Source organism: Bacillus sp. FSL K6-0069 (genome assembly GCF_038007785.1).
GTDB classification, from domain to species: Bacteria; Bacillota; Bacilli; order Bacillales; family Bacillaceae_G; genus Bacillus_A; species Bacillus_A mobilis.
In genome coordinates, this window is the sequence record NZ_JBBOXN010000001.1 from 3,244,873 (window position 1) to 3,360,215 (window position 115,343).

General features: G+C 34.8%; 108 protein-coding genes and 3 pseudogenes (2 of these 111 only partly in view). 33 read left to right on the plus strand and 78 right to left on the minus strand.

Going from position 1 to position 115,343, the window contains the following annotated elements; all coding sequences use genetic code 11:
* The 3 genes in view from MHB74_RS16695 to MHB74_RS16705 are tightly spaced (at most 21 nt apart) and all read right to left on the minus strand, a layout consistent with a single transcriptional unit that may run on beyond the window.
* Window positions 1–869, minus strand: partial view of an iron-hydroxamate ABC transporter substrate-binding protein gene (locus tag MHB74_RS16695; protein ID WP_061677668.1) — the 5' portion only. Its footprint begins 40 nt before the window's first position; only the first 869 of its 909 coding nucleotides appear in the window; its start codon is at window positions 867–869; the stop codon falls past the left edge of the window.
* Between the two features lie 21 nt (window positions 870–890).
* Window positions 891–1,907 carry a FecCD family ABC transporter permease gene (locus MHB74_RS16700; RefSeq protein WP_061677670.1) on the minus strand — a complete coding sequence of 339 codons (1,017 nt, stop codon included), beginning with the start codon at window positions 1,905–1,907 and terminating at the stop codon, window positions 891–893.
* Window positions 1,908–2,942, minus strand: coding sequence for a FecCD family ABC transporter permease (locus MHB74_RS16705; RefSeq protein WP_061677671.1), 1,035 nt, complete (start codon window positions 2,940–2,942; stop codon window positions 1,908–1,910).
* Between the two features lie 275 nt (window positions 2,943–3,217).
* On the opposite strand from MHB74_RS16705, the gene MHB74_RS16710 reads away from it, so the two are divergent.
* The gene (locus MHB74_RS16710; RefSeq protein WP_061677673.1) at window positions 3,218–3,982 is read left to right on the plus strand and encodes a DUF817 domain-containing protein; all 765 of its coding nucleotides are present in this window, start codon (window positions 3,218–3,220) and stop codon (window positions 3,980–3,982) included.
* Window positions 3,983–4,069: 87 nt separating this feature from the next.
* Here MHB74_RS16710 and MHB74_RS16715 read toward each other — a convergent pair whose 3' ends face one another.
* Both MHB74_RS16715 and MHB74_RS16720 read right to left on the minus strand, forming a co-directional pair.
* The gene (locus MHB74_RS16715; RefSeq protein ID WP_098375119.1) at window positions 4,070–5,107 is read right to left on the minus strand and encodes a DUF4003 domain-containing protein; all 1,038 of its coding nucleotides are present in this window, start codon (window positions 5,105–5,107) and stop codon (window positions 4,070–4,072) included.
* A gap of 241 nt (window positions 5,108–5,348) precedes the next feature.
* Window positions 5,349–5,804 carry a DinB family protein gene (locus MHB74_RS16720; RefSeq protein WP_061677676.1) on the minus strand — a complete coding sequence of 152 codons (456 nt, stop codon included), beginning with the start codon at window positions 5,802–5,804 and terminating at the stop codon, window positions 5,349–5,351.
* Between the two features lie 205 nt (window positions 5,805–6,009).
* Between MHB74_RS16720 and MHB74_RS16725 the strand changes: the two genes are divergently transcribed.
* Window positions 6,010–6,498 carry a DinB family protein gene (locus tag MHB74_RS16725; protein WP_061677678.1) on the plus strand — a complete coding sequence of 163 codons (489 nt, stop codon included), beginning with the start codon at window positions 6,010–6,012 and terminating at the stop codon, window positions 6,496–6,498.
* A 184-nt stretch (window positions 6,499–6,682) separates the two neighbouring features.
* A complete protein-coding gene (locus MHB74_RS16730; RefSeq protein ID WP_061677680.1) occupies window positions 6,683–7,219 on the plus strand; it encodes a GNAT family N-acetyltransferase in 537 nt (178 codons plus the stop codon).
* Between the two features lie 135 nt (window positions 7,220–7,354).
* Here the strand turns inward: MHB74_RS16730 and MHB74_RS16735 are convergent, their stop codons facing one another.
* Window positions 7,355–8,248: a LysR family transcriptional regulator gene (locus tag MHB74_RS16735; RefSeq protein ID WP_061677681.1), complete on the minus strand. Its 894-nt coding sequence runs from the start codon at window positions 8,246–8,248 to the stop codon at window positions 7,355–7,357.
* A gap of 123 nt (window positions 8,249–8,371) precedes the next feature.
* Between MHB74_RS16735 and MHB74_RS16740 the strand changes: the two genes are divergently transcribed.
* The gene (locus MHB74_RS16740; protein WP_061677682.1) at window positions 8,372–9,337 is read left to right on the plus strand and encodes a quinone oxidoreductase family protein; all 966 of its coding nucleotides are present in this window, start codon (window positions 8,372–8,374) and stop codon (window positions 9,335–9,337) included.
* 176 nt (window positions 9,338–9,513) lie between these two features.
* On the opposite strand, the gene MHB74_RS16745 is transcribed toward MHB74_RS16740, so the two are convergent.
* From MHB74_RS16745 to MHB74_RS16765, 5 genes are all read right to left on the minus strand, one after another.
* Window positions 9,514–10,296, minus strand: a complete 783-nt coding sequence (locus tag MHB74_RS16745; RefSeq protein ID WP_061677683.1) for a putative protein N(5)-glutamine methyltransferase — start codon at window positions 10,294–10,296, stop codon at window positions 9,514–9,516.
* Window positions 10,297–10,547: 251 nt separating this feature from the next.
* Window positions 10,548–11,258, minus strand: a complete 711-nt coding sequence (locus MHB74_RS16750) for a histidine phosphatase family protein (protein ID WP_061677684.1) — start codon at window positions 11,256–11,258, stop codon at window positions 10,548–10,550.
* Window positions 11,259–11,418: 160 nt separating this feature from the next.
* The gene (locus tag MHB74_RS16755) at window positions 11,419–11,943 is read right to left on the minus strand and encodes a GNAT family N-acetyltransferase (protein ID WP_061677685.1); all 525 of its coding nucleotides are present in this window, start codon (window positions 11,941–11,943) and stop codon (window positions 11,419–11,421) included.
* 6 nt (window positions 11,944–11,949) lie between these two features.
* The gene (locus MHB74_RS16760; protein WP_061677686.1) at window positions 11,950–13,851 is read right to left on the minus strand and encodes an endonuclease MutS2; all 1,902 of its coding nucleotides are present in this window, start codon (window positions 13,849–13,851) and stop codon (window positions 11,950–11,952) included.
* 454 nt (window positions 13,852–14,305) lie between these two features.
* Entirely contained in the window at window positions 14,306–15,025 is a 720-nt protein-coding gene (locus MHB74_RS16765; RefSeq protein ID WP_061677687.1) for a hypothetical protein, read from the minus strand.
* 518 nt (window positions 15,026–15,543) lie between these two features.
* On the opposite strand from MHB74_RS16765, the pseudogene MHB74_RS16770 reads away from it, so the two are divergent.
* A pseudogene (locus MHB74_RS16770) lies at window positions 15,544–15,687 on the plus strand (exosporium leader peptide); the annotation flags it as partial.
* Window positions 15,688–15,781: 94 nt separating this feature from the next.
* Here MHB74_RS16770 and amyS read toward each other — a convergent pair.
* A complete protein-coding gene (gene amyS / locus MHB74_RS16775) occupies window positions 15,782–17,323 on the minus strand; it encodes an alpha-amylase (protein ID WP_061677688.1) in 1,542 nt (513 codons plus the stop codon).
* Window positions 17,324–17,539: 216 nt separating this feature from the next.
* Here amyS and MHB74_RS16780 point away from each other — a divergent pair, with 216 nt between their 5' ends.
* Together MHB74_RS16780 and pepF are read left to right on the plus strand one after the other, a co-directional pair.
* The gene (locus MHB74_RS16780; protein ID WP_061677689.1) at window positions 17,540–18,331 is read left to right on the plus strand and encodes an arylamine N-acetyltransferase family protein; all 792 of its coding nucleotides are present in this window, start codon (window positions 17,540–17,542) and stop codon (window positions 18,329–18,331) included.
* 116 nt (window positions 18,332–18,447) lie between these two features.
* Window positions 18,448–20,235, plus strand: coding sequence for an oligoendopeptidase F (pepF, locus tag MHB74_RS16785; protein WP_061677690.1), 1,788 nt, complete (start codon window positions 18,448–18,450; stop codon window positions 20,233–20,235).
* Between the two features lie 48 nt (window positions 20,236–20,283).
* Here pepF and MHB74_RS16790 read toward each other — a convergent pair whose 3' ends face one another.
* The 6 genes from MHB74_RS16790 to MHB74_RS16815 form a co-directional block, all read right to left on the minus strand.
* Complete coding sequence (locus tag MHB74_RS16790; protein WP_061677691.1) at window positions 20,284–21,330, minus strand: agmatine deiminase family protein; 1,047 nt, start codon at window positions 21,328–21,330, stop codon at window positions 20,284–20,286.
* 106 nt (window positions 21,331–21,436) lie between these two features.
* Window positions 21,437–23,179: an amidohydrolase gene (locus tag MHB74_RS16795; protein ID WP_061677692.1), complete on the minus strand. Its 1,743-nt coding sequence runs from the start codon at window positions 23,177–23,179 to the stop codon at window positions 21,437–21,439.
* A gap of 81 nt (window positions 23,180–23,260) precedes the next feature.
* Window positions 23,261–24,082, minus strand: coding sequence for a MerR family transcriptional regulator (locus MHB74_RS16800; RefSeq protein ID WP_061677693.1), 822 nt, complete (start codon window positions 24,080–24,082; stop codon window positions 23,261–23,263).
* 38 nt (window positions 24,083–24,120) lie between these two features.
* The gene (locus MHB74_RS16805; RefSeq protein WP_061677725.1) at window positions 24,121–25,098 is read right to left on the minus strand and encodes an agmatine deiminase family protein; all 978 of its coding nucleotides are present in this window, start codon (window positions 25,096–25,098) and stop codon (window positions 24,121–24,123) included.
* A 379-nt stretch (window positions 25,099–25,477) separates the two neighbouring features.
* Window positions 25,478–26,635, minus strand: a complete 1,158-nt coding sequence (locus MHB74_RS16810; RefSeq protein ID WP_061677694.1) for an agmatine deiminase family protein — start codon at window positions 26,633–26,635, stop codon at window positions 25,478–25,480.
* Window positions 26,636–26,861: 226 nt separating this feature from the next.
* A complete protein-coding gene (locus MHB74_RS16815; protein ID WP_061677695.1) occupies window positions 26,862–27,992 on the minus strand; it encodes a serine hydrolase domain-containing protein in 1,131 nt (376 codons plus the stop codon).
* A 261-nt stretch (window positions 27,993–28,253) separates the two neighbouring features.
* Between MHB74_RS16815 and MHB74_RS16820 the strand changes: the two genes are divergently transcribed.
* Window positions 28,254–28,484: a hypothetical protein gene (locus MHB74_RS16820; protein WP_061677696.1), complete on the plus strand. Its 231-nt coding sequence runs from the start codon at window positions 28,254–28,256 to the stop codon at window positions 28,482–28,484.
* 110 nt (window positions 28,485–28,594) lie between these two features.
* On the opposite strand, the gene MHB74_RS16825 is transcribed toward MHB74_RS16820, so the two are convergent.
* Window positions 28,595–29,785: an MFS transporter gene (locus MHB74_RS16825; protein ID WP_141658053.1), complete on the minus strand. Its 1,191-nt coding sequence runs from the start codon at window positions 29,783–29,785 to the stop codon at window positions 28,595–28,597.
* A gap of 125 nt (window positions 29,786–29,910) precedes the next feature.
* On the opposite strand from MHB74_RS16825, the gene MHB74_RS16830 reads away from it, so the two are divergent.
* The 3 genes and pseudogenes from MHB74_RS16830 to MHB74_RS16840 all read left to right on the plus strand — a co-directional run bounded on the left by MHB74_RS16830 (window position 29,911) and on the right by MHB74_RS16840 (window position 32,036).
* On the plus strand, window positions 29,911–30,753 hold the full coding sequence (locus MHB74_RS16830) for a LysR family transcriptional regulator (protein ID WP_061677698.1): 843 nt from the start codon (window positions 29,911–29,913) through the stop codon (window positions 30,751–30,753).
* Window positions 30,754–30,755: 2 nt separating this feature from the next.
* Window positions 30,756–31,265 (plus strand): annotated as a pseudogene (locus tag MHB74_RS16835) (DUF3916 domain-containing protein).
* Between the two features lie 93 nt (window positions 31,266–31,358).
* A complete protein-coding gene (locus MHB74_RS16840; RefSeq protein ID WP_061677700.1) occupies window positions 31,359–32,036 on the plus strand; it encodes a YdcF family protein in 678 nt (225 codons plus the stop codon).
* A gap of 92 nt (window positions 32,037–32,128) precedes the next feature.
* Here the strand turns inward: MHB74_RS16840 and MHB74_RS16845 are convergent, their stop codons facing one another.
* Together MHB74_RS16845 and MHB74_RS16850 are read right to left on the minus strand one after the other, a co-directional pair.
* Entirely contained in the window at window positions 32,129–33,073 is a 945-nt protein-coding gene (locus MHB74_RS16845) for a glycerophosphodiester phosphodiesterase (RefSeq protein ID WP_061677701.1), read from the minus strand.
* 380 nt (window positions 33,074–33,453) lie between these two features.
* The gene (locus MHB74_RS16850; RefSeq protein ID WP_061677702.1) at window positions 33,454–35,073 is read right to left on the minus strand and encodes an FAD-dependent oxidoreductase; all 1,620 of its coding nucleotides are present in this window, start codon (window positions 35,071–35,073) and stop codon (window positions 33,454–33,456) included.
* Between the two features lie 486 nt (window positions 35,074–35,559).
* On the opposite strand from MHB74_RS16850, the gene MHB74_RS16855 reads away from it, so the two are divergent.
* From MHB74_RS16855 to MHB74_RS16875, 5 genes are all read left to right on the plus strand, one after another.
* Window positions 35,560–35,895 (plus strand): ArsR/SmtB family transcription factor, encoded by a 336-nt coding sequence (locus MHB74_RS16855; RefSeq protein WP_061677703.1) that lies wholly within the window; start codon window positions 35,560–35,562, stop codon window positions 35,893–35,895.
* An 18-nt stretch (window positions 35,896–35,913) separates the two neighbouring features.
* The gene (locus MHB74_RS16860) at window positions 35,914–36,912 is read left to right on the plus strand and encodes an NADP-dependent oxidoreductase (RefSeq protein ID WP_061677704.1); all 999 of its coding nucleotides are present in this window, start codon (window positions 35,914–35,916) and stop codon (window positions 36,910–36,912) included.
* A gap of 175 nt (window positions 36,913–37,087) precedes the next feature.
* Window positions 37,088–38,554, plus strand: coding sequence for a protein adenylyltransferase SelO (locus MHB74_RS16865; protein ID WP_061677705.1), 1,467 nt, complete (start codon window positions 37,088–37,090; stop codon window positions 38,552–38,554).
* A gap of 225 nt (window positions 38,555–38,779) precedes the next feature.
* The gene (locus tag MHB74_RS16870) at window positions 38,780–39,874 is read left to right on the plus strand and encodes a Rap family tetratricopeptide repeat protein (protein ID WP_061677706.1); all 1,095 of its coding nucleotides are present in this window, start codon (window positions 38,780–38,782) and stop codon (window positions 39,872–39,874) included.
* Complete coding sequence (locus MHB74_RS16875) at window positions 39,871–40,059, plus strand: Phr family secreted Rap phosphatase inhibitor (protein WP_000592005.1); 189 nt, start codon at window positions 39,871–39,873, stop codon at window positions 40,057–40,059. Before MHB74_RS16870 ends, MHB74_RS16875 begins: the two co-directional genes overlap by 4 nt.
* Before the next feature lie 74 nt (window positions 40,060–40,133).
* Here MHB74_RS16875 and MHB74_RS16880 read toward each other — a convergent pair whose 3' ends face one another.
* From MHB74_RS16880 to MHB74_RS16905, 6 genes are all read right to left on the minus strand, one after another.
* Window positions 40,134–40,733, minus strand: a complete 600-nt coding sequence (locus tag MHB74_RS16880; protein WP_061677707.1) for an FMN-binding negative transcriptional regulator — start codon at window positions 40,731–40,733, stop codon at window positions 40,134–40,136.
* Window positions 40,734–40,874: 141 nt separating this feature from the next.
* Window positions 40,875–41,402 (minus strand): GrpB family protein, encoded by a 528-nt coding sequence (locus MHB74_RS16885; RefSeq protein ID WP_061677708.1) that lies wholly within the window; start codon window positions 41,400–41,402, stop codon window positions 40,875–40,877.
* A 22-nt stretch (window positions 41,403–41,424) separates the two neighbouring features.
* A complete protein-coding gene (locus tag MHB74_RS16890) occupies window positions 41,425–41,772 on the minus strand; it encodes a DUF4260 domain-containing protein (protein ID WP_061677709.1) in 348 nt (115 codons plus the stop codon).
* Between the two features lie 12 nt (window positions 41,773–41,784).
* Window positions 41,785–42,753 carry a bile acid:sodium symporter family protein gene (locus MHB74_RS16895; protein WP_061677710.1) on the minus strand — a complete coding sequence of 323 codons (969 nt, stop codon included), beginning with the start codon at window positions 42,751–42,753 and terminating at the stop codon, window positions 41,785–41,787.
* Between the two features lie 4 nt (window positions 42,754–42,757).
* Window positions 42,758–44,149 carry an FAD-binding oxidoreductase gene (locus MHB74_RS16900; RefSeq protein WP_061677711.1) on the minus strand — a complete coding sequence of 464 codons (1,392 nt, stop codon included), beginning with the start codon at window positions 44,147–44,149 and terminating at the stop codon, window positions 42,758–42,760.
* A gap of 322 nt (window positions 44,150–44,471) precedes the next feature.
* The gene (locus tag MHB74_RS16905; RefSeq protein ID WP_061677712.1) at window positions 44,472–44,870 is read right to left on the minus strand and encodes a DUF2871 family protein; all 399 of its coding nucleotides are present in this window, start codon (window positions 44,868–44,870) and stop codon (window positions 44,472–44,474) included.
* Window positions 44,871–45,125: 255 nt separating this feature from the next.
* Here MHB74_RS16905 and MHB74_RS16910 point away from each other — a divergent pair, with 255 nt between their 5' ends.
* Both MHB74_RS16910 and MHB74_RS16915 read left to right on the plus strand, forming a co-directional pair.
* A complete protein-coding gene (locus tag MHB74_RS16910) occupies window positions 45,126–45,629 on the plus strand; it encodes a GNAT family N-acetyltransferase (protein ID WP_061677713.1) in 504 nt (167 codons plus the stop codon).
* A 191-nt stretch (window positions 45,630–45,820) separates the two neighbouring features.
* Complete coding sequence (locus MHB74_RS16915) at window positions 45,821–46,027, plus strand: hypothetical protein (RefSeq protein WP_061677715.1); 207 nt, start codon at window positions 45,821–45,823, stop codon at window positions 46,025–46,027.
* Window positions 46,028–46,077: 50 nt separating this feature from the next.
* Here MHB74_RS16915 and colA read toward each other — a convergent pair whose 3' ends face one another.
* Both colA and MHB74_RS16925 read right to left on the minus strand, forming a co-directional pair.
* The gene (gene colA, locus MHB74_RS16920) at window positions 46,078–48,993 is read right to left on the minus strand and encodes a collagenase ColA (RefSeq protein ID WP_061677717.1); all 2,916 of its coding nucleotides are present in this window, start codon (window positions 48,991–48,993) and stop codon (window positions 46,078–46,080) included.
* A gap of 203 nt (window positions 48,994–49,196) precedes the next feature.
* Window positions 49,197–49,874, minus strand: a complete 678-nt coding sequence (locus MHB74_RS16925) for an MgtC/SapB family protein (RefSeq protein WP_061677718.1) — start codon at window positions 49,872–49,874, stop codon at window positions 49,197–49,199.
* A gap of 303 nt (window positions 49,875–50,177) precedes the next feature.
* Between MHB74_RS16925 and MHB74_RS16930 the strand changes: the two genes are divergently transcribed.
* Together MHB74_RS16930 and MHB74_RS16935 are read left to right on the plus strand one after the other, a co-directional pair.
* Window positions 50,178–50,696: a GNAT family N-acetyltransferase gene (locus MHB74_RS16930; protein WP_061677719.1), complete on the plus strand. Its 519-nt coding sequence runs from the start codon at window positions 50,178–50,180 to the stop codon at window positions 50,694–50,696.
* Complete coding sequence (locus MHB74_RS16935; protein ID WP_061677720.1) at window positions 50,693–51,610, plus strand: hypothetical protein; 918 nt, start codon at window positions 50,693–50,695, stop codon at window positions 51,608–51,610. The genes MHB74_RS16930 and MHB74_RS16935 overlap by 4 nt, the downstream gene beginning before the upstream one ends.
* 21 nt (window positions 51,611–51,631) lie before the next feature.
* On the opposite strand, the gene MHB74_RS16940 is transcribed toward MHB74_RS16935, so the two are convergent.
* Complete coding sequence (locus tag MHB74_RS16940) at window positions 51,632–52,540, minus strand: VOC family protein (protein WP_061677721.1); 909 nt, start codon at window positions 52,538–52,540, stop codon at window positions 51,632–51,634.
* A 174-nt stretch (window positions 52,541–52,714) separates the two neighbouring features.
* Window positions 52,715–53,626: a VanW family protein gene (locus tag MHB74_RS16945; RefSeq protein WP_061677723.1), complete on the minus strand. Its 912-nt coding sequence runs from the start codon at window positions 53,624–53,626 to the stop codon at window positions 52,715–52,717.
* 530 nt (window positions 53,627–54,156) lie between these two features.
* Between MHB74_RS16945 and MHB74_RS16950 the strand changes: the two genes are divergently transcribed.
* The 3 genes from MHB74_RS16950 to MHB74_RS16960 all read left to right on the plus strand — a co-directional run bounded on the left by MHB74_RS16950 (window position 54,157) and on the right by MHB74_RS16960 (window position 56,571).
* On the plus strand, window positions 54,157–54,489 hold the full coding sequence (locus MHB74_RS16950) for a hypothetical protein (protein WP_061676395.1): 333 nt from the start codon (window positions 54,157–54,159) through the stop codon (window positions 54,487–54,489).
* 116 nt (window positions 54,490–54,605) lie between these two features.
* Window positions 54,606–55,697: a DUF3900 domain-containing protein gene (locus MHB74_RS16955; protein WP_000345048.1), complete on the plus strand. Its 1,092-nt coding sequence runs from the start codon at window positions 54,606–54,608 to the stop codon at window positions 55,695–55,697.
* 427 nt (window positions 55,698–56,124) lie between these two features.
* Window positions 56,125–56,571, plus strand: a complete 447-nt coding sequence (locus MHB74_RS16960; RefSeq protein ID WP_061679944.1) for a hypothetical protein — start codon at window positions 56,125–56,127, stop codon at window positions 56,569–56,571.
* Window positions 56,572–56,799: 228 nt separating this feature from the next.
* On the opposite strand, the gene MHB74_RS16965 is transcribed toward MHB74_RS16960, so the two are convergent.
* The 11 genes from MHB74_RS16965 to MHB74_RS17015 form a co-directional block, all read right to left on the minus strand.
* Window positions 56,800–57,477, minus strand: coding sequence for a lecithin retinol acyltransferase family protein (locus MHB74_RS16965; RefSeq protein WP_270401038.1), 678 nt, complete (start codon window positions 57,475–57,477; stop codon window positions 56,800–56,802).
* A 788-nt stretch (window positions 57,478–58,265) separates the two neighbouring features.
* Entirely contained in the window at window positions 58,266–58,874 is a 609-nt protein-coding gene (locus MHB74_RS16970; RefSeq protein WP_061679945.1) for a hypothetical protein, read from the minus strand.
* 13 nt (window positions 58,875–58,887) lie between these two features.
* A complete protein-coding gene (locus MHB74_RS16975) occupies window positions 58,888–59,025 on the minus strand; it encodes a hypothetical protein (RefSeq protein WP_270401037.1) in 138 nt (45 codons plus the stop codon).
* Between the two features lie 538 nt (window positions 59,026–59,563).
* Window positions 59,564–60,136, minus strand: a complete 573-nt coding sequence (locus MHB74_RS16980) for a hypothetical protein (RefSeq protein ID WP_141658093.1) — start codon at window positions 60,134–60,136, stop codon at window positions 59,564–59,566.
* Window positions 60,137–60,386: 250 nt separating this feature from the next.
* On the minus strand, window positions 60,387–61,709 hold the full coding sequence (locus tag MHB74_RS16985) for a hypothetical protein (protein WP_061679947.1): 1,323 nt from the start codon (window positions 61,707–61,709) through the stop codon (window positions 60,387–60,389).
* Window positions 61,710–62,454: 745 nt separating this feature from the next.
* The gene (locus MHB74_RS16990; RefSeq protein ID WP_061679949.1) at window positions 62,455–63,018 is read right to left on the minus strand and encodes a GNAT family N-acetyltransferase; all 564 of its coding nucleotides are present in this window, start codon (window positions 63,016–63,018) and stop codon (window positions 62,455–62,457) included.
* A 199-nt stretch (window positions 63,019–63,217) separates the two neighbouring features.
* Window positions 63,218–64,303: an AAA family ATPase gene (locus tag MHB74_RS16995; RefSeq protein ID WP_061679950.1), complete on the minus strand. Its 1,086-nt coding sequence runs from the start codon at window positions 64,301–64,303 to the stop codon at window positions 63,218–63,220.
* On the minus strand, window positions 64,293–65,069 hold the full coding sequence (locus tag MHB74_RS17000) for a DUF6414 family protein (protein WP_061679951.1): 777 nt from the start codon (window positions 65,067–65,069) through the stop codon (window positions 64,293–64,295). Before MHB74_RS17000 ends, MHB74_RS16995 begins: the two co-directional genes overlap by 11 nt.
* A gap of 281 nt (window positions 65,070–65,350) precedes the next feature.
* Window positions 65,351–65,863, minus strand: coding sequence for a hypothetical protein (locus tag MHB74_RS17005; protein WP_141658094.1), 513 nt, complete (start codon window positions 65,861–65,863; stop codon window positions 65,351–65,353).
* Between the two features lie 314 nt (window positions 65,864–66,177).
* Window positions 66,178–67,554 (minus strand): hypothetical protein, encoded by a 1,377-nt coding sequence (locus tag MHB74_RS17010; protein ID WP_061679953.1) that lies wholly within the window; start codon window positions 67,552–67,554, stop codon window positions 66,178–66,180.
* 309 nt (window positions 67,555–67,863) lie between these two features.
* On the minus strand, window positions 67,864–68,451 hold the full coding sequence (locus tag MHB74_RS17015; RefSeq protein WP_000681199.1) for a GNAT family N-acetyltransferase: 588 nt from the start codon (window positions 68,449–68,451) through the stop codon (window positions 67,864–67,866).
* 381 nt (window positions 68,452–68,832) lie between these two features.
* Between MHB74_RS17015 and MHB74_RS17020 the strand changes: the two genes are divergently transcribed.
* Genes MHB74_RS17020 through MHB74_RS17030 form a run of 3 tightly spaced genes read left to right on the plus strand, consistent with a single transcriptional unit; the run spans window position 68,833 to window position 71,663 of the window.
* Window positions 68,833–69,387: a recombinase family protein gene (locus MHB74_RS17020; protein WP_000904909.1), complete on the plus strand. Its 555-nt coding sequence runs from the start codon at window positions 68,833–68,835 to the stop codon at window positions 69,385–69,387.
* A gap of 19 nt (window positions 69,388–69,406) precedes the next feature.
* On the plus strand, window positions 69,407–70,858 hold the full coding sequence (locus MHB74_RS17025; protein WP_001178744.1) for a Mu transposase C-terminal domain-containing protein: 1,452 nt from the start codon (window positions 69,407–69,409) through the stop codon (window positions 70,856–70,858).
* Window positions 70,851–71,663 carry an AAA family ATPase gene (locus MHB74_RS17030; protein WP_001032575.1) on the plus strand — a complete coding sequence of 271 codons (813 nt, stop codon included), beginning with the start codon at window positions 70,851–70,853 and terminating at the stop codon, window positions 71,661–71,663. The genes MHB74_RS17025 and MHB74_RS17030 overlap by 8 nt, the downstream gene beginning before the upstream one ends.
* Window positions 71,664–71,728: 65 nt before the next feature.
* Here the strand turns inward: MHB74_RS17030 and MHB74_RS17035 are convergent, their stop codons facing one another.
* Window positions 71,729–72,937: a hypothetical protein gene (locus MHB74_RS17035; RefSeq protein ID WP_061679954.1), complete on the minus strand. Its 1,209-nt coding sequence runs from the start codon at window positions 72,935–72,937 to the stop codon at window positions 71,729–71,731.
* 488 nt (window positions 72,938–73,425) lie between these two features.
* Here MHB74_RS17035 and MHB74_RS17040 point away from each other — a divergent pair, with 488 nt between their 5' ends.
* A complete protein-coding gene (locus tag MHB74_RS17040) occupies window positions 73,426–74,100 on the plus strand; it encodes a hypothetical protein (protein ID WP_061679955.1) in 675 nt (224 codons plus the stop codon).
* 84 nt (window positions 74,101–74,184) lie between these two features.
* Here MHB74_RS17040 and MHB74_RS17045 read toward each other — a convergent pair whose 3' ends face one another.
* Window positions 74,185–74,727, minus strand: a complete 543-nt coding sequence (locus MHB74_RS17045; RefSeq protein ID WP_061679956.1) for a hypothetical protein — start codon at window positions 74,725–74,727, stop codon at window positions 74,185–74,187.
* Between the two features lie 72 nt (window positions 74,728–74,799).
* Window positions 74,800–75,063: a hypothetical protein gene (locus MHB74_RS17050; RefSeq protein ID WP_061679957.1), complete on the minus strand. Its 264-nt coding sequence runs from the start codon at window positions 75,061–75,063 to the stop codon at window positions 74,800–74,802.
* Window positions 75,064–75,249: 186 nt separating this feature from the next.
* On the opposite strand from MHB74_RS17050, the gene MHB74_RS17055 reads away from it, so the two are divergent.
* Entirely contained in the window at window positions 75,250–76,380 is a 1,131-nt protein-coding gene (locus MHB74_RS17055; protein ID WP_061679958.1) for a site-specific integrase, read from the plus strand.
* Window positions 76,381–76,462: 82 nt separating this feature from the next.
* Window positions 76,463–77,017: pseudogene (locus MHB74_RS17060) on the plus strand (DUF3898 domain-containing protein); the annotation flags it as partial.
* 240 nt (window positions 77,018–77,257) lie between these two features.
* Here MHB74_RS17060 and MHB74_RS17065 read toward each other — a convergent pair.
* The 8 genes from MHB74_RS17065 to MHB74_RS17100 form a co-directional block, all read right to left on the minus strand.
* Window positions 77,258–77,605, minus strand: a complete 348-nt coding sequence (locus MHB74_RS17065) for a hypothetical protein (protein WP_061678462.1) — start codon at window positions 77,603–77,605, stop codon at window positions 77,258–77,260.
* A gap of 379 nt (window positions 77,606–77,984) precedes the next feature.
* Window positions 77,985–78,830, minus strand: coding sequence for an exonuclease (locus tag MHB74_RS17070; protein WP_061678463.1), 846 nt, complete (start codon window positions 78,828–78,830; stop codon window positions 77,985–77,987).
* A 194-nt stretch (window positions 78,831–79,024) separates the two neighbouring features.
* Entirely contained in the window at window positions 79,025–79,225 is a 201-nt protein-coding gene (gene cspB / locus MHB74_RS17075; RefSeq protein ID WP_001179148.1) for a cold shock-like protein CspB, read from the minus strand.
* A gap of 216 nt (window positions 79,226–79,441) precedes the next feature.
* Window positions 79,442–80,341: a WD40/YVTN/BNR-like repeat-containing protein gene (locus MHB74_RS17080; protein ID WP_061678464.1), complete on the minus strand. Its 900-nt coding sequence runs from the start codon at window positions 80,339–80,341 to the stop codon at window positions 79,442–79,444.
* 16 nt (window positions 80,342–80,357) lie between these two features.
* A complete protein-coding gene (locus MHB74_RS17085) occupies window positions 80,358–80,801 on the minus strand; it encodes a flavodoxin (RefSeq protein WP_001062768.1) in 444 nt (147 codons plus the stop codon).
* Window positions 80,802–80,942: 141 nt separating this feature from the next.
* Window positions 80,943–81,563: an acetate uptake transporter gene (locus MHB74_RS17090; protein WP_000070938.1), complete on the minus strand. Its 621-nt coding sequence runs from the start codon at window positions 81,561–81,563 to the stop codon at window positions 80,943–80,945.
* A gap of 86 nt (window positions 81,564–81,649) precedes the next feature.
* Window positions 81,650–82,045, minus strand: a complete 396-nt coding sequence (locus tag MHB74_RS17095) for an NUDIX hydrolase (RefSeq protein WP_061678465.1) — start codon at window positions 82,043–82,045, stop codon at window positions 81,650–81,652.
* Window positions 82,042–82,383, minus strand: coding sequence for an ASCH domain-containing protein (locus tag MHB74_RS17100; protein ID WP_061678466.1), 342 nt, complete (start codon window positions 82,381–82,383; stop codon window positions 82,042–82,044). The genes MHB74_RS17095 and MHB74_RS17100 overlap by 4 nt, the downstream gene beginning before the upstream one ends.
* Window positions 82,384–82,523: 140 nt before the next feature.
* On the opposite strand from MHB74_RS17100, the gene MHB74_RS17105 reads away from it, so the two are divergent.
* Window positions 82,524–83,081 carry a CatB-related O-acetyltransferase gene (locus MHB74_RS17105; protein WP_061678467.1) on the plus strand — a complete coding sequence of 186 codons (558 nt, stop codon included), beginning with the start codon at window positions 82,524–82,526 and terminating at the stop codon, window positions 83,079–83,081.
* A gap of 51 nt (window positions 83,082–83,132) precedes the next feature.
* Here the strand turns inward: MHB74_RS17105 and MHB74_RS17110 are convergent, their stop codons facing one another.
* Window positions 83,133–90,605 (minus strand): DUF7507 domain-containing protein, encoded by a 7,473-nt coding sequence (locus MHB74_RS17110; RefSeq protein ID WP_061678468.1) that lies wholly within the window; start codon window positions 90,603–90,605, stop codon window positions 83,133–83,135.
* 116 nt (window positions 90,606–90,721) lie between these two features.
* Here MHB74_RS17110 and MHB74_RS17115 point away from each other — a divergent pair, with 116 nt between their 5' ends.
* Window positions 90,722–91,471 (plus strand): (S)-benzoin forming benzil reductase, encoded by a 750-nt coding sequence (locus MHB74_RS17115; RefSeq protein ID WP_061678469.1) that lies wholly within the window; start codon window positions 90,722–90,724, stop codon window positions 91,469–91,471.
* Between the two features lie 34 nt (window positions 91,472–91,505).
* Here the strand turns inward: MHB74_RS17115 and MHB74_RS17120 are convergent, their stop codons facing one another.
* From MHB74_RS17120 to MHB74_RS17145, 6 genes are all read right to left on the minus strand, one after another.
* Window positions 91,506–92,339, minus strand: coding sequence for a GNAT family N-acetyltransferase (locus MHB74_RS17120; RefSeq protein ID WP_061678470.1), 834 nt, complete (start codon window positions 92,337–92,339; stop codon window positions 91,506–91,508).
* 66 nt (window positions 92,340–92,405) lie between these two features.
* Window positions 92,406–93,914, minus strand: a complete 1,509-nt coding sequence (argH, locus tag MHB74_RS17125; protein WP_061678471.1) for an argininosuccinate lyase — start codon at window positions 93,912–93,914, stop codon at window positions 92,406–92,408.
* Between the two features lie 221 nt (window positions 93,915–94,135).
* Window positions 94,136–95,245: a serine hydrolase gene (locus tag MHB74_RS17130; protein WP_061678472.1), complete on the minus strand. Its 1,110-nt coding sequence runs from the start codon at window positions 95,243–95,245 to the stop codon at window positions 94,136–94,138.
* Window positions 95,246–95,359: 114 nt separating this feature from the next.
* Window positions 95,360–96,292, minus strand: coding sequence for a nucleoside hydrolase (locus tag MHB74_RS17135; protein WP_061678473.1), 933 nt, complete (start codon window positions 96,290–96,292; stop codon window positions 95,360–95,362).
* Window positions 96,293–96,411: 119 nt separating this feature from the next.
* Window positions 96,412–97,851 (minus strand): sodium/pantothenate symporter, encoded by a 1,440-nt coding sequence (gene panF, locus MHB74_RS17140; RefSeq protein ID WP_061678474.1) that lies wholly within the window; start codon window positions 97,849–97,851, stop codon window positions 96,412–96,414.
* 3 nt (window positions 97,852–97,854) lie between these two features.
* Window positions 97,855–98,133 carry a YhdT family protein gene (locus tag MHB74_RS17145; protein WP_000656242.1) on the minus strand — a complete coding sequence of 93 codons (279 nt, stop codon included), beginning with the start codon at window positions 98,131–98,133 and terminating at the stop codon, window positions 97,855–97,857.
* Between the two features lie 273 nt (window positions 98,134–98,406).
* Here MHB74_RS17145 and dhaS point away from each other — a divergent pair, with 273 nt between their 5' ends.
* Window positions 98,407–99,891 (plus strand): aldehyde dehydrogenase DhaS, encoded by a 1,485-nt coding sequence (dhaS, locus tag MHB74_RS17150; RefSeq protein WP_061678475.1) that lies wholly within the window; start codon window positions 98,407–98,409, stop codon window positions 99,889–99,891.
* A 50-nt stretch (window positions 99,892–99,941) separates the two neighbouring features.
* Here the strand turns inward: dhaS and fabG are convergent, their stop codons facing one another.
* On the minus strand, window positions 99,942–100,682 hold the full coding sequence (fabG, locus tag MHB74_RS17155; protein ID WP_061678476.1) for a 3-oxoacyl-ACP reductase FabG: 741 nt from the start codon (window positions 100,680–100,682) through the stop codon (window positions 99,942–99,944).
* 133 nt (window positions 100,683–100,815) lie between these two features.
* On the opposite strand from fabG, the gene MHB74_RS17160 reads away from it, so the two are divergent.
* A complete protein-coding gene (locus MHB74_RS17160) occupies window positions 100,816–100,965 on the plus strand; it encodes a YfhD family protein (protein WP_001035806.1) in 150 nt (49 codons plus the stop codon).
* Between the two features lie 73 nt (window positions 100,966–101,038).
* Here MHB74_RS17160 and MHB74_RS17165 read toward each other — a convergent pair whose 3' ends face one another.
* The 17 genes from MHB74_RS17165 to fdhF form a co-directional block, all read right to left on the minus strand.
* Window positions 101,039–102,892 (minus strand): terpene cyclase/mutase family protein, encoded by a 1,854-nt coding sequence (locus MHB74_RS17165; protein WP_061678477.1) that lies wholly within the window; start codon window positions 102,890–102,892, stop codon window positions 101,039–101,041.
* A 99-nt stretch (window positions 102,893–102,991) separates the two neighbouring features.
* A complete protein-coding gene (locus MHB74_RS17170) occupies window positions 102,992–103,417 on the minus strand; it encodes a divergent PAP2 family protein (protein WP_061678478.1) in 426 nt (141 codons plus the stop codon).
* Window positions 103,418–103,494: 77 nt separating this feature from the next.
* Window positions 103,495–104,436 carry an EamA family transporter RarD gene (gene rarD, locus MHB74_RS17175; protein WP_061678479.1) on the minus strand — a complete coding sequence of 314 codons (942 nt, stop codon included), beginning with the start codon at window positions 104,434–104,436 and terminating at the stop codon, window positions 103,495–103,497.
* 91 nt (window positions 104,437–104,527) lie between these two features.
* On the minus strand, window positions 104,528–104,776 hold the full coding sequence (locus tag MHB74_RS17180; RefSeq protein WP_016086864.1) for a DUF1294 domain-containing protein: 249 nt from the start codon (window positions 104,774–104,776) through the stop codon (window positions 104,528–104,530).
* 158 nt (window positions 104,777–104,934) lie between these two features.
* A complete protein-coding gene (locus MHB74_RS17185) occupies window positions 104,935–105,333 on the minus strand; it encodes a hypothetical protein (RefSeq protein ID WP_061678480.1) in 399 nt (132 codons plus the stop codon).
* Between the two features lie 42 nt (window positions 105,334–105,375).
* Entirely contained in the window at window positions 105,376–105,600 is a 225-nt protein-coding gene (locus MHB74_RS17190) for a hypothetical protein (protein WP_061678481.1), read from the minus strand.
* 15 nt (window positions 105,601–105,615) lie between these two features.
* The gene (locus MHB74_RS17195; RefSeq protein ID WP_061678482.1) at window positions 105,616–106,665 is read right to left on the minus strand and encodes a P-loop NTPase; all 1,050 of its coding nucleotides are present in this window, start codon (window positions 106,663–106,665) and stop codon (window positions 105,616–105,618) included.
* A gap of 60 nt (window positions 106,666–106,725) precedes the next feature.
* Entirely contained in the window at window positions 106,726–106,962 is a 237-nt protein-coding gene (gene moaD / locus MHB74_RS17200; protein ID WP_061678483.1) for a molybdopterin converting factor subunit 1, read from the minus strand.
* Between the two features lie 4 nt (window positions 106,963–106,966).
* Window positions 106,967–107,431: a molybdopterin synthase catalytic subunit MoaE gene (moaE, locus tag MHB74_RS17205; protein ID WP_061678484.1), complete on the minus strand. Its 465-nt coding sequence runs from the start codon at window positions 107,429–107,431 to the stop codon at window positions 106,967–106,969.
* Between the two features lie 156 nt (window positions 107,432–107,587).
* Complete coding sequence (gene moeA / locus MHB74_RS17210) at window positions 107,588–108,871, minus strand: molybdopterin molybdotransferase MoeA (protein WP_061678485.1); 1,284 nt, start codon at window positions 108,869–108,871, stop codon at window positions 107,588–107,590.
* Between the two features lie 18 nt (window positions 108,872–108,889).
* On the minus strand, window positions 108,890–109,906 hold the full coding sequence (locus MHB74_RS17215) for a molybdopterin-synthase adenylyltransferase MoeB (protein WP_061678486.1): 1,017 nt from the start codon (window positions 109,904–109,906) through the stop codon (window positions 108,890–108,892).
* Between the two features lie 24 nt (window positions 109,907–109,930).
* The gene (locus tag MHB74_RS17220; RefSeq protein ID WP_061678487.1) at window positions 109,931–110,710 is read right to left on the minus strand and encodes a formate/nitrite transporter family protein; all 780 of its coding nucleotides are present in this window, start codon (window positions 110,708–110,710) and stop codon (window positions 109,931–109,933) included.
* A 198-nt stretch (window positions 110,711–110,908) separates the two neighbouring features.
* On the minus strand, window positions 110,909–111,925 hold the full coding sequence (gene moaA, locus MHB74_RS17225; protein WP_061678488.1) for a GTP 3',8-cyclase MoaA: 1,017 nt from the start codon (window positions 111,923–111,925) through the stop codon (window positions 110,909–110,911).
* A gap of 20 nt (window positions 111,926–111,945) precedes the next feature.
* Window positions 111,946–112,743 carry a formate dehydrogenase accessory sulfurtransferase FdhD gene (gene fdhD / locus MHB74_RS17230; RefSeq protein ID WP_061678489.1) on the minus strand — a complete coding sequence of 266 codons (798 nt, stop codon included), beginning with the start codon at window positions 112,741–112,743 and terminating at the stop codon, window positions 111,946–111,948.
* Window positions 112,744–112,759: 16 nt separating this feature from the next.
* Window positions 112,760–113,104, minus strand: coding sequence for a DUF2294 domain-containing protein (locus tag MHB74_RS17235; protein WP_061678490.1), 345 nt, complete (start codon window positions 113,102–113,104; stop codon window positions 112,760–112,762).
* Between the two features lie 116 nt (window positions 113,105–113,220).
* The gene (locus tag MHB74_RS17240) at window positions 113,221–113,703 is read right to left on the minus strand and encodes a DUF1641 domain-containing protein (protein WP_000729894.1); all 483 of its coding nucleotides are present in this window, start codon (window positions 113,701–113,703) and stop codon (window positions 113,221–113,223) included.
* Window positions 113,704–113,715: 12 nt separating this feature from the next.
* Window positions 113,716–115,343 carry the 3' portion of a formate dehydrogenase subunit alpha gene (gene fdhF / locus MHB74_RS17245; RefSeq protein ID WP_061678491.1) on the minus strand. It continues 1,312 nt past the right edge of the window, so only the last 1,628 of its 2,940 coding nucleotides appear in the window; the start codon falls outside the window, past its right edge; the stop codon is at window positions 113,716–113,718.

Consider the following 115,343-nt stretch of genomic DNA (forward strand, 5'->3'; position numbering starts at 1 on the left):
TTGTTACCTAAAGCAGAATAGTCAAGCCATGGTTGGTCATTAATAATGTACACGTGCTTACCTTTAACTGCTTTTAAGTCTTTCCAAATTGGTGTTTCTTGAAGTTGTTTAAATGCAGATTTTGCCTTATCATCCCTGTTTACAACAACGAAAATAGCATCTGCATCAAAGTCAGGTAATACTTCTTGTGAAATGACTTCGAAAGGACGGTTTCCATCAATTTTCTCTACACCGTTTGCAGGTTGTAATCCTAAGTCTTGGAATAAAATTGGTCCCATCGGTCTTTTCGTACTAAATACACGTAATTCTTTTGCAGTAACACGAATTGCCATTACTTTTTCGTTATTACCTAATTCTTTATCTATTAAACTTTTTACTCGTTTTGATTGCTCTTCGTAATCTTGAATATATGTATCCGCTTCTTTCTCACGGTTTACAAGTTTACCAACTTGCTTTAACTGATCTCTCCACGTACCTTCATCTAAATTAAAAGAATGTGTTTTTGCAATTTTTTCGTATTTCGCTAAATCTTTGCCCGCGTATTTTTCATCCACATAAATGTCAGTTGGCTTCAATTGAAGTAATGCTTCCATATTCGGATCCGTTACAACACCAAGTTTCTTCGTATCTTTCAACTGCTCTTTTGCATGCGGTAAGAAATCTTTTAAATCTCCTCCAATAACAGAACCTACAGGTGTAATTCCTAATGCCAGTAAATTATTCGTTAAGTGAATGGACATAGAAGCGATTTTCGGATCATTACTTTTTTCAGTTTTTTTCGTTGCCTCTTCATTAGATTTCGTTTGACCACATGCTGCTAATACTAAAATACACATTATGCTAAATAAAATAGTAAGTTTCTTTTTCATATGTTCTCCTCTTTGAAGTATTTATTTTGTTTTTGTAAGTAAATAAAGAAAATAAGGTGCTCCTAAAGCTGCCACTACTACACCAGCTGGAATAGAATTTGGCTCGAATATAGAACGACCTATCGTATCTGCTAGCACTAAAATAATCATTCCGATAATGCCAGCTAGTGGAAGGAAATGTTGATAGGTAGTACCTACTAACTTTCTTGCAATATGCGGAGCAACTAAACCGATGAACCCAATCCCCCCTGCCATCGATACACTCGCGCAAGATAATCCAACCGCTGTAGCTAAAAGAAGTAACCGTTCTTTTTGAACAGAAACACCAAGTCCTGCTGCCACACTATCACCTAGTGACAATGCATTTAACGTTTTAGATTTTAGCCATGCATACGGGGTTAGTATGAAAATCCAAGGTAATAATGCTAGGACATGAATCCAATCCCTTCCCCACACGTTACCAACTAACCATCTAGAAGCGAATGTATATGTCTCATCATTTAATTTGAGGGAGAAAAATAACGAAATCGCACTAAAGCCAGCTGAAACAGCAATACCAACGAGAATAAGTCTAATAGGAAGTAAACCTTTTGATTGATCACTCGCAAGTATAATAATTAAAAATGCAGCTAGTGCTCCCCCGCCAAATGTAAATAAAGGTATTAAAATCGATGCATTCTCATTAATAGAATGAAAGAAAGTAACAAATATAATTAGCCCGAAAGATGCACCTGAATGTAATCCTAAAATACCAGGGTCTGCAAGTGCATTACGTGATAATCCTTGTAAAATCGCACCGGAAATCCCAAGCCCAATACCAGCTAACATTGTAATTATAATTCTTGGCATACGATAATCGTATAGCACTGTTGCACTCTCAAAATCACCATAACCGAAAAGTGTTTGAATTACTTTAAGTGGCGCTATGCTTAGTGTCCCTGTATTTAAACTAATTAAAATGACAGCGATACTAATACAACTAAAAATTGCAGTTACAGTAATAGCTCTCTTTTTATCAGTGTTCAAAAGTTCCTTCACTTATAGCTCCCTCCCAACTTTACGTGCTATATAGAGGAAGAACGGAACTCCAACAAGAGCTACCATAATTCCTATCGCAAGTTCTTTAGGAGGGTTTACTGTTCTTGCCCCTAAGTCAGCTAAAACTAATAACATAGCCCCTAGTAAAGCTGACATAGGAATAATGAGTCGATAATTCACACCAACTAATTTTCTAGCAATATGCGGAATAACAAGTCCTACAAATCCGATAGAACCAACAGCTGAAACAGATACACCTGCAAGAATGACTACTATAATCATCCCTAGTATTCTCGTTTGGTTCGTTTTTACTCCTAAATTCGTAGCGACGTCATCTCCCATTGATATGAGTGAAATAGACCGCCCTATCACTGTCGCAAAAAGAATGGTTATGAGAATAATAGGAACTAAAAATTCCAAGTGTTCCCACTTAACCCCTGCAACACCACCAGCGTACCAAAACGCTAAATCTTGACTTAAGTCATAATAAATCGCGACACCTGAACTTAACGAATGCAAAAGTGCGGCCATAACTGCCCCTGCAATCGTTAACCTCATCGGTGTTAACCCGCCTGATGTTGCTGACCCGATAATAAAAATGAGTACTGTACTTAAAACCGCTCCAATAAAGGAAACAATCATTAAATAGGAATATGGCATATGCGGGAAAAAGGCAAAACTAAGTGCAACTACAAACATCGCACCTGCATTTATCCCAAGCACACCTGCATCAGCTAATGGGTTTCGTGTTACTCCTTGCATAACTGCCCCTGCGACCGCAAAAGCTGCTCCTACCACTGCTGCTCCAATTACCCTAGGGAGCCTTAATTCATAAATAATTTGGTGCTGCGTTACTTTCGGATTATAATCAAAAACCGCTGTCCATACAGTTTGCAAATGGATATCCTTTGCACCGAACGCAATAGCTAAAAATATAGATCCGATTAAACATAAAATTGTTAAGATCATGAAACATATGAACTTAATATGTATCCAGCGATTATTGCCAGCATGTACAGCAAACTTATGTAACATGTTTCATTTCATCCTTTATATTCAGTTGTTTTTTATAATTATTTTTAATTTATAATCATTACTGATAATAATTATCATTTTCATTTAGATATTATATCCCCACTTTTTTGAAATAGCAAACTATTTTTTTACTTCGTTAAATATTAAAATACTTATTACAATTCCTTTCTAAAACTTACAAATACATGCAAAATAAACTACTGGCTTATTTTTTAAATTGTAGTATACTTAGTCATTATTTTGAGTTTTCTAACAAAAATATCGAAGGTGACACAATGTTCTACATAAAACAACTACTACACTTCACTTACGAGCAAGCATTATCTTGCTTATTCCCAGTTGTTATTTTCTTAACACTAGCCCTATCAAAAATCATTTCTATCCCAGGGTTATACCGCTACGATTTCATACTCATCGTATGTCTTCTTATGCAGTGGATTATGTACAAAACTGGACTTGAAACGAAAGACGAATTAAAAGTAATTACTGTCTTCCATCTCATCGGCCTTCTACTAGAAATATATAAAGTACATTTCGGTTCATGGAGTTATCCGGAAGAGGCATATTCAAAAGTTTTTGGAGTTCCGCTTTACAGTGGTTTTATGTATGCAAGTGTTGCCAGTTACATATGCCAAGCGTGGAGAAGATTGCATTTACAAATGCATCATTGGCCAAGGTCTATTTTTGCCGTACCGCTAGGAGCAATGATTTACTTTAATTTTTTCACACATCATTTTCTATATGACTTTAGATGGGTATTAACTTTACTATTATTCATCGTTTTCTTTCGGACATTTGTAGAATTTTCATTACGAGGCGTTACATATAAAATGCCACTCGTTCTCTCCTTTTTCCTTATCGGTTTCTTTATTTGGATTGCAGAGAACATCGCAACATTTTTCGGGGCATGGCAATATCCAAATCAACGGGAAGCATGGAATCTCGTTCACTTAAGCAAAATTAGCTCATGGTTTTTACTCGTTGTTATTAGCATTATGATTGTTACACAACTTAAACATTTGAAGGCGTCGAAAAGATAACGCTGATTATGTAAAAACAGGTAGCCCATAACTCATGAGAGAGTGATGGGCTACCTGTTTTACCGTCCTTATAAAAGGAGTTATAAATTATGAACTACTACTAGCTGAAGAGGTTGCTGCAGATGAAGCAGCAATCGTTGCCATCATAGCTGCCTGTTGTGCTTGTATGAGGACTTCTATCATAGTTTGTAAACCTGTATGGGTAGCTTTACTTTCCTCGCCTTTCTGACTTACGAACAGTTGAATAGCAATAAGAATATTCGCATCTGTATGCCAACGGAACAATTTCTCTCCCTTCAATTTTTCAATCAACGCTTTAATAGCATGAATCTCTTTTTCTCCATCCTCAAGTAACGCTATTAGCCCGATTGCTGGATAATGCATCTGTTTCACTTTTACCTTTTCTTGTTTTAACAACTTCCATATGTTTGCACATGTTGCAACTAACATTTCTTCACGGACATCCTTCTTTAGCGAAAGAATATGACTTAAAAATTGAAGGTCATTCCCTTTACGCAAACCTACTTCCGCTAGTTTCTCATACAGACGTTCTACACGGTCCATAAGTGTTTCTACATTCTCTGATTGTCCTGCTAATAAAACTGCGAGCGGATAATCATTTGTACCTGTAAGAAAAAGATGATCCTTTTTCATACGTTTATATACCTGCATCGAACGCTGAACGTGCGTGCCATGCTGTTCATTTTCTTCTGTTAAAAGCACAGCTGCTGCGAGATAAGTAAATATACTTCGGCTAAAACCACCAGCAACCAATTGTTCATATAAATCTAAAAACTTCCGAAAAGCTTTCTTATAATCTGTAAAGTGAATATCTAATGTTGCGGCCACCACAAAGCGATGATAAGACTTTAAGTATGAAAACATCCCTACTTGATTCTTAATATAACTACTAATTTCTAAAAAACGTCCAAGATCAAACAATTTATCACTACTTGCATACATAGCTGCAATCATCATTCCTGTTCGAGAATCACTCGTTTTCCATTTTAGTTCTCCCTTTAATTGTCCATATGTATGTGTGTATTGCTCTACCTTTTGTTCTAATGTAATCATAGTATTCACCCCTATTTCTAGTTCTTCTCTATTATTATACTTATATTTCATACAAGTTTTGCAACCTTATTTCTGTATTATCTTCAATATTTTTCTATTATGTAAAACAAAAAATAATAACTATTCCTACTCATAATCCCTTCAAGAAACTCAACGTCAAAAAGGATAGATAATAAATTATCTATCCTTTTTGTCTATATATACACCTGTATTGTAAAAAATAAGATTGTAACTACTTACACCTCAATTTTGACAAAACATCTGTACTTTCGTTTTTTAAATACAATTAGAACTAAAGAGCTTTAATAATACGCTCCATCGCCTTCATTTGTCCAATATGATCAGCTTCATGATAAAGCATCATGCCGTAAAGCTCCCCTACTGTTTCCAATCCTAGGAATGGCTCTGGCAGTTTATTTTCAAACGCTTCTGCTGGAATTTCGTTAATACGTTTTGCTTGTTCTTTTAATTGAGCCGCTAACACTTCTAATGACGGCCCCGCTGTTTTCCATTTAGATGGTCTTGATCCATACCCAAACATACCTGGATATTCAGTCGGTAATTGTTTGAATTCTTTTCCAAACATGAAAACTTCTGCTGCCGTTAACACATGACCGATATGCCAGCGAATTGTATTGTTAAAACCCTCTGGCTGTGTATCTACAGTTTTATCGTCTAGCTTCTCCATAAATTTAAGCAATTCCCCACGCGTTATTTCAAATTGTTTTAAGCCAACTAGTCTATTCATTTAATCGTTCTCCTTCTTCATGTACCATTTATTATGAACTAAGAATGTTCAATTTATTAAAGTTTCACCTTGTTTAATCTATCAGAAACAATGAAGAAATACATCTAATATGCTTAGTAAAAATAATAAAAAGGTTCACCTCTCGTACATATAGAATTACTTACTACACAAATAGTTTAGTAAATAATAGAGGAGTGTCAATTTCATGTTACATATTTTAAAACAGCAATATAATCTTATTAGCTCTACAAGAGAAACTCTATTTTCGTTTTTGGAAGAAATCCCACTAGAAAAATTACATAGCACTGTTCCAAATTTCGGGAGCGGTAGCATTATAAAGACGCATATTCATGTAGCCGATTGCTATCGATACTGGCTTGGATCGTTCGCATTCAAACAAAAACGAGCAGATTTTTCATTTGCTAGTGATTATGAAATTGAGCATGCAGATATCACGAAAGTCCGTGCTAGATTTAAGTTAGTAGATGAGACTGTACAACGTTTTTTAGATGAATACAATGACCGCTGGCTCGAAAATATAGCAAATGAAGTGAAATGGCGAAAAGAACCTTGGAGTACAACACCACTATGGCTTTTAACTCATACTGAGACACATGAATTTCATCATAAAGGACAAATTGTATCAATGGCTCGTCACCTTGGGTACAATCCTCCTGATACAGACCTTAGTTAATTCGATTATTAAAAAACTTGTTGATATATTTTGTTGTGTATAAAACTTTTATCATTCATTTTAGGTATACCATATCATTATAAAATTCATGTAACATTAAAGTAAGACTCATACTTTTCAAACAATACAACTCTTATCAAAAATATTTAGATACTCTATCACAAACCTTAAGGAGAAATTTATAATGAGATTAGAGAGTGAAAGAATTTATTTAAGGCCCCTTTGTGAACTAGATGCACCCATTATATTAGAAAGTACAATGGATGAAGAAATAAGATATATGACTGGAACCAAGTCTACTTTTTCATTGGAGCAAATTAAAGCACATATAGATCATATCAATAATGATTCAAGTCGCTATGATTTCGCTATTTGTTTAAAAAGCACTGATGAAATGATTGGAGAGTTGTCGATTTTAGATATCGAAGAGGAGAACAAAAGAGCAGTATTCAGAATATCAATGCTTTCCATAGCATTAACAGGACAAGAATATGGAACTGAAGCTATTACAATTGTTTTAAAATTTGTTTTTGAACAACTATATTTAAATCGGTTACAGTTAGAAGTATTTAACCATAATTTACGCGGAATTAGAGCTTACGAAAAGGTTGGGTTTGTAAAAGAAGGAACCTTACGTCAATCTTTATTTTATAACGATACGTACTCGGATGAAATTATTATGGCGATACTTAAAAGTGATTATAAAGATATGCCCTTGTAAATGAATCTTCTTAAACTATTAACAACTTGAAAGAGCCTTACCACAATAAAATGTAGTAAGGCTCTCTCATTTTCATATCAAAATCAAATAACAATCCTAACTCTTTTATACTAATATTAATACCCATTTCTCCACTTAATCCGTCGTAAAAAACTCCCTCGTCACATCAATAAATTGTTGCAGTGGCACTGTCATCCATTTATCTTTATGCCAAGCAATTTGTGTATAAATCGGTGAAATTGCATTTTCTACACGTAACTCTTTTATCGTCCCTTCTCTTATATCTTTTTCTACTACTATCGCTGGTAAAACAGCTATTCCTAAATCTGCAATAACACATTGTTTAATCGCCTCGACACTAACGAACTCAATCTTATTTGCTGGATACACATCTTCTGTACGAAATAGCTCTTCAAATAAAGTTCGATACGAGCAACCGAGTTCTGTTAACAAAAGTGTTTCCCTTTCTAAATCTTTTATAGAAACGGAAGTTTGCTCGAGTAAATAATGCCCTGAAGCAGCTACTACTTTTAACTCTTCTTTCATAAGCGGCTCCACATGTAAAGCATCTTCTGTTTTACATTCGTCCAAAATAAAGGCAAGATCGACTTTTCCCTCCATCAATTGTTCCTTCGCATCTTTATTGGAATGTGCTGGTTTAAATATAAGCTTTATTTGAGGAAATTGTGCTTTAAACCTCTTTAATATAGATGGCAGCCTATATGTACATTGACTCTCTTGCGCACCAATTATTAACGTACCTGCTATTTCCTCATCATCTTTCACAGCCATTTTCGCTTCGTTACTGAGTGCAATCATCTTGTCGGCATATAGTTGAAACTTTTTGCCTGCTTCAGTTAAAAAAAGACGTTTTCCTAATCTTTCAAATAACGGCGTACCTAACTCAGCTTCTAACGTTTTAATTTGCGCCGTTACGCTCGATTGAGCAAAGTTTAATTTCTTCGCAGTTTGCGTAAAATTCAAAGTGTCTGCCGCTACTTTAAATGTAATTAATTGTTTTATCTCCATTTATCATCCCTCTTTTCAATCGATATTTCCGATTGATTCCATCGAAATAATCCTCTTTGTCTATTGATATTTGTATTGTATGATAAAGAGCATCGACAAACAATAAAAATGGAGGTATTCCATATGAAGGCACTTTACTTCGAACAATTTGGAAGTCCAGATGTACTACAATATAAAGAAATACATGATCCAATCATAAATCCAAATGAAATTCTTATCCGTACGAAAGCAATCGGTTTAAATTTCGCTGATATTTATAGACGCCGCGGTGATTATCATCTCGCTGGCAATCCGCCGTATGTATTAGGCTATGAAGGAGCTGGTATTGTTGAAAAAGTAGGAGCTGACGTTACTACGATCAGCCCCGGAGATCGCATTGCATTTGCTGACGTTCCATTTGCAAATGCAGAGCTAGTTGCTGCTCCATCTGAAAAGGCAATTAAGCTTCCAGATGCTATCTCTTTTGAAACAGCCGCTTCTGTCTTATTGCAAGGTCTAACAGCACATTATTTAACGAACGATAGCTATCAAATAAAACAAGGTGATATAGCTTTAGTACATGCTGCAGCTGGTGGTGTTGGACAACTTCTTATTCAAATAATTAAACTACTAGGCGGAAAAGTAATCGGCCTCACGTCATCAAAAGAAAAAGCACAAATAGCTACATTAGCTGGTGCTGATCACGTATTTTTATATACGGAAACATGGCCTGCGAAAGTACTTGAAATAACAAACGGTGATGGAGTAAATGTTGTATATGAATCAGTAGGTTCTACGTTAGAGGAAAGTTTTAGCACAACTAAAACTGGTGGTACTGTCGTATTTTACGGAATGGCCGGCGGTAATCCTGCGCCCGTTGATCCGCGTATGCTTATGGATACTTCGAAAACTTTAACCGGCGGAGACCTTTGGAACGTGCTTACATCTTATGAAGAGAGAAAAGAACGCTCCTCTCAATTATTCGAATGGATTATGGCCGAGAAAGTAAAAATTGCAAATCCTACTACATTCTCTTTAGAAGACGGTGCCCGTGCCCATGAATTATTAGAGAGCAGAAAAAGTACAGGGAAGATTTTATTAATCCCTTAATCGTTACCACTTAAAAAGGAAGTTAAATTCGATTTTATCAAGACCTGAATTGAAAACAGTTAATAAATGAAAGGACATAACATATGTTATGTCCTTTCTTCTTCAAATAACAGGTCCGTGTAAATTTGGAATAAATTTTGTGCTCATTTGTAAATAAAACTACGTACTAATTTATGCTAAAAACGAGAATTCACTCCTATAACGACAGTAGCGTCTAGTTCCTCATCTCTAACCAATTTCGGAGTAAGCCCAGCATCAGCAAAAATTGCAAAGGTCTGAGTTGCCTGCATTTCACTCGTCTCTATTAAAAGATGACCTCCCGGTGCTAGCCAGAGAAATGCTTCTTTTGCTACTCTCCGCTGAATGTGAAGTCCATCCTCTCCCCCGTCAAGCGCTATCTTTGGTTCATGTAGGCGAGCTTCCTGTGGGAGCAGCTTTATTGCCTTGGTAGGAACATATGGTACGTTTGCAACTAAGGTATTCACACGACCTTTAAGTGAATGAGGCAAAGCATTATACAAGTCACCTTCAAAAACATGTCCACCGAAATTTGTTACGTTGCGGCTTGCACATCGTACTGCGACAGGGTCAATATCAACAGAATACAATTCAACTCGTCCTAAAGCTTCCACCAGAGCTACACCCACAGCCCCTGACCCGCAACATAGATCAACGACGATATCATCAAAACATGACAGAGCTTTTGCCTGGTGAACAAGAAACTCTGTACGTTGACGAGGCACGAAAACACCTCGGTCCACTTCTATCCGCAATCCACAGAATGCCGCGTATCCCACAACATATTCAAGTGGTAAACCATCGGCTCGCATTTCCACCATTTTCTTTAAGTCCTCTGGGGTTTGTGCTTCTGACATAAGTAACCGGGTCTCATCTTCTGCGAAAACACACCCCGCTCTCTGAAGCCTGTTAATGATATATTTTTTCGTTTTATTTTCCAAAAAGAAATTAAATTCTCTTCCTATTTATCTCACCACTTTTTCTTATTTATAACCCTGTATTCGTTAAAAATTGGAGATATCCTTTTTAACAAAATGGCCTTATTCAATTAAATGATCCAATTGTTGAACAAAGAAACACTCTACATAATGGATATTTTCGCCAAAATACCCCAACCTAATTTTATAAATATAAATAAGAAAAGGAAGCTAGATTTTCTAGCCTCCTTTTCTTATTTATATTTGAGATTTAATTATATTCCCACACTTTCTTTCCCTTTTGCAACATAACTCATATCTCCAACAGACTCGACGATATATTCCCCGTCTTTATATAAAATTTTCGTTACACTTGCATTCTCTACTCCAAGTTTTGTTTTACTACTGTCTATCATTTCAATTAATGCAGTAATCAAAAGCCCATGAACAACAACTAAAACGTTGCCGCCTCCATTTGCAGCAGCTTCTTCACTAATTTTATCAATCTCTGCTTTTATACGAGTAGAAAATAATTCCCAATCTTCCGCCTCTTTCGTTGGATCTGCTGCTCTAATCAGATTAATCACTTCTTGAATAGAAAACTTCATGAGTTCCTCTGGTGATGTAACACCCGCAGCTTTTCCAACCACATCCCACATATTTTCAAGCTTTTCACCTTCAAAAATACCAAAATTTAATTCTCGTAAATTTTTTCTTTGCTCTAGTTTCAATTTTGATTGCTCACTATATTTTAATACTAAATTAGCAGTTTCAATCGCTCGGCCGCTATCACTACTATACGCATTCGCAAAATGAACATCTTTTAATCCTGTTCCTAAATTAGTGGCAACTTCCACACCTTTTTCTACTAATGGAGAGTCTGCCCAACCTTGCGCGCGATGATTCGTATTTAATATTGTTTTACCGTGTCTTGTAACATATAACGTAACTACATTCTCATTGCTATCTGTTTCTCGATTCTTCATTCTCTTCTCTCCCTTTACATTGCTATATCAATTTTACCATCTTAATTATTCATTGAGCAAAATATACGTAAGTGAATTTTCTTAATAAAAAAAGCTATCTTTCTGTATATCTCTACAAAAAGATAGCATCTTTTATGATTACATTCCTTAGCTGATATTCCTACTCAGCAAACGCACTCGAATACTGAACAATTCCTTCTACACCTTCAAGAGCATTCTCCCTTAATTCCACCACCATAAACACCTCTTCAGGCACTTCAAATGGTGCTTTTATATTCCACTCACTTGCTTTCTTAAAACCAAATTTCGGATAATACTCTGGATGTCCTAACACTACAACCGATCCGTATCCAAGTTCTATCGCTTTTTCTAACGCAGCTCCAATCAGTTTTCCGCCAATTCCTTTTTTCTGATGGCCCCTAGCAACTGAAACTGGTGCAAGTGCTAATGATTCTACAGAAGTTCCATCCTGTTCTATCGTAATTTTGGATAACATAATGTGACCAACGATTTCCTCATCTACTGCAACGATTGATAGTTGAGGAATAAACGCGTCACATTCTCTAATACGTTTTACAAGTTTATGTTCTGTTTTATCACTAAATTCCTCATGTAAAAATGCTTGTTGTACCACTGCTTCTGTTTTTCTATAATCGTTTTTTTGCTCTTGTCTAATCGTTACCATTCTAACTTATCCTCTATTCTTTCTTATTTCTTTTTGGATTTTACGAAGCGCTTTTTTCGATCCGCGCTCTATATCATGTTGCAGTTTTCTTTCTTTATAATCGACAAATAGTGTATTTAAATCATATCCCTCTGGATATAATTCCTTCGCCGCTACCTCTAAAGTAATACGTTTTACGTTTACTTCAACGAATTCACCGTTATAATATACAACGACATTATAGAAATTATCTATTTCCTTATAGATGATACCAAAATCATCATAATCTAATAAATTCACACGATCGCCGATTTTGTACTCGTAATGGTTTTCTCTTTTTTCCTGCACAAATTTTGGTTTTCTAATTTTACTTTCATTCAGTTTTTCTAAAGTATATTCTTTATTTTCCATATACGCTTTCGCTCTTTGCAGTACACGCTCTCTTACGTTCATTTTATTCGCAATCCAAAGCGCATTACTTTCACCTGATTTACCGATTACTAATTTATAAAGTGGTTCTAGTGTCTCACTATTAAATTGCATTGCTGCATTCATAAAATCATCGTGCATTTCTGAAAATCGTTTAATTTCACCGTAATGCGTACTCGCAACTGTAATACATCCTGCAAGATAAAACTCCTCTAAAATAGAAATTGCAAGTGCTGCCCCTTCATTCGGTTCAGTCCCACTTCCTATTTCATCAAATAGTAGCAACGTATTATTATTTGACATCCTCATAATCTCAGATAAATTTTTCATATGAGATGAAAATGTACTTAGTGCGTTTTCGATACTTTGATTATCACCAATATCTACAAATACATTTTCAAAAATAGCAATTTCTGTTTCTTTATCTCCAGCAATATGCAAGCCTGACATTGTCGCTAAAGTTAACAATCCAATTGTTTTTAGCACAATTGTTTTCCCGCCCGCATTTGGTCCGGTAATAATTAAACTACGGTAGTTTTGACCGATTTCAAAGTGTAACGGTACTACTTTCCCACTTAAAAGCGGATGCTTACAATTTACTAAATGAATGTAGCCATGATCATTTAACTTCGGCTCTATTCCATCAATCGATTTACTAAACTTCGCTTTCGCAAATACCATATCATATTGACTAATCAATTCCATATTAATTTTTATATGATAAATATTTTCTACTACCATCCCTGATAACGTCGCTAAAATCTGATACTCTTCCATCGCTTCTTCTGCTTTCAAACTTGCGAGTTCCGCATTTAACTTTGTCACCGTATGCGGTTCTATAAATACAGTAGAACCTTTAGCAGACGCTTCAACTATACTTCCCGCAACTTGATTTTTATAAGAAGATTTAATTGGAATCGTATACCTATCATCCTTCTTACTAATAAAGAATTCTTGAATATACTTCTTATTTACACTACTATTTAAAAACTTGGTTAAACGTTCTTTTATTTTTCCATCTACCGAATCAATGTTATTGCGAATTCGTTTTAACTCTTTACTCGCAGCTGCATCAATACTATTGCCTTTAATGGAAAAGTTGATTTCCTCTTCAATACTTTTATATTCAGTCATTGAATTTGCATATGAAGCTAATACTGGCGCAAAAAACTCTTTATCTAACATAAACTTTTTAATCTTTCTACAGCCGCGTAAAAAGTCTGAAACACTTACTAACTCTTCAGGGTCTAAAATCATCCCTTTTTCTAATTTTTGAATTGTACTTGCGATATTTGAAATACCGAAGAAAGGAACATGCCCTTCTGCATCTACTATAGCTCGAGCTTCTGTCGTTTCATTCAAGCGATTCCTCACTACTTTTATACTCGTACTCGGCTCTAATTTATTTAATAATTCCTTACCTAATCCACTGACACAATATGATTTCACTATTTCCTTTAATTCGTTATATTGTAACTTTTCAAAAGTCATCGTATTCATTTTGTTTCTCCTCACTATGATTGATTTCTATCATCAATGAAGATACCTACTCATTAGATTCCAATGAGCCCTACATGATTCAATTACCATTTTTATACATTAAGAAAATATACAAAAAAGCTGCGGGGATACCGCAGCTTTTACATTTACAAGGCATGTGTAATAACATATGAGGAAATAAGCCATAAAAAACGGATGGCAATCCTCCTATTACACGCTTTATAAAGTATTGTAGGTATCTTCATAGGTATCGAAATAAATCCATGACAAATTTAGGGGTATGCTATACATAAAAATCCCCTGGTCTTATCCGATTTATTTCATTAAATTTTTCCTATTTAGTACCTACCGCACTCACAAAAAAGCACCTCTCATTAATTTATATTATAGCCATTGAAATCTAATTTACTGAAATCATCATACTATATGTTTTGTGAGAAGTAAAGGTGTCAGGCTATACCCTTGCAGATTGTAAAACTTTCATATAATCTCCCTTTTTCTCAAGAGTCTTTTTCGCATCTTCAGCCGTTACTATATAATCTACTGCAATATGTTGTAATACACCCTTATCAACATTTGGCAACTGAATCGTTATATCATCCACACTACTCTTACTATCTTCAATCGTTTTATTAAATTCCTGAATACTTCTTGCAAGCTCCGCTAATGTTTCCATATGTACAGAATTGTTTACATCTAAAACAGTACTACTTCTGAAAACCGCCGTAACATAATGCTTCGGATGCTTCTTCGATATTTTTTTCTCTTCATCCTTGCCGAAAATAATATCTCCTGTCTGCATTCGATCGAAAGTAAGTATAGTATTATTCCTTTTTTCTTCATAATATGTATTGAACCTTTCTCGTAAATCGTTCGCTCCTTTTTTTATTTTATAATTATCATTCTCTACCTTTGGAGAGGTTCGTCCATCGAACCATATTTGAAATTGTAAATATGGTTCATCTACTTGCTGTACATAAGCTATTCGTCTGTTTGGACCTAAAAAATCCTTACCTTGGTCGGCTATTTCAATTCGATCTAGTTTTACAGAAATACCATGCTCCGATTTTGTATAACTTTGTGCTTTTTGTTCCATTTCTTCATCCGATATATCACATGATGTTAATAGTAATAAACTAAACATTATGCTATATTTCATTATTGTTCTTTTCATATTGCCTCTCCTTTTGCTACTACTTCCTATACAGAAATGTCCTTATCGATTTTAAATTATGATGTATATAAAGAACTTCTTTCCATAACCATAAGTGTAAAAACACCCATTTGTTATCACTTTACACTAATAGTGTAATTTTACACTAAATTCATTTTACCGTAAAGCAAATATAATATCTATTTAAATCATGTTAGAAATATACTAATTAGTTCTATAGCACTCACAGTACATTTTTTATTATTACGAAAAACAATATATAAATCTTTTATATTTAACGTTCGGTAGTACATTATAATTTTTAAAGCCTTGCTATTTCAGGCGAGGCTTTTTAATTTTCATCAGTTTTTTTGTAATTTGTTGTATTTCATAGTTATATAGGAATATAACTACATGTTTGGAAAGGAAATGATTATGACTGGACTTAAAAATTGACTACAAGTAGATGATAAAGAGAAATGGGATTTAACGGATATTTACCATACAATTGAAGTATTAACGAAAGAATTACACGAGTTGGTAGTTCTGGGGTAAGAGCTACATCCACTAGAACTGATTTATTACCTTTAACCCAAGGAGACGTTCTTCGAGTCCGAATAAGAGAAGCCACAGGTGATATTATTTATTCCAACGCATCTCTCGTTGTTTTAAAAGTCGACTAATTCATTTATGAAAATAAAAATTTAGGGATGATAAAAATATAAAAAGAAGAGGATGACTTATATTTCAGTCTTCCTCTTCTTTTTTATCACCAATTCACTGCTGAACATATATGGAAACTGATCCTCCACTTACATGGAACTGCCCCCATCCGTCCTTATTAATTGTTACATTATTTGTTTGATTACCCGTCATATCGTACCATACTTCCCCTGCGTTATTCTTTCCAACTTCCATCCACTTTGATCCTCCTGGTCCATCTGAGATTAATGTTGCTAGACCAGAATCCGCATGTACACCATCACCTTCTCTTGTCCATCCAATTACATCTGGATGGTCTAAATAATCACGCTGCGTACCATATGCAAAGTTTTTTCGTGCCGTCAAAATTGGATCAATTTTATCTTTTAACGCTGGAATTTCATAGCTACTATTTCCGTTTGTCCCATAGTAATCACCATAGAAAACTGAAGGATAGCCCTCTGCACGAGTTAAAATAAATGCATATGCCAACGGTTTAAACCACGGACTTACTACAGATTCCAATGACTGTCCAGGCTGAGAATCATGATTCTCAACGAGAGTAACTGCAAGTGCAGGGTGATTTTGCATGACTGTTCCATTTAAAATATTTCTCATATCATAATTCCCATTTCCTTTTGAAGCATAATGAAAATTGTAATGCAGTGGTGCATCAAATACAGATTGATTATAATTGACCTTCGCTAAATAATTATTTAAAGTTTGAATATCATTTTGCCAATATTCAGCCACCGTAAACATTTCTTTCCCTGTTTGCTGTCTGACATGATTTACCCAATCGCGTAAATATTCATGATCAATATGTTTAACAGCATCTAAACGAAAGCCATCTAAATTTAATTCATTCGCATACCACGTCCCCCAATTTTTCATCTCATTCGCAACATCTGGATGATCAAAATCAAGATCTGCATACATTAAATAATCATAATTTCCATTCTCGCTAGACACTTCCCAGTCCCACGCTTTACCTATACCCCTAAATTTATAAATTCGATTTAATTTCCTTCCTTCATCCCAATCCGTTCCGTCAAAATGATACCATTTCCATTTGAAATTAGAATAAGTATCTCCGCGCCCAGGAAAGTTAAACCCCGTCCATGCATTAATTTCATAATCACCTGATACCTCAACATTTCGATTGTTACGGTCTACCTCAACAGCCGTTACATTTTCAGTATAATCTGCTCCACCTTTATGATTCATAACTACATCGCCGTATACATCGATGTTTTGCTTATGTAAAGCTTCGATTGCAGATTTCAATTGTGCTTTCGTCCCATATTTTGTTCGTACCGTTTCTTTTTGATTGAATTCCCCTAAGTCATATAAATCATATGCTCCATATCCTACGTCATTTTGCGTAGTTCCTTTATATGCAGGCGGTATCCAAACAGATGTAATTCCTTTCTGAGCTAAATTTCCAGCATCTGAACGCAAGCGGTTCCAATGATTCCCATCATTCGGAGCATACCACTCAAAATATTGCATTAACGTTCCATTGTTAACCGTATCTGCATACACTTTACTTCCCCCATGTATACTAGGTAAAAACAAAACAACCGATAAGCCGACTACTGTTATTTTTTTTAACATATTTACAACATCCCCTCCCAAGAAAACGTTTGCATAGTTTATCGAAATTATTATAATATTCGTTCTACAATTAGTAAAGTAGCAATCTCTCACTCTCCCACATTATTTTTTAGTCTAACTTCACATATTCACCAAATACTACACCATAGTTTTTATTTCACATCTTATTCAAGATTGTTTACAATTTATCTATAAAAGCATAACGGAGGGGTTTCTATGACGGACTTTCAAAAACAATTTTTTTCAAGATTACATATAGAAGAAAAACACAACGTTTCATTTGAAGATTTATCTAACATTATGTACGCGATGGCGCAAACTGTCCCTTTTGAAAACTTAAATATACTCGAAAACAACTTTACAGAAATATCAAAAGAAAATCTAAAAGAAAAAATTTTAGTAAACAACCGGGGCGGCCTTTGTTATGAACTCAATCCTACTATGTATTACTTCCTTAAAGACGTTGGATTTGATGTTCATCTCGTTTCAGGAACAGTGTACAATGCTGCAAATTCTATATGGGCTGTTGATTCTGGTCATATCGCAACTGTTTTAACACACCATAATGAACTTTATTTAATTGAAGTAGGATTCGGATCATACTTACCTCTTGCACCTGTCCCTTTCTCAGGTGAAGTCATTCACTCCGTCACAGGAGATTATCGTATTCGTAAAGAAATGACCGAAAAGGGAAACTATATTTTAGAGATGCGTAAAAACAATGAGTTTTTGGATCAATCTTCTGCTGATGATTGGACGTTAGGCTATGCATTTTATATAGAAGAAGTGAATGAAGAAAAAGCAAATGCAGCACAAAAAATTATCGTTGAACATGAGGGCTCACCATTTAACAAAGTACCTCTTATTGTAAAACTAACTGAAGACGGGCATACATCTTTAACAAAGGATAGTCTGACAATAGCGAAAAACGGTAAAAAAACGAAAGAAAACGTTACAGATGTACAATATAAAAATCTTTTACATTCAAAATTCGGAATTACATTATAATTTTTTAAGCCTTGCCATTTAGCAAGGCTTTTTAATTTTCAGCAGGGATTTTTTGCAATTTGTTGTATTTCATAGTTATATAGGAATATAACTACATATTTAGAAAGGAAATGATTATGACTGAACTTAAAGATCGACTACAAGTAGATGATAAAGAAAAATGGGATTTAACAGATATTTACCATACAATTGAAGATTGGGAAAGCGACTTCCATAAAATTGAAGTATTAACGAAAGAATTACACGAGTTTAATGGAAACATTCACGATGGCAATAGTTTATTAGCCTATTTAACAAAGAGTGAAGAAACTTCTAGCATAATATCTTTAATGTTCGCTTATGCACGATTACAATCTGATCTTGATACGCGTGATACTGACGCTCAATCTCTTGTCGATAAAGTATCACAATTACATGTGAAAGTAAGTGCGGCTAAATCTTTCTTTTCCCCATTCTTACTTAGCGTAGATGAAAACACATTACATTCTTACATAGAAGAAGCAGAAGGTTTACAATATTATAAAGAAGACTTATTTGAATTGTACCGTTATAAAAAACACGTCTTGAATAAGGACCAAGAAGAGATTTTATCACAAATGGGCGAAGCACTTTCCTCTCCTCAGCATACATACGGCATGTTAAATAATGCAGATATACTATTTGGTGAAGTGACTACTGATGAAGGAGAAAAAGTTACTCTAACACGCGGAATGTATGCAAAGTTAATAGAAGATGAAAATCGCGAGAAACGTAAAGAAGCCTATAAAGCTTATTACAAACCATACGTTCAATTAAAGAATTCTATCGCTTCTACTTTATCTGCTGCTATTAAAAATAATGTTACTGTTTCAAAGCTAAGAAAATATCCATCAGCTTTAGAAAAGTCATTATTTGGCGACATGGTTCCGAAAGAAGTTTATGAAAATTTAATTGAGACTACAAAAAAAAATATTCAATCACTACATACTTATAATGAACTTCGAAAAGAAAAATTAAATGTAGATGAACTACATCAATACGACTTGGGCGTTGATTTAGTAGCTGGTGTAAAACAAGACATTCCATATGACAAAGCATTTGACATGATGATCGAATCACTAGCTCCATTAGGTGAAGAATATATTGAAACATTAAAAAGCTTTAAAGATAAACGCTATATCGATGTAAGGGAAACACCAGGAAAACGTTCTGGTGCTTATAACTTTGGGATATACGGTGTTCATCCTTTCATTCTTTTAAATCATCACGATGATTTAAATAGCCTTTTCACTCTTACTCATGAATGTGGACACGGCATGCATACACATTACTCACACGGATACCAACCAAGAATTTCTGCACACTATACTATTTTTGTCGCAGAAGTCGCTTCCACAGTAAATGAAGTTCTATTAATTCATCATTTATTAAAAGAAGCAAAAGATGCTGCTGTACGTAATCATTTAGTAAACCATTTCATCGATAAATTTAAAGGTACTTTCTTTACACAAATCATGTTCGCTGAGTTTGAAAAAATCACACATACAATGGCTGAGCAAGGTAAACCATTAAATGCCCAAGTCTTTAGCGAAGTTTATGAAAACTTGTTTAGAGAGTATAATGGCGATTCTCTCGTATTTGACGAAGAAGTAAAATACGGATGGGCTAGAATACCGCATTTCTACCGTCCATTTTACGTATACAAATATGCAACTGGATTCGCTTCTGCAATCCAAATTGCAGATAAGTTATTGAGCGGCGATCAAAATGCTCAAAAACATTATATTGAATTCCTTAAAGGTGGAAGTTCAGACTATCCATTAAATCTACTGAAAAAAGCTGGTGTTGATTTAACTACGCCAGAACCGATTGAAAGCGCACTAAATCGTTTCAGCTCACTTGTTGAAGAGTTTTCAGCATTATAAAAAGCATGCAGAGTATATACTCTGCATGCTTTTTTCATTTCAGTTACTTTATGCTAAATGTTGCTGCGTGACACAGTGAATCATGCCACCATAGGCAAACAATTCATTTACATAAATACCAACAATCCTTCTTCCTGGAAACTGTCCTTCAATGATTTGAAGCCCTAATTTGTCATGCTCATCACCATATATAGGAACTAATACAACCTCATTTCCAATATAAAAGTTCAAATATGAGCCCTTACAGTCTGCTTCTTTCACCATCTTTCTCGTCACCGGTACTGGTATGAGTTGAAATGGTTTTCCATCTATATTTCTTGCTTGTCGCAATTCTTGATAATGCTTTTCGTACGCTTCCAAAAGGTAGGATTCACTTTCTCCGAAAGGATCATATTCATAAAGAATTGTATTTTCATTTACAAAACGTGCTGCCCCATCAATATGGTAATCTGTATCTTCATCATAATTATCCTCACCGCGAATGCCCGTTATCCATATAAAATTCGTTACCCCTAAATGCTTCGTTAACTCTATTTCAATCTCTTCCTGACTTAGTGTAGAATTTCGATTTTCATTTATAATAGAAGTTTTTGCCGCCATTAAGGTTCCATTTCCGTTTATCTCTATTCCTCCGCCCTCTAGACAGACACTAGAATTAACTTTTGGAATGCTATACGTTTCACTTATTTTTGTCGGAACAACAGCATCATTTTCATACGGATATTTCTCACCCCACCCATTAAAAATCCAGTGCGTTAAGCAGAGATTGCCTTCCTTATCTTTTACAAAAATCGGTCCATTATCTCTTATCCAAATATCATCCGTTTTTTCAATTAAAAAATCAATTTTATCCATGTCCACTTTCTCTTCCATTAACTTCGTTTGGACATGTACTTTTTCTTCCTCATCATATACAACAATATGCACATTTTCTCCGTAATGAAGCTCCTTTGCCATCGTTACCCAAATATCATCTAGCTTAGTTCTGTAACCTTCACCTCTATGAGCTTTATCATGAGGCCATTGGAGCCATGTCCCCTCATGCTTTTCCCACTCAGCTGGCATATAAAACAAACTATTTTCTATATTTCTCATACGTGTTCACCCCTTCTTCGAATGTAAGTTTAGTCTAAACTTTGACATCGTGTTAAGGTCAACAGAAATATATTCATGTACTTGTAACTACTTTTAAGGTGTCTCTTTATTTCTCCTTGTGATACACTACTTCTCCTTGTAAAACCGTCACTAAAACTTTCGCATCTGGAATCTTATCGACACTCATTTTAGTAATATCTTCATTTAGTAATATCATATCGGCTGATTTACCTACTTCAATTGAACCAGTAATATTATCAAGACCTAATGCTTTCGCGGGCTTAATCGTATAAGCATCAATAGCTGCATATATATCAGATAAGCCTTTCTCTTCAATACTTAGCGCATTCGAAATTGTCACAAGTGGATTTAGTTCATTTACGTCCCAATCACTACTAAGCGATACATTTGCTCCTGTTTTCCAAATGCGTCCTAACGGCATAATTCGTTTCATCTGTTGATCTGAAAAATACGTACTTGCCCAGCTTTGTTTAGGATCTTCTGCAAAATCATGACCTACTTGGAAATCAGCGCTAACACCTAACTTAACAAAACGATTTATATCACTATCTTCTACCATTTCAACATGCGTCAGCGTATAAGGCTGATTCGCCCCTTCTTTTTTCGCAGCTTCAATTGCATTTAAACTCTCTCTTACCCCGCCATCTCCAATCGTATGAATGAGTGCACCGTAACCAAGTTTATTGAGTTCCGTCAACCACCATTTCATTTTTTCTTCTGGAATATAGTTCAAACCGTACGGTGTTCCTTTAAACCACTCAAATTTATATTTTTCTAGTATTTTAGCAGTACTGTTAATGCTAATTCCATCACTATACATCTTCACTTGATTAATAAGCATTCGAGATGATACATCATCACGCTTAATTTTTTTGAAATACTCAATTTGTTCTGTTTCATTTAAGTTCGGATATACCCACGGACGCAGTACTACTCGTGACGTTAACTTTTTCTCATCGTTAACTTTATTCCAAACATCTAACCAGCCTCGTTTCCAGTAGAGACGTCCATCGCCGACTGTAGTAATACCATTCTTCGCAACCTCATCTAAACCGTCTAACAAACCTTCATAATTTTTTTCAAAGAGTTTAGGCTGAGAATTCCATGCTTTTTCCATTACGATATCCCCTGCTGTATCATACAGAAGCCCGAAAGGTTCTCCTGTTTCTGGATCCTGGATGATTCTTCCGCCTTGCGGATCTTTCGTCTCTTTATTTATTCCCGCTACTTCCAATGCTTTTGAGTTAACCCATACAGAATGAGAAGTTCTTTCCATAATTAATACAGGGTTATTAGGAAATAACTCATCAAGAACTTGTAATGGCGTTTGTTGTTCTGATTTTTCGTCCATATCTTTTAACAACTCTTCCAAACTAAATCCTGTTCCACTTACCCATTCGCCATCTTTCACATCTTTTTTACAAGCCTTTAAATACGAGCGTTGTTCTTGCAGCGAAGCATCTGGTGAGACACTACAATTCCCTGCTGCTGGTGATCTCGCCTCAAATATATGATTATGATTGTCCACAAAACCAGGGAGTATAAAACGTCCTTGTAAATCCACTACTTTTGTATCTTCATTTATAAATCCTTCTACATCTTTGTTTGAACCAACAAATGTAATTTTCCCTTCTTTAACGGCTATAGCCTCTACAATGTCTTGCTTTCCATTTGAAGTATAGATGGTACCATTTTTAAACACTACATTTTTAGGCAACTCCTTAGGTAGAACAAAACTACCATTCTCACCTTCTCCTCCTCCAGGAGTACATGCTGAAACCCATGTCATACTTAGAATAAGGCAAATAATCATGATTATTTTTTTCATATTCTTTCTCCTTTTTATTATGATGAATTACTTACATAAATAGAATAAGGATTGACATAATGTTAATGTCAATCCTTATCTTCAGTCTATTTTCATAACTACAAAACAAATTTGTGTCACATACTCCTCTACTAAACAATCACATTCAGGTCCTTTTACGTAAACCTCATATGGTGAATCCTCTATTACATAACCATTTCTTTCAATCCATTTTTCTAATGCTATATAAGCGTAACCTATATAGTCATAACTTCCATAATGCATAGTAGTAACGATTTGATGCGGATTTAGTTTTTTTATTTCATATTCTTGTACTACATCTGTATTGTTCCCATGCATTACCGGAATTCTTAATTCAATATCACTCTTATTTGGAATATACTCTTCATCATAAAAAACTGTAGAAGGCGAGCCGACTATTTGGAAGTTATTCTTGTGTACTATTTCATATAAGTCATAAAAATAATCATCCATATCATCTATATTTATTTGTAACCTTTGAGAAATTACTGTTATTTCATTTCTCATCCCAATTAATATATCGTAATTTCTATGGCAAGCAGTATTTAAAGCAGAATTCATATTTACCATTTCATTCATTTCTGAAATAACCTGTAAATTTTGTTTTACTTCATGAGATAACTCTATAATTTGTGCTTGCATATGTTTAATAAATGAATCTTGATCTGACGACTGAAGAATGATTTTAATTTTCGGTAGAGGGAACTTATACTCCCTTAACTTCTTTATTTTCAATGCTATTTCTAACTGCCCTTGCTCATAATATCTATACCCATTTTCCGGGTTCACATATGCTGGTTTTAATATATCCTCTTTGTCATAATGCCTTAGCATCCGTGTACTCATTTTACAAATCCGCGAAAACTCAGTAATTGTATACATATACTTACCCCTTGAATACATTTTCTTATACGCTTATTTTAAAGCCAATCAAAAATCTTCCTAACTGAAAATTCTTCATTCTGATTGTTCAATCTTTTCATTTTTGAAGGTAACAAATGCGAAGGACAATACCATGTTAAACAATTAATTGCGCCTCCCATTGTTGATATTTCTCCTACATGAATTTGAATAGCTTGTTTCTCAGTATGCTGTTGAATATATCGTAATACTTCCCTATCTTTAGCTAATCCAAACTTAGGAACATAAATCGTATCACATGTTTCTAACATATTTATATATAAACCTTTTGCCGACGCTATTTCTTGATCATATTGCCCTTTCTCTGTATATGACGATGGTACTACTATAAATTCAGCTTCTGGCATTTGCTCTTGAATAATCTCTTGAACATTATATCTAAATTCATGATCCCCTAAAAAATCACTAATAAACATCGTGTGTTCATCAATAAATTTAACCATTCCGTCTGCATGTGCAAGTACGTCCCCTTCTTCAGCAGGAATAATAATAACGCGGCTCACATCCAAATCCCATTCCAGTTGCTCTATAATTTCTTCTTCCGTCCAATCATAATTATCATCAAATATGCGTTCCGTTACTATAACAGTATCTTTTTTATTCCAAATAAGATTTCCACCGTCTAATATCAATGGAGATTTCACATATTCAAAGTCGTTCTTTTTCAACCATTTATTAAATTGTTGATCTAAATATCGCCATTGATCTTTCGGTAAGTAATTTGGTTGATATTTAAATTTAACTAAATGATTTGTGACGACTGGTGCAACATCTCTTAGCCAAATATCATCATACTCAAAAAAGCTTGTATGAAAATCTTGCTCTTCAACAGATAAAGAAACAAGTTGATCAGTAAATGATTTATTTTCATTTAAGTATTCATTAAAATAAATCAAATCCTCATAAAATGGACGATAATATTCATTTGATTTATCTGGTATTGCAGTAAAAATAATTCCATTTTGTTTTTGTTCCATATTATTTACCTCGCTTTTTAATAATGGTTGAATAACTAATTTCACTATGCCAACTATTTCTCTTTTCATAACAATTTTCGAAACGTGCACATTTCATGAATGGATTATAGCACGGAGAAATATTATATATTTATATAAAAAATATAAAGCTGTCATTAAGCCGTAAATTGACTCTTGACAGGGTTTTAAAATACAATAATAGAAATTTATATGAAAATATGAAATTGAATAATAGCATCATAAATCCTATCATTATGAAGCTAGTTAAGATTATTCCTTTCAATACCCTTACTCCTTTTCACAAAAAATAAAACATGACAAAATAGGTAAAAAATAACAATTCACTTATTTTGTCCGTATGTTGCTACATTTCAATCGATTACTTCAATTGAATCGGTTGTTGCTGTGTCACACAATGAATCATACCGCCATTTTTATAAAGCTCTCTCACATCAATACCAACTACTTTACGATCTGGGTATAACTTCTGAATCGTATCATTTGCAATTTTATCATTCGGATCATTATAATTAGGCACCAATACCACTGTATTCCCAATATAATAATTAATATACGATCCCTTATAATCGAGAGCTTTTCCATTTTCTAAAATAACTTTCTCTTTACTAAGAGGTAAATATTCATACTTATATTTCTTTCCTGACGCATTTTTTGCATCTAACAATGTGTCCATATCTTTGTTTGATAACCCCCACTCGGCTAGGTCATCTTCTTTCATCGTTACGATGGTGGATTTATTATGAAATTTAGCAAATCCATCGATATGGAAATCAGTAATATCTAAATTAGGTACTCCGTCTAACCAAATAAAGTTTGATACTCCTAGATCACTTATATATTTTTCAATTTCCTTTTCTGATAAATCCGGATTTCTATTTTTATTTGTTACTGCACTTCGAGTTAATAAAGCAGTCCCATTACTGTCTAATTCAATTGCGCCGCCTTCAAGGACAAAATTCCCCCAATCAATCCTTTCAATCCCTAATTGTTTACTAACATTTTCACGTACACGAGCATCATTTTTATAAGGAGTTTTCTTTCCCCAACCATTAAATGCCGGATCTAATATTTTGAGATTTTTATTATTGTCATAAACAAAAATCGGCCCACTATCTCTTGCCCATACATCATCAGTAGGAGCGATAAAGAAATCAATTTTATCCATATTCAGTCCTTTATCTATTAAAAGATTATTGATGCGCTCTTTCTCTTCCTCATCGTATGCAACAATATGGACTTTTTCACCCTCGGTTAAAGCACTTGCCATCTTAACCCAAATCGGTTCAACTTCCTGCTTATATTCTTGGCCATATGTGTATTCATGAGGCCATTGCAGCCATGTACCTTCATGCTTATCTTTTTCATCTGGCATCGTATATTTCCCAACTTTTTTCTGTACCTCTATTTTTGCATTCTCTTTCCCTTTTGCATTTTCATTACCACCTTCAAAAGAACAACCACTAATAATCGCCGTTGATAATGTAGCTATTAAGCAACACTTTACTACTTTTTTCATTTTTTCAACCTCCTGTTCTTATCTCCAATAATGTAAAGCTTCACATAGTGTGAAGCTCAAGCTTTTTCTCCAATGTAAAAATTACCAATTATTCTTTGCATTCCTATCATTTAACTACCTATATGTATTTATTCAACTATCTTCCTTACCTACTTGTTTAGCACGCTGAACTTTACGAAATAAAAAAATCGGTATTGATAATTACATATCAATACCGATTTTAAAATTATTCTTTTCCTTCTATTAAATCATTCGCCATTTTCCTAAACTCTTGGTTAAATGCATCATTCATACCATTTTGGACGTTAGAGAATAATATGACAAACGTTCTTTTATCCCAGTTAAAATTATTAAAAGTATTCCATCCTGATAATACGCCGTGGTTATGATAATAATCTGGATACGTATAGAAACTAAATCCATATTTTCTTGCAGGTGATGCAGTAAACATATCTAATACACTTTGTTTAGATAGCAGTTTTCCATCCATAATTGCCTCATCTAATCTTTTCATATCTTCAACAGTCGTATACATTTCACCACACCCATACAACCAGCTCATTTTTAAGCGGGGTGCAGCTATTAACTCATTATCTTTTCTCGTATAACCTTCTGCTAAAAAAATATCTTCAGGGAGAGTTGCACCCATTCCAGATTCATGCATTTCAGCAGGAGTAAAAATATTTTCTTTCACATATTCAGCAAGTGGTTTATTTGCTATTTTTTCTACAATATACGCAAGTACCATATAATTATAATCTGTATATCGCCATCCTGTCCCTGCAGGGAATTGTAATTTTTGCGCCCCAATCCACGTTACTAACTTTAGTCGTGACGCTGCATCAACCCTACCTTGTCCCTGATCTGGTAACCCTGACGTATGTGTTAACAAATTTCGCAACGTAATGTTTTTATCTGCCGGAAACGATGGAATATACTTATTTACATTATCTTCAATATTTAACTTCCCTTTTTCTTTTAGCTGCATAATAGATATTGCAACGACTGTTTTCGTAATAGAACCAATGCGATATTTCGTTCTTGGCGTTGTTACTACTTTATCTTCCACATTCGCATACCCATAACCTTTTCGTAAAATCACATGATCTTTACTAGCTACAAGAACACTCCCATTAAATCCTTTATCTTTTAAATATTGATCTAGCTTTCCAGCTGCAACTTCATAACGCTTTTTCTCATTTGCATCAACTTCCTGCATATCGCCCTTTTGCTTACTATTTACATTAGAAAATGCCTTTATATCATATTTCTTACCTTTATTTGCATGTATTAGTGCAACGACACTCCCACAAAAAATAGCAAAAATAAAGAAAACAATTAACCATTTCTTTAGCATAATAGGAACCCTCTTTTATCTAGTTTCACTTAACGCGCATCCATTCTATTCTATATCTATTAATTTTCAGATACTTTATATTATTATCTATCTATTATTCACCTTATTAAACTAGATTCCTTTTTCTCATATTCAGTTTTTGACTACTCTCTATTGTATTTCTTTCTTGCAAAATTTCCACCTTACAATCGGATACACCCTACTATAATTTCAATATCTTATGTAACATTTGTTACACATTATCAAAAAGGAGTTATAAACATGAAAAATACTGATAAACGCAATCGTTTAGATGATATGATGTTTCATTACAAGGTAACAAAAAACAACATAGTTTTAATTGAATATTACGGGAAACAAATTATGATATTAAAAGGAAATGCTGCTGAAAAATTTTTAAACAAAATAAATCTTGCACATAACGATACAGAAAGACAACTCATTATGGCTAAAGTAACAGGCAATTTCAAAAGAGGTAACGAACGTCAATGAAAACGAATCTCATTTATATTTTGATTATACAACATATAAAAAAAGAAATGTCGCTCATTCGGCATTTCTTTAGACTTTCTTCATAAAAAATTTACATTGCTAACTTTCTTTTATTTTTTATTTTTACTATATAAACTCACTACCGAGATACTTAATAATATCACTATACACAACCAAGCATACGTATACCCTTTCTCATCGACAATATAACCAAATAAAGCAGGTGCAACAATAATCGCTATTTGATTGAATGTAAGTGCCAAACTAACTGTTATTCCAACAGATTCTTCACTTGCCAATTCAGCAACTTCGACGATAAAAAGACTAAACCAACCAATTGAAAAGAAGCCTAACAATGCGCTTACACCATACAATACTCCACTCGTTACTGTATGTATGCTCATTACTAACAATAGAATCAAACCGATAGAAGCACAGACAGCTATAAATAAAGGCGTATGCCGATTCCCCTTATAAAACAAATCACTACTAGCTGCTAATACAACACGGCCAATCATTCCAGAAAAGAACATCACTGAAAATACTGTTCCAGCTACAATAGATGTAATGGATTCTTCCCTTACTAAAAATTTCATGAAGTGCCCAACTAATACCATTTGCAATGAAATCATGCAAATACCCGTTATATATATTGGATACAACTCTTTTTTACATATCACTACTTTTAGCTGCGTCCAAAAAGAAATTTTAATATGTTCTTTCCTTGCATCCTCTTGAACATGTGGCTCTTTATAAAACATAAAAAATAATATTCCTCCAATTATACAAATGCATGCCATACTATTTATCGCGTAAGTCACATTATAGTGTATTGTTAGAAACGGGATTAGCACTCCCGCTAATGCGCCACCAATCGGTATACCAGCTTGCCTTATTCCCATTGCTAATCCTCGATTTTCTTTTGGGAACCATTTTAAAATTACTTTACTTCCTCCTGGCTGGGACACACTATAAAACATTCCTACTAATAAAAGTACAAATAACAGACCATTAAATCCATTTACTATATTAGTTAGTAAAAACGAACCTCCTAGCAAAAATGAACTGATAGAAATTAATAATTTTTCATTATATTGATCCAGTAACCGACCGACAAAAAGCATGCAAAATAACGGTCCAATATTTACAACACTTACTAACAATCCACTCTCCGTATTCGTAAGCCCATATTCTTCTTTCCAAAATAAAGCGAAAGCTCCGACACCATATGTTATAAGTGTCGCTGTTGTTTGAGCAATCGTCGCAACAATTAACATAACCCACTTATAAGCACTATTCATCCTTTCTTCGATTAACAAAATAACCCCTCCCCTCTTCCATTGTATGAAAGTTTTGATATCATATAAAATAAAGATTCATCATATAATCCATCAAAAAAAATGATACCTTTTCGGAGGGATGATGCATGGACATAAAAGATTTAACTGTATTTTACGAAGTTGCAAAGGAAAGTAATATTTCTCACGCAGCGAAAAATTTGAACTACGTACAATCAGGCGTAACAATGCGTATGAAACAACTAGAAAATGAATTAGGTGTGCCTTTATTTTATCGTAATGGAAAAGGGGTAACTTTAACTTCTAACGGTGAAATTTTATTAACATACGCCAAACAAATTATCCACTTAATGGATCAATCTATAAAAGCGGTTCAAAGTAATGGAACTGATCCTAAAGGCACTTTGAAAATCGGGTGTACAGAATCTACAACAGCGGTAAGGCTTCCATCTATATTAACGGCCTATTATGAGAAATACCCCGAAGTCGAATTGATTTTAGAAACAAATACGACCGAACAACTAATTAGGCTAGTGCTAGAACGAAAACTAGACGGAGCATTTATAGCAGGATCTACTCAGCATACTGAACTTCATACAAATGTATTTCGTGAAGAAGAATTAGTTCTCATTAGTAAAAAACCTTTATCCGCCCTTACAGACATAGAAAATATGAATTTACTCGCTTTTAGTCACGGTTGCTATTATAGAAGTTTATTAGAAGACTTGCTTCAAGAAGAGGGCATCTCGCCTAAACGAGTATTAGAGTTCGGAACAATTGAAGCAATACTCGCCTGTGTAAAATCAAATATGGGTGTAGCGATTATGATGAAATCAATTTTAAAGGGGCATGAACATAACTTATCATTCAATCCTTTACCAAATAAATTCAAAAAAGTTCCTACTACTTTTATTATTAGGAAAGATATATATCACTCAGCTGCATTACAAAAATTTATGGAGATGGTTTAACAATGCGTGAAAAGAAAATACGTGGGATGAATCGTAAAACAAACACGATGATACAGCGAATTGAAGAACATACAAAAACGTTCCCTTCTGCTTTCTATAACGATGAATATTGGTATATGCCTTTACCAGTTTCCCAAACTTTTATCGATTCGTGTAAAACACCTAGAAAAGTAAAACAATTGTGTATACAAACCTTATTAAATCAAGCAAACCATTTAATAAAAATAAAACCGAGCGATACACATACATATCGAGTTGTTGTTTTCATTTCTATAGAAAGTTTGTGGAATTCACAAATTATTGTATTTAAAAATGAGGACTACTTTCATAATTTCTTTAATAGAAATAGTGAATTTCAAAAATGGATCCCACTTTCAAATGAGTCTGATTTTTGGAAGACATAGGGAATATCAATTTGTCCCCCCTTCCAAACCTTGCACTTCCAAGAGATCATTTATGATGAGGATACAATCGATGAAAAAGAAATTTGGTTTATTGGAGAGTTATCTTAAAAGGGGAACTTTCTAATTAAAAGCTTCTCTTTTTTCACTTAACAAAATCGCTATATAATGAATTTGTCATTTTACTATATAGGAGGTTTTCAAATGGTAATCCCTAAATATCCTGATGTCCCTACTCTTACGAAAAAACAAATCAATCAAATTACAGAAATCACTTTTCTAAAAGAAATTACACCACAAAAATGTGATGCCATTTTCGTTTTCGGTGGTTCTCATCCTGGCAATTGGCAAGCTCCTCTAAAAGCTTATCAACAAGGTTTAGGAAACCAAATTATCGTTACAGGTGGTACTAGTTTGCATGGCATGAAACATCCGAGCTGGAATTACGGGGATTTATCAGAAGCAGAAGTAATTGTAAATAAATTAATTGAACATGGCGTACCAAAAGACGCTATCCTATTCGAGACAAGCTCCCTCCATTCTATTGCTAATGTAATTGAAGCGAAAAAGATTTTTGATTTCACAAAAATTAATCGGTTACTCTTTGTATGTAAAAGTTTAGGAGCTGGTCGACAATATAGAGTATTAAAAAAACATCTACCTAATACTGTTACTTGTATTCCATTTACATTTGATACAAGTTTCGATGGTGAGTTTATAATGAATAGATATAACTGGATGGAAAATGAAAAGAGTCGCTCCATGATTTTTGGAGAATACTTGAGAAATGTTTGCTACGGTAAAAAAGGCTGTATTGAACCACCTGAAAAAGAAGTTCAAGGTTTAGAGGAATATGTATCCTACTACTATAATCTAGCATAATAGAAAAGGTATACCTAAAACAACGGTATACCTTTTCTCCTATTTATCCCGCTTTAATGGGCAGTAAGACCCCCACTGATTAAAGTTTCACTTTATTTTTCTTTTAACACACTATGTAATCGATCAGGATAATTTGTAAACATTCCTGTAGCACCCCATTTAATTAACAATCTCATATCTGGTTTCTCATTAATTGTATACGGGTGAATTAACAGTCCATTTTTCCTAGCCATTTTCATATATGACTCATCAATAATTAGTTCTCCGTTATCATTACGGAAGTTTGGCCCAATACCAACTGCATACTTTTTAATTTCTTGAAAATCATCATTCGTTACACTTTTCGGTTCATGTGTAATTCCAGACCATTCAACAATCTCATTGTTTTCATTTGGATAATACCAAAGCAATTGAACTAACGGAATATTTTTATTCATACTATGAATCTTTGTTAAACTATCTTTACTAAATGATTGAATCATAACACGACTAGAGGACATGTTTTGACCTACTAAATTATATTTATTTAACAACGCTAACAATTTTTCTTCCATTCCTGGATACACATCTGGTGATTTTGTTTCAATGTAATACTTCATGCTTCTTCCGTACTTTTGGAAGATTTCTTCAAGAGTCGGAACTTTTTGCCCAACATACTCTTGCTTAGCCTTTTCTGGATAAGCTGTATTGAACCAAGATCCTGCATCTAAGCTCTTTATTTCACTTAATGTTTTATCTCGTACTTCACCTGTTCCATTTGTAGTACGATCAACTGCTGTATCATGCATTGCAATTAATTGGCCATCCTTAGTTAATTGAATATCTAACTCCAAATAATCCGCTTTCATTTTTTTCACAAGATCATAAGAAGCAAAAGTATGCTCAGGTGCATGTCCACTTGCTCCGCGATGTGCAATGTTTAAAAACTTATTCGTATTCCATTCATGCTTCCCTTCTGCTTTTGCATGAACAGCTCCCCCAGCATAGATACTTCCCATCATAAAGAAAATAACTAACACGCTAATAATTTTTCTCATCCTTCTAACCCTTCCTACGTTGCAAATTTCAACAAGTTAATGAGATTTACACGAAATAGAAGATATACTTTCATTATTTTTATAAGCTTATATGAAAATTCCAATCTTACAAATACAATTCCCCTACGTTATTACTATACTATTTATTTTCCATATCCCTCCTATTCACATGTAACTCCTTATTGATTACAGCTCATCAATAAAAAAAGCCATAATTTATTTAGAGGACACTTCTGTATCCCTAAATAAATTTATGGCTTATCTCAAATATCTCCGGCCTCGATTAACTTGTCGAAATTAATCATACCAAACCTATTAAACTTTGTGAATATTATTTTTTCAGTAAAATGAAGTATATAAGACAATGCTTCTGTAATTATTTAAAAACGACATAATAAATTACTCATTACCTCCTCCAGCATTACATCTGGATTTATCACCGCTTTTTCCGAACGCCATCCAATAAAACCATCTGGTCTAATTAGTACAACTCCTTCATTCTCTATCCCATATAATTCACGAAAACCATTTTCTTGAGCAATAAAGTCTCCACTTCCCCCTACTCGAAGTACTTTAATATTTATTCCTAATTTAGATGAAACATCCAATGTAGCTTCAATCCAAGAACTATTTTCTACTTCAGTAAGTAATACAAAATTGTTACCTAATAAGTCTAATATAGAAACTTCTTTCCCTTTATACATGCCAAAAAAATGTGGTGCTCGCGTTCCAGGCTTTCCGCTCAAATCTACGATATCCATTCTATGTGGAGTAGCTGAGTCATCTACTATCGCTTCAGAACAATACTGATACCCAACAGTTACAGCTAACCCATCCATATTATTCAAACTGCCTTCCTCTCTATTCGCAGCACGGAACAATAAACTACTCGCATACTCCGTCGTTAATTTTGCAACAGGATATCTCTCTTGATGATATGTTTCTAACAATTTTGGATTTGCTTTCCCTTTTATAACAGCCGCTAATTTCCAAGCTAAGTTATGCGCATCTTGTATGCCTGTATTTGAACCAAATCCTCCAGTTGGTGGCATAATATGTGCTGAATCACCAACTAAAAAGATTCGATTATCTTGAAATTTCACGGCTGTACTTTCGGTCGCTTCCCACGGTAAAACACTTACTATTTCTGACTCAATTTTTGTACTTCCAATTGCTGTTTGAATGATTTGTTTACAACGTTCTATAGTGAAGTCATCTGGTCGCTCTCCTTTTAATGGATCGTAGGATACATGGTAAATCCATCTTCTTTCGTTATCAACTGGAATAAGCGCACCAAGAACTTCCGGATGAAGTACCATAGTAAAACCAAATGCATCTCCCTGTATAAACTCACTTAAATCCGCTTCAAAATAAATATTCATATAATAGCCACCGATTGTACCTCGTCCCTCAGTACTTATCCCTAGCTGCTCACGTATTTTACTTTTTGCCCCATCTGTTGCAATTACATAGTCACAATGAATAATACTTTCTTCTTCCTTTTCACGATTCCGAATCGTTGCTATTACTCCATGCTCATTTTGTTCATAAGAAACTAATTCATGATAAAAAGATAATTCTCCGCCTAATGATCTCGCTTTTTGTAACATCATCTCTTCTAAAGTAATTTGATAACACGCCGTTTGTTTTGATGGACTAATCTCTTCTATTTTTTGAAGTAACTTTTCATCGTTTCCATACTGAGTCGCCCTCATTTGTGCCAATTCTTCCTTATTCGCCTCAGCTATTGTTTGAACTGCTATTCTTCCCCGACAATTTTCTAACGCTTTCCCCGCCGATCTAATTCTTTGTTCTAAACCTAATTCTCGAAATAACTCCATCGTACGAAAAGTGATTCCACCTGCTTTTGGATGAATTGCAGTAGACGGGTGCCTTTCAATCAGTAAATAATCAACGCTATGTTTTGCAAGGAATAGCGCAGATGCTAATCCTGTTAATCCTCCTCCAACAATTAAAACTGGTACATCATTCGATTTCATATATTTACCCTCCACATCATTGTTCTGAGCTCAGTGACATAAATATAATCAAAAAAACAACAAAGATATAGACTTATATTTCATTTTAAATTATCATATAAATAGATTACGCCCCAAATTACTTTTACTTTTTCATACATCTATAATCTATTTGAATTATGCATATATGAAAGAGTAAAACGAAACAACTCACTTTAGTAAACACCAACATAATAAAAACATGATAAGCGGTTGTAACCCTATAAATTATAAAGGGTTACAACCGCTTAATTTTTTCGTCAATGTCTTAACCTTACTCATCTGTAAACAACGTATTATTAAATCCTTTTCTATCCTCTACCATTTTCAACACATAAAATTTCATTCGTCTCGATTTTCTTTCCCAATATTGCAGCTCATTCAACAATCATGTAGCATTACCTTATTGACATAATGGTTCATCATCTTAAACCTTTCGACTAATTACCAGGAGGTAAAGTAATTGAAATGAATAAACAAGAACAATTAAATGTTATAAAAAAAGATTTTATTGATTCTCAAAAAGTATTATTGGCAATTGGCGATGAAACACGTCAAACTATTTTGTTCGTTCTCATGGAAACGGAATGTCAAACCGGATTACGTGTAGGCGAAATTACGAAAAAAACACACCTTTCTCGACCAGCGGTATCACATCATCTTAGAATTTTACGAGAAGCCGGTATTATTTTAATGCGAAAAGAAGGTACAAAAAACTTTTATTATATTGATATACGTACAAAATTAGGTGTATTAAAAAATCTTGTATTAGATATTGAAAAGCTATTGCACTACTTTTATTGAAGTTTGGAGGTATAAGAAATGAAAGCAATGATAATTGATAAATACGGGAAAGTTCCAATGCGTATGGCAGAGGTACCTACTCCTGAAATAAATGAGTATGAAGTGCTGGCAGAAATTCATGCAGCTAGTATTAACCCAATTGACTTTAAAATACGCGATGGAAAGGTAAAGATGTTACTTAAATATGAAATGCCCCTAATCCTTGGGAATGACTTTTCCGGTGTCATCGTAAAGGTTGGATCAAAAGTAACTCACTTTAAAGTCGGTGATGAAATATATGCACGCCCAAGAAAAAATAAGATCGGTACTTTCGCGGAATATATAGCCATTCATGAGGATGACGTAGCCTTAAAACCTAAAAATTTAAGTTTTGAAGAAGCAGCATCAATCCCTCTTGTTGGCTTAACATCCTATCAAGCATTACATGACATCATGCACTTACAAAAAGGACAAAAGATATTAATCCACGCTGGTTCCGGTGGTGTTGGTACTTTTGCAATTCAGTTAGCAAAAATAATGGGAGCTACCGTTACAACAACTGCTAGTGAAGCTGGTGCCGATTTAGTAAAGTCTCTTGGCGCAGATGAAATTATTAATTACAAAACAGAAAAATTTGAAGAAATGCTACAAGATTATGATGCAGTATTTGATACAATCGGCGGGACAACACTTGAAAAATCATTCAATATTATAAAAAGCGGCGGCAACATCGTTTCCGTTTCAGGAATGCCAAATGCTCGTTTCGGTAAAGAATTTGGTTCCGGATTTTTTAAAACATTCTTATTTTCATTAGCAAGTAGAAAACTTACTGCACTTGAAAAGAAGCATAATGCGCAATATTCATTTTTATTTATGAAACCAAGCGGAGATCAATTACGCACTATTGCACACTATATTGAAGTTGGTGAAATCAAACCGGTAATCGATCGAGTATTCCCTTTTGAAGATGCGCAAAAAGCAATGGAATATTCAGAGGCTGGAAGAGCAAAAGGAAAAATAATCGTAAAAATTAAGTAATCATAAAAACTCCATTAAAAAAATGGAGTTTTTATATTTGCTGTTAAATAGACATAGTGCAGTGAAGTCCTTACAATAGATTGCAAGGGGAAATATCATATTATACTTTTAGCTAATTTTACAAAGAATACATACGTACAAATACATAATAAAAAATAAACAAGGAGGAGATAAAATGACTAAAAAAAATGAAGCTGGTTGGAATTTAGATAATAGTTATACGACTTTACCACAATCATTTTATACAGAAATCCCCCCTACTCCCGTAAGTTCACCGGAGCTAATTAAACTAAATCATTCACTAGCAATATCTCTTGGCTTTAATCCTGAAGAATTGAAAAAGGAAGCTGAAATTGCAGTTTTCGCTGGTAATGCACTCCCAGAAGGAGCTCACCCATTAGCACAAGCGTATGCCGGTCATCAATTCGGACATTTTAATATGTTAGGCGACGGTCGTGCTCTTTTAATTGGCGAACAAATTACTCCTTCAGGTAAACGTTTTGATATTCAGCTAAAAGGTTCTGGCCCTACTCCGTATTCACGCCGCGGTGATGGTCGCGCTGCACTCGGTCCGATGCTACGTGAGTATATTATTAGTGAAGCAATGTATGCACTCGATATTCCGACTACACGCAGTTTAGCAGTTGTCATAACTGGTGAACCAACATATCGTGAAACAAAGTTACCTGGAGCAATTTTAACTAGAGTAGCAAGTAGCCATATACGCGTCGGCACATTTCAATATGCTGCAGCTCGTGGTTCTATCGAGGATCTTCAATCACTAGCTGACTATACAATAAACAGGCATTATCCAGAAATCGAGGCTCATGAAAACCGATATACTGCATTACTACAAGAAGTTATAAAGAAACAAGCAAGTCTCATCGCTAAATGGCAACTTGTTGGATTTATTCACGGCGTCATGAACACTGACAATATAACAATCAGTGGGGAAACGATTGATTACGGCCCTTGTGCTTTTATGGACAATTACGACCAAGGAACTGTATTTAGCTCTATCGATACACAAGGTCGCTACGCATATGGAAATCAGCCATATATGGCCGCATGGGATCTGGCACGATTAGCAGAATCTTTAATACCGATTCTGCACGAAGATGAAGAAGAAGCATTAAAAATTGCTCAAGACGAAATTTCAAAATTTAGCGTACAGTATGAAAACCAGTGGTTCCTTGGAATGAAAAAGAAATTAGGACTATTTAGCAACGAGGAACAAGATCAATCGCTTATTGAGCAACTTTTAAAAATGATGGAGAAATTTAAAGCAGATTACACAAATACATTCCGGTCATTAACTCTTGATACGCTCGAAAATACAGCCCTATTTGAAAGTCCTGAATTTAAAGAATGGTACAAACTATGGCAATCTCGATTAGAAAGACAAGAAGAATCGAAAGAAAATGCCTACGAAATGATGAAAAATAATAATCCATCCATCATCCCAAGGAACCACCGTGTAGAAGAAGCACTAGAAGTAGCTGTCACAAATGGCGACTATAGCGTAATGGAGAAACTTCTTGAAGCGCTATCCAATCCTTATGCTTATACTACAGATCATGAAGAATACTGCGTTCCACCTGTACCGACGAATCGTCCTTATCGTACTTTTTGTGGGACTTGATTGTTTAATATGTAAAAAGGTGTGTTCATACAAATTAAGTGAACACACCTTTTTTATCCCCTCTCTTCTGCTCTTTCTTTACTCCAAAAACAAAATCCACTCTATTTCAATGAGCTTAATCACAACTCTACTATACAAATGTTGAGAAATATAAAACATCATTTCTAAATATTGTTATTTTTGATACTATATTTTATAAGAATATTCAAAAAGCGAGGGGATTTCATGAACGTTCAACTACAAGGTAATGAACAAATTACGAAATTATTTAATGATTGGTATTTAGCTATGCTTAAACAAGATGTGTCTCAGGCGACAAACTTAAAGCATGAAATTGAGGAAAAGGAACTAAACTTTGAGGAAGATGAAAACTTAGCATTATACTATTCTCTATTAAATTTTCGTTTCAAAGTTTTAACTGATGGTTTAAGTATTACAAAAGACAGTTTCAATAAGATAGATTCTTACTCGATTCCAGCTAATCACCAACTTTCTTACTACTATCATTTCTTTAAAGCAATTCATGCTACTTTAACAACAAATTACAACTTAGCTAGCGAACATTACGAAAATGCTGAAAAGCTGCTAGGAAATGTTTCAGATAAACTAGAGGAAGCAGAATTTAATTACCGATTCGCTATCTTTAATCAACATTTTTATAAACCTATTGAAGCAATTCAGCAAGCAACAAAAGCCAGAAATATTTTCATGACTGAAAACGGGTTCGAGATAAAATTAGCACTTTGCGACAATATAATTGGTTCCTCATGTGTATTTTTAAAGCAATATGAACAAGCAGAGGAAAAGTTCAATTCTGCTCTTTCCATTTTACAAAAACTAAACGAAAATGATTTAGTTTTAAGCGTTCGTAATAATCTAGGTTGGCTCTATGCAAGTCAAAACCTGTCTTCTCTAGCGATTAGACATTTATCAGAGGTGTCAACCAAAATACCTACACACTTTAAAGCGCTCTTTTTACAAGCCAGAGAGCATTCTAAACTTGGTGAAATAAACATTGCTGAAAAACTTATCAAAAAAGGTTTGGAAGTTTGTACTGAACTAAACAATGATGAATATATACTTCATTTTAAAATTTTAAATTCTATTAACAATAATGAGACAACTGAAGATCTAGAAAATATTATTCTTGAAGGAATTACGTATTTCGACAAAGAATCTTTATATAACTACACTCAAGAATATTCAGAAAAATTAGCCGTTAAACTTTACGATGAAAATAATCACATAAAAGCAAGTGAGTATTTTCATAAAGCATTACAAGCAAAAGAAAAAACTTTTGAGAAAGGGGCATTAAAATGATAAAAAAAATTAGTTCTATCTTATTAGGATTATCTGTTATTGGAATTGTGTCTATTGGGATAAATAGTTCATTTACATATAAAGCAAGTCACGCTGATCTTCCCGCACCACAAAGACCTGACTTTGTTCAATCTGTTGACGTAAGTAAAGACTACAACTCAACAACAGCAGTAAAAGCGCTTTAAAAAACGAAAGACCTTCAATTCAGAAGGTCTTTTTTTAATATGCTTATTTAGAATATTGCCCTTTCAAGTAAACTTTATTTTCTCATCAACCCCGCAATCCGCCTACTCCCCTCACTACCAACTTTCTCAAGTTTCTCTACAACTAATTTTCTTCTTTCCACAGAATGATTTTGACTTAACTTCGCTTTTCCTTCTATTTTACTAATCTTAATTTTAAAACCAACTATCCCTTTACTTAATCCTGCCATATAATTCGGGTCTACATCATTAAGTGAATAGGTACTCTGTGGATTTTCATATTTATGTACTAACTCTTGAAGAGAATCTATTAATTCCTGTTCATCCTCAACAATTTCCAATTCTCCATATACATGCACTGCGACGTAATTCCATGTTGGCACTGCATTGTTTGTTTCATACCACGATGGTGATATGTAACTGTGTGGCCCTTGAAATATAGCTAATACTTCTTGATTCCCACTATCTTTCCACTGTTCATTCGGACGTGCGAAATGGCCATGTAAAGTTAGAGTCTCCCTATTTAATAACAACGGCAAATGCGTTGCATATGGTTCCCCGTTATGTTGAGAAAATAATGTCGCAAAGCTATTTTGTTCCATTATTTCGTACTTCATCTCTTCATCTTGTATTGCGAAATATTTTGGTATGTACATAAGCTCCCTCTTTTCCGCTCTTTTCTATTTTATTTCTTATTATATTTAGTAATCGTATCAATTAACAGGGACAGTTTGTCATTATTTTATAGTGGCAGCTTTCAATTTAAAAAGAATAGGCCGCATGTACTCAATGCGACCTTAGTTTATTTCCTTCAATATACTTGTAATAAATGCCGTCTTACCTTCACTATAGCTCGCTCTATTTTTCGATTTTCTTGCTAACACTTTCTTTAAACTTCCATATTCAATAGCTACACCTTCATGTTCACGAAGGTAATCTCGAAACACTATATGTCTTCTTAGCTCTTCACTATTCTTATCACACACATATAAATGATGTTCCATCCAAACTGTACTTTCCCCGTCCCACGGAACAAAAGCGTCCTTTCTGCCAAATGCTTCTCTCCCTTTGAAGCTCCATTCTGCTTGATGATAGTATCCTATCGCTTCAAGCTTTGTTACTACTTCAGAAATAATTTCATAACCTTCTATTACTATATCAATATCTAATATTGGTTTTGATACAAGTCCTTTAACAGCTGTACTACCCACATGTTCAACGGACAAAGCAAGTTCTTCCATTGCATTGTTAATAATAATTTGTAATTTATTAAATTCACTTACCCATTTGATGTTATATTCTTCGATAGTAATTCTCTGTTTCAATGTATCCCTCTCCCAAAATAATTTATAACCTTTGAATATGAGTATCTTTAAAATCCGTCTCATATTTCAATCCATATCCAAACATTCGATCCATTCCAATATGCGCCGTCCATATTAAGCCAATCATTATAACGGTATCTACCTTAAAATATACACCTATGATAGCTATTACTATCGATATAATATATGTGTGAAAAATATTATAAATTTTAGCACCTACATGATTATTTATCCCATACGCCAACATTGATATATCCGGAGCTAAAAGGAATACCAAAAATATAATCCAACTAAATTCATATATCGAATACGCATAAATCGTGGCTATGAAAACAACTAACCCTTCAAAATGTAAAATACGTTTTTGCATTCTTTATCATTCCTATTTTTCTATATTTACCGATAAATTTTCATCACTGAAAGTATTCTTTGCATTTTTTGACCAGATGGTTGCTAAAATCGGCCCTGCAATGTTATGCCATACTGCCGCTAATACACTTGGAAGTGCAGCTGCTGGTCCAAAATGTGCTGTTGCCAACGCAACACCTAAACCTGAATTTTGCATTCCTACTTCTATTGAAATAGCCCTTCTTGTCCCTTCGTCTAGTCTCAGTACGAACGCTGTTATATATCCGAGTAAAAAACCAAATGCATTATGAAGCATAACTGCAATAAAGATAAGCAGACCTGAAGAAGTAATGCTACTTACATTCGCTGAAACCACCGCTGAAACTATAATGATAATTGCTACAACTGATATTAAAGGAATAACAGTCATTCCTTTCGTAACAGTTGTAGGGAAAAACTTCTTCACTACTAACCCTAAAATAATAGGTAGGATAATGACTTGTACGATAGAAAGAAACATAGACATAGCATTCACTGGCATCCATTGTCTCGCAAGTAATAATAAAATAAGAGGTGTAGCAATCGGTGCTAGTAATGTTGATAATGAAGTCATTGCAATAGACAACGCTAAGTTCCCTTTTGCCAAATAAACCATAACATTTGATGCAGTGCCACCCGGTACCGAACCGAGTAACACTAATCCAGCTGCTAATTCAGCTGGCAGATTCATAACGTAGGCTAGTACGTATGCGACAAGTGGCATAATAATAAACTGAGCACATACACCGATAATAACTGGCAATGGTTTTGTAGCAATGATTTTAAAATCAACAGCCTTTAATGTTAATCCCATCCCAAACATGACAACCCCGAGTAAAATTGTTATGTAACTAGTTAACCCGAGAAATGGTCCAGGAATGAAATATGCAATAGCTGCAATACAAATAACCCAAAATGCAAAATACTTTCCAGCTATATTACTTATCGCTTCTAGTACTTTCACCCCATCATCCCCTATCCTTCAATTGAAAAACTTTATTCGGATTCAAAATATTTTGCGGGTCAAGAGCTTTCTTTATTTTTTCCATTACGAGTAATGCCGCCCCATGTTCTTCTTCTTGATACTTTCGTTTTCCGATTCCAACGCCATGTTCACCCGTACACGTTCCACCTCGTTTAAGAGCATATAAAACGATACTTTCATTTATTTCGTCGCCCTTTTTCACTTCTTCTTTATCGTTTGGATCTATCATTAAGAGCACGTGGAAATTTCCGTCTCCTACATGACCGAGAATACCACCGACAAGACCTACTTTATCTAACGTCTCTTTCGCATGTTGGATTGCACCAGCTAATTCTGAAATTGGTACACATACGTCTGTACTCATAAGCTTTTTACCAGGATAGCTATGAACGTAAGAGTATGCTAGATTATGCCGTGCCTCCCATAATTTATTTCTCGCCGCAGTTTCCGTCTCAAAAGCAACTTCTTTACATTTATGATCAAAAACAATTTCCTTCGTGAATTCAATATCTTGCTTTAGCCCTGCTTCGTTGCCATGAAATTCTAAAAACAGTGTAGGTTCTTCTCTGTAACTTGTTTCATTATAATGATTTACTTGTTTCATAGATAATTCATCTACAAGTTCAATTCTCGCAATTGGAATACCCGCTTGTAGTATATTAATCACAGCCTCTACTGCATCATTTATAGTTGGAAACGATGCTCTTGCAGCCATAACATGTTCTGGTATGCCGTATACTTTTAACGTTAACTCTGTAAAGCATCCAAGAGTACCTTCTGATCCTACGAAAACACCATTTAAATGGTAACCTGATGATGACTTCGCTGCTAAATTTCCAGTATGTATTACTTCCCCATCAGCAAGAACGACTTCTAAATCACGAACTTGATCACGCATTACCCCGTATTTAACTGCTGTCGTTCCGCTCGCATTTGTAGCAGCCATTCCACCTAACGTTGCATCTGCTCCTGGGTCTACACTAAAAAACAATCCATACTTTTTCAATTCTTTATTAAGCTGAGAGCGAGTCACTCCCGGTTGTACTCTTACAAGAAAATCTTTCTCTCTTATTTCGAGTATTTTATTCATGAGCGAAAAGTCCATTGTAATTCCTTTTTCATATGGAATAACATGTCCTTCTAAACTAGAACCTACGCCGAAAGGAACGACAGGTTTTTTATGTTCACTCGCTACTTTCATTAATTTACTAACCTCTTCAGTCGTTTTCGGAAAAACTACTACATCAGGTAAACTACTAGCATGATAAGATTCATCTTTACTATGTAACTCTCTTACTGTCGTATTTACAACTACTCGATCTTCGGGAAGTACACCCTTTAATTCATTTACTAAACGCTCTACCGTTATTTCCATCGTATACTCGCCTACTTCCTATAAATTTGAATTACAAAATATGTTAACTTATTTCATACATAATAATCGGAAAAATTAAATAATTCAAGTTTTATACATATAAAATTCGATTCCCACTGTCGAATAAACAAAAAGAACTTGCAACAATTGCTGCAAGTTCTTTTCTATAAAGTGAAACTTTAATCAGTGGGGGGATTCATCCCCCACTGATTATCAGCCCTCACCAATCGGGCTTTTACGGGCAGTTGATCCTCTACCTAACTTCTTTGCTTTCGTTCAATTTTGAGGTGAGGGTCTTACTGCCCGTTAATGCGGGATAAAACTACATTTTAAATGACTTCTTTATTAGCAACATAAACCAAACTAAAGTAACTGCCATTAACGAATGGGAAAACCCAACAATGTAAGTTAACCCTTTAAAGTCCGCTCCATTTAGCTGAAGAAGCCCTCTTGCTGCCAATGAGCCTAACATTAAAGTTAATGCAATGTTATGTAAAACAAACCACTTATTAAAACTTTTCGCTTCATGAAACGCGAATACTTTTGCTAATCCTAAAGCAATTAAAAAGAAGAAAAAGCCGAGTACAAGTGTATGTGTATGCAAAAGATTTAACAAAGTAGATCCTACAATCCCCTTATACTTTCCATACTCCCTAGCGAAAATCCCCGATAATAAACCGATAATCAAATACGTAAACGATGCATTATATAATTTTTTCATTATGTACCTCCTTGAGTAGAATGTGTAGTGTGTCATATTTAGTAATAATGATAGTTATATAGTAAAAACTCCTAGTTACCTAGGAGTCATTGTATAAGTATCTCACTCTTTACAATCAATCCTAATTATAAAATATCCCTTTATACAAAACAAACGAACTTTATGTGAACAAGTAGAGCATAATGAAAATATGTTGCACTTTTGTATTTCGCAACCCATACTAATTGTTATAACTATTAAAGGTGGTGCAATGGATTGATAGTTCTTGAAACTGAACGACTCGTTCTTCGCTGGTTTGATATAAAAGACGCTCCATTTATTCTTGAATTAGTAAACGATCCTGCATGGATTCAGTTTATTGGTGATAAAAGGATTAAAAACTTAGACGATGCAAAAAAATACATCTTAAACGGACCAGTTGATATGTATAATAAAATGGGCTTTGGCCTTTACTTAGTAGAGCGAAAAGAAGATCTCACTCCACTTGGTATGTGCGGGCTTATAAAAAGAGATACATTAGAAGATGTTGATATCGGCTTCGCCTTTTTAGAGAAATTCCGTTCAAAGGGGTATGGCTTTGAATCCGCTTCTGCTGTAATAGACTACGGTGTACAAAAGCTCGGTCTGAAACGAATTGTAGCAATTACTACTATTGATAACATCAATTCAGGAAAGCTTTTAGAAAAAGTAGGATTGCAGTTCGAAGAGATAATTTCAGACTCAGGTGAAGATTTAAAATTATTCGGGTATAACGCGTAGAAAAAGGTCGCCATTCATGGCGACCTTTTTTTACTGATTTCGGAATAATATCTTGAGTTACATTATAGTTTGCATCAATTATTAAAATTACTAATGTACCTTTTAGTTTCACGATTTGGAACTTTATAGAAATAAACCCTTTACTTTCAAATTAATTATATTAATATATTAAATAAAGGGAGTGAGAATAAATGGAACAACATGATATTAATTCTTTAGAACAACCACTATTTTTTCTAATTCTTCAATTCATTGCATTTATATTAATCATTTATATCTTATATGGAATCTTGTATAATGTCGTATTGAATTTAAATATGCCTAAATGGACTGCACATATGGTAGCTACCGTACTTTCCCTCGGTGTTGCCTATCAGACTTTTATAAATTTCATTTAATTTTTCTATAATGCGTAACAAAAAGGTCGCCAATCACGGCGACCTTTTTTCTATTTCACTTCTACCGTATAATTCCCTGTTCCCCCACCATACTGATACACATGTAGATAATATTTCCCTGGATACGTGTAGTAACTTCCTACTAACTTATTTCCTTCTTGCTGGGCATACGTAACATAATTATTTAAATCTGCTTCTGAATAAAGAACCCAGTTTACTCCGATATTATTTTCCTTCGTTACATTAATTTGTAGGTTTTTCGCCGTTTCTATATTAATTTCAAAGTAATCACTCGTGTCACCATTTCCTAAACTAGCACGTAAAACTTGATTCAATTGCAGTTTATTCGCTGTCTGGAATGAGTTATTTGGCTCTTTTTCTACACTGTTATCTTCTTTCTTTTGAACCGTTACATTCGTTGTAACCGTATTTGTTAATCCTTTGTCATCGGTTACTGTTAATTTCGCCGTATATGTTCCTTCTTTTGTATACACGTGAGTCGGATTTTGTTCATTACTTACAGTACCATCACCAAACTCCCATTTATAAGCAACAATTTTTCCATCTTCATCTTTTGATCCATCGCTTTTAAACGAAATTGCTTCATTTATATTTCCGCTATATGGACCATTTATAACCGCAACTGGTGCTTTATTCACAGTACCTTCTTCTGTATTAATACCGTGGAATACAACATCATATTCAAATTGTCCTGATGCATTTACACGATAATTTACAAAATACGCTGTTACTGTTTTATAGCCTGTCCATTCTTTTGCACTTAAACGTTTTAACGTATCATTCACGTTTTGTGTAATTGTTTTCCAGTCTTCATATTCCCCTTTTGCAGTAGTACCTGTATACGTGCCTTGTAGTGTAAATGTATTAAAGAACTGTGATTTATTTTTCTTAACTGATACATTGCTTAATTTTGCTTCTGCTGTAATTTCTGCCGCAATATCTGAAACTGGTTTTGGTGCATGAGTTGCTAAATAATCATTTGATACTAATGGAACATTATATTTCTCACGGTTATCGACTAACATTTGCATATAATCTTGATACTCTTTATTTAAATTCGCATCTTTACTTAAAGCAGAACGGTATGCATCATATGCTGTTACATCATTTTTTCTAATAAGATCATGAATTTTGTCAAACATATCATATCTCTTATTGTACATGTACGATTGTAAAGCGAAGGAATAATTATAGAAATCCCACGTTCCATACTTTGCATTTAATGTTCGCTCTGCCGTATAACGTTCTGCTGGATTTGAAGATACCCCTCCTATAATACTCTTTCTCGGTACAACATTATCTGTTCTCGTTGCCCCTGCAAAAAACTCCGCATTTCCTTCTTCAAACCAAGATAATCTCTCATTCTCATACATCTTACCTTGTCCCCAAAGTCCTGGTACTTCATATCTACCTTGTAAGTAATGCGTGAACTCGTGTCGGAACAATTCTTCTAAACTATAAATACTTTCTTCTGGCGTACGCTCATAAGTAAAGAACGTACCTGTTCCTTCTATATAAAGACCACCGTTATTCGTTTCATAACCGTATAATTGACGATTAAATTGATATTCAGCTGGACTATTATAAATAACCATCGTTAATACATCATCAGGATTTCCTTTTTCTAAAGGTTGATCACTTTCAACCGTACGATGGAATTGTGCCTTCACTTCTTTTGCCGCCCAATATAGACGTTTTACTTTTTCTTCTGTCACTTTATCTCCAGCTTTTAATACAATTGCACCATCATCAAACGTATACGTTTTCGGCAAATACTTTTTCTTCCCATCTTCTCGTATTTGATCTAAATTAACAACATTTCCATTTGCATCTTTCCCGCCATAATTCGTCGCGATTTGCTCAGCCGCTACGAAATATTGCTCTCCTAAATACGGATACATTTTCATCGCGTCTGTTACAACTTGCAATCCTTTCGTTCCTGTACTATGGAACGTACCAAGTCTACCCGTATAATAAATACCATTATTAATTAACCAACCATTCTTCGCCGTCACCGTTCCAATTAAGGCAAAACGACTTAATTCATTAATATAGCTATCAATTTTTTGGTACCATACTGTATCTTTCGGTTCCTTTCTCGTATCGTACAAATACGATTGAATGTCGTAATCCACACCTTGCATAATATCGTAAATCGCATTTCCAGCTGAAAGATTATCTACCAATGTAGAAAAATTATCGTTATATTGTTTAAAAATCTTTGCAGCTGATGTTATCGTTTCCACATCACTCGAAGCATTTCCTATTAATTTTCCGTATGATGATACAACTCTATTTTGTTCTAACGTACCGAGTTTGAAATTCGGGTTATTCGCAATCGTTTTTAATGCAGGTAAACATTTATCATGATAGCTCCGCTCATTTAGTTTACTTAATTCTGTATGATAAAATCCTAAATAAAATCCTGATCGTAATACCTCTACTAAAGTTTCAATCCCTTTGGAATCATCCTTCGTATAGGCTTGTCCTTGCTGCTTCAATTTATCAATAATCGCCTGCATCCTACTGTCATTTTGATAGAATGCTAGGCTATCCTTATTAAATTGAAATAGACCCGTAATTTGCTCCCAATCAATTGTTACAAGTAAATCTACTAACTGCTGATTGCTTAATTGATTTAATTCAGCAATTGTATAAGTTTTCGCTGCAGCTAATTGCTTGCTTTCTTTTTTCACTTCAGGCGGTCTTTGCGACAAATCAGCAAGTTGTAGCCTTTTCTCAAAAGACTTATTTTCAAGCACTTTTGATGAATGAGCTAATTCTTGCACTGGTAATTGTACACCAACTGGCTCCATTTTGAGCACATTCCGATAAGAAACTTGCTCTCCCTTTGTACTTTCTGCCAATGTGCTCCCTTGGAAACTCCCTAACATTAAACTAGCAAAACTTACCCCTACTAACACTTTTTTTGAATAGCCTTTCATGCTCTCCCCTACCTTACATTTTTTAGTGTCCCGCACCATTATTTTACTATTCTTACTTTTTATTCTGTATTGAGAAAAAATAAGGGAACGTTCACACACGTATCCATGCCTAGCAAAATTAACACTTGACTTTATGTGAATTTCATATCAAAAAAAGATAGATAATAGCGAAATTCCTGCTACATCTATCCTCATTTTCAACGCTATGATTTTAACTTTATAAACGTAACTTCCGGTAATGTTTGCATATGCTGAATAAATTCATTCTTTTCTTCTGACGATATATTTTTCAGCTGCATCCCTACCTTATAAACTATTTCTGTAGCTTGCTGTAAAGCTTCTACTTCATATGAAAGTATTGGAATACCTTTCACTTGTAGCGTTTCTACTATTTGTTGTACCGCTTCATGTTTATTTATACACATTTGCACTGTTATATTTTGCGGAAATAAAAATTGCACCTTAAAAATACGACTCACAATCTCTAAACCAATTAAAACGAGAATCATCGCTCCAATCCCTACTACATACATACCAGCACCAATTGCTAATCCAATTCCGGCTGTAGCCCATAAACCAGCTGCTGTCGTTAATCCTTTCACCGCCTGCTTTTGTATAATAATTGTACCTGCACCTAAAAAACCTACACCACTAACAACTTGCGCTGCAATACGGCTCGGATCAAGAGCCATATGTTCCTCATTCATAATATCTGAAAAGGCATATTTTGAAACGACCATTATTAAAGCACTTCCTACCGCTACTAGGAAATGTGTTTTTAATCCCGCCTCTTTTGATCGAATTTCCCTTTCAATACCAATTATTGCTCCTAACAAACCCGCAACACCGATTCGTATAATTAGATCAACATCTACACTCACGAGTCCTTCCCCCTTTCATTCATTATAGATAGATAAAACAAAAATTATCACACACATCTATTTATCGATATAAAAGCATTTCATTAAAATACACTTAATATTCCAGATGATTTATGTTAATATTTTTAATATTAACATAAATTGAATTCAACCTACTTTTTATACGAAAAATCATAAACTATACTTTCCATTTAAAAACGAGATATGGATTGCATAAAATGAGGTTGAGAAAGTTCAGAAAACGCTTTCATTTTGTATCGTAATTTTTTAAAAATACTACATAAATAAAGGGGATTACCAACAATGAACGTCTTTTTACTAACACCTACTACCGATTTACAAGAAGAATACTTAGATTTTTATAAAGAATGGAAAGATAGCGGTGAAACGATGATTCCATGGGTTATCTCAAAAGATCCATCTAATTTCACGGCAATGATTCAAGAACTTCACGATGCGCATAACGGCATAAATCTTCCTGAATCTTGGGTACCAGACTCTACATATTGGCTCGTCACAAATGAAAATAAAATTGTAGGGGCTGTTAATATACGTCATAGTTTAACCGAACATTTATTTAACGCTGGAGGTCATATTGGTTATGGCATTCGCCCTTCTGAAAGAAGAAAAGGTTATGCTACGAAGTTATTAGAATTATCGCTAGAAAAAACGAAGGAATTAAACATTGAGAAAGTACTTGTCGTTTGCGACGAAGTGAATACTGCTTCTGAAAAAACAATTTTACATAACGGTGGGCTTCGTGATGATGATTTCACTGAAGAAGATGGAAATGTAGTAAGAAGGTTTTGGATTGAGCTATGAAAAAGTCATCCAATGAAAATAATCTTATTATAGAGAAATATAGTAGAAGTAACGAGCTAAAAGTAAAACAACTTATTGATTTATATAATGAAGACTCTTATCTATTTAACTTATTACGAGATAGTAAAACAAAATGTGCGTATGTTGCCTGCTATAAAAAAGATGTAGTAGGCATCTTTTTCACTTGGAGCAGTAGCTTCCATCCATACTGCACATACTTTCGAATATATACGAACCCTTTCTATTCAGAACTACACATAGAACAATTTTTATTAAACGAGATTCTAAAACGAGAAAACTTCAAATTACCATTACAAACCTCTATATGGGAAACATCGGCTCATTTAAAGGCCTATTATGAAGAACATAATTTTACGGAAATCCGAAGAACTTATATGCCAATATTAGACGTACAAAAAATCATCCCTATCGATACAATGCTTCATTCAAATTATGATGTACAAAGCTTATCAAACATCTTGTCCAATAATAGCTTCTTTGAAAAACTAGCTCACTTAGTAAAAACGAATTATGAGGATACTCACTTAGCAAATCCGGTTGCCTCATTCCCGCTCGAAGCTTGGAAAGAACAGATCTTAGCTGATGACGCATTACTAGATGGGAGCTTTGTAATGATAGATGAAGAGAATGAAATTATTGGATACTCTTTCCTCCATACATCAGAAAAGGATAATACGGTAGAACTAGGATGGTACGGAACTCATACTACAGAATATTTATCCTTACTGAAACTTCTCGTTTTCAAACAAGCTATGTATGCAAGTAAACACGGTTATTCTTTCATTCAAGGTGAATTCGATTCAACGAGTATACATGCAATGGAAATATTAAAATCCTTTCCTTTTAATCCTTGTGCTACTTGGATTACATATCAAAAAGAAGTCGGAAAGTGATTATACACCTTCCGACTTCTTTTATGCTGTTTCTATTTCAAACTGCACTATAATACCGCTAGGATCTACTACTGTAAATCCGTTTGTATTTTCGTTTACTTTATGTTGTTTTTCTATTAATCTTTCTTTCACTTCATCTAACGCTTCTTTATGCGGTAATACAATTGTATACACTTTAAGTCCAGTTGCATGTGCGGGTGGGTGTGGATTATTTACTCCGTTCCACGTATTTGCACCTATATGGTGATGATATCCTCCTGCAGAAATGAATAGGCAGTCATCTTCGCGTTGTTGCACTTCAAATCCTACTGTCTCTACATAAAACTCATGTGACTTCTCTACATCAGCTATTCGTAAATGTACGTGCCCAACGACAGTATTAGCAGGTAATCCATCAGCCTCATAATCAACGAGTGTTGCCAGTTCTTTTAAATCTAGCGGGGTACTTCCTCCTGGTCCTTCTCCCCATTGATCACGCGGACGGTCTGCATAAATTTCAATACCATTTCCCTCTAAGTCTTGTAAATAAAACGCTTCACTATACGTATGATCACTTGCACTATTAAACCTTGAAATTGGTAAAATTTCATTAGAATATGTATAACGCCCTTCTTGTTCAACTGGGCTATCAATTACATTCTTGTTACGAATCACCCCAAATAAAGCCGAAGCAAAGGCTTCACGAGTCGGAACTAAAAAGGCTACATGATATATACCAGTCGTACGCGGCTCTTGCAGCCTCCCATCCTCTAACTTTTCAAGAACAAGTAACGTGCTCTCTCCACCTTTTCCTGATAAATACGCTTTATTCGCCTCTTGCTTAATTACTTCTAAGCCTACTACATTCTCATAAAAAGCAATTTGGCGCTCTAAATCTTGCACTTTAAATTCAACATGACCAATACGTGTTTGCGGATGAATTTGTACCATGAATAACTCCATCTCCTTATCTCAATATTTTCCCATTACATATTGCCGTTACTTTGAAGGATACAACTAAAATCATCCTATGTAAATAAGAAAAGTCAGAATTTATATACATTTTTGTTTTCATAATAAAAAAGTCACCTCTTCTAACTTTCAGAAAAGGTGACTTTTTAACTCTTATTTCATTTTATGTACTTCAGCAACTAACTTTCCGCCCTGAATACCCATATAAAGTTTCACAGGTGCATCATTCGTGTTTTCAAACACTAAGTCTAAGTATGGATATGCAATTGTAGCATCTCTTCCTTGTGGAACGTAACCAACCGTTTTAGAATGTGTCGTTCTTTCTACCATTTTCAAACCAGCTTGATCTGCTGCATTGTATAATGTTGATGATGTTTGACAAACACCGCCGCCATATCCATCTACTAATTTACCATCTACAATTTCTTTTCCTAATTGATATCCTTTATCTGGCGTTGTATCACCAATTAATGCATTGAAAGAGAAACTGTCTCCTTTTGCTAATACAACTCCATTTATGCTCGCTGCTGACAAACGGATATTCTCAATACGGCCACCTGCTGAGCCACCTAAATTCGTTTCATATCTACCAATTACCGTACCACTTCCTTGCGCATCACTTAGTGTTGCAGTAGGCTTTTTCTCAACAATAGGTAATTGATATGAAGAATCCCACATACCAACGTTTAATAATTTATCTACTAATTCTTTTTCCATTAATTCATAAGAAGGTTTTCCTTCTTGCCAACTTCCATCAGATGCTAAACGTGAAGGAACCATCTTTTTGTCAACGTTTTTACCAACTTCCTTAGCAACCTTCGTTACCGATTTTTTAAATTTTGCTTCGTCTTCAAAATAACCTAGACTCGATAAATCTAGCTTTTTCACTTCCGCACCAGTTCGACCATCCACTAAACTAATAGAATCCTGAACCTCTGCTTTAGCCTCTACCGTGTGTCCACCAATATCACTTACTAATGCAACATCACTTACTTTTGCACCACAGCCACTCACTATAGCTACACATAACACCCCAACTAATATACCCTTTACTTTACGGAACAATATACTCTCCCCTTTTTCCCAATATTACTTTTATGTATTATTTCATTTTTATGTATGTTTTGTTACAATCATTTTACAATATATTTATAAATTGTTACAAGTTATTTTTTACTCTATATAAATTACCCTTTTCTTTTCCAAATGTCTATACATATTTACATAAAATTTGAGTTTGATTGAATTGTAACCTTTATGTAACCTCATTACATTATCCAGTATATACCATAAAACAAACGAAATACAAATGTAAAAACTCCATATTCTTATTTACAAAGGAACATCCTGTGAACATAAAGTGAAACTTTAATCAGTGGGGGTTTTCTTCATCCCCCACTGATTATTAGTTGAACCAATCGGACTTTTATGGGCAGTTGATCCCCCACCTAACTTCTTTGCTTTCGCTGCATTTTGAGGTGGGGGTCTTACTGCCCATAAAAGTCCGATAAATAGGTATTTGCCGTGCCACCGCTCCGCTTTTGCACATACATTATGGTGAAATTAACCTATTTTAAAGAAATGGAGGATGTTTTATGTACCCCTACAATCCATACGATCCATATAACCAAAATGGTTATCAACCTCAATATGAATATGATTTACAAGCACAATACCAACAATATATAGAGCCAACAGAACAAGTTAATCCATATGATCAAACTCGACAATTCCAACTTCCAATCTCTTTTCCCGGTACTGGAAACCGTCAACTAGAAAGACGAGTAAATGAGCTTGAGCAAAGAGTACGTCAATTAGAAAACACGGTTGAGCGTCATACACGTAGATTAAACCGCTTAAACCAACGTTTACGTACAGTAGAAAACAGACTGAACATTCCATTTTCAGCATTAGAAGACGGATTTTAATTCCAAAGATAAAAAATATGTGAAGGAAGGGGCTCCCCCTTCCTTATATAAATTGACGAAAGTTTTTTCCATCTCTATACTGATAAGAGTTAATGAAATGAAACAAGGTGATAAATATGGATTTTGAAATAAATTATCTTTCCTTTTATGTTGTACAAGTAGAAGGAAAAGGTGAAGCTGTTGATAAACGCTACAAACATTTTCAAACATTAGACGCTGAAGAATATGAAGATAGCTCCTTAAAAGAATTTTTGAATGGTGAATTATTAAAAATTTCAAAGCGAAAAGTAGAACGTCATGCGAAAACAGAACAAGCTCCGACAAAGATCGGTCGCTTCATTGTAGAAGAAGGACACGAACTTGATTCAAACCCTCATTACAACCTATTTAATCGCATTCGCTTTGCAGAAACTAAGGAAAACTTCAAAGATATGAGCGAACCTCTCGTTTATACATATCTTGACACAAGTGCTGTACGCGGTGGTGTATTTTTAATTGCGCAAGCAAAACTACGCAAATACTTTGATGATCCATTCGTTTTCGTTATGAAATGTGACTTTGAACCGAAAGTTGCTTCAATTTCAGATGAATCTACACTAATTCGTAACGTTGAAATGGCCATCACAACAAAAAACATGAAATCTATCCAATATCCGTACATGCCTGAAGAAGGTATGGTCGAAGTGGGCGAACTAAAAATTCACCAAGCATCACACGCCCGCTACTTTGAAGACTTCTTAAAATTCGTCGAGTACGAACGCTCTATGCCTGAAATTATGAAAACACAAGTAATGGACATGGTATATGACCAAATTGAAGATGTATTTGAAGAAGGTACGGAAGAACGTGAACAATTCGACCAAGCGATGGAAGTATGGGCTGCCAGTCCGAAACGTGAAATTATGGAACAATTTTCAACCGAAGAAGTAATGGAAGCTACAGCTCAAATCGTCGAGCATGCTCCTGAAGTGGAATTAAAGCTAAAAGCAGACCATATCTCTGTAAAGGCCCTGCTCGCTGATTTCGGGGATCAAATACATATCGCAAAGGTAAATGACCGATACGTATTAATGATTGAGGCTGATACACTTACGTTTGAGAAAGGCTTCTCTCCAATTGAGTTTCTGAAGCCGGATGAGTTGCAAGATGTGATTGAGCGGATTGAGAATAAGCAGCAGTATTCTTATGATCCGAACGGGGTTGAATAAATTCTTCCATAAAAAGTGACTAATAAAGTGTTTAAAATAACAATTTTGTGTCCACAGGCGTGACCACGTTTGTGACCATCCAGTACTAAAATTTTCGGTTCTAATATTGAATAAATGCTTCCATATAACTATTTTTTACTGAGCGCTATTATTAAGCGCTCTTTTATTTTGGTCACATTTACGTGTCTATTTGGTGGTCACTAAAAGCATATGGATACTAAAACCATTTATTTTACGACATCTTACATGACTGACTAATCGAAAGTCTGACCACTTCCTTCTATTAATCTGATAATTCTTTGTCATATTTTCACAACTCACTCATACATTGTTATCAAAGGGATAGAAGAAGTTTTTACTCGAGAGAGGAAAAACTTCTTGGGGAAGCAACGCTAGGGCTAAATATATTTTTGTAGGAGGATTCATAATGTTGCTTCATGAAAATAGTTTTAATGATGAAGGTTCTAACAAACCGATTTTCGTTCCCAGACCAAGTTTTACACAACAAGGTGTGTATGATGCGTTATACCGTCTTTGCTGGGATGAAAATCGATTCATAGGACCAGGGTTCGAAATAAGATGTGGGAGATGTAGTCTAGATATAGTTTTCTATGCCAAGAATGGTGAGAAAATTTGCTATGAAATAGACTGTGATGATTATCATGACAAAGTAAAAGATAAAAATCGTGACTTTTATCTTAAAAAAGCTTTGGGATGGAAAATCTATCGAGTGGATTGTGCTTGGATTGATGCACTCGGCTTCGATACAACAGCAGATTTGCTACACGAACACTTATTGGTACTGCTCGGCATTTGGTCAGGACCTGTTACTTTCGATATCACTACAAGTTTTCACGAAGAAGATCTACACTAAAGAACCTCTATTTGAGGTTTTTTAGTGCTTTAGTGAGCAATCATATAACATAATTAAGAAAAGAATTAACTACTAACTTTAAAAGCTATTTCAGCCGATCTTATATATTTATTTTATTGTATGACCCCTATTTTATTATATTACTCCCTAGTGTTCGTAAAATCTGGATTCCGTGCAGACTTATAAAGTGTTAAAAAAGAGTAGTTTACACTCCCCTCTTCTCAAGCATTATTTCCAATTCCAATCTACCCATCTAATATTTCCTCCATAGGATTTCTCAGTAGACCATTTAAGATAAGTAAGAAAGTTATCACAGGATTCAAAATCTCCAGTTAGGCAGCCGCTAGTGAATTGATGACAATTATCTAGTACTAAATTATAATCTCTTGATTTGCCAACGCTATTCAATGCTCTTTGATGAGAAGATTCAAAGGAAATCGGCATACCAAATTCTTTATCAAACGGAACCCTTATTGCTTTTAGTACAGATGTTACATTGCTTGTGAATCCATTCAAGCTTACTTTTTCAATCTGACCGTTGCCGTTCAAATGAACAACTTCGTTATTCCCAACATAAATACCTGAATGTTCCATTTTATTAAACCCTAGATCGCAGTATATCGGAGAACCTACACCTGGTTCTAAATTAGTCCGAGCCTTAGTTATGACTGGACCAGTTGCCAATGGACTTATAAATTCTTTTTCTATATTTCTGTCTCTCATTTCTCGCTCAAATTTCTTTTGATTGATGGCTTCTTTCGCTGAATAAGTAGCATCTGCGATTTTGTCTTTTGCATCACTTACTGCCCATCCTACTTTACTGTATCTTACCGCATCTTTTGTTTCCGTGATTTTGCATCCTAGCTTTGAGTTTTGTACATTATACAAGAAATCTCTAAATCCCATTTTCAATTGCTCCTTTTATTCATTGGCACATTAATCTATTCAAAGTGATTAGCTTACAAATTATATAGAAGAATACATTTACAGTATATGTTAAATTCAAATCATATTCAATTATTTGTATGTTACACTTATATTGATATCATTTACTAATTATTTCAAGGATCTAGTTTCATATTACAAAGCAATCACTATATCATCTAAAAATGCTATTGAAATGGGGTTTTATTAAATGTATAAGATGATTTATGTGAACAAAGGAAAATGAGTACAAAAAGAAAGATCAATTCAACTCTCAAATGCTCAACATGCGGTGAGAACGTCAACATCCAAACTCATAAACACTTTTACCTTGTGAACGAATATTTAGCAAATCAATTTGATTCAAGTCGATACTGTTCTAAAGAGTATGTATTTAATTTTTTAGAAGATAGAAATGTAAATGTGGAGAAAGCCGTTAAGAAAGTTATTAGCTCGATATTTAGGGGATTTCGTTTAATAGATAGAATCATGAATCTTATATTAAAAACATTATCTAAAAGTAAATTCTAATATCACTAAGATGAATACCAATTCATAAGGAGCGGTATACATCTTAGTATCATGGATTTAACAAGCTTATTCTTATATAATCCAGTTAATTAAAAAAGCTCCCTTTCTGGAGCCCTCAAAATAATACAACTAAATTAACACTAAGAATAAATCGTTCAATTACACAATAAATACATACTATGTGGAATTTTCAAAAGGAAATATCGTGCGAAGTTATCAGATTAAAAATAAAGGAGAATTTACTCCCTTATTTGCCATTCCCAATCCCACCTACACCATTCTATCTGTTTTCCATATAATTTTTCTGTTGTGCACTTCATAAAGTCTAATAGTTGGTTGTTTTGATCAAAATCACCTGTTAAGCAACCACTAGTGAATTTATGACAATTATTAGTGACCACGTTATATTTTATTTTTTCATCTTCATTAAGAATCGCTCTCCAATAAGCATCTTTGAATTCAATTGAAGTTGAATTAGATTTATCTAAAGGGAACAATATATCTCTTGACGTGGTTGATATATTATCGGTGAATTCAAGTAAGTTCACTACTTCAACTAATCCGTGTCTATTCAATTGCATAACATCAAAATCGCCAATATATATACCAGAATGTTCAGCTAAACCAAATAATAAGTCACAATAAACTGGCGATCCTAATCCTGGTTCTAGATGAGTTGAGGAATATCTTATTTTATTAATCAGTGGATTTGCTATAGGCGGAACAGGAAAAACTCCACCTGTCAATAACGTAGTTAGAGACTTATGTTTAACATATTCTGTTGTTTTGTAGGCAATTTTTGATCCCACACTCGCACTAGCTTTAATTTTATATTTTTTAGAATCCAATAACGTCACCCTCCTACTGATAAACTTTATTATTGATTTGCTTAAAATCTTTAACCATTTCTTTGAACTCTTTTTTCTCTTTATCTGTTAAATCATCAATATGTAAATCTATTACATCTCCATTTGAATAAACTCCTACTGGAATCATCATGTTGAATTCTTTCATTCCTATAGCAATTCTAATTATGTAATTATCCCCCTAATCTTTCATTAATAAAAAATCATTCCTTATTATACAAAAACGACTTTAAAACATCTCTAATATGGCAAATCTATAATGATAGCAGCCTACTGAAATCAAATACATATTACTCTATTAAACTTTGAACTATTGGTGATAAATTCTAAAACGAAATAACTTAAAAACATATAAAATGAGAATTGCTTCAGTTCGTGAAAAATAAAGTATTTTTAAAATAATCAAACTCTATAATCAATAAAAGAAAGACACTCTTAGTGAGTGTCTTTTAGCGCTTATTTCATTTGTTGCTTGTTCATCGCACTCGTCATTTGATTAATTTTTTTTGGGAAGGTTTTGTCCCATTTGCATCAAAACCCTTATAATTCTAGTATATTATACAAAAGTGGTTTATCATTCATCTATTTTTATCACTTCACACGTTAAAACAAACCATTTACTGCTTTTGTATAGGCTCTTTCACCCAAACTACCTTGGAGGAATTCCTTAATTATTTTGGGTCTGGGACACTCGCTAGGTCATTGCCATATTTATCAAACAAATCTTTAGATTTATGTCTTAATTCTAATCCTTCTTTCATTTTATCTGAATTTGTTTCATTGACTGCTTGCAATATTTTTGTCCCACTATCCATCATTACTTCATAACTTTTTACTAATGTTTCATGATGTTGTTTATATGCATCTGGAATATGTTGTTGTGGATATGTTTTTAATGTGCCATAATCATTTCCAATTGCTTTGTATCCATTTATTATAGCATCTTTCCACTTACTATCTCCAAACAACGTTGGATTAGATTCTGCTTGATTTAGTAACTTTTGAATAATATCATTTGCCATTGCAGTCTTTTCCATAATGATAATAATATTATCAACATATTTTTTTCTCTTCTCTTTCTCATCTTCAACTGAACTAACTTTTGGTTCTTCTTTAACTTGTTCAACTTTAGTTTCTTCTACCTTTTCTTCTACCTTTTCTTCTACTTTTGATTCTTCATTTTTAGTTTCTTCTTTGACTGTATCTGTCTTTGACGAACATCCAGCCACTAGTGCCACTATCAATAGCGTAACTCCCCATTTTTTCAACATTTACTTATCCCGCTCCCTTTTATAAATTCCATACTGTCACTAATAAAAATACCATATTTTACTATACATATAAACTTCATTATATACACACTAACAGAGATGATAAGAGACATTATACTAACTAATAAAAAACAGTTTCATATTATTTTCTTTTAATAGTGCATTATACAAAGGAAATACCATAAAAATACTCCCCACAATGAAACTAATCAAAATGTGATGGTTATTTAAATAATCCTTCAACTACCTCATCTTTATAAAAATATGCATTTAAAATATCTTGTGTCTTAATATAATTCACTTCTATATCTCTTGCATAATCACTTAACTTTTCATCAAAGGTAATAACAGCCTCATATTGATTAGCAAAATCGTCTCTTTCTTGTTCATTAAAATAACAATACACTATCTTTTGACTTTTAATTCCTCCAAAATAAGAAGACGCCATTAGATTCCTAAGCACATGTTGATCATTCTCTATATTCATGCCAAATATAACGATTGTATTAATATTATTTTCACGAATAATTCTATCACTTCTCTGACCAAACATTTCAATATTTTTTCCTGTTCGAGTTTTCTCGTTCGCTAAATTCCATATTATTGGAAAAATAGATTTAAATAAAAAATAATCACCAATTAATACATCGGAAAAACTCACATATCCATTCGTATGATTTAAACCAAAGCTTTGATGGTATACATACTCTTTTTTATTTATAACAAATTCCCCATGGAAATGTTCTACTTTTCTTTCCGTTATTTTCTCCATTAAATGATCATAGTTTAATGATGTTAATATATTGAAATGCCCTAAAAACCCTTTTAATATGCTAATATCTATTTTCTCTTTTTTATTTAGCAAATTTATGTCAACTGATTTCTCTTTAGCAAATATAACTACTGAAAATAACATTCGCAAATAAGTAGAGCAACCATTGAACAATACATCTTCTTCTATATGATCCCCTAGCATTATAGTTGCAGGATAGTTATTTCCAGCTTTAATAACAGCAATAAATGAATTATCTTCTGGAAATTTATAATATGAGTGATTAATCCTTTGAATCGCAAAATAAAAATAGATTAAAATAGTCCAATGTTCTATGTTAACATATGATAGACCTTTTTCCTTCCCAACCTTACATACCTGTTCTAAAATCGTTTTCTGACTTACCGAAAAAATTAATTTTGTAATTAATCCATTTTCATCTAAATCGGTGAGTAATTTATTATTATCATTAATTGAACGTGCAAATATATAGGCATCTTCAAATAATTTGCGTAACTCTTCTTTCCTTATATACTTCAAGTGTTTCAATACACTTCTATAATTATCGTTACACTTTTTATTAAATGCCTTATTTTTTGCATTCACTTTATATTCGGAGTTTATCAAAAGTTCTTTATGCCCATCATATAACCGATCGAAGATATTCCCAAAATCGCTGTCAAAATTCATACTGAATCCATTTCCGCATAAAAACATACTCTTATTTTTATCGATTAATTCGTTAAAATAATTTAATGATATTTCTCTATTCATTTATTCTTCCTCCTTTACATTATTTCTATTAAGCTGAAAATCAAATAAATCTGCAGTATTACGCAGTGCTTTACTTACTGTATCCTCAGATATAATTTTTCCGTTTATATCATAGTAATCAGCAATTTCCCCGCTTTCCCATTTTCCATTTATATCCTACCGACAAATCCAGAGATACCCTTATAACTATAACATCTATACACATGAAACTTTTTAGTAACAAAACATTTCGCTTTATTCATATTTTAACACCAATACCAACAGTATCTAGATACTGTTCCTAAACAGGATGTTCATAAGTAAACGGTGATCTGATTGGTTCGATACGTGATAAAAAAGACGAGCCAAAGCTCGTCTCTTGAGTGAAACTCTGTATTACCAACTAAGTCCGACATTGAATGTAAATCCTCGGTAAAAGAACTTTCATCCATAACTTCACAATCAATATCATTGTATTCTGCAGAACCTAATTGAACAATCCCTTCCAGATATTCAGGTGTATTATCATCTTGTGTAATCACTATCTTACTAATCTTTTACATTTCAATCCATTCTTTATTTCATAACAAATAAAAATCAACAATTCAAAATAACCTAAACATAAACAAACAAAAACAACACTGAAAATTTCCAATCATCACATATATCTTTTACTTTATCTATCTTTAATATTATTATGATTACTGATTAAATTATTTATCTTCTGTCCAGAATACATCCAAATATTTTTACCTAATAAAAATCATTAAAATTTTAAATTTATACTTCCACTTGTTCTATTTTTATTAAAATTAACCGTGAAACCATTCTTTGTATAAAATTGTTCTAGTTTATCAAACTTTTCTACATCTACATATGAGAGCATTCCATTTACTTGACATGCATTCATTTTTTTGGCCCATTTAATTAAATACTGTATCAGTATTGAACCATTACCAATATCTTCTTGTACTGCAAACACATCATTAATATAGCACGTAACAATAAAAGGATTCTGAATATCTTGATAGAAATTCGCATATAATCTTGGATATGGATGCCCTGTTCTTTTATTCTGTAAGGATAAAGTAATGCTCTTACTATCCATAGAAACACAAACATAATATTTCACAGAACTCTTATTAAATTCAACTCCATCAATTATATTTCCTTTTTTCAGCATAGATTCGACAAATTCATTATTTTCTTTAACCTCTAGCAACCGTTCTACTTCTTCTTTTAGTGTTTTCTCGCTATCTTGTATTTCACCATACAATTCTTTCAATTTTTGATATTCTCTCTTTAAACTCTTTATTTTATTAAAAAACATGCAATAACCACCCTCAATATTTTTATACTCTTTACTATTAAAGGTTTTTCATATGATAAAAACTGTAAAATATTCAAAATAAAGAAGAACAGCTTATTGCTGCTCTTTCCCTATAATGAAAAATTTACTCTTAATTATATTTTCCTATACTTACTTCTTCTGAAATTTACACTATGTTTAGAATTAAAAGTTGACATAACTATAGTTTCTCAATAAGTGGATAAGTCATCATCTGAATCATAATTTTTCTGATTTCCCGCGCATTATCTAGGGAAGATATATTTCTTTTGAGTTTATCCTTTATGTCCCACCCCTTTATTATTTCTATATCTTTATAATTAAATTTTAATAACTCTTCATCATATACTGCTTCTATGATTGCTTCTTTAGCTTCATTAGATAGCTCAACATATTTAATAAAACGATTAAAACGAGAAAAAATAGGATCACCTAATTTTTCTTTTATTTCTTTTTCATTATGGTAATTTGAAGTACAAAAAATAATAGTATTTTCTAGATTTACTTCATAAAATTTATCGGTGTACATTCCTTCATCAAACAATTGATAAAATGCGCTATAAAACATTGGATGCGCTTTATCAAATTCATCCAATAAAATAACATTTGTCTCCCTATCTAGCAAATCCTTTGCAAATGAATTACTTTTATCACCAAAGATATAATTCATAAAATTTTCATTATGAAACATAGATAACTGCTTTCTAAATAATTTTTGATTTGGATTTATAATTTCATTCACAAATTTGGCTGTCTCTGTTTTCCCTACGCTAGAAGGACCATATAGCATAACTACTGTTGGTTTATGAACCCCATGATTTGTCAGACTATATAATGTTCTCAAAAGTTCATCTTTAACATTAGTCTGACCATATATAACATTCTCAAAATCACGTTTTATTTTCGATAAATTTGCCAACTCTAATCTAGGATATTCATAATTGATTATTTCGATTTCTAATTGTAAATTTGCAGATTCTATTTGATTCAAAATTTTAGCAGGCGGATTATGTAATAATATTTTTGTATAACCAAATTTCTCAGAGAAATGTATGCAATAAATCAAAAAACCTTCAATAAAAAAATCAGCAACCCCTGAATATTCATCCGAATGAATCACTAAAGTATCGTAGCTGTATTGAGCTTCCTGCAAAGAAGAGTCTTTTGAATCTATAAATCTAACCAAATTAGTAAGTGTAAAGCTCCCTTCAGTTGGTACTAGTTTTATAAACTCTCCTTTTGGTCCATTAAATATTTCAATTTCCATCAGTTTTCACCTCTACTCCAGCTAGAATAACATCATACATTTTCAAGAGATCATTTGCCCCCTGATTAGTAGGACTATCACCCATTAACTCGCTTATCGAAGGCAGTTCAGAAACTGTTTCCACTTTTAGTTCATTTTCTATTATAAAATCTGTTTCTTCACTTTCACCTATCTCCACAGCGTAATAGTTTAATTTCATTTTAGGTAAATCCATTAAACTATATGCATTTTTCAAAGCGTTAATATTAAATCTTAATATTATACGATCATTATTTTTATATGCAAGGAGCTCATAGTATCCCCTTGCATTTTTTAAGATTTCATCAAAGTTTTGAACATCAAAGTCTTTCATTTCCTCAACAAGGGCCGAATCTTCCTTGAAAATTTTTATATAAGGGGTATACATCTTTATGAATGAAAATGAATTTTTGATGGGCCTAATTTGAAAACCCTTAAAGATATGTATTTTTTTCTCAGCTTCTAATTTACTACTAAGATTATAAAAATCAGCTAGAATTGTATTTGAAATTGTTTTAGTGACAAGAGAATCCTTCGCGAATGAGGAATTTACATTTATTTTTGTTGTAAAAGCCGCCTTAATCGCTGTAAAAAAATTAGTACCTGCACCTACCTCCACTCCAGCTTCGGCTTTTCCTCCAAACTGTACCGTTCCCTTATCTTCATCAACTGAAATAAGTTCTCCGCCATATTCTATCTGTAACATATCTGTTGCAGATCCTTCATCAAAATAAATTACCTTCTGCATATCAATACACTCCTCTAAATTTAAAATTATGTATAACTTACATTAAGTAAAGATTTATATTTATATATTATATTAAAAATCCGATATGCAATCCTTAACTTTTTGGAATTTATATAATAATATTACTAATACAGTTATTTTGAGCTTACTTAAAACACTTTACTTGAAAGATTAAAAAAAAGTCATCTAAAATAGTAGCATAATATAAAAGATTCAATGAAAACCTTGATGAATTTCGAATTCGGAACAAGTTGTATGATTTCAAAAAAAGAGCCCTCGTATTAGGACTCTAGGAAATCTTCAAGATAATATCCAAACTCATTTACTAATGCTTTCATTTTTTCTAAGTCAGTGATTTGTCCATTTTTACATCGCAAAAATGCATTGTGGGCTAAAATTCCATATGCAGAGTACTTACGTTTTCGCATCTCTTCTACCATTTCTTTGGTTGGTAGATTAAAAATTCTTTCAACCTCCTCTGGCTTAATAAAGATAGAGTCATCGCCACATAAAATAGCTCGTACATTATCATCCAAAATAAACAACCAATCCTCATCCAAATAACGTGGATGACGTCTTTTAATCTCTGCCAATTCACGATATGTCATGGCTTGTATATCACCGTAATCAACCCACACATAAGTATTCTGCGTAACATCAGAATCATATGAAACTCTTCCCGATGTGCTGCACATTACTTGAATCAAATGATCATCGGAAAATGTTGAAACTCCATTCTGTTTTTGCTCTTCTTTCTTTGAGAACTCTTCCTCTTTCTGAATTATTTCTTTCAATTCGATATTCACCTTATTTTTCAAATCTGTTTTTTCATAACCAAATTCCTCTACCAATATTTCAATTAACTCTGCTTTTTTTTAATTTCTTAGATCTTTCATATTATTACCCCTCTTGTCTTTTATTTTGTCTTTTAATCTATGTAAAAAAAGCTGACACAACACAGCGAATAATACTGTTGCATCAGCTTTTGTTTCTTATATCGTGTTGTACCTATATTGTCTCATTTATTTATCAGACACTCAAATCGTGTGGTTTCATCTAAATTGGTATGATCCAAAATACCTAACAAAACACTAGAAAATTTTTCCGTTTAGTTACTCCCTTTCCATACACCATCTGCAAACTTTCCTGTATGTTCAACTTTCCCCTCTTTGTCATAAAGCGTGCCTTTACCGTCGTATTTTCCATTTGAATACGAACCCTCATATTCCTTCTTGCCGTTTAAATAGCTCGTGCCTTTGCCATGATATTCATCATTTTTATACTCACCTTCATACGAAAGAGTTGTTTCGTCTCTATACTCTTTTCCTTTTCCATTTAATTTGTCGCCTTTAAAAATCCCTGTACGGGAAACATATGTGTCCATAGGGACAGTTTTCTCTTCGGTAAAGACAACACCTGTATGTTCGTTCTCTCCCCAAGCTGATAGTATTTCATCATTTTTTTCTAAATAACGGAAAGATCGTTCTGGTAATTCATCTCCTAAGGAAGTAGAAATCACATCAATAAATAAAATTGGGTCATGTTCGTTTCCTTTCCCTTCATATTCTCCGTCTTTAAAGTATCCTTCATATGCTAAATAGGAAGGAAGATTGATGCCATTTGGAATAAATTGTTTCAGTGCATAGCTTTCTTCTGTTCTTTTGAAGCGCAATCCAAAATCATCAAAAAACCCTTTTTTGAAATGCCCTGCATAATATAAGTCATAACTGTTATATCCTTTTTTGTATAACGCTCCAATCCCATGTGGTTTCCCGTCCTTGATTTTCCCGAAATATAGGAACGTATCGTCGTCACTTGTTTCAAAGCTTAATCCAGAAAACCAGTGCTCTTGCTTCGCCATTTTTTCAGGTTTAATAGATTCTTTTTGTTTTTGAATTGTGTCTAATATCTCTTGCTTTTCTTTTTCAAAATCATAACCATTTTTCGTTTTCACTGGCGTTACTTTTTGTTCTTTTTCTTTTTGCTCTTTCTTTTCTTTCTCCTTTTTCTCCGTTTCTTTTCTCAATTTTTCTTCTGCAGCTAACTTCTCTTCTTTCTTTCTCTTTTCTTCTAAAGCTTTTTGTTTTTCTTCATTCTTCTTTTCTTCTGCTGCATCTTTTTTCTTCTTTTCCTCTTCTACTGCTCTTTGTTTATTCTCGTCTTCTTTTTTCAATTCTTCTTTTTTCTTTTGTTGCAACTCTTCTTGTTGTTTCTTTTTTTCTTCGGCACTTTTCTCTTCTTGCTTTGCTAAAACTGTCTCTCTTTGTTTTTGTTTTTCTATTTCATCTGCAGATAAGGTGTTTCCTGGCATTTTCCCAATGAAAAAACCGAAGAACATAAGAATCACGAAAGCTCCACCATAATAAACGCTCACCTTTTGGCGTGTTCGTTCACTTTCATCCCTCCAAAAAATCGCCCATTTTGGAAACAACAAACCAAATAAAAAACCTAATAGTGTAAGGAATAATAGGCCAATACAAAGCATTTGCAAGAACCCTTTGAAAGTCGAAATTATAAACATTATTGAATAGAACGCGAATAGGATGAAAACAAGTATAGCAATACTATAAAATTTGAGAACTTCCTTTCTTGTTTGCCGTTCAAGATTCTTCCAGAATAATCCTTTTTGTGGTTTTATCAATCTGTCAATTTAGGAGTTATTTTGCACCTATTTTAAGCGCTATTTTGCACTATGAGTAAATATAAAAAGCCCAATTTCTCATTAAAATTGAGAAATTAGGCTTTTTTCGTTGCTCCATTAAAGCGCCCTTTTCTGGAACAACAACATTTTCATTTAATGCTTTTTCATCCACTCTGATTTATTCAATATATAGTGATTATATAATTCATTTTCTATCGTTTGTTGACTCAGATAAGTAAATCCGCATTTTTCAATAACTTTATTTGATGAAACGTTGTTAATTAAAGCTACTGCGTTAATGACATCTAAATTTGTATTTGTAAACAAATAGTTAATCAATCCTTTAGACGCTTTAGTAGCGTATCCTTTCTTTTGAAATTCACTTGAAATGGCATACATAATTTCTCTATTCGGTGAAGGTAGCTCATCTTTAATGCCTGTACAGCACCAACCAATAAATTCATCTGTTTCCTTAATAAATACCCCTAGTTTTAAAAAATGACCATCTATGTTTGATGTATTTACAGCGGCATCAAGAAAGGCTTTATTTGCTGGTATTTCATAATTGGTAACCCAATCTACCCTTTGTTCTTTTGTTGATTTCCAGTCTGGCAAGAACTTAAATATTTCGGGTTGATTTGAAATTCTGTATATACTATCTGCATCTTTAATGGAAAACTCTTGGATATATATATATCCGCAATCTATTCTAAATAATCTTTCTGATGTTTTATGCTTCATAACTCTACCCCTTATAAGTCATATTTTCATTACTTCTTTTAGTGAGCAATCTTATTCCATTTAAACTCCCTTTTCCTTAATGATAATTATCTCAAAATTTAATTATTTATACAATCACTTATTCCAGAATATGGACCGATTGCGGAACAAAATTAAAAAAGCGCTTTTTATCAAAAAAGCAGCCTGCCAATATTTCTTAAACCCAATATTTGTTCCAAAACTCGTCCTTTTCTGAACACGCTTCTTTTTGATTTAAAAGAAGCGTGTTTTATTGTCTTATATGTAATAAAACTCTGTTCATTATTCTATGTTCAATAACCAATGTGTTTCTATCTTATGTTACAATGGTAATAGAGTAAAAATTAGAAAGAGTGATAATTGGTGTTAATTGGATATGCACGTGTATCTACAGGATTACAAAATTTAGATTTACAAACAGATGCACTAACTCAATATGGTTGTAAGAAGATTTTTCACGATAAAATGAGTGGAACAAAAAAACAACGTCCTGGTTTAGAGGAAGCAATTCATTATGCACGTGAAGGCGATACAATTGTAGTTTGGCGATTGGATCGTCTAGGACGCAACATGCAAGATTTGATCCAAATTGTGAATAACTTAAATAAACGTGGTATTGGTTTTCATAGTCTTCAAGAAAACCTAACAATGGATAAAAGTAATGCAACAGGACAATTGATGTTTCACTTATTCGCAGCTTTTGCTGAATTTGAACGTAATTTAATAGAAGAAAGATCGGCTGCCGGTCGAGCGGCAGCTAGAGCAAGAGGAAGGCTCGGTGGCAGACCAGAAAAGTTTGGATTGAAAGACATAGAAATGATGAAATCCCTAATTGAAAGTGGTACACCTATCAAAGATGTCGCAGAAAAATGGGGTGTATCTCGTACTACAATTTATCGCTATTTAGAAAGACAATAAATCGGAAAGGTGGTTATTAATGCAAAATGAACATCCTCCATTAACGGCTTATTCAGAAGAACAACGTCGAGAAGCAATGGTAAAGTATAAAATCATTGCGCCTTATCTTACCGATGAGAAAACATTAACTGTTATTATAAAAGAAACCGGTATTGCCAAAAGAACGCTGCAATACTGGATTCAGGACTATAAACAAAATGGATTAAAAGGTTTAATTCGAAAAACAAGAAGTGATGCCGGCAAAACACATTTAGAGCCAGAAGTTGTCGTGTCGATCGAACAATTGATATTGAAGTACAAAAGGAATTCATTAACGTCTATTCATCGGATGATTTGTGAGCAATGTCAGAAAAAAGGCTGGGAAAAACCAAGTTATTATCAAGTGCATAAGGTATCACAGTCCCTTTTGCCAAGCCTGAAGAAGTTAGCGCATGATGGCCAAAAAGCATACAACAATCAATATGATTTAATTCATCGAAGAGAGGCAAGCTACCCCAATGAAATTTGGCAAGCAGACCATACCCCATTAGACATTATAGTTTTAAATGAAAAAGGAAAACCAGAAAGACCTTGGCTAACAATCATTTTAGATGATTATAGCCGAGCAGTCGCTGGATATTTCTTAACTTTTGAAAATCCCTCTGCTATACATACATCTTTGGTCTTACACCAAGCAATATGGAAAAAAAGCAATCCCGATTGGAAAATATGTGGGATTCCTGAAATATTTTATACAGACCATGGGAGTGACTTTACATCCAACCATTTAGAGCAAGTAGCAGTTGATTTAAAAATTAATCTAGTTTTTTCTACAGTTGGTGTTCCAAGAGGGCGTGGGAAAATAGAGAGATTCTTTTTAACCATTAATCAATTGTTTCTGCAAGATTTACCCGGTTATTTGGGAAATCAGACTAGCACTTCACTTCTTACCATTAAAGAATTAGATGAAAAATTATCAAATTTCATTATAAGTAACTATCACCATAGGGTTCACAGTACAACAAAAAAAGAACCGATACAGGCGTGGAATAATTCTGGATTTCTTCCCAATATGCCTGAGAGTTTGGAAAGTCTTGATTTATTATTGCTAAATGTAGCGAAACCAAGGAAGGTTCATTCTGACGGGATTCACTTCCAAGGACTTAGATATATAGACACAAATCTAGCTGCATACATTGGAGAAACTGTCATTATTCGTTATAATCCAAGAGACATTGCGGAGATTCGAGTGTTTTATCAAGATAAATACTTATGTACGGCTATTTCCCCTGAAATCTCCGATTATACAGTAGATTTAAAAGAGATTGTTTCAGCACGAAATAAAATACGGAGAAGTCTAAAAAAGCAACTCGATTCTGGAAAAACTGTTGTAGAAGAAATTGCCTTGTCAAAGAAAAAGGATCTAGAGAACAAAATAAATGAACCTACCAAAAAGTCAAAGTCAAAGTTAAAGAGGTATTTCAATGAATAAAGGTCAAAAATTTATTGAAACAAAAGAATATAAGCGATTTGCCGAGTTTTGTGATGCATGTATCAAATATAAATATATAGGCATTTGTTATGGATTACCGGGTGTAGGAAAAACATTGTCCTCAAGGTATTATGCAAATTGGGATTCCATTGAAAAACAAATAGCTTATAAAACAGCAAATGAAATTGGCCAAGATGCAGATGAAAAAATACTTGAGGCTAGGACAATTTTTTATACAGCTCCAGCTGTACGAGCCACTAAAATGACTGACGAGATTCATACTATTGGAATTAGAATGAACATGGTAAGAACTATGTATAAAGTACTTACTAAGGGAGAAGAAGAAAAGTACTCCACTGACGCTTATGAAGATATCGACCTGATTATTGTTGATGAAATAGATCGCCTAAAAGTACAAAATTTAGAACAACTTAGGGATATCTACGATCGAAATGATATAGCGATGATATTAATTGGAATGCCTGGCATTGAAAAGCGATTAGCTCGATACCCTCAACTCTACTCTAGAATTGGATTTGCCCATGAATTTGATAAACTTAGTAAAGATGAAACCCATCATATTTTGGAATATAAATGGAGAGAGTTAGGACTTTCTATAAAGCTTGAGGACTTTTCCGATTATGAGGCAATAACTAGCATAATAAAGATTACTGGAGGGAACTTTAGGCTCATACAGAGACTGTTCACTCAAATTGAAAGAATACTCGAAATTAATAAGCTTGAAACAATAACAACAGAAGTTGTTGAAGCCGCACGAGATAGTTTAGTAATCGGAATCAAGTAAATAAAAACGCTATCGTTTTATATGATGATAGCGTTTTTATATTTACTTATAATGCAAAATATTACTTAAAACAAGCGCAAAATAACTCCAAAAGTGACATCTATTACCCCTAACTTTTTATATATACCCAACTCGTTCTTAGACGTTAAAACAATCAAATCAGAGCAAGATTCTCTCAATACGTTTACACGATCCAAAATAGCTTTTTGCACTGCATTATTTTTATTTTCTCGACTGTTTTTTGTAGTCTTAATGGCTTCAATATGAAACACTAACCTTGAATAGTCATTGTAATTCTTTACATTTTTCAATTCATAATTGCATAGTTCATATTGATCTCTTGTTATGTTTGCTGTTCCATCTAAAACTAGTACGTTCATTCCAAGTTTCTCGTACTGAATTTTTTCAGATATCATTATCTTCCTTCCTTTTATACCATTGAATGAATAAGTGTCAATCCTCCCTACCTTATCTTCGAAGAGTAATCTTTTGAACAACTTTAACTGGCGCATTTCCAATACTTCTTTCTTGTTTTCTTCTATGTTAATCATTTCATCTAATGTTGACAGTAATCGTTTAGCACTCCTACTATTTCTTTCCTCTATTGGAATCAATGCATTTGTAATAGATTCTTTATTCAACAATTCTTCTCTTATCAAATTGATAATATATGATCTATTAGCTTGAACTTCAAGTACATCCATATTTAATCGCCCTGCTAATTTGTCAAACCATTCCAGACCATTATTATTTTTTCCTAAATCCATATTAAAATCACTAGTAAATGGAGGTTTTTCATCAATTATCATTAATCGTTTTATTTTCTCCCCATTGACTGTATATGTGTTGTATAAATAACTATTTCCATAGCCAAGTGCCAAATTAACTAATCTAGAATGAGATATAATTACAACCTGTGTGTGTTGAGTTATTTTTTCGGCCTCATTTTTATTTTCTGCGCACACATAAACCGCTGCCCCTTCGCTATGTTCATTGAGTGCATTTAATATTTCTAATCCCATGCTATTTTCCCTTACAGCGATTAAAACTGGTATACAAAGAGCGTCTATTATTCTTTTTAACCAGCATGTTAAAGCTGTTGTTTTTCCATGCCCCATAGAAGCATTGCAAACCCACTTAACCATTTCTCTATTTAGATATGCATTTTCACATTTTATTAAAATTTTACTAATGTCGTTAAACGCATCTCGATTTATATTTTTTTCATGATCCTCTTTAAGATATTTGTACATTTTGTTAATATTGTTCACCATAAAATCCTCCTTTTTTGCTAGTTAGAGTGAATAAATAAAACAAAAAACCATCTTAATTTAAGATGGTTTTTTGTCTCAACATTATTTTTAATTAGCTTGCAACTATAATTATATAGAAGAAGACAAACCACACTCAAACCGTCAGGTTTCATCTAAGAATATTTATTTAAGCTTAAAAGTGATATTAAATAAAAGCGGCTTACCTTTCGAAACTTTGAGGCATTTATACAATGATCAAACAAAACAATATCATTAAAATACAATATAACGAATTCGAGAAGTATTGAATATAGAATTATCAGAACTACTTATATTGGTCGATGAGGAGGACGCTTAATAACAAAGCGTCTTTTTTATTCATAATATAAAAAAACTAAATGAATCCCTTAAAAATGTTATTACTTCAATATAACGTAATATTCCCCATTACTTTCTTGTGTTTATATACATTACATTTCGTTATAATTCATAATGAAAGGAAGATTTCGATGAATAAAATGCAGATTAGTTTAGACGATAACGGCCACCTAATATTAAGCTCTATATACAGATACGACTTTATTAAAATAAACTATACTAATACACTTTTAAATGACGTAGTTTTTATGTTTCGTACAATTATTTCAGAAACAGATGAAGATAAGGGAAATATTCTGGTGGATATTGTTGATGAAAAAAGAATTAATGCAATAAGGATTGCAGAACATACCAACTCATTTATTCACATCTTACAGGACACTAATTTTGAAGGAAATCATAAGGAAATAACAGAAACGATAGAATTAGTTAAATATGATTGTGATATGTGTAACAAAATTTGTACAAAACTAAGGAATCAAAGATATTATGATAATAGCAAAAAAGAAAAATGTGAACCTGGTGAAATCAAATACTTACTTTTCCAAGAATACGATACTGAAACAATTAACAATATATTCACCTTAGAATTAGCACCTATTTTTACTAAACAGTTAGATGTATGGTATTACGGAGAAAAATGCGAAGATTCTTCAAAAGAAGGAACACAAGATCAATTAAAATATTGGTACGATCTATACCTACGTTCTGAGTTTGAGTGGTGGAACGAGATTTTACAGTTCAAATACCTACCATCTAGAGATATGAAGCCACTTAAATATAAACCAAATTTCCCTATAAAGTAATAATATAGAATTAGAAAGTAGGTAGTTTTAAATGAAATATATCGATACTACCTATTTTCTAATTTTTTTATTATCATATAATTTTCAATCCTTTTCGTACCAGGTTGAATAATTTTCAACTTGATACCATACCCATTCTCTCCACTTTTGTTCTATCACAGAATCAGATGTATTTTGTTCAAACTCGAATTCTTCTGATACTTCCTGCATTGTGTTTGGATATATTGTAAATACTACTTTTTTCTTTTTCTTTTTATTAAGTAAGTATTTCATTATATAACTATTTTTTACTGATTCAATCGCATCCCCTACCGAGGTCCCACCAGTTTTATGTGTATCAACATCTTCTGTACTCTCACCTAGAAACGGTATATGCCATTTTCCCCAGCCACCATTTGTTCTAATAGTTCCACCAATATGCATTCTTTTGTCATTTTCGATTATATAAATAGTAGAACTTTCATCACACACACTAGGGTGTCTCTCTACATAAAAGTTTAAATCTTTCTTTATTTCTTCTATTTTTTTATCCTCTTTACACCTTGAACATTCTTGATCTGGCTCACTTAAAATATGGTTATTTGGACAAAGATTATACGTTTTACCATTGTGATTAAAAGTATTCATAACTATTCCTCCTTCATTATATAAAACTCTTATTTGATTTAATGTTTTTTAATATCAAACAGATACTTAAAACTAGAAAAATCTTAACTGCCTAACCTTTGTATGTATGATTTCACTTACCTTCACCGCGTCATTTCCCACAACAAGAAACTCATCCTGGTTTGAATCATTCTCTATGTAAGTTAGTAATTCTATGTGAATTTGCTCCTCTAAGTTTTCATCAGCTAAATCAATATACGATTCCAATTTAACCTCTCTCTTAGTATATATATCAATGTAATATCGTATTTCTTTGTCAGCCTGTTCGAATGAAATAATGTCTACTAGTTTTTTCATTTTAATTATCCCCTTTTTTATATAAAATATAGTTTTTATTTAATAGAGCCCATATAGTTCACTAACATCTATAATACCATATTTTTCTTTTATACTTTATCCCTATACAACAAGTGACCAAAACGTTAAAATACAGGTAATGGAAGCTATTATTTCAATGATTAGAACCTATAGGAGGTTTTAATTGTGAAAGGTAGCGTATTAGAAGATAAAAAAAGAGGAACTTGGTACTTTTCTTTTGATTTAGGAAAAGATCCGAATTCTGGAAAAAGAAGACAGAAGAAAAAGCGCGGTTTTAAAACTAAGCAATTAGCCCAAGAAGCGCTGATTAGAATGCAAGCCGAAATCTTAAATGAGGAATTTATTGATGTATCACAGATGACCTATGCTAAATATTTAGATGAATGGTTTGAGGAAAGGCGTATCTCACTTCAGAAATCTACGTATGAGATACACTCCATTTTTTATAGAAATGTAATAAAACCTAGGTTAGGACATTTCAAATTGCAAAAACTTGAACCCATTCACATTCAAAAATTCATAAACAATCTAGTAAATGAGACAGATTATTCATCACATACAATTCATTTAGTTTTCCGAATTGTTAGTGCATCCCTAAAAAAGGCTAAAACAATGAAGTTGATCAAAGATAATCCAGCAAATGGTACTACTTTACCAAAAAAACAACAGAATGAATTAAGCGTATGGTCATTAGATCAGATAAATTATTTTTTAAAAGAAGCTAAAAGTGTTCATCGCTTAACGCGTTGTTATATCGCTATAACAACTTCATTACTCTCAGGAGCACGCCAAGGCGAAATCATGGGCTTAAGGTGGAAAGATATCGATTTTGATAGAAATATTATGTACATTAGGCAAACATTGACTCAATCAGCGGAAATAAAAGTTGGTGCAAAAAACACCTCTAGCATACGTTCAATACACATACCTGGCAAACTTGCTAGCGAATTAAAATCACACCAAAAAATGATTTTAGCAGAACGTTCGTACTATGGAAAAGATTATGAAGACAATGATCTTGTAGTGTGTACTCGTACAGGTAAACCAATGATTCCTCGCAATTTACGCAAGGAATTCTATAATCTAACGGAAAAACTCGGCCTACCTAAGATACGTTTCCATGACCTACGTCATACACATGCAACGATGTTGATACAACAAAATGTTAACGTCAAATTGATTGCTGATCGTCTTGGCCATTCCAATATCGAAACTACACTTAATACGTATAGCCATGTTCTTCCTGACATGCAAAAATCGGTATCTGAAAAACTCGATAAAATTATGAATATATAAGCCGTACGTTGCCATTTTTGTGTCCACGTTTGATTATACATCCATTAACCGATGACGATACATGAATTTACGTGCACTCAATCCGTACATGCCTGAAGAAGGTATGGTCGAAGTGGGCGAACTAAAAATTCACCAAGCATCACACGCCCGCTACTTTGAAGACTTCTTAAAATTCGTCGAGTACGAACGCTCTATGCCTGAAATTATGAAAACACAAGTAATGGACATGGTATACGACCAAATTGAAGATGTATTTGAAGAAGGTACGGAAGAACGCGAACAATTCGACCAAGCGATGGAAGTATGGGCTGCTAGTCCGAAACGCGAAATTATGGAACAATTTTCAACCGAAGAAGTAATGGAAGCTACCGCTCAAATCGTCGAGCATGCTCCTGAAGTGGAATTAAAGCTAAAAGCAGACCATATCTCTGTAAAGGCCCTGCTCGCTGATTTCGGGGATCAAATACATATCGCAAAGGTAAATGACCGATACGTATTAATGATTGAGGCTGATACACTTACGTTTGAGAAAGGCTTCTCTCCAATTGAGTTTCTGAAGCCGGACGAGTTGCAAGATGTGATTGAGCGGATTGAGAATAAGCAGCAGTATTCTTATGATCCGAACGGGATCGAATAAATCCTTCCATATCCCTATTTTTACTGAGCGCTGTTAACAAGCGCTCTTTTATTTTGGACATAGTTGACAGTTATATAAAAAAACCGATTCTACTAAGAATCAGTTTTTCTGCTTTATAACAAAATATGCTTATTTTTAGTTCAACATGATATTTGTTGCAGAATCAAGTAGATCCCTTCTTTGTTGTACCAGCGTATTTCCATTAAAGTAGTCACTATGTATGTTGGTAAAATGAAAATTTTACTTTACTACCTCAAATTTATTATACTCGTAAAAAGATAATTGAAAACGATATTCTGGATGCTCTCTTACCCAATCGTAAGCTTCTTCTAAAATATCCATTTTGTTTTGTAAGTCATTCAGTTCACTACACTCGTCCCTTTTCTGTTTACACAGAGGGCAGAATCCATTCACTATTTTGGCACTCGTCGCCCTAATAGTTTTACTTTCTAAGTCAACTACTAGACGAAGAAGAAGAGAATGCTCTTCTTTTGTAGTCACGGTCATTTCAGCAATCCCATCCTCATTCCAAAAGACTCCATTTAATTCCATCTGTACGTTGACGTCTTTGATATCCAAGTCTATCACTATCACACCTCCCTTATATAAAACTCTTACCTTACTCTTCGATTTTAATCTTTATTACACCATGATTTAAAGATATATTAAGCGTTTTCCAATTCTTTTTTTTGCTATAAAAGGAAGTGTAATTAGTGCTAATAGTGTAGTAAATATTATCCCAAAAACTAAGACGGTTAAAATGTTAAAGGTTGCTTCCATTTAACCCTACCCTCTTTCATTACTATGAGTTCTTATCAATATATTTCTAATTTTTTACCATACCTTAATTTTCAAAGCAATTATAACAGCCCAATTCCAACAAATCCATTCCTACTTAATGTGAATACTTTATTCATCCATCAATACAATGACGTTAAATTTATATAACTAGAAATAGAGGAGAATGTCATTTCACCTCTACATTCTCCTCCATCTCAGCCAAATGCCTAATCAGCCTTTCCGCCTTTCTAACCGCCGTAGGAAAATGCTTTTTCAACAGTTCTATTGTAGATTCGCTTATATAGTATCTTTCCGTTATATTTTCCCACGTGTCACTACTTTCAAATGTACTCCAAATGAAAGGACGCTCTGTATTTTTTCTCATTTCTTTAAATACCCATTTGCGCATCTTTTTTTTCGCTTTTTCTGTTAGTTTTCCGTTCTCTACAAGTTCAAGTTCACCATGTCTTTTGTACCGTTTATGAATATCTCTCTCGCTATATACTTTAAGAAGTATCTTGGCTGTATTTTCAGCGTCTGCTAAAGCTCGGTGTTGCTTTCCTTCCCATGTTAAACCGAGCTGTTCTACTGCAAATTGTAAACTTGGTGTATGATCAAATAGTTCTTCATACGCTTGGAAAACAAATTTCTGTAAATCAAATTTTCTCTCTTTTTCCATACATGGGCATTCTACACCGTGTAACGTACAATCATGAGATAGAAAACGATAATCTTCTCTTCCCCACGAAACAAATAAAGAGTCTTCTCCGATAAACTGAATAAATTTCTCTATAATTTGCGGAAATTTCTCCACACCAATTAAATCTTCCTTTGTAATTCCCGTTAATTTTGTCGTATGACGAGTAAGACGTGCACCTGGTTTTACTAACTCCGAAAATTCTCCGATGACCTTCATTGTACTTGCTTCTATTTTTACAGCCCCGATATCAACTATCTCTGACGGATCGTCTGATTTATACGGCCTAAAATTTCTCTCTATATCAAACACAATAAAATGTGTAGCGTTTTCCAATTTATTTACCTCTTTCTACATTCCTTTTCACACACATACTCTATTTTCAGTATTTATTTATTCATTCATGCACTTTATGCATGAAATACTTCGTCTAAAAAACAAAAATTCAATCTCATTATGCTATGTACATGGGAGGCTATTCAATAAAAAATGCAAAAAAAAAGAAGGGCAAGCCCTTCTTTTTTCCATAATTACTTCTTGTTAACGTTTGTAGCTTGAGGTCCACGGTTACCTTGTTCTACTTCGAAAGTAACTTCTTGACCTTCTTCTAAAGTTTTGAAGCCGTCGCCTTGGATAGCTGAGAAATGAACGAATACGTCTTCTCCGCCTTCAACTTCGATGAAACCGAAACCTTTTTCTGAGTTAAACCATTTTACTTTACCGTTTTGCATTTAAAAAATCCTCCTACAATGTACCTATATGTACATATTCATTTTCAACCACTTTACAATAATACTTCAGACATTAAAAAACTGCAACCCCAGAGGAGATTTAACATTGCTATCCTCCTCGGAAGTTACAGCTCATTTAAATCTCTATATTATTAAAAGTAAAATGGTTTAGATATAATATATCATATCACTATAATAAAAGCAAAGTTTTTTTTGCTATATAACTTTTTTCTTCCGCTGCATTGCTTTTGATTCACCTGATCCAGCTACAACATAGCCCTCTTTTTGGTTAACAATGCGCCAGCCATGCCCTTTAACTGAGTCACATACTGTAACAAGTCCTTCTTCTAGGAGTACACGACAAACCGTACTAATCCCCGCCTTATTTTGCGTTGACGTTGTATATAGCACATGTTGATCTACACTTAAGGCTAAATAGCTACTTGCTTTCTGCTCACTTTGACATGTGTGCCAATATATTTTTTCACTATCAATACTTTCATCTATTTTACAAAAAGAAATATTCCCGCTACTCCCCTTGCACGACCCACTGGCTGCTACTATATAAGAATTGTGTAAAGTCAACGCTGAGATCATCTGATTCATCACGATCTTAATCCTCTTTAATTTACGTGTCTCCAAATTAAAGAGCCAAACACCACCATATTTAGCATGTATTTTCGTACCGATAAATAAGTAATGTTTATATAAAAATAACGATCGAATAGATGGTGCCTCGCCACCATACTCAAGAAATGGATGAATGGTTTCCCATGTCGAACCAAAATCATTCGAATGATACAACGTTTTATCTCCATGAGCAATGACAGTTCCTTGTACATTACTACACACATTCCAACTCGTTGCTTTTGTTGGAAAACGCTGCACCGTCCAGTTCTCTCCACCATTCATACTACGAATAAAAATCCCTTCGTCCCCTACACCATACACTACATTATCCTCGCTATGTAAATCCCTAATTCGTTTTTGAAAACCATTTAAAATTTGTTTCCATTCTCCGTCTTGTTCAATAAATAAGCCATTATATGTAGTAGCTAACATAAGTTTTCCATCTCTTAACTTTGTGATAGCGGTCGCACTTAGCATTGTCTCCACGTTGACACTCCCATTCTTAGAACTTCTCAGCAAATGCAATTGCAAAATTACTGCATTTTTCAACATCCTCTTCATCTTCTGGAGCTAGTTCAATTTTCAACCCTTCTTGTACAAGCTCTGCACCGCGTTCTACAAGTTTCTCTTCAAATATCGTTACCGCTTCACAAAACAGTTCATATGCCGTATCTCCTGATCCGAATACCGCTACTTTTTTCCCTGATAAATCTATATTATCTAAGTCATCATGGAAATCTTCCGCTTCAAATGGTAGCTCACCATCGCCCCACGTATAAGATCCTAAAATAATTCCATCATAGACTAACAATTCTTCTGCATCCATGCCTTCCATTTCTTGTAATACTACTTCATGATCAAAAGCATCTAAACTAACTTTAATTAAATCAGCAATACTCTCTGTATTTCCTGACATACTTGCATAAGCTATTAAAATTTTCGCCACTTCGGCATCCCCCTCTTACAATAAATGATTCTCATTCTCATTATATTAATAATGAGAATCAATTTCAATTATATTTTTATTATTTCCGTTTACTTCATACAAAAAAGCACAGATGACTATACAATCATCTGTGCTTTTTTATTACTTTTTAAAAATACCAAACGGCTTTCCAACTGGTAAAACAACTTTTCCGAAGTGTGTATTTAACACTGCTGCTGCTGAACCATAGAAAGATAATAATGAAATAAGAAGTTCAGAATATGCTGCTAAATTATGCATTGCATGCGGCATAACACCTAAAGTACTTAATGAAAGACCGATAAATAAGAAATCAATAAGGACGAAAATCATAAATAATACTTTATGTGTTTCCATTGCACCAATTGTCATAAAGATTGTGAAAATCAAATATCCGATAAAGGCTACCCCAAGCTGTTTTGAATCTGCAGCTTGTGCTAATTTTTCGCCAAATACTCCAAGTTGAATTAACCAAGTCATTCCAACACCTAACCAAAATAGGCCGTATGCACCGAATGCTGTTGTACCGAACGTATTGTTATGCTTTGCATCGTGAATGCACGCAAAGATTTGTGCGAATCCTCCTAAAAAGATTGCCCATGGTAATACAAGTGAAACGCCATCTGTTAAGCCTAACTTTTGAGATGATGCTACAAGTGTTACCATCGCTAATCCAAATAGACCAATTCCAGATGGATCTGCTGTTGTCATTTTCACATGATGTGTAGTAGTTTGATTGCTCATATAAACCTCCTGATTATAAACATACTCGAATACAATACTTAAATCAGAAGACTATGTCAATGGTTTTTTTTGTATGTTGTCAGACCTTACATTTTGTAATGATTGAAAATACTTCCGACCACTTCATACGGTTTTATATTCACTTTTTTCAACTCATGTATCGGCAACCACAATGGAATATAAATCCCTCTATCTTTCATCTCGAATTCCTCAGCTTCACCACTTCCGAAAACTCCATCTGTAATATAGGCATGATAATAATACTCCGTACCCTTATACTCCACCGTTGCAATTAGATGCTCCACTTCTATATGTACCCCTAACTCTTCATATACCTCTCGCTTCGTTGCTTCTTCAGGTGTTTCTCCTTTTTCAATTCCTCCGCCTGGAAAAACATAATATGTTTTCCCTTCTCGAATACGTTTTATAAGAGCAATTTTACCTTCCTGCACAATGATAGCCGCGCCGCGATTTCTTATCATTTTATTCCCTCAATACCAATCGCAACTGTTCCCCACTTTTGTTCTTGTTCTTTCGTATATATTTTGTATGTATTTTCTAGCATCTCCTCCAAACTATCATTTTCACAATCCAATAATTTTTTATCAATTTGTTCGTACATTGCTTTAAAACTTTCGTATCGTTTTATTTCCGTTACTTTTACAGTCATCGTTGCTGACGTCGTAAGGTTCGTAAATACAATATGATCTCCTTGTTTTATAAGCTGACGTTTTGTATCGTATAAACGTACTTCATATACTTTTTGTCCTGATTGAATTGATTGAAAAGGTTTATTATATAACCCCATTTCGTATATCATTCATTCCACTCCTTTTTTATTCGTTGCATCTACTACTATATTTGTGCATTACCAATTCATACAACACAGTTCGACTTATTCTAAGTTGCATATAATGTTCCATATCCATTACTTGCTTTAGAGAGGATGCTAAAATTGGTATGTTATATTTAAATCAAAATCCTGAATATAATAAATATGATATCGGTGATTATACTTACAGTAAAGTAGGTCCAACTATTTTTTCTTGGAATGATGAAACAAAATTAAAAATAGGTAAGTTTTGTTCATTAGGGGAAGAAGTCGTGTTCATACTTGGTGGTGAACATCGCGCAGACTGGATAACGACTTACCCATTTAATGCACTTTTTGATGAAGGAGCACATATTACTGGTCACCCTTCTTCAAAAGGTAATATCGTAGTCGGCAATGATGTATGGATTGGTTATCAATCCTGTATTTTATCTGGTGTTACGATTGGTAACGGTGCCATTATTGGTGCAAAGAGTGTCGTTACAAAAGATGTACCACCATATGCAATTGTAGCTGGTAATCCTGCAAAATTTGTTCGATATCGTTTCCCGCAGGAAATCATTGAAAAACTAGAAAATCTCGCATGGTGGGACTGGGATATTTCTGTTATAAAAGGAGCCATTCCATTTCTACTTTCCAACAAAATTAACGAGTTTTTTACCTCGCCCGAAAATGAATCTATATGATCAATACACATAAAAAGAGCATCCTATTCTTTTAGGATGCTCTTTTTTGTTTTATTTTTTATGCCTGTGCAACTGATTACACGGAGAACATTGAAATGGAATTATATCTAAGCAATTAAAGTTTGTTTCACAAATTTGTTCAATTGTTGGGACAAACGGTATGACAACAATATTACTTTCTATTATTTGTGTAACAGGTGGTAACACTGTACCTACTTGATGTTCAAAGCGAATACTCGCTTGATTTATATAATTCCCTGAACCGCTTGGTGCACTCTCCACTGCTACTTGGAACGAAACTGTCCGTGCTTCACCTGGATTTAAACTTCCTATAAGAAATCCTGATACTGGGTTTACATTTGGCACTGGCGTATTATCAACTGTTACACTTCCAATGACAAATCGAACACTACTATCTAACATATCTTGAAAACGAATATTTTGTATGACAGTATCCCCCGTATTCGTAATAACTGTCGTAAACGTAATAACATCGCCTATCGTTGCTGTTTGATGATCTGCAGTTTTTACGACTGCCGTTGAAACATTTTGAGGAATAAACGGGATAACAACTGTGTTACTATCAGCTTCAACTACTACAGGCGGTTCATTTGGATTCACAGTTGCAAACCCATTCGCTGTAGCAGTATTTGTAACTAAATTATTGATTTGTCCTCCTGTTATTACAACTTGAAAATTAATAATTGCTGCATCATTTGGCTGAAAATCACCTAACGGAATACCAGTATTCGGATTAGCAAATGGAAAAGGTACATCATTTACTGTTACTGTGCCATTTATAAATAACGTATTCGGATCAATGATATCTGTTAAAACAATATTCGTCACAGGAACTGTACTATCATTTATAACAGCAATTCCGTAAGTGACAACATCTCCTACCATCGCTACTTCAAAATCCGCTCCTTTTGCAACAAATAAAATTGCAGTATTTACCGTTACAATAACAGTATTACTCGTGTCCATTACTGTAATTGGCGGCTCTCCTGGTACTAAAATATACTCTGCTAACGCTCCAGCAACGTTGACTACTGTACCCCCATCCGGAAAACTTGTAATCGTAGCTTCATACGTTACAAGTGCAGTCTCACCGACCGGAATATCTGGTATCGTAAATCCAACTTGCGGATTTAACCCCGGCTGCGGAACGCCATTTATCGTTACACTATTTACGACGAAATCAGCTTCTTGAGATAACACATCTATAAATTGAACATTCATCGCATCAGCAGTACCGGTATTTAATATACGAACAGTATACGTTACTGTTTCTCCTACTCCAACAATTGGATGATCTACTTCTTTCAGCATATCTAAACTACCTCTATTTACTGGTGTGACTGTCGTATTACTTGTATTCGTAATTGTAAACGGAGGTTCTCCTGGAATCAATTCGAAATCACCCGTTACACTCGATGAATTCATAATACTATTAGAAGGTGGAACTGCGATTACATTTACTTCAAATGTAATTAATACGCTATCCCCTACTGCAAGATCCGGTAATGAAAAGCCTACAAAAGGATCTAAACCTACTTGCGGAATCCCATTTATCTGTACACTTCCAGGAATGAATTCTAAACTAGTTGATGGAACATCGATAAACTGAACATTGGTCGCTGTTACCGTTCCCGTATTTGTAACTTGCACACTATACGTTAACGTATCTCCTAATCGTGTTGCTTGCTTATTCACGGTTTTTATAACATTAAATCGTCCTCTATTTACCCTTGTTATTGTCGTATTACTCGGTTCAGTTACTACAACCGGTGGCTCTCCTGGTACTAAAGTAAAGCTTCCTGTTATATTTGCAACGTTCGTGATTGTTCCTGATGACGGGATGTTTATAACTGTCGCTTGAAACGTCACTATAACCGTTTCCCCAACGAGTATATCTCCAACTCCAAAGCCAGTAATCGGATTTAAGTTTGGTTGCAGGGCTCCATTTACCGTTACACTATTTGGTACAAATGACGCTCCTGCTGAAATCGTATCAATAAATTGAACATTATTTGCTGTTACTGTTCCTGTATTCGTTATTTGCACTGTATACGTTAATACGTCCCCCACTAGAGTAGCTGCTCTATTTACTTGTTTAATAATAGTAAAGCTTCCTCTATTTACAGTTGTTAGCGTTGTGTTACTTGGCTGATTCACTACAACTGGTGGTTCTCCTGGTACTAATATAAAATTTCCTGTAACATTCGCCGTATTAGCTATTGTTCCGTTTGATGGAACACTGACAACGGTTACTTGGAATGTGACTTCTACACTTCCTCCTGGGTTTATATCTGGAAGCGGGAATCCATTATTAGGATTGAATCCAGGTTGTAGCACACCATCTATCGTTACACTATCCGGTACCAATGTTATTGAGGACGGTAATACATCACTATATTGAACATTCGTCGCTAACACTGTTCCCGTATTTTGAACTACTGTTGTATATGTGATTGTATCGCCTACTGCAACAATTGGCTGACTTACTGATTTTAAAACGTTGAATCCAGGTTCATTGATTTCTGTTAATGTCGTATTACTTGTTGTCGTTTCAGTAATAGGCGGCTCTGTTTCACTTACAGCAAATGTAGCCGTAACATCTACAAAGTTTACAACTGTTCCCCCTTGAGGAATACTCGTTACCATCTCTTGATATGTGACAAGCACAAAATCATCTACAGGTATATCGGGAACTGTAAAGCCTATAAACGGATCTAATCCAGGTTCCGGGACGCCGTTTATACTCACACTTCCTGGTACAAATGCTACACCACTCGTACTTGAATCAAGAAATTGAACATTCGTTGCCGGCACTGTTCCAAAGTTAAAAATTAGGACATCGTAAGTTAATATTTCCCCAACCGTCGCCGCCTCTTTATCTACTATTTTTACTGGGAAAATTGAAGCTATATTAATTGTCGTAACGACTAAATTCGTTAATATCGTTTGCGTAATCGGTGGCTCCTGCGGATTCGGTTGTGAAGTAAATGTAACGTCAGCATCATTTAATATGACTTCATTATCTGGAATTTCCGTAATGGTCACTTGGAACGTTACAGAAATACTCGCTCCAGCATTTAATAATGGACTAACTGTAAAGCCTATTTCTGGATTTAATCCAAGTTGCTGTATTCCACCTATCGTTACACTATTGTCAACAAACGTTGTCCCTTCCGGAATAACATCTTGAAAAAGTACATCTGTAACAGGAATAATTCCTACATTCGTTATTAGCACTGTATACGTTAATACATCTCCAACAGCTCCAGCGGCAACATTTACTGTTTTTATTGCTGTTACTTCACCAGGAGGAGGTAATGGTATTGTAACTACTGTCGTATTACTTGTATTCGTCGTTGTTACAGGGGGCTGTAAAGGATTTAATAAAAAAGTAGCTGTAGCAGATGCCGTGTTTAGTACAACTCCTCGTGTGGATGGCGCAACTACTGTTACTTGGAACGTTACAGTCAATGCTGTTCCAGCAGCGATATTAGGAAGCGTAAAACCTATATTTGGATCAAATCCAGGTTGAGGCGTTCCATTTATCGTTACACTATTTGCTACAAAAGTTGTTTCTAGAGCAATTGGATCAAGGAATGACACATTCGTCGCTGTTACCGTTCCATTATTTCTAATGACTATAGAATACGTGTAAGTTTCTCCAAGTGCAGCTTGTTGTACAGATGAAGATTTTTGTATATTTAATCGAGCTGTATTTACTTGCGTCACTACAAAGTTACTATTCGTAACAGTCGTTATTGGAGGGTTTGCAGGATTTATAAGAAAACTTGCAGTAACGTTCGATTGGTTTCTTATATTTCCACCGCTCGGAACACTCGTCACTGTAACTTGAAACGTAATCGTAGCCGTTTGTCCGACCGGAATATTCGGTACTGGGAATCCTGCCATAGGATTCGCACCTTGTTGAACAACTCCATTTATCGTCACACTATTTGCTACAAACGCAGTACCCGACGGAATTGGATCTTGAAAAATAATATTCGTTGCAGGAACAGTTCCTGTATTTTGAATAAGAATCGTATACGTTAACGTATCTCCTACTCCTGCTTGTGGTGTATTTACACTCTTCATTACATTTAGTGATCCCACATTTACTCGCGTCACAACAATATTACTAATCGTCACGATTGTAATTGGTGGCTGGAGAGGACTTACTTGGAAATCCGCAGTTACATTCGCATTATTCGGAAGAACTCTATTTGGTGGTACACTCGTGATCGTCACTTGAAAAGTAACTGTTACCATCCCTCCTACTGGAATATTAGCAAGTGGAAATCCAGTTGTTGGGTTTAAACCGGGTTGAGATATCCCATTTATTGTTACACTATTCGCTACAAAAGTGGTTCCAGATGGAATTGGATCAAGGAATGACACATTTGTCGCTGCTACCGTTCCACTATTTTGTATACGAACCGTATACGTTAACGTATCTCCTACTCCTGCTTCAGTAGCGCTTACACTCTTCATTACATTTAACCCTGAAGAATTCACCGCTGTCATAACAGTATTACTTGGTACTGTTACAGTAATTGGTGGCTCTGTTGGATTTACAAGGAAATCTCCAGTTACATTCGCATTATTTACGACATTATTTCCTTGGGGAATTTCATCAATTAATACTTCAAACGTAACAATTGCACTCGCGCCAGTAGGCAAATTATTTAATGGGAATCCAAGTTCTGGATCTGCCCCTTCTTGTAAAACACCATTAACAACTACACTATTTTCAATAAATAATGTCCCTTGTGGAATTGAATCTTGGAAAAATACATTTGTAGCTGGTACACTACCTGCATTTATAATTTCGATTGTATATACTAAAACATCCCCTACTGTTGCAACATCCGTGTTCACTGATTTCACAACTTCAAAGTTCCCTGATTGTACTGTTGTATTCACAACATTACTCGGAACATTGATTGTTACTGGTGGTTCACTCGGATTCACCTGAAAACTCGCTGTTACATTTGCTTGATTTAAAATATCTTCATTTTCTGGATCCTGTACAATTAATACGTCAAATGTGACTACAACGGTTTGAGCCGCAGAAATATTCGGAAGAGAAAATCCTGTATTTGGACTCAATCCACTTTGCGGTACTCCATTAATTGTTACAGAATTTGCAACAAATAAAACAGCAGAAGGAATAGGGTCTTGGAAAAATACATTTGTTAACGGAACGTTTCCTGTATTTTGAACGGCAATCGTGTACGTTAAAGTGTCACCGACTGCTGCTTGTGTTGTATTCACTTCTTTTATTACATTTAAACCACCTGTATTCACTTGTGTCACAACTGTATTCGTTTGTCTATTAATCGTTACTGGTGGTTGATTCGGTTTAACGATGAAATTAGCAGATACATTTCCGCGATTCGCAATCGTACCTCCTGATGGCGTGGAAGTTACTCGTACTTGAAATGTAACTGTCCTACTTCCACCTGGAGATATGTTAGCAACTGTAAACCCAGTTCCCGGATTTGCTCCAGGTTGCGAAATTCCATCTACAGTTACACTATTTGCGATAAAAGTCGTTCCAGTTGGGATTGGATCTTGAAAAATAACATTCGTCGCAAGTACATTTCCTGTATTTTGAATTGTTACCGTGTACGTAAGAACATCGTTAACCGTCGCAAAAGCTTTATCCACTGTTTTTCTCGTTGTTATTTCAGCTATATTAATTGTCGTAACTACAGTATTACTTGTCGCTTGCCCTGAAACTGGTTGTTGACCAGGCACTGGAATAAAGTTAAATGTTACACTCGCGCGGTTTGGAATTGGATTGACAAGAGGATTCGATGTTACTCGAACTTGAAAGCGCACTACAGTGGTTTGCGATGCATTAATACTTCCTATATTAATACTGCTTGCTGGATTCGCTCCTGGACGCGCTACTCCATTTACCGTAACGCTATTTGCGACAAATGTTGTTCCAACAGGGATGCTATCAACAAAAATAACATTGTTCGCAGTGACGTTTCCATTATTCGTTACGTTAACTGTGTACGTTAATACATCATTAAGTGTTGCCGTCTGTAAATCTACAGATTTTTGCATACTTATAGTTGCTTGATTCACTGTCGTTTGTACTGTATTTGAAGAAGACATACTAGTAATAGGTGGACTACCGACAAAAGGACGGAATTGATATGAGACCATTGCACGATTTGAAATAGGATTTGGGTTTGGGAACGATGTTATTCGCACTTGAAATGTAACAACTCTTTGCGTGTTATTTGGGATTGTGCCTAAATTAATTCCATTAGCAGGGTTCGCATTCGGCTGTGTTACTCCCCCTACTGTTACACTACCTGTAACAAACGTCGTTCCGTTCGGAATACTGTCTTGTAATATAACATTTTCTGCACTTCCTGTACCTGTATTAGGAACTGTAATTGTGTAGGTAAGAATATCTCCAACTCCTGCAACTGTTCTATTGACCGATTTAACAGGATTAATACTTGGCCCCGTTGCATCAATTTGAACCCCAAAACCAGCTGCAGCGTATCCATCTCCATTTGTAACGAATCGAACCGTTGCTGACGTTTGATTGTTTACTAATGATGCAGAGGCATTTACATTTGTAATATCCCACCCTTGCCTTCGGACCGCTAAAGCTATCCCTAATGGCTGATTCAAATCTCCAAACGTTCCAGTTGTATCTAACTCTCCAATGTCGTTACAAATTTGTGACTGAAAGAAATTATTAGCAGGGTTTCTCGGGCCGGATAATGCAACTGTAGCATTTGCATTCGGTCCAAAGCGAAGTTGATCTCCAACAATATTAGAATCACCTTCTTGAGCAGTTACGAGCACTCGTCCTGTTACAACTCCTGTGGCTGGGGTAGCAAATCCTGAAATAGTAGCATCAACCGGTGGTGATGAAGCATCGATAATTTCTTGACCTGCATAAACTGACAAATTCCGAAGTGGCAAACTTGCATTTTGATAAACAACCTCAAGTGTCCAACCAGCCGAACGACTGATAGTTGGATCAGATGAAGTTCTTGTGGCTGGCACTGCACCCGTTGTATAAGTTCCTGCCCCACCTGCACTAACAAGATTCGTTACATTAGCAGAGCGAGCGTAATAAAATTGGTTTCCTACTGAACCTTGTTGCGCGGTAGCAGGATCTGGCGTAACAGAAAACGTCCCTGCTGGCGTTGTAAATGTAATGTTATCATTTAAAAAAGGTAAAACATCTTCCGTATCAGTCCGGAAAGTACCGGCCCAAACTAATTCTGCATATAACACACTGCTTCCCGCTGGAAGATTTAAAATTGCACTTGAAGAATTCAATTGCCACTCATCTGTTGTCCCTGCTGGGAATCCTGGTACTTGCAACGCTGTATTTACTGTCGTAAACACAGCAAGTGTACCAAAAATATTACCTGGTGCAGGTGATGTAGGACTAAGTCCCAGCGTATTCCCAGTGAACGTGACGGCACCAGGTACTGTTGTTGTAAAACGATTTATAAAAGGCACACAATCATCTCATTTCAATTATAGTAAAAAGTGCTCTATACTATAAAATGTAGACAAACTATGCAATGTACTTTGTCCAACAAAATTCCGCACATACGAGAGGAGCTTACTACACTATGCGTTATGTTATCGTAACAGGAACTTCACAAGGTTTAGGTGAAGCAATTGCTGCGCAATTGTTAGAAGAAAACACGAGTATCATCTCTATTTCTAGAAGAGAAAATAAAGAGCTTACGAAACTCGCAGAGCAATATAACAGCAATTGTATTTTCCACTCCTTAGATCTTCAAGATGTACATAATTTAGAAACGAACTTTAACGAAATCATTTCATCTATTCCAGAAAACACTGTATCATCTATTCATTTAATTAATAACGCTGGTACACTCGCACCAATGAAACCAATAGAAAAAGCTGAAAGCGAACTGCTCATTACGAACGTTCAAATTAATTTACTTGCACCTATGATTCTTACCTCCACTTTTATGAAACATACGAAAGACTGGAAAATAGATAAACGTGTTATAAACATTTCATCTGGTGCAGGAAAAAATCCTTACTTTGGCTGGGGCGCTTATTGTACAACGAAAGCTGGTGTAAATATGTTTACACAGTGCGTAGCAACCGAAGAAGCAGAAAAAGAATATCCGGTAAAAATCGTCGCATTTGCACCTGGTGTTGTTGATACAAGTATGCAAGCACAAATTCGTGAAACAAATAAAGAAGACTTCATACATTTAGATCGCTTCATCACACTAAAAGAAGAAGGAAAACTACTATCACCTGAATACGTTGCGAAAGCAATTCGTAGCTTACTAGAAACTGAGAATTTCCCGCACGGTGAAGTAATTCGAATTGATGAATAACAAAAAGGCACGCTCTACTAGCGTGCCTTTCATTTTATTTCTCTAAAAATATAAGTACAGACTCCGCAATTTGTTCATAACCAATCTCTTGGTAAATTTTATTTGATGTCGGATTTGCTAGATCCGTATATAAAGTCGTTGTTTTGTAACCTCCGTCTAACATACGTTGACTAAGTGCAGCGACACAACTAGATGCGTACCCTTTTTTCCGCGCTTCTTTCGGTGTATATACGAAATTAACTGTTATATTGTTTGTAGTTGGCCTCGTTTTTGCAGCTACAGAAACAAGTTTCCCGTCTACTTCTAGACCAAAAAGACGACGATTAGTAATTAATGTATGGGCGGTTTGTTTCGCTTCTTCTTTCGTAGTAGGAAGCTTCACATCTTCGCAAAATTGATATATCCACTGTTCTATTAATGGTAGCTCCTCACTACTTACTTCTCGAAAGATTCCATCTCCGTTCCACTTTTTCTTTACTTGTTTTAATTCATATACACCTTGCTCCATTGCAACAGTAGTTTTTTTCTGTTCTAACGTCGCAATCTCTTCCGCTAATTTCTGTACAATTTTCTTATTACCAATTAATCCAGGAACATTTGGATATACTTTCGTTAGTTCCTTTGCAAGTTCCTCGATGTCCTCTTCCGCAATTTCAGACGTAGCAACAATGATTTGTTTCTTCTCTTCTGTTTGAAGAAATACAACTGCAATTTCTTCCTCTTGTTTTACTACCCCCATAAATATCGGTTGTTGGACCATTTGTAATACACCTAATATGAGATTATTTTCCTGCTCATTCTTTTCTAAAAATGGCGTAACCTCTTCTTTAAAAGTAAGAATCTCTTCATATACATGTAATGGAATCATCGACAATCTCTTCTCTCTATTTATAGTTTCCTACAGTATTGGCGATTAATTCTCTAAATCCTTCTTTTACGATCCAATAATATTCAAAGCTAACGTATTCAAATCCGTTTCAGCTTGTAAAATTCTTTGTTTTTCCCTTTCAAATACCTCTTCTTCATTTTGAAATGACTCTTTTCGATTTTTAATCATGCGCTCCATTTCTTTTTTACTCGGTCCACCGTATACATTTCTTTTTTGAATAAATGCTTCTGGCGATACAATCTCTTCCCACTCTTTTTTTAATAAATATATTTTAAAGTTTTCTTGTAAGTATATATTTACATCTTTTAAATGTAATTCATGTAGCTCCTTTTGTTGATCCAATGACATTTTCGCAATAACACTTGCTGCATGATGCGCCTGCCGAAATGGAATGTCATAGTTTTTTGTTAAAACATCTGCGAAATCAGTTATCGTAATTGCATGTTTATAAGAACGACTTTTCAACGTTTCTTCTTCTACTTTCATCGTTCGAATCACTGCATTCATAATACAAAAAACACGAATGGTCTTTTCAATTCCTTTATATAAATACGGCTGCAAATCATCTTCTGTATCGACAATATCACCAAATGGCGTATTATGGATCATTTGAAATACTGTAAACGCTTCTCCTAAAGCGCTACTCGTAATTGCACGCGCATGCTCAATTGAAACTGGATTTCGCTTTTGCGGCATAATACTACTAATTTGTACATATGGCTTCGCAACAGTAATACCATCATATTCCTTCGTCGCTAATAGTAAGAAGTCATGAATCCATCTGCTCGTATTCGTCATAATTACCATAAGTAACGAGCTAACTTCTAATAAATAATCCGCTCCAGCAACAGCATCATATGAGTTCTCAATTACATTAGTAAACCCAAGTAAATTGGCAACTCGCTCTCGTTTAATCGGAAAACTCGTTGTAGAAAGAGCCGCAGCTCCCATTGGAGATTGATTTAAAAGTTTGTACGTTCGTTTCATTCGTTCTAAATCTCTTTGCATCGTATCATAAATCGCTAACATATAATGACCAAATGTTGTTGGCTGTGCTGGTTGTGTATGTGTATAAGCTGGCATAATCGTTTCCTTGTGATCATAGGAAAGTTGCAATATACTTTCTTGCAATAACAAATGATGCTCCATTAATCGTAATACATACCGCCTTAAACTCATGCGATACATCGTTACACCCATATCATTTCTACTTCTGCCAATATGCATATTACTTACAAAATCGCATTTCGCTTCTTGAAAAATTAAATGTTCGACTAAAAAAAAGAGATCTTCATGCTGTTCTGTATATAGCAATTGATCTTTTGGAATTCCCTCTATCTTTTTTAGTGCATGTAATATAACTTTAGCTTCTTCCTTTTTCATTAAATTCTCTTCCGTCAGCATCGCAATATGCGCTTTATGCACTTGAAACATATCTTTTAATAAGTAATCTCGCTGAAAATGAAATACATGTTGTAATACACAATCGACATATGTTTTCCCAGGGAAATCAGCGCCTTCACTCTTTATAAACTCTTCTTTACTTTGTTTCATCACCTTTTCCCCTCTCACCTAAGTATTACTACCCATCATACCCAGAGATAGAAAAAAAGTGCTTGTACATAAAGCGAAACTTTAATCAGCCCTCACCAATCGGACTTTTATGGGCAGGTGATCCCCCATCTTAATTCTTTGCTTTCGCTGAATTTTGAGGTGGAGGTCTTACTGCCCATTAAAGTGGGATAAAAATAAACTCGGTGCTCTCTGCACCGAGTTTACTTAATAAAAGTCGCATCATACTTATCACTTTGCAACACTTGGAAATGTAAGTTCGCTAAATGTTTTCGTATTTCTGCACTGTCGTCTTCATTTAAATTATTTGCTAAGAACACAATTTCTGTACAGTTCCCGCGTTTATCCATGGCATAAACTGCTTTTGTAACTGTCCATGGCGTATAGCCATTTTTTTGCCCTGCATGTCTAAATGTTTTACGGTATTTCTTAGCACTCATATCTGTTTCAACGATATTCGCCCACACTTTTTCTTCGGCTTCTGTTAGGCCACCTTTATGATTCGCCTTTTGAAGCAATACCATATAATCATTTGCAGAAGCTGCTGGTAATCGATCTGACCAAATTTTATCGTAACGTTCCTCTAAGTAAAGAGGAATTTCCTTCTGTAATAATGGCCCCTTCTTTTTTAAGCGTTCATGAATAATCATCGCATATTCACGATATTGCTCTTGAGACATTTCTTTTAACTTTTTCTCTATTTTATATTTCGGAACATGTAGTTCTTTATGCAAATATCCAGGGATGTATAAAGATGAAACAATCGGAAATAGCGGCTGATGTGCTGGAAGTGATAAACTTTGTAAATTCCGATTAATATTATCTAATCCTAACACTTCCATTAAATATTCAGCATTCGCATTCGAACTAAATTTGACCATTCCTTTTGCCACTTCTTCTAAAGAAACTGCTCCTTCTGTTATCTTGTCTGTCTTTTGTAAATACTTTTGCCATCTATCTTGTGCACCGCCATCTGTATTCGGTACGTAATAACGATTCACATCATTAATGGAAACAAAACTAGACGGATCAATTTTCCCTTCTGTAACTTGTTTCGTATATTCAAGCGCCACGATTAACTTCATCGTACTAGCAACTGGCAATACAACATTTGGATTTACAGAATAAACAATTTTATCATTTCTCTTTACTAGAAGCGCACTATTTTTTTCATCTTTATGTTCTTCAATAAAGGATGCTATATACTGCGCATCATCATTATTTGAACTCCACACTTTTTTCACTAAAAAATTACCCGATATTAGCAAAACGAAAATACCCACAATTACTGCGCATACTATAGTTTTTTTCAAGTAAAATTCCTCTCCTATTGTGTAACTCTTCTCTATTTATCTTTTTAAAAAATAATGGAGACGGTTATTTAAATAACCGTCTCCATTATTTTAACTTGTATTCTCCTATTATGTCTACGTCATAATTTTCACGAAGTCTTCAAGAAATTTTTTATAATGTAACGACCAACCAATTCGCACCCAATTCTTTAAAGCTTTTGAGTCGGGTTGAGGACGGAAATCAGCAATGCTTTCACCCTTCGCAATTCCAACTGTATCTATATCAACTCGGCGATATACATAATCTAAAAGAGACGGATTTGCCGCAACCATCATTGTAACGACATCATGTACTGGGCTCCCTGTTATTTTTGGGTTTAACTTTTTATACGCTTTATAATAATACGTAAATATCGGCTCGATTAATTTATTAAAACTCGTTTTAGAGTGTTTCGTAATATATTTTACCATCTCTGGCGTAATTATTGCTTCAGATGTAACGTTAAGTGGCACTAATGTCACATTCTTAGCATTTTGCATAACTAATTGTGATGCAATGGGATCACCATGAAAATTCGCCTCTGCGACTGGTGTTACATTGCCAGGCATTAAAAAAGCACCGCCCATTATATAATATTCTTTCACATACTTCATCATCGGCTTTTCTAAAATAAATGCTGTCGCTAGGGTCGTTGACCTACCAGCATCAACAATGATTAATTCTCCTTTATACTTTTCCAGAATATCAAAAAAAGCACAAAAAGGTTTTATATTTGGCGCAAAAGCTTTTGGTGGTTTAATCGGCCCTAATCCATCTGCCCCATGAATTTCTGGATAATACGTTGTAACATCCCCGGATAAAGGGATCTTTGCACCATTTATAACAGGTATATCTTCCCGCCCCGCCATTTGCAGCAAATATGCTGCATTACTCGTCGCCTTTTCTTGCGTGACATTTCCATATCCGGTTACAACACCAACAATATCAATATCAGGATGCATAATTCCGTACATGATGGCTAAAGAGTCATCAATTCCTGGGTCTCCCAAAAATAATACTTTTTTCATCGACCTCAACTCCATCCCCTCAATTGTTATTAATTTATGAATAACCTTACATATACAGAATAAAAAAGAATAAATTCACACAAAAAAACGCAGTCCTCTATAAGGACTACGTTCTTCCTCTAACCTATACTGTTTTTCTTCACAGCACTCATGCTTCCAATGATATAAGCGATAAACGCTAAACAAATTGGGAAGACAACTGTATGTATACCGAACGGATTTGGATAGAAAAGATGGATACACATATATGAGCCTACCCCAACTAAAATAGAAGCAAGTGCTCCTGTTGCATTTCCTTTACTCCAATATAACCCTAATACGATTGGCCAAATGAATGCTGCTTCTAATCCACCGAAAGAAAATAAATTTAACCATATTAAAAAATCTGGTGGTTTAATTGCTGCTGCATAAACGAGCAGCCCTACGATACCAGTAATCCACAAACTTCCTTTTCTGATCGTACTGTCTGCTGCATCTTTATTTATGTAATTTACGTATATGTCTTTAATAATTGATGAACTTACAAGTAACAATAACGAGTTTACTGTAGACATAATTGCTGCCATTGGCGCAGCTAAGAAAACACCGGCTAACCAAGGTGGCAACACTTCCATCGCGAGTAGCGGCATGACTTTATCCGGTACCGTTATACCTGGAAGTACGACTCTTGCAAATACACCTGTTAAATGCATACCAATCATAATTGTACCTACAACAACTGTTCCAATTATTAATGCTTGATGCATAGCTTTTGAATTTTTATAAGACATGGCACGCACGCTAATTTGCGGTAAACCAACAACGCCAATTCCAATTAAAATCCAAAATGATGTCACATATGATTTCGTTAAACTACCATCCGCTCCGAACGGTGTAATTAAATTCGGATTGATTTGAACAAGTTCCTGCATAATCTTTTCAATTCCACCACCAGCAATGACAGTAGCAATTAAAATGATTGTCGTTCCAACTAACATAATGATTCCTAATAGCGTATCTGATAAAGCAACTGCACGAAATCCACCAATTAATACGTACACAAGTACAGAAAAAGTAAATAGAAATAGTGCCGTTGTATAAGATAGACCCGTTAGCGACTCAATTAATCGGCCACCGCCGACCCATTGAGCTACTGTTGCTGAAAATAAAAAGATAATAATACATAACGCAGAAAGTATAACAACTGCTTTATTATTGTATCTTCCCCTTAAATAATCGATAAGCGTAATGGCTTCCATCTTCCTAGCGATAATTGCAAACTTTTTACCGATAACCGTTAAAACGATATACCCTGTTACAACTTGAATCGCAGATAATAATACCCATCCGAGGCCCATATTGTACGCAATACCTGGACCACCAATAAAGCTACTAGCACTACCGTACGTAGCAATCATTGTCATCGCTAATAATAAACCGCCAAGCTCACGCCCACCAAGAAAATATTCTTGTAAAAATTTATTATTAGCAGTCGCTTGTACGCGTCTTGAAGCATATACACCAATTAAAAACACAACGATAAATGAAATTATCATTGGAATGATTACATACCAATTCATCTATTATTCCTCACTTTTTTCTTCCTCATCGAGTGAAATATCTTGAAATACAAAACGAACAACTAAACTAAGTAAAATAACCATAACGACAAACCCAACGATACAGCTATAAAAAAACCATGCTGGAAAACCGAATACATATGTATATTCACTTGGATTTTTACTACCAAGCCCATAAGCAAATCCGTACCATATTATAAAATTGATAATAGCAAGTCCAAGACCAATTAACGCTTCTCTATGGGCGATTCGAAAGCGTGGATCATCATGATAATCCTTCATTTTTCTCCCTCCTCTCACGATGTATTATTGTACCATTGTTCTTCTAGTTTTTCCTACTAGAAACCAAAAACAAGCAGGATTTTTTAAATTCATATAGAAGATTCTCTTACATTACATATTTTTTACAATTGTAACACAAATGAAATTTGAATTTTCAGTATTTGTTAATTATGATTTAAATTAGAGGCTTTCCATCTAGTTCCCACATCCTTGATTTCGGAATAAACGCCGTCTCGTACTGCGTTTACATTATATTTTCAAGGGGGTTATACAATGAGTCAACTAGCTGTAAATCTTCATGAAAAGGTAGAAAAGTTTCTTCAAGGTACAAAAAAGTTATATGTGAATGGATCTTTCATTGAAAGCGCTTCCGGTAAAACATTTAAAACACCTAACCCAGCAACCGGCGAAACACTTGCCGTCGTCTCTGAGGCTGGTCGCGAAGATATTCATAAAGCTGTTGTTGCAGCTCGCATGGCTTTTGACGAAGGTCCTTGGTCTCGCATGAGCACTGCTGAGCGAAGCCGTCTTATGTACAAGTTAGCTGATTTAATGGAAGAACATAAAGAAGAACTTGCACAACTCGAAACATTAGATAACGGAAAGCCAATCCGTGAAACAATGGCAGCAGACATACCACTTGCAATTGAACATATGCGCTATTATGCTGGTTGGGCTACGAAAATCGTTGGTCAAACAATTCCTGTTTCTGGTGATTACTTTAACTATACACGCCATGAGGCTGTTGGTGTCGTCGGTCAAATTATTCCTTGGAACTTCCCACTTCTTATGGCAATGTGGAAAATGGGAGCAGCGCTTGCTACAGGATGTACAATCGTTTTAAAACCTGCAGAACAAACTCCACTATCCGCTCTATACTTAGCTGAATTAATTGAAGAAGCTGGATTCCCGAAAGGCGTTATTAATATCGTTCCTGGATTCGGTGAATCAGCTGGACAAGCTCTTGTTAATCATCCACTCGTTGATAAAATTGCATTTACTGGCTCTACGCCAGTCGGTAAACAAATTATGCGACAAGCTTCTGAATCATTAAAACGTGTTACTTTAGAGCTTGGCGGTAAATCACCGAACATTATTTTACCAGACGCCGACTTATCTCGCGCGATTCCTGGTGCACTTTCTGGTGTTATGTTTAACCAAGGACAAGTATGCTCTGCTGGATCACGCTTATTTGTTCCAAAGAAAATGTATGATAATGTCATGGCTGATCTCGTCCTTTATTCTAAAAAATTAAATCAAGGCGCTGGTCTAAGTCCAGAAACTACAATCGGTCCTCTCGTTTCTGAAGAACAACAAAAACGTGTAATGGGCTTCATTGAAAAAGGGATTGAAGAAGGCGCTGAAGTACTTTGCGGAGGAAGTAATCCATTCGATCAAGGCTACTTCGTTTCTCCTACAGTATTCGCTGACGTAAATGACGAAATGACGATCGCAAAAGAAGAAATTTTCGGTCCAGTTATTTCTGCAATACCTTTTAACGATATTGATGAAGTAATTGAACGTGCAAATAAATCACAATTCGGCTTAGCGGCTGGTGTGTGGACAGAAAATGTTAAAACAGCACACTATGTTGCAAGTAAAGTGCGCGCTGGTACTGTATGGGTAAACTGTTATAACGTCTTTGATGCAGCATCTCCATTTGGAGGATTTAAACAATCCGGTCTTGGCCGTGAAATGGGATCTTACGCATTAAATAACTATACAGAAGTGAAGAGTGTTTGGCTCAACTTAAACTAACGAAAAAGAACCTGACCTATCCGGTCAGGTTCTTTTCAATATGTATTCCTTTAAACTTGCAGTCCACCGCTCACATTTAATACTTCTCCTGTAATATAGGATGCGTATTCTGATGCTAAAAAGGCCGCTGCGTTCGCAATATCTTCTGGCGTTCCAATTCTACCTACTGGAATCGCACCAACCATCTTTTCTTTCACTTTATCTGGTATCGTTTTTGTCATATCTGTATCCATAAATCCTGGACAAATCGCATTACATGTAATACCGAAACTTCCAACTTCTTTCGCCGCTGTTTTCGTTAAACCTACAACTCCTGCCTTTGTAGCAGCATAATTCGCTTGTCCTATATTTCCTTCTCTACTAATTGAAGATATATTAATAATGCGTCCATACCCTTGTTGTCTCATGTAAAGAAGCGCTGGCTGCATACAATAAAAAACACCAGTTAAGTTCACTTGCAATACTTGTTCCCAAGAAGACTTCTCCATTTTATGTAACATTGCATCTCTTGTAATCCCAGCATTATTCACCAAAATATGTAATGTACCGAATTTTTGAACCGCATATTCAATTAATGACTTCGCTTCATTTTGATTACTCACATCACATCGATATAAACTCACTTCATATCCTTCATCCGATAACTCACGTGTCGTTTTTTGTAGCTTTTCTTCATTTACATCGCTAATTAATACTTTCGCCCCTAATTTTGCATAAACCCTTGCAATCTCTTTTCCAATTCCCTGTGCAGCTCCTGTTACAACAGCTGTTTTCCCATTTAAAAACTCCATCCCTATCCCCCATTTCTATTACTTATACTGTATATTTCGGCTTTTTGCCTTCCGATTCCTCTTTGTATAAAAAAGTCTATTTGTGTCAAACTAACTTTGCAACGTCGCATAAAACACAAGGAGATTGTGTCGAATGAACAAAAAAAATTTCAAACAAAACAAAGCTGCTGATGGCATTGATGTTGAGTTCTCTCGTGAACTCGCTGACCACAATGACTTAGAAGCAAACGCACGTGCAAATGCCGCTGATGCACGTCAAAAACGCCAGTCAACAGAAAAATAAGGAAATCACAACCTTATTCTTTTCAACAGGGACCTACTACCCAACAAAATAAACCGAGAGGTATTCTCTCGGTTTATTTTCGATATTTTTTTATATAATGTGCCAAAGTAAGTAGCGGATATATATGGGCATAGCTATGATAACGAATATAAAAACCACCTGGTAAACCTGTTCCAGTAGGATATTTTTCATTCACATAACGATTCGCAAGCAAATATGAGATACCCTTTCGAATTGCTGGTGTTTCCTTATCATAGTAAGAAATGAGAGCATCTAACGCCCATGCTGTTTGGGATGGTGTACTGAATGGTAAAGTAACGAACCTTTTTTCCACACTACTGTGGCATGATTCCCCCCAGCCACCATCTTCATGCTGTATATGTTCAAGCCATAAAGCTGCTCGTTTCAATGATGGATTGCTAGATGGAATGCCGAGTGACCGTAAACCGGTCATCACCGCCCACGTACCATATATATAACAAATCCCCCATTTTCCATACCATGATCCATTTTTCTCTTGTACATTCATTAACCAATTTATTGCACTTTGTTTTTGTTTCTCTGGCAATTCATTTTGCGCATATGTCCCGAAAAGCTCTAACACTCTTCCTGTAATATCTGGTGTAGAAGGATCTGTAATCATGTCGCTTGCATTTTCGATTGGTAAATTTGCTAATAAATTGCTCGTCACACCTTTTTCAAATGCTCCCCAGCCACCATCATTATTTTGTAATCCTTTAACCCAAATAACCCCTTTCTTCCAAGCATAATCTACATTTTCGTTCCCTCTACTTTTTGCCAATACTCTTAATACCGCTGTTGTATCATCAACATCAGGGATTGTCGTATTCACATCCGAAAAACCCCAACCGCCTGGCGCAAGCGCTGGTGCATGTACGCTCCAATCAGCTTTTTTTGAATGCTGTTTTTTTAATAAATATGTTACTGCATGTTGAATCATCTTATTATCTTTCGGTACTTGGGCCTCTTGTAACGCATAGCTGAGTAAAGCCGTATCCCATACAGCTGAAGGCGAGTTTTGCAAATGATTCCCGTTTTCCATCTTCCATATATAAGATGTTATCCCGGTTATAGCCTTTTGAATGATTGATGATTGAAGAGAATGTCCTAACGCGAGTAAAGCATAAATCATATAAAACGAGGCAGTTGCGTAACTATATAACGTTCCATTCTCATCAATACGTTCTTTCATAAAACGTTCGACTTCCTCATTCCCTTTATGATGTAAAGATAGTGGATACGATATAATTTGTTTTACATCACTTACTATCGTTTGAAACAACGGAGACCGATCCTCTCGAAACCATTCCCCGCCCCCTCCCGAAATATGATTTAAATTTGGCAGTAACTTTTTCCCTACTCGAAATCTTTTATTTAAACAAACCATCATCGGAATTAAATGGATACGCGCTGAGCTACTTAACTCAAATATACTGAGAGGTGAATCACTTTGGAGAAACATAATTGGTGTTGGCAAATGAAAGAGCGAAGGATATTCATATTCTCCATGAACCGCTAATAAAAACTTCGTCATAAAATGAGCACGCGCTACCCCGCCACGCTCATTTATAAACATTTCGGCTCGCTTCATATTCGCATCTTCTTTTGTATATGTTTTTGAAGCAAGTAAGGCAGCATAAGATTGGATTGTAGCAGATAAATTACCACCCACTTCATCTTCATACAATTTCCATGTTCCTTCATTTGTTTGAAGTGATGCTAATCTTTTTACAAACGGTTCTATCTCTTTATCTCTACCTAATAATTTTAATAAAAAGATCATATGGCAATCTGTTAATGGTGCTCCTTCAAAACAAAAGTGCCACGTTCCATCTCGCCGTTGCATCGTTTGAAGTGCAGTTGTTCTTCTTGCTATCTCTTCATGCACTTTTTCATATAATAACAAGTTACTCACCCACCCTTTCGAAATCCGTATAACGATATTCAAAAAAGTAGTTGAATATGTATGAAAACAAAGAAAAGCAGAACATATAAAATGTTCTGCTCATAAACAATATCCCACTCCGACAATTATCCCTACTAAAGCACCGACTACTACTTCATACGGTGTATGCCCGACAAGTTCATTTAACTTCTTATATTCTGTTTGTTTACCGTGAAAAAACTCATTCAAAATTTTCGCTTGTTTACTTACCGCGAGCCTTACTCCTGAAGCATCATACATAACAATAATGGCAAAAATAGCAGCGATCGCAAACATGGAACTTTCCACACCTTCCACAACACCAACACCTGTCGCAAGTGCTGTAACAGTTGAAGCATGAGAACTTGGCATACCACCTGAAGCGAAAAACTTTGCAAAATCAAATTCACCCGTTTTGAATAATTTAAAGACTACTTTCGTTAATTGTGCTAAAAACCATGAAATTACAGCGGCCATAAGCGGATCATTATGTAAAATTGTTTCCACGTTCTCAGCTCCCTACTGACTATAATGGAAATTCTATAGTATCAGTATAAAGAAAAATGCGTAGAAAATACTACGCATTATGATACTTTTGCTGATTTATTTTTTATAAATTTCGGTTGTTTCTGCACTAAAAACTTTGTTTTTGCTATTGAAAACACAAATAATGCAATCCATATACAGAAAAATGCCATCATATGAGTAGATGTGAAATGCTCACCAAATACGAATACACCTAAAATTAAACTAATTGTTGGTGCAATATATTGTAAAAATCCTATCATATAAAGCGGAATAAGTTGTGCTCCTTTTGCAAAATAAAAAAGTGGTAAAGCTGTAACAATTCCTGCTCCTATTAATAGTAACGTCGATAACATGGAAATAGATCCAAATGAACCGAAACCATGTACTCCTGTCATAACGAGATAAATGATCGCAAACGGCGTCACTAACATCGTTTCCATCGTAAGACCAATTGTCGCATCATAGTTTAACAATTTTTTCGTTAATCCATATAATCCAAATGAAAAGGCAAGTGATAAAGAAACCCACGGAATAGATCCAAAACGTACTGTTAAAATGATAACCCCCACTCCAGCTAAACCAACTGCAACATATTGCCAAAAGTTTAACTTTTCCTTTAATACAACGGTACCAAGTAAAATGCTAATAAGTGGATTAATATAATATCCGAGACTGGCTTCAATGACATGATTATGATTAACGGCCCATATGTAGACAAACCAGTTTCCGCTAATCAAGACCGAAGCTATTGTTAATGACATTAATAATTTAGGTCGTTTAAAAAGATTCACGAACTCCCCAATAAACTGACGAAATCTCTTCGTAACACCTAATACAAGTAACATAAAAACGAATGCCCAAACGATGCGGTGTGCTAATATTTCATCTGCTGGAACTTCCTCAACCCATTTCCAATAGATTGGTAGGATTCCCCACATCGTATAAGCACCAGCCGCATATATAATTCCCTTTTTTTGCTGTGCTGATTGACTCCCCATCTTCCTTTTTCTCCTCTTCTCATTTTTCTCCATTATACGGTCCCACATGCTCACTTTACCAATAATCAATCTGCAATTCTTTCGACATTTCTCATACAGCAAAAAGTAAACATACTGTTATAACGACAAGTAACGGTATACCGAAAACAAATTTCTTTTTATGTGTTTTATGGTGAAACATATACATACCAATCCACGCACCAACTGCGCCTCCAGCTGCCGCTGATAAAAACAACGTACTTTCTGGTGTTCTCCACTGTTTCTTCTTCGCTTTTCGTTTATCAAGCCCCATAAGGCTAAAAGCTATAACGTTAATAATAATAAAATAAATCCATTTCATCGCTTTCTCTCCCTATGAAAAATTCGCTTAATGGTAACATGAAAAAACGACGGAAACAACTGAAGAACGCTTTTTATTAACTAGTCACCTTCATATTTACATAACCCACAAAAATCGCAGTTAAAGCAATAAAATAGAAAGAAGTTATGAGCAGAACTTTATATTTCATTCCCTTCACCCACTACCATTTCATCGAAAAAACTTCTCTCAATCTCTTTTTCATCAAAACGAAGAACTACAATTAGTCCTATATATAAAGAAACGAAATTTAGAAACCATTCGCCATTTTCATCTTTGTTAGCTAAACATTTAAATATCTCTTGAAATTGCATACGCTCATCTGCAGCAGCAACCGGACGCACACCAAAGTATTTCAATACGAGATTCAGCTTCAGATGCACGGATAATGATAAAATATATCTTAATAACTCCGTATACTCTGCACTATCTTTTTGACTATACAGCTTCACAAGCTTTTGATGTAAAGTAGAAATCGATAATTCTTCGTCAGTCACTTTAGTCACTTCTACCATTTCAATCATCTTTTTCATATTCATTACATTCACCCCTTCTGCAAAAAAACAAAAGCCAAAGCGTATTTATTTTATAATCAGCAATAATTGAGTATTTCTCATCTCTCGTTCTTCTTCACTAACTAAGTCATACTTCTTTAGAAGATGAAAGACATCATTTAATATTTCCTGTGAATGATTCCCTTGCAAAAATCCCTTTACCTCTTTTAAAATCACTTCCGGTAAAAAATTCTTTTGACTTTCAAGCTTATTCATTACATCTTCCATAGAATGATCAATATTACAAGCCATACTAAACTTCCCCCTCTATCCTTTATAAATAATATCCTCCGCTAACGATGTAAACACTTCTCCTACAAAAGAGTCTTCATCATATACAGATGAACCGTTATTTTCTTCTCGTTTTGCAAAAGGTATTTGCGCGATCACTTCTGTTTGCAATTGTTCTGCAAGCATTTCGCCCCCACCTTTTCCGAAAAGATAGTTTTTTGATCCATCTTGTTCTTCATAATAAGCCATATTTTCTACAATCCCTAAAATCTCGTGTTTCGTATGTTTTGCCATAACACCTACTCTAGATGCTACGAACGAAGCTACATTGTGTGGTGTTGTAACGATAATCTCTTGCGCCTGTGGGATCATCGCTGCAACATCAATAGCAACATCTCCTGTACCAGGTGGTAAATCAAGAAGTAAATAATCTAATTCTCCCCAGTGCGTATTCGCAAGGAAATTTTGAATCCATTTATTTAACATCGGTCCGCGCCACATAACCGGGTTATTTCCTTCCGTAAAAAATCCCATCGACATAATTTTAACACCGTGACTAACGACTGGAATTGCTGTTTGATCAATCATCGTCGGTTTTTGATTCGTTTCCATCATAGCCGGAATGCTAAAGCCATATATATCTGCATCTAATATCCCTACCTTTTTGCCCATACGAGCTAAAGCAGTTGCAAGATTTATTGTCACTGTTGATTTTCCAACTCCACCTTTACCGCTCGTTACAGTAATAAATCTTACCCCTGAATCAAGGCGAAGCATGCTCGGCATACCAGTTTCTGTTCTCGTAGTTTTCTTTAACTTCTCTGTTAGCGCAGCTCGTTCGTCTTGTGTCATAGAACCAAATGTCAAATCTACCTTAGATGCACCAATTGCATGAAGAGACTCTTCCACATCTTGTTGAATTTTTGCCTTTAATGGACAACCTTGAATCGTTAGCACTACTTCAAGTTTAACCTCTGTTCCATTCATTTGTATATTTCTAACCATATTTAATTCTACAATACTTTTGTGTAACTCCGGATCCTCTACATGTTTTAATGCGTTCATTATTTGTTCTTGCGTAATCATAGCACTCATCCCTTCTCGTATTCGAATTTATATACAACATTTTCTTGGCGAAAAAGCTTTTTATCCCCCGCTAACAGGCGGGATTAATGCGACTATATCTCCAGCTTTTATCATCTCTTCATTCGTTACAAACTCTTCATTCACAGCCACCATCACTTTATCAAGCGATTGTAAACAATAACTTGCTTTCAGCCATTCTTTTAATTGCTGAACTGTCATTTCTTGTTTTTCTAAAATTACGAGTCGATCCGATCCGACTTCCTCACGTAAATTTGCGAACAATAAAATTGTAATCATCTTCTCATTCTTCCTTCTTTGGTTTTCCTTCTGGATATGCCGTATTTTCAAGTTGATCTCCAATCCACATCGTTCCATCTTCCCAAAATTCTTTTTTCCAAATTGGGACGATTCGTTTTATACGTTCAATCGTGTATTCATTTGCTTCATAAGCTACTTTACGATGCGGTGATGAAACTGCAATGACTACCGCAATATCCATGATTTCTAGCCGCCCTACACGGTGCGTAATTGCTACTTTTGCGTCTGGCCACTTTTCATTTATTTCTTCACCAATTCTCATAAGTTGTTTCACTGCCATCGGTTTATATGCTTCGTACTCTAAATGTAGCGTTCGTTTTCCTTTTGTTAGTTCTCTCACCGTGCCAATAAATGTTGTAATTGCACCTGCTTCTCTTCTTGCGACTTTATTCGTTACTTCTTCAACTGAAATCGGTATATCTACAATTTCAAATAGTGCTTGTCCCATTAGAAACACCTCTCACTTTATCCCGCTTTAATGGGCAGTAAGACCCCCACCTCAAAATGCAGCGAAAGCAAAGAAGTTAGGCGGGGGATCAACTGTCCATAAAAGTCCGATTGGTTCAACTAATAATCAGTGGGGGATGAAGAAAACCCCCACTGATTAAAGTTTCACTTTATAAAATGTCCCAGGCCATTCACTACCTTCATTATCTTCTAGCAAGAGAATATCTACGAACATATCTTTTTTATACCCTCTAGTACCACCTGGAAGTACAATAAATATATTTGTCTCTGCTAGGGAAGAAACCGAGCTAGATTTATCAAACCCTGACGGATAAGCAATTAATTGCCCTTCTTTATATGTCAGTTTTGCTCGCACAAATCTTGTAAATGGATTTGGTTTTAGAAAATCTTCTCCTAATAACGCTTTTTCTCTTTTCATATGTGCTTTTTCAATAAACATATACGTCCGAATACAAGGTCTTACAAACAATTCAAATCCTACGTAACAAGCAGATGGATTTCCTGATAAACCAAATAATAACTTGCCATTTAATTGCGCTACAGTCGTAACACTCCCTGGCCGCATTGCAACTTTATTGAAAAGAACAGAGGCACCTAACTTTTCGTAAATAGCTGGTAAATAATCGTAATCCCCTACTGATACACCGCCTGTTGTAATGAGCATATCCACTTGACTTAACGCTTCTTTTACAGCTGTGAAACATGTATGAAAATCATCGCTAAACTTCCCGAAATATTTTACTCTGCCGCCCGCTCTTCGAATTTGGGACAATATCATATACGTATTACTATTTCGGATTTTCCCTGGCTGTAGTGAATCATTTACATCCAGTAATTCACTACCAGTCGCTAACAATCCAATTACAGGCTTTCTCGCCACTGGCACCTCACTATACCCGAACGTAGCAAGAAGAGCTGAAATACCTGGATGAATGTATGATCCTTTTTTTGCAAGAACCGTTCCTTTACGAGCATCTTCACCTCGAAAAGAAATATTGTCGCCCGTTTTGAATGATCGCTTCACTTCCATATAATTGTTGCCAGCTTTCTCATATTGACGAGTCAACTCTAACATAACCACCGCATCACACCCATTCGGAATTTGCGCTCCCGTCATAATTCGAACTGCTTGAAACGGACCTACTTTCTCGTGGAATATTGATCCCGCACCAATTTCACCAATTACTTCAAACACAATTGGCGTTTCATAACTTGCTACATTCGTATCTTCTGCTCTAATAGCAAACCCGTCATACGGTGAACGATTGAATGAAGGTACATCATGGTCAGCTACTAAATCCTCTGCTAATATACGCCCGTAAGCTAATTCAATAGGTAGCAGCTCCTTTAATCCCTCATTAGCAAATCCCATTACTTTACGAACAGCTTCTTCAACCGTAATTGGCACTCTTCTTTCCATTATTGACAACCCTTTCTATTAACCGAATACGCGATAATATAATTGTTTCGCTTTCGAAATATCATTTGTACCATGAATGAAAACACGACCATCCCGAAAAATAACGACGCGGTAATCATCTAGTTGGCAAGATAGTAAATACGGATTTCGATCTACTTGCCCCAGTTTTTTTAATACTTTTTCTATATCGTCAAAATCGTACTTTCTATTTTCTACTGGCCTAATTTGAACTGTATTTCTTCCGCACAAAACAGCTACCTTCGTTTGGTTTTCGTATGATAAATAAGGATAAGTTCGATTCAAACCGCACGAAGGGCAATCGTCTGTTTTGATTTTCCTTAGTTTTATAAAATGGTTTTGATTGCTCCATATATCAAACATGAAAAATGTTTTTCTAACTGCTGCGAAATCTCCTACTAAAATTTTGAATGCTTCCGCCACTTGATATGCTGCGACGATTTGCACAGTCGGGCTAATAATTCCCGCGGTATCACATGTCACACCTGTAACAGGAACGTTCTTCAGCACACAATGTAAACATGGTGTCTCTTGCGGAATAACCGTATAACTCATACCGTACGACCCAACGCAAGAACCGTATACCCACGGAATCTTATGTTTTTGTGATAAATCATTTATTACAAATCGAATATCAAAATTATCTGTTGCATCAATTATTACATCTACATTTTTTAATAGGTCTTCCATGTTTTCTGCACTTGCATCCATTACGAAAGCATCTATTAGTACTTCCGAATTAATTCGCTCTAACCGATTTTTAGCAGCAATTGCTTTCGGTATTTCCTCTCTCGCATCTTCTTCAGAGTACAATTGTTGCCTTTGTAAATTACTCCATTCAACGTAGTCACGATCAATAATCGTCAACTTGCCAATACCTGCACGTACGAAACTTTCAGCACTCGCACTTCCTAATGCGCCTGCTCCTACAATTAACACATGTTTATTTTGAATTTTTTCTTGTCCTTTACTCCCAATCGGTTTGAACAACTGTTGTCGTGAATACCGCTCAGCCATTACATACCCTTCCTCTCACGAACTCTATTTCATATTAGAATGTTGTTTTTGATAACAAGCAAAGTAAGCAAATCCAACAAATCCAGCTCCCCCAATTACATTTCCGATAAAAACAGGAACAAAATTTCTAGCAAGATCCATCCACGTCAAATGACCTGCAAAAATAACTGCTGAAATAACAAACATATTTGCTACCACTTGCTGAAATCCAATCACTACAAATGCCATAATCGGGATCCAAATTCCGATTATTTTTCCGACAAAATCACTCGTCCCATAAGCGAGCCATAGCGCAAGACAAACGAGCCAATTACACCCAATTGCTAAAATTAACGTTCTCCCAAACGTTTCATGTAACTTTCCTTCTGCTATCGCTACCGTTTTATTTAAATAATCTCCCTCTGTTAATCCGCCAAGATGACCGAAACAATACGCAACAAAAATAGCTCCCACGAAATTCATGAAAGTAATCCAAACCCAATTATTTAGTACACTTACCAATGTAATTTTCTTTGCATAAAGCGCCATAGAAAGTGACATCATATTTCCGGTAATTAATTCTCCTCCTGCTAATACGACGAGCATTAATCCAACAGGAAAAACCGCTCCTCCTACAATATTGACTAAACTACCCCAGCGCTCAGGTAAATTACCTAAAACGCGAATGTTAAGCAAAAAACCTAACGAAATAAACGCTCCTCCTAAAAAACCGAGAATAAGCATTGCTGGCAACGTCTGACTTACTTTTTGAACACCGGCCTCAATGACAAGCTCAGCAATTTGTTCCGGTTTATGAAATGCCATTACCAATTCCTCCATTTTCTCCAAATAAAAAAGCAGCTTCAAAAAACCTCCTCAAAATAAAGGTTTTTGAATGCTGCTTAATTTCTCTGCACATCTTTTACAGAGATATCAATCATCACTTTTACTATAAAATAGAAAATCTACAACCGTTGCACATTTTCCATTTTGTATATACTTCCTCAAAGCGTCACTCTTATATCAACCACCAATATGTGACATTTCAATTTTAGGCGCTCTTTTGTTACTTGTATGACTTAAGCGTTCATCTGAATAACGATCTTCTCGGTTGTTCCATATATCACGCACGATATATGTTATTTCATCGTCAGTGTATTCAGATCGAAGTAATTCTCTCAAATCATTTCCTTTAGAAGCGAACAAACAAGTATATAATTTTCCTTCTGCAGAAATACGTGCTCTCGTACATGAGGAACAGAAGGAATCTGTTACGGATGAAATAATACCTATCTCTTCATCACTTCCAATATAACGATAACGAGTCGCAACTTCACCTGCATAATTCGCTTCTATCCGTTCTAATGGCATAACTTGATGAATCGCATCTACTATTTCTTGTTTCGAGACGACCTCTTTTAATTCCCAACCGTTATAATTCCCAACGTCCATATACTCAATAAAACGAAGAATATGCTTATTTTCCTTAAAGTATTGTGCCATCTGCAAAATGTCCTGTTCGTTTTTTCCCTTTTGAACGACCATGTTTATTTTTATTTTCATACCAACTTCAGCTGCAGCCTGTATTCCTTCTAGAACCCTTTGCACTTTGCTTCTATTACCATTCAAATAGAAAAAACGATCTTCTTCTAAGGAATCTAAACTAACTGTCACACGTGATAAACCCGCCTTATATAAATCAGGAGCAAACTTTTTAAGTAACGAGCCATTGGTTGTTAAACCGATATCCTCCACACCATCTATTTTATTCAGGCGCTCAATAAGCTGCGGAAGACCTCTTCGAAGTAACGGTTCTCCGCCCGTAATTCGTAACTTTCTTACACCTAAAGAAACAAAAATACGTGTTATCCTTTCAATCTCATCAAAAGATAAAATTTTATCATTAGACAAAAACGAATAATCAGGACCAAATATTTCTTCTGGCATACAATAACGACAGCGAAAATTACAGCGATCAGTAACAGAAATACGTAAATCCTTTAAAGGACGTTGTAGTTTGTCTAATGTGACAGATTTCATATTTATTGCCTCGCTTTTACTTATTTTATATTTAAAACACGCTCTGGATGTGTATATACGTTTAAGGATTGATTCCGAATAAATCCTATCGTAGTAATACCTAATTCTTCTGCTAGCTGCAAAGCCAACTCAGTTGGAGCTGATTTTGAGAGTATAATTTCACAACCAATTTTTGCAACTTTCAATAATATTTCCGAAGAAATACGACCACTAAAAACAATGATTTTATCACTTATAGAAATATTATTTTTTAAGCAATAACCGTAAATTTTATCTAATGCATTATGTCTACCGATATCCATTCGGCTTAAAATAATAGCATTCACATCACACAAAGATGCATTATGAACGCCACCTGTATGACGAAATGTCTCTGCAGATTGCTGCATTTCTTTCATTAATCGAAAACAGTCTTCTGCAGCAACCTGTACATGGACGCCATTCATTTTTTTTGCGCTTAGTGCATCATTCGCAAAAACAAACCCTTGTCTACTCATACCACAGCATGAAGTAATATAACGTTTATTTTGCATTTGTTCGTAATACGGGTTCACTTTTTTCGTTGTGACATGTACAAATCCTTCTTTCTCTTGTACCCATATGTCATCAATATCTTCATACTTCCGAATGATTCCTTCAGATGCTAAGAAGCCTATTACCATGTCTTCTATATATTCTGGAGTACTAACCATTGTAACAAACTCCTGTCCGTTCATTTTAATCGTGACTGGAAACTCTGTTACAATGCTGTCCTCTATATGTTTAAACGCCCCTTGTTCATAACGAAAGATTTCTCTTTCTACCTGTATCGGTTTCACGATCAGTATCCTTCTCTCACGTTATATTTTTATCAAAAACGAATACCGAAACTGCAATATCTTCTTCTACTTTCATATCTGAAAATAAATTCACTAATTTCGCTCCAACAAGTTCCTCCAAATGTTCACGGGAATTCGCAGCATACACTTCTTGAATCATTTTCGTTCTAGCCAAATGAACCATTTCCGCACCGTCCATCGTACTTGAAATGAATTTTTCAGTAGGTGTTAAGTTTCCGTAAAGGGTCGCAATCGCCATATTTTCAGCAAAAATAGTATGAATTCGTTCCGGTCCTTTTCCGAAAAGTTCCTTTCGAAGTTTTCGTATCATATCATTAAATTCATGTACTTTTTTTGACATACAATTATACCTCCAAAAAATCCTCATTTTACTTTATTATATATTTTACCAAAATGAGTCTTCCGCCCAAAATATTTCGTACAAACATTTGGGCGAAAAGATTCACTTCATGAAGATTATTCGTCTTTTAACCCTTTACCCATACCTTTTAAGAAATGAAGCCCAAACCCGATAGCACGGTTAATGTCTGGGTCTTTCAATACTTTCATAAGATCGAATACCCCTACTTTTTTATTACTCTCTAGATGTTCATTACCTTCTTCTAGTCCTACTAATAAACTACCTATAAGCTTTTTCGTAAGTTCCGGATCAAGTTCTGTTAAAGCACCTGCAGCACCCATCATATTATTAATTAAATTTGTAACAGGCTCACGAGTCACTTGGCCAAGAACGATTTTTGCGATTGGTTCTTTCGCTTTTAGCATAGAATTTGCGGCTTCTAGCATTCCGATGTCATTTAATTCACCGACAATATTAAACATTTGATTTAAAGCTTCTTCATTATTAGCTAGAAGTTCTTTTAAATCATCTAATTTTTGCTGTTTTATTTCTTCCTCAGTTAATTCTTGTTTCTGAATCATTTTTATAGGTGCAGCCATATTTTTCTCCTCCTACTTATCCGTTAAATGCACATACCCTGGACGTGCCCACTTACGATCTACCTCAATACCAGCTTGAGGGTGACGTTTTTTATTGCGTGGGTTCGCTTTTGGCATCGGATTTTCGCCATCAACTTCTAGCAATTCCATACGCACTTTCGTCTGTTTATAAGCAGGTGTGTTCGTACGCGTATCAACTGCAGGACCTGTTAAGAAATTAATTGCTGTTTCATTATCTGTAGAGTTCATCGGTAAATATAACTCATTCGCTTTTACACGGTCTGTTACAAGCGCACGTAATTTTAATGCTCCAAAAGGAGAGACAAGACGAACTAATGAACCTGTTTTCACTCCACGTTCTTTCGCAAGCGCCGGAGAAATTTCAACGAAAACGCCCGGTACTTTCGTTTGAATACCTGTTGATTTATTTGTCATATTCCCTTCATGGAAATGCTCAAGCATACGACCGTTATTAATGTGAAGATCGAACTCCGCTGGGAATTCAGCTGGACGTACCCAATCAGCAATCGCAAAACGAGCTCTTTTATCTGGGAAGTTAAATCCATCTTGGAACAGAAGTGGTGTATTTGTTCCATCAAAACTTCCCCAATGGAAACTATTCCACCCTTCAAGTACTTCATAATTTGCTTGTGAGAATAGTGGTGATAAACTTGCCATTTCAGCAAAAATTTCACTTGGATGGCTATAATTCCAGTTTGCACCTAATTTATTCGCAATCTCCTGCACAATCCACCAGTCTGGCTTCGCATCTCCAAGCGTAGGAAGAACTTGATACAATCTTTGTACACGGCGCTCTGTATTTGTGAAAGTACCTTCTTTCTCAAGAGACGGTGCTGCCGGTAATACAACATCTGCATATTGAGCAGTTTTAGATAAGAAAACATCTTGCACAACGAAGAAATCAAGGCTTGATAACACTTCATGTACATGGTTCGCATTAGAGTCTACAAGAGCCATATCCTCTCCAACAAGATACATAGCTTTCATTTTCCCTTCATCAATTGCATGAAGCATTTCAATATTATTAAGACCTGGTTCACTATTAATTTTCACTCCGTAAGCCATTTCAAATTTCGCACGCTCCATATCGTTAGTAACGTGCTGATATCCTGGAAGCCATCCTGGTAAAGTACCCATATCACAAGCACCTTGTACGTTATTATGACCTCGAAGTGGATATGCACCAGCACCTGGACGACGATAATTACCTGTTGCAAGAAGTAAGTTTGAAATCGCAGCGGAAGTATCAGAACCACCCGTATTTTGCGTTACTCCCATACCCCAAAGGATACACGTACCATCTGCATCACGAATCATTTCAGCCATTTGAATAAGTGTTTCTTTTGAAATACCAGTCATTTCTTCTGCATATTCAAGTGTATATTCTGTCAGACTCTCTTTGAAATCTTCAAAGAAGTTTACATTCTCATCAATAAATCGTTGATCGTGCCAGCCTTGATCAATCATATATTTCGTAACAGCCATTAACCATACTTGATCTGTTCCTTGTTTTGGACTAATAAAAACGTCTGAGCGCTCTGCCATTTCTGTTTTACGAAGATCAGCGACAATTAATTTTTGTCCGTGTAATTTATGCGCACGTTTAATACGTGTAGCTA

Excerpts from the sequence above, each read along its gene's own strand:
- MHB74_RS16765 (WP_061677687.1), bottom strand. The coding sequence starts at position 15,025 with ATGAAAAGAACAATAATGAAATATAGCATAATGTTTAGTTTATTACTA.
- dhaS (WP_061678475.1), top strand. The coding sequence starts at position 98,407 with ATGAGTCAACTAGCTGTAAATCTTCATGAAAAGGTAGAAAAGTTTCTT.
- MHB74_RS16795 (WP_061677692.1), bottom strand. The coding sequence starts at position 23,179 with ATGAAAAAAATAATCATGATTATTTGCCTTATTCTAAGTATGACATGG.
- MHB74_RS16985 (WP_061679947.1), bottom strand. The coding sequence starts at position 61,709 with ATGAATAGAGAAATATCATTAAATTATTTTAACGAATTAATCGATAAA.
- MHB74_RS16760 (WP_061677686.1), bottom strand. The coding sequence starts at position 13,851 with ATGAATACGATGACTTTTGAAAAGTTACAATATAACGAATTAAAGGAA.
- rarD (WP_061678479.1), bottom strand. The coding sequence starts at position 104,436 with ATGGGGAGTCAATCAGCACAGCAAAAAAAGGGAATTATATATGCGGCT.
- MHB74_RS17040 (WP_061679955.1), top strand. The coding sequence starts at position 73,426 with ATGAATAAAATGCAGATTAGTTTAGACGATAACGGCCACCTAATATTA.
- MHB74_RS16880 (WP_061677707.1), bottom strand. The coding sequence starts at position 40,733 with ATGTACATACCAAAATATTTCGCAATACAAGATGAAGAGATGAAGTAC.
- MHB74_RS17190 (WP_061678481.1), bottom strand. The coding sequence starts at position 105,600 with ATGGCTTGTAATATTGATCATTCTATGGAAGATGTAATGAATAAGCTT.
- MHB74_RS16850 (WP_061677702.1), bottom strand. The coding sequence starts at position 35,073 with ATGAAATCGAATGATGTACCAGTTTTAATTGTTGGAGGAGGATTAACA.
- MHB74_RS16965 (WP_270401038.1), bottom strand. The coding sequence starts at position 57,477 with ATGGGATTTAGAGATTTCTTGTATAATGTACAAAACTCAAAGCTAGGA.
- MHB74_RS16725 (WP_061677678.1), top strand. The coding sequence starts at position 6,010 with ATGTTACATATTTTAAAACAGCAATATAATCTTATTAGCTCTACAAGA.
- MHB74_RS17120 (WP_061678470.1), bottom strand. The coding sequence starts at position 92,339 with ATGATTCCATTACATGTATATGAAGAGATTCTTACTTTTAAAGAAGAG.
- MHB74_RS16730 (WP_061677680.1), top strand. The coding sequence starts at position 6,683 with ATGAGATTAGAGAGTGAAAGAATTTATTTAAGGCCCCTTTGTGAACTA.
- MHB74_RS16810 (WP_061677694.1), bottom strand. The coding sequence starts at position 26,635 with ATGAAAAAAGTAGTAAAGTGTTGCTTAATAGCTACATTATCAACGGCG.
- MHB74_RS16950 (WP_061676395.1), top strand. The coding sequence starts at position 54,157 with ATGTACCCCTACAATCCATACGATCCATATAACCAAAATGGTTATCAA.
- MHB74_RS16755 (WP_061677685.1), bottom strand. The coding sequence starts at position 11,943 with ATGGTAACGATTAGACAAGAGCAAAAAAACGATTATAGAAAAACAGAA.
- moaA (WP_061678488.1), bottom strand. The coding sequence starts at position 111,925 with ATGAAATCTGTCACATTAGACAAACTACAACGTCCTTTAAAGGATTTA.
- fabG (WP_061678476.1), bottom strand. The coding sequence starts at position 100,682 with ATGGAGTTTTTAAATGGGAAAACAGCTGTTGTAACAGGAGCTGCACAG.
- MHB74_RS17160 (WP_001035806.1), top strand. The coding sequence starts at position 100,816 with ATGAACAAAAAAAATTTCAAACAAAACAAAGCTGCTGATGGCATTGAT.
- MHB74_RS16780 (WP_061677689.1), top strand. The coding sequence starts at position 17,540 with ATGACGGACTTTCAAAAACAATTTTTTTCAAGATTACATATAGAAGAA.
- MHB74_RS16830 (WP_061677698.1), top strand. The coding sequence starts at position 29,911 with ATGGACATAAAAGATTTAACTGTATTTTACGAAGTTGCAAAGGAAAGT.
- MHB74_RS17030 (WP_001032575.1), top strand. The coding sequence starts at position 70,851 with ATGAATAAAGGTCAAAAATTTATTGAAACAAAAGAATATAAGCGATTT.
- cspB (WP_001179148.1), bottom strand. The coding sequence starts at position 79,225 with ATGCAAAACGGTAAAGTAAAATGGTTTAACTCAGAAAAAGGTTTCGGT.
- MHB74_RS17090 (WP_000070938.1), bottom strand. The coding sequence starts at position 81,563 with ATGAGCAATCAAACTACTACACATCATGTGAAAATGACAACAGCAGAT.
- MHB74_RS16825 (WP_141658053.1), bottom strand. The coding sequence starts at position 29,785 with ATGAATAGTGCTTATAAGTGGGTTATGTTAATTGTTGCGACGATTGCT.
- MHB74_RS16840 (WP_061677700.1), top strand. The coding sequence starts at position 31,359 with ATGGTAATCCCTAAATATCCTGATGTCCCTACTCTTACGAAAAAACAA.
- MHB74_RS16845 (WP_061677701.1), bottom strand. The coding sequence starts at position 33,073 with ATGAGAAAAATTATTAGCGTGTTAGTTATTTTCTTTATGATGGGAAGT.
- MHB74_RS17185 (WP_061678480.1), bottom strand. The coding sequence starts at position 105,333 with ATGAATATGAAAAAGATGATTGAAATGGTAGAAGTGACTAAAGTGACT.
- MHB74_RS17095 (WP_061678465.1), bottom strand. The coding sequence starts at position 82,045 with ATGATAAGAAATCGCGGCGCGGCTATCATTGTGCAGGAAGGTAAAATT.
- MHB74_RS17115 (WP_061678469.1), top strand. The coding sequence starts at position 90,722 with ATGCGTTATGTTATCGTAACAGGAACTTCACAAGGTTTAGGTGAAGCA.
- MHB74_RS17010 (WP_061679953.1), bottom strand. The coding sequence starts at position 67,554 with ATGCTTTGTATTGGCCTATTATTCCTTACACTATTAGGTTTTTTATTT.
- MHB74_RS17195 (WP_061678482.1), bottom strand. The coding sequence starts at position 106,665 with ATGATTACGCAAGAACAAATAATGAACGCATTAAAACATGTAGAGGAT.
- MHB74_RS16815 (WP_061677695.1), bottom strand. The coding sequence starts at position 27,992 with ATGCTAAAGAAATGGTTAATTGTTTTCTTTATTTTTGCTATTTTTTGT.
- MHB74_RS16820 (WP_061677696.1), top strand. The coding sequence starts at position 28,254 with ATGAAAAATACTGATAAACGCAATCGTTTAGATGATATGATGTTTCAT.
- MHB74_RS16935 (WP_061677720.1), top strand. The coding sequence starts at position 50,693 with ATGAAAAAGTCATCCAATGAAAATAATCTTATTATAGAGAAATATAGT.
- MHB74_RS16975 (WP_270401037.1), bottom strand. The coding sequence starts at position 59,025 with ATGATGATTCCAGTAGGAGTTTATTCAAATGGAGATGTAATAGATTTA.
- MHB74_RS16710 (WP_061677673.1), top strand. The coding sequence starts at position 3,218 with ATGTTCTACATAAAACAACTACTACACTTCACTTACGAGCAAGCATTA.
- MHB74_RS17025 (WP_001178744.1), top strand. The coding sequence starts at position 69,407 with ATGCAAAATGAACATCCTCCATTAACGGCTTATTCAGAAGAACAACGT.
- MHB74_RS17135 (WP_061678473.1), bottom strand. The coding sequence starts at position 96,292 with ATGAAAAAAGTATTATTTTTGGGAGACCCAGGAATTGATGACTCTTTA.
- MHB74_RS16875 (WP_000592005.1), top strand. The coding sequence starts at position 39,871 with ATGATAAAAAAAATTAGTTCTATCTTATTAGGATTATCTGTTATTGGA.
- MHB74_RS16930 (WP_061677719.1), top strand. The coding sequence starts at position 50,178 with ATGAACGTCTTTTTACTAACACCTACTACCGATTTACAAGAAGAATAC.
- panF (WP_061678474.1), bottom strand. The coding sequence starts at position 97,851 with ATGAATTGGTATGTAATCATTCCAATGATAATTTCATTTATCGTTGTG.
- MHB74_RS16915 (WP_061677715.1), top strand. The coding sequence starts at position 45,821 with ATGGAACAACATGATATTAATTCTTTAGAACAACCACTATTTTTTCTA.
- MHB74_RS17235 (WP_061678490.1), bottom strand. The coding sequence starts at position 113,104 with ATGTCAAAAAAAGTACATGAATTTAATGATATGATACGAAAACTTCGA.
- MHB74_RS16855 (WP_061677703.1), top strand. The coding sequence starts at position 35,560 with ATGAATAAACAAGAACAATTAAATGTTATAAAAAAAGATTTTATTGAT.
- MHB74_RS16955 (WP_000345048.1), top strand. The coding sequence starts at position 54,606 with ATGGATTTTGAAATAAATTATCTTTCCTTTTATGTTGTACAAGTAGAA.
- moaE (WP_061678484.1), bottom strand. The coding sequence starts at position 107,431 with ATGGGACAAGCACTATTTGAAATTGTAGATATACCGATTTCAGTTGAA.
- MHB74_RS16990 (WP_061679949.1), bottom strand. The coding sequence starts at position 63,018 with ATGTTTTTTAATAAAATAAAGAGTTTAAAGAGAGAATATCAAAAATTG.
- amyS (WP_061677688.1), bottom strand. The coding sequence starts at position 17,323 with ATGTTAAAAAAAATAACAGTAGTCGGCTTATCGGTTGTTTTGTTTTTA.
- MHB74_RS16800 (WP_061677693.1), bottom strand. The coding sequence starts at position 24,082 with ATGTATACAATTACTGAGTTTTCGCGGATTTGTAAAATGAGTACACGG.
- MHB74_RS16905 (WP_061677712.1), bottom strand. The coding sequence starts at position 44,870 with ATGAAAAAATTATATAATGCATCGTTTACGTATTTGATTATCGGTTTA.
- MHB74_RS16940 (WP_061677721.1), bottom strand. The coding sequence starts at position 52,540 with ATGGTACAAATTCATCCGCAAACACGTATTGGTCATGTTGAATTTAAA.
- moeA (WP_061678485.1), bottom strand. The coding sequence starts at position 108,871 with ATGGAAAGAAGAGTGCCAATTACGGTTGAAGAAGCTGTTCGTAAAGTA.
- MHB74_RS17035 (WP_061679954.1), bottom strand. The coding sequence starts at position 72,937 with ATGGTGAACAATATTAACAAAATGTACAAATATCTTAAAGAGGATCAT.
- MHB74_RS17045 (WP_061679956.1), bottom strand. The coding sequence starts at position 74,727 with ATGAATACTTTTAATCACAATGGTAAAACGTATAATCTTTGTCCAAAT.
- MHB74_RS17220 (WP_061678487.1), bottom strand. The coding sequence starts at position 110,710 with ATGGCATTTCATAAACCGGAACAAATTGCTGAGCTTGTCATTGAGGCC.
- MHB74_RS17145 (WP_000656242.1), bottom strand. The coding sequence starts at position 98,133 with ATGAAGGATTATCATGATGATCCACGCTTTCGAATCGCCCATAGAGAA.
- MHB74_RS17240 (WP_000729894.1), bottom strand. The coding sequence starts at position 113,703 with ATGGCTGCACCTATAAAAATGATTCAGAAACAAGAATTAACTGAGGAA.
- MHB74_RS16790 (WP_061677691.1), bottom strand. The coding sequence starts at position 21,330 with ATGAGAAATATAGAAAATAGTTTGTTTTATATGCCAGCTGAGTGGGAA.
- MHB74_RS17000 (WP_061679951.1), bottom strand. The coding sequence starts at position 65,069 with ATGCAGAAGGTAATTTATTTTGATGAAGGATCTGCAACAGATATGTTA.
- MHB74_RS16740 (WP_061677682.1), top strand. The coding sequence starts at position 8,372 with ATGAAGGCACTTTACTTCGAACAATTTGGAAGTCCAGATGTACTACAA.
- MHB74_RS16860 (WP_061677704.1), top strand. The coding sequence starts at position 35,914 with ATGAAAGCAATGATAATTGATAAATACGGGAAAGTTCCAATGCGTATG.
- MHB74_RS17105 (WP_061678467.1), top strand. The coding sequence starts at position 82,524 with ATGTTATATTTAAATCAAAATCCTGAATATAATAAATATGATATCGGT.
- MHB74_RS16750 (WP_061677684.1), bottom strand. The coding sequence starts at position 11,258 with ATGAAGAATCGAGAAACAGATAGCAATGAGAATGTAGTTACGTTATAT.
- MHB74_RS16705 (WP_061677671.1), bottom strand. The coding sequence starts at position 2,942 with ATGTTACATAAGTTTGCTGTACATGCTGGCAATAATCGCTGGATACAT.
- argH (WP_061678471.1), bottom strand. The coding sequence starts at position 93,914 with ATGAAACAAAGTAAAGAAGAGTTTATAAAGAGTGAAGGCGCTGATTTC.
- MHB74_RS16720 (WP_061677676.1), bottom strand. The coding sequence starts at position 5,804 with ATGAATAGACTAGTTGGCTTAAAACAATTTGAAATAACGCGTGGGGAA.
- MHB74_RS17050 (WP_061679957.1), bottom strand. The coding sequence starts at position 75,063 with ATGAAAAAACTAGTAGACATTATTTCATTCGAACAGGCTGACAAAGAA.
- MHB74_RS16960 (WP_061679944.1), top strand. The coding sequence starts at position 56,125 with ATGTTGCTTCATGAAAATAGTTTTAATGATGAAGGTTCTAACAAACCG.
- MHB74_RS16870 (WP_061677706.1), top strand. The coding sequence starts at position 38,780 with ATGAACGTTCAACTACAAGGTAATGAACAAATTACGAAATTATTTAAT.
- MHB74_RS16900 (WP_061677711.1), bottom strand. The coding sequence starts at position 44,149 with ATGGAAATAACGGTAGAGCGTTTAGTAAATGAATTAAAGGGTGTACTT.
- MHB74_RS16890 (WP_061677709.1), bottom strand. The coding sequence starts at position 41,772 with ATGCAAAAACGTATTTTACATTTTGAAGGGTTAGTTGTTTTCATAGCC.
- MHB74_RS16715 (WP_098375119.1), bottom strand. The coding sequence starts at position 5,107 with ATGAAATATAAGTATAATAATAGAGAAGAACTAGAAATAGGGGTGAAT.
- MHB74_RS17215 (WP_061678486.1), bottom strand. The coding sequence starts at position 109,906 with ATGGCTGAGCGGTATTCACGACAACAGTTGTTCAAACCGATTGGGAGT.
- MHB74_RS16865 (WP_061677705.1), top strand. The coding sequence starts at position 37,088 with ATGACTAAAAAAAATGAAGCTGGTTGGAATTTAGATAATAGTTATACG.
- MHB74_RS17180 (WP_016086864.1), bottom strand. The coding sequence starts at position 104,776 with ATGAAATGGATTTATTTTATTATTATTAACGTTATAGCTTTTAGCCTT.
- colA (WP_061677717.1), bottom strand. The coding sequence starts at position 48,993 with ATGAAAGGCTATTCAAAAAAAGTGTTAGTAGGGGTAAGTTTTGCTAGT.
- MHB74_RS16805 (WP_061677725.1), bottom strand. The coding sequence starts at position 25,098 with ATGGAACAAAAACAAAATGGAATTATTTTTACTGCAATACCAGATAAA.
- MHB74_RS17015 (WP_000681199.1), bottom strand. The coding sequence starts at position 68,451 with ATGAAGCATAAAACATCAGAAAGATTATTTAGAATAGATTGCGGATAT.
- pepF (WP_061677690.1), top strand. The coding sequence starts at position 18,448 with ATGACTGAACTTAAAGATCGACTACAAGTAGATGATAAAGAAAAATGG.
- MHB74_RS16735 (WP_061677681.1), bottom strand. The coding sequence starts at position 8,248 with ATGGAGATAAAACAATTAATTACATTTAAAGTAGCGGCAGACACTTTG.
- MHB74_RS17100 (WP_061678466.1), bottom strand. The coding sequence starts at position 82,383 with ATGATATACGAAATGGGGTTATATAATAAACCTTTTCAATCAATTCAA.
- moaD (WP_061678483.1), bottom strand. The coding sequence starts at position 106,962 with ATGATTACAATTTTATTGTTCGCAAATTTACGTGAGGAAGTCGGATCG.
- MHB74_RS16995 (WP_061679950.1), bottom strand. The coding sequence starts at position 64,303 with ATGGAAATTGAAATATTTAATGGACCAAAAGGAGAGTTTATAAAACTA.